The following is a 115,343-nucleotide window of genomic DNA, read 5'->3' on the forward strand; positions in this document are numbered from 1 at the left end:
AACGCTCCACACGTCGGCACCGACGTTGTACTCCTCGCGCAGAATCTTCGCCGCTTCACGCACTTCACGCAGGATGGTGCCCGAGCCCATCAGCTGAACGTGGTGCGCTGCATCGCGGGTGTCTTCTTCGAGCAGGTACATGCCCTTGACGATGCCTTCCTCGGCACCGGCCGGCATGGCTGGCTGCTGGTACGACTCGTTCATCACGGTGATGTAGTAGAAGATGTCCTGTTGCTCTTCGGTCATCTTCTTCATGCCGTCCTGAATGATCACCGCCAGCTCGTAGCCGTAGGTCGGATCGTAGGTGCGGCAGTTCGGAATGGTCCCAGCCAGCAGGTGGCTATGACCGTCTTCGTGCTGCAGGCCTTCACCGTTGAGGGTGGTGCGGCCAGCGGTACCGCCGATCAGGAAGCCACGGGTGCGGCTGTCGCCAGCGGCCCAGGCCAGGTCACCGATACGCTGGAAGCCGAACATCGAGTAGAAGATGTAGAACGGCAGCATCGGCTGGTTGTGGTTCGAGTACGAGGTGCCGGCGGCGATGAACGACGACATGGCGCCGGCTTCGTTGATGCCTTCCTCGAGGATCTGACCTTTCTTGTCTTCGCGGTAGAACATCACCTGGTCTTTGTCGACAGGCTCGTAGAGCTGGCCGACCGACGAGTAGATGCCCAGCTGGCGGAACATGCCTTCCATACCGAAGGTACGGGCTTCGTCCGGGATGATCGGCACGATGCGCGGGCCGATTTCCTTGTCCTTGACCAGCTGCGCGAGGATGCGCACGAAGGCCATGGTGGTGGAGATTTCACGGTCGCCCGAACCGTCCAGGATCGCCTTGAGGGTGTCCAGGGAAGGGGTCGGGATGCTGAAGCTCTTGGCGCGGCGCTGTGGCACGCTGCCGCCCAAGGCTTCGCGACGCTTGGCCAGGTACTTGGCTTCGGCGCTGTCTGGCTCTGGCTTGAAGAACGGCAGGTTCTCCAGCTCGTCGTCCTTGACCGGAATGTCGAAGCGGTCACGGAAGTGACGCAGGCTGTCGACGTCGACCTTCTTGGTGTTGTGCGCGGTGTTTTTCGCTTCGCCCGCACCGGTGCCATAACCCTTGATGGTCTTGGCCAGGATGACGGTCGGCTGTTCCTTGTGGTTCACAGCCTGGTGGTAAGCGGCATAGACCTTGTACGGGTCGTGGCCACCGCGATTGAGCTTCCAGATCTCGTCGTCGGACAGGTGCTCGACCATGGCCTTGAGTTCTGGCGAATTGAAGAAGTGCTCACGGACGAACGCGCCGTCCTTGGCCTTGTAGTTCTGGTACTCGCCGTCGATGACTTCGTCCATGCGGCGCTGCAGGATACCGTCGGTGTCCTTGGCCAGCAGTGGGTCCCAGAAACGGCCCCAGACGACCTTGTTGACGTTCCAGCCACCGCCACGGAACACGCCTTCGAGTTCCTGGATGATCTTGCCATTGCCGCGAACCGGGCCGTCGAGGCGCTGCAGGTTGCAGTTGATGACGAAGATCAGGTTGTCCAGCTTCTCGCGGCCGGCCAGGGAGATCGCGCCCAGGGATTCCGGCTCGTCGCACTCGCCGTCGCCCATGAAGCACCAGACTTTCTGCTTACCGGCCGGGATGTAGCCGCGCGCTTCCAGGTACTTCATGAAGCGTGCCTGGTAAATGGCCTGGATCGGGCCCAGACCCATGGACACGGTCGGGAACTGCCAGAAGTCGGGCATCAGCCACGGGTGCGGGTACGAGGACAGACCATTGCCGTCGACTTCCTGACGGAAGTTGTTCATCTGGTCTTCGCTGATGCGGCCTTCCATGAAGGCGCGGGCGTAGATGCCAGGGGAGGCGTGGCCTTGATAGAAGATCAGGTCGCCGCCGTGTTCGTCGGTCGGGGCCTGGAAGAAGTAGTTGAAGCCGATGTCGTACAGGGTGGCGCTGGAGGCGAAGCTCGAGATGTGTCCGCCCAGGTCCGAGTCTTTCAGGTTGGTGCGCACTACCATGGCCAGCGCGTTCCAGCGAACCAGCGAGCGAATGCGGCGTTCCATGAACAGGTCGCCAGGCATGCGTGCTTCGTGGGTCACGGGAATGGTGTTGCGGTACGGCGTGGTGATGGCATACGGCAGCTGCGAGCCACTGCGGGTGGCCAGCTCGCCCATACGGGTCATCAGGTAATGAGCGCGGTCTTCGCCTTCTTTGTCGAGGACCGACTCCAGGGCATCCAGCCATTCCTGGGTTTCGATTGGATCGAGGTCTTGCATGGCTTGCTCCAGGGCGGAAAGGCAACCAGAATCGGGAGCCTGAGTTTGCGACTGGCCTTATGGGCAGACGTCGTGAATTCTTGGATTGCCGGCGTGATATCCGGCGGCGTGTAGTTTTACTACAAATGCTTTCGGATTTCATGCTTTTGCAGAGAGGGGGTAGTAGTAAAACTACAGAAAGACGACGTCAGATCGCCCTTCAGCTTGTGGGAAAAATCGTTCCCGTAACTTAAAAATGCGTGGTGATTCGCACTTTATTGAGGTTTTCTGCTGCGTAAATTCATTACGGAGCTATTTATAACTTTTTGTATACACTTCTCAAAGGTCAGACTTCCTTATGGACGCTGCCTTCCCCGTCTCAAATGCCGATCAAGGATAGCCCATGCGCCAGCCTTTGCCGCCCTCTCTGCCCGCCGCACTGCAACCGATCGTCGCCCGAAACCAGCAATGGCTGGCAGAGGCCGTGGCCGTTCATGCCGCGCTCGATCCCGCGCAGTGGCCTACCGGGCAGCGTGAGCAGTTCGAGCAGGTGGTGGCGGCCAGTGACTTCGTCATGCAGCAGGTGGTGCGCGAGCCCGTGGTGTTCTGCGAGCTGATCGGCAGCGGTGAGCTGCAGCGGGCCCTGGCCCCGGGTGAGCTGTGCGCACGCATTGCCACAGCGGTGCAGGCGGCGCAGAGCGAGGATGAACTGGGCCGCGTACTGCGCCATGAGCGCAACCGGCAACAGGTGCGCATCATCTGGCGCGACCTGACCCGCCAGGCCGAACTCAAGGAAACCTGCCGCGACCTGTCGGACCTTGCCGACGCCTGCATCGACCAGGCCTACCAATGGCTCTACCCACGCCACTGCCAGCAGTTCGGCACGCCGATTGGCGCGCGCAGTGGCGAAGCGCAGCACATGGTGGTGCTGGGCATGGGCAAGCTGGGTGCGGTGGAGCTGAACCTGTCGTCGGACATCGACCTGATCTTCGCCTTCCCCGAAGGCGGTGAAACCCAGGGCGTGAAGCGACCGCTGGACAATCAAGAATTCTTCACCCGCCTGGGCCAGCGGCTGATCAAGGCGCTGGACCCGGTCACCGTCGACGGCTTCGTGTTCCGCGTCGACATGCGCCTGCGCCCTTATGGCTCGTCCGGCGCGCTGGTGCTGAGCTTCAACGCGCTGGAGCAGTATTACCAGGACCAGGGCCGCGACTGGGAGCGCTACGCCATGATCAAGGCCCGCGTGGTGGCCGGCGATCAGGCAGCCGGTGCGCAGTTGCAGGCCATGCTGCGCCCGTTCGTGTACCGCCGTTACCTGGATTTTTCCGCGATCGAAGCGCTGCGCACCATGAAGCAGCTGATCCAGCAGGAGGTGCGGCGCAAGGGCATGGTCGACAACATCAAGCTCGGTGCCGGCGGCATCCGCGAGGTGGAGTTCATCGCCCAGGCGTTCCAGCTGATCCATGGCGGGCGTGACCTGAGCTTGCAGCAGCGGCCCTTGCTCAAGGTGCTGGCGACCCTCGAAGGGCAGGGCTATCTGCCGCCTGCAGTGGTGGCCGAGCTGCGTGATGGCTATGCCTTTCTGCGCTACACCGAGCACGCCATCCAGGCGATTGCCGATCGGCAGACGCAGATGCTGCCGGAAGATCCCGTGGACCGCGAACGCGTGGCGTACATGCTGGGTTTCGCCGACTGGGCGCAGTTCCATGAGCGTCTGATGCAGTGGCGCGCGCGCATCGACTGGCATTTCCGCCAGGTGATCGCCGACCCCGATGAAGACGAAACCGAAGGCGAACTGGTGGTGGGTGGTGAGTGGTCGCCGCTGTGGGAGCAGGCCCAGGATGAAGAAGCGGCCTGCCGACAGTTGCAGGAAGCCGGCCTGCAGCAACCGGCCGAGGCCTTGCGACGCCTGACAGCGCTGCGTTCCAGCCCGTCGTTGCGTTCGATGCAGCGCATTGGCCGCGAGCGGCTGGATGCGTTCATTCCGCGCCTGCTGGCCCAGGCCGTCGAACACGCGGACCCCGACCTGGTGCTGGAGCGGGTGCTGCCGTTGGTCGAAGCGGTGGCGCGGCGTTCGGCGTATCTGGTGCTGCTCACGGAAAATCCCGGCGCCCTGCGGCGCTTGCTGACCCTGTGTGCGGCCAGCCCATGGATCGCCGAGCAGATCACCCGTTTCCCGTTGCTGCTCGATGAACTGCTCAATGAAGGCCGGCTGTTCAGCCCGCCACTGGCGCCGGAACTGGCCTCGGAGCTGCGCGAGCGCCTGATGCGCATTCCCGAAGACGACCTTGAGCAGCAAATGGAGGCGCTGCGTCATTTCAAACTGGCCCATAGCCTGCGCGTGGCCGCCTCGGAAATCACCGGCAACCTGCCGCTGATGAAGGTCAGCGACTACCTCACCTGGCTGGCCGAGGCGATTCTGGACCAGGTGCTGTTCCTCGCCTGGCGCCAGACCGTGGCGCGCCATGGTCAGCCGCAGCGCAGCGATGGCAGCCTGTGCGAGCCGGGCTTCATCATCGTCGGTTACGGCAAGGTGGGTGGTATCGAGCTGGGACACGGCTCTGACCTCGACCTGGTGTTCATCCACGACGGTGACCCGAATGCCGACACCGATGGCGCCAAGCCCATCGACAGCGCGCAGTTCTTCACCCGCCTGGGCCAGCGCATCATTCACTTGCTGACCACGCAGACCAACTCCGGGCAGCTGTATGACGTGGACATGCGCTTGCGCCCGTCCGGGGCCTCGGGCCTGCTGGTGAGTTCGCTGGGCGCCTTCGAGCGTTATCAGCAGAACGAAGCCTGGACCTGGGAGCACCAGGCGTTGGTCCGGGCGCGGGTGCTGGTGGGCTGCAAGGAGGTGGGCGCTGCCTTCGAGGGCGTGCGCGCGCGGGTGCTGGGCAAGGCGCGTGAAGTGAAGGCGCTGCGTACCGAGGTCAGCGATATGCGGGCCAAGATGCGCGCCAGCCTGGGCACCAGAAGTACCGCGGCGGGGACGGCGGCGAACGCCTTTGACGCCGGCGTGCCGTTCGATCTGAAGCAGGACGCCGGCGGCATCGTCGACATCGAGTTCATGGTGCAGTACGCCGCCCTGGCGTGGTCCCATGATCATCCGGCCTTGCTGCGCTGGACCGACAATATTCGTCTGCTCGAAGAGCTCGAACAGGCCGGCCTGATGCCCGCTGCCGATGCTGCGCTGCTGCGCGAAGTGTACAAGGCCTTCCGCTCGGCCTCGCACCGCCAGGCGCTGCAGAAGCAGGCTGGGGTGGTCGATGCCAGCCAGTTCGCTGACGAGCGCCGCGAGGTGCGGCGGATCTGGGGTGAGTTGGGTCTGGGCTGACGGTTGTTGCGGCGTGGTGGCGGTTATTGAGCGCCACTGGGGCCATGCGGTGCTTGGGTTGGGCTGCTGTGCAGCCCATCGCGGCTGACCGGCCGCTCGTACACCGACCGCGGTGGGCAGGGGCATTGCGCCCTATCTTGGCAAAACGCGCGGTCCCTATTGGCGCGGCTTTAGCGGCGATGGGCCGCGCGGCGGTCCCAACGGCGGCAAACGCGTCACTCAGGCGTTATGCGCCACGTGGGTGGTACACTGTGCACCACATAGCCTGACTATAAAGAAAGAAGACCGGCCCTCCCGTATCGCGCCATTGCCTGGCGCGGTCGCCCTGCCGACTTCTTCAAGGGCCGGTCCCCGGGGGTGCCGGCCTTTTCGAGCGTTCTGGACTAAGCATGAGAATACTGATCATTGGACCCAGCTGGGTCGGCGACATGGTGATGGCCCAGACCCTGTTCCAATGCCTGAAGCAGCGCCACCCCGACTGCGTCATCGACGTGCTGGCCCCTGAGTGGAGCCGGCCGATCCTCGAGCGCATGCCCGAAGTGCGCCAGGCCTTGAGCTTCCCGCTCGGCCATGGCGCGCTGGAACTGGGCACCCGGCGGCGCATCGGCACGTCGCTCAAAGGGCAGTACGACCAGGCGATTCTGTTGCCCAATTCGATGAAGTCGGCACTGGTGCCGTTCTTTGCCGGCATTGCCTTGCGCACCGGCTGGCGCGGCGAGATGCGCTGGGGCCTGCTCAACGATGTGCGCAAGCTCGACAAAGCGCGTTACCCACTGATGATCGAGCGCTTCATGGCCCTGGCCTACGCCCCCGATGCCGAACTGCCAAAGCCTTACCCACGTCCCTCCCTGCAGATCGAAGCCGGCAGCCGCGACGCCGCCCTGGCCAAGTTCGGCCTGGCGCTGGATCGCCCGGTGCTGGCGCTGTGCCCAGGCGCGGAGTTCGGTGAGGCCAAGCGCTGGCCTGCCGAGCACTACGCCGAAGTCGCCGAGGCCCTGGTGCGCCAGGGTTGGCAGGTCTGGTTGTTCGGCTCGAAGAAAGACCATGCGGTGGGTGAGGCGATCCGCGAGCGGCTGATTCCGGGCCTGCGCGAAGAGTCGGTGAACCTGGCTGGCGAAACCTCGATGGCCGAGGCCATCGATCTGATGTCGTGCGCTGACGCCGTGGTGTCCAACGATTCGGGCCTGATGCACGTTGCCGCCGCGCTCAATCGCCCACTGGTGGCGGTGTACGGTTCGACCTCGCCAGGCTTCACCCCGCCGCTGGCCGAGCAGGTGGAAGTGGTGCGCCTGGGCCTCGATTGCAGCCCTTGCTTCGACCGCACCTGCCGCTTCGGCCACTACAACTGCCTGCGCCTGCTCGAACCGCAGGCGGTGATCGCCGCGCTGCAACGTCTGGGCGGCAGCCAACGGATCGACGTCATGGCCGAGGTCGACTAAGTGCGGGTACTGATCATAAAAACCTCGTCCCTGGGCGATGTGATCCACACCCTGCCGGCGCTCACCGATGCCGCCAAGGCCATTCCAGGGATCCGTTTCGACTGGGTCGTGGAGGAGGGTTTCGCCGAGATTCCAGCCTGGCACCCGGCTGTGGATCAGGTGATCCCGGTGGCCATCCGGCGCTGGCGCAAGCACCTCTGGCAGACCCTGCAGAGCGGTGAGTGGAAGGCCTTCAAGCAACGCCTGCGCGAACGCCGCTATGACCTGGTGATCGACGCTCAGGGGCTGGTCAAGTCGGCCTGGCTGACGCGGCTGGTCAAGGCGCCGGTGGCGGGGCTGGACCGTTATTCGGCGCGCGAAGGGCTGGCGAGCCGCTTCTATGACCGGCGCCTGTCGGTCGCGGTCGGCCAGCACGCCGTGGAGCGGGTGCGCCAGCTGTTCGCCATGGCCCTGGCCTACGACCTGCCCGAGGGGCTGGGCGACTACGGCCTGGATCTGGCCCGCCTGCAACTGCCGCCGGCGGCGCCCTATGTGGTGTTCCTGCACGGCACCACCTGGGCTACCAAACACTGGCCCGAGGCCTACTGGCGCGAGCTGGCCGAACGCATGGGCCAGCGCAAGCTGCAGGTCTGCCTGCCGTGGGGCAACGAGGCGGAAAAGGCGCGGGCCGAGCGCATTGCCCAAGGCCTGAGCAACTGCCAGGTACTGCCGCGCCTGAACCTGGTCGGCGTGGCCCGCGTGCTGGCGGCGGCCAAGGCCTGTGTGGCGGTGGACACCGGCCTGGGGCACCTGGCCGCCGCCCTGGATGTGCCGACCATCTCCCTGTTCGGCCCGACCAACCCCGGCCTCACCGGCGCCTACGGCCGTTCACAGGTTCACCAGGCCAGCGATTTTCCCTGTGCACCCTGCCTGCAGAAAAAATGCACCTACAAGCCGAGCGCCGAGGACCTGCGCCGGTTCGATCTCAAACGCGAGTGGCCGCTGTGCTTCACTCGCCTGAATCCCGAGCATGTAGCGAGCCGGTTGAGCGCGCTGCTGCTGACTGAGGATGTCCGTTGATGCAACTGGCTTTCGTGCTTTACAAGTATTTCCCCTTTGGTGGGCTGCAACGCGACTTCATGCGCATTGCCCTGGAGTGCCAGCAACGCGGCCATCAGATTCGCGTCTACACGCTGATCTGGGAGGGCGACATTCCGCCCGGTTTCGAGGTGCTGGTGGCGCCGATCAAGGCTGTGTTCAACCACCGGCGCAACGAGAAGCTCAGCGCGTGGATGGCGGCCGACCTGGAAAAGCGTCCGGTCGATCGCCTCATCGGTTTCAACAAGATGCCGGGCCTGGACGTGTACTACGCCGCCGACGGCTGCTTCGAAGACAAGGCGCAGAATCTGCGCGGCAATCTGTACCGCCGCTGGGGGCGCTATCGACACTTCGCCGACTACGAGCGCGCCGTGTTCGCCCCCGAGTCCGGCACCCAGGTGCTGATGATCTCCGAGGTGCAGCAGCCGCTGTTCGTCAAGCATTACGCCACCCCGGCAGAGCGCTTCCACCTGTTGCCTCCGGGCATCTCCCATGACCGCCGGGCGCCCGACAACGCCGCAGAAATCCGCGCCGCCTTTCGCAAGGAATTCGACCTGGGCGATGACCAGTTGCTGGTGGTGCAGATCGGCTCCGGCTTCAAGACCAAAGGGGTGGACCGCAGCCTCAAGGCGCTGGCCGCCTTGCCCGCAGAATTGCGCAAGCGCACCCGGCTGATGGTCATCGGCCAGGACGACCCGAAAGTGTTTCAGCTGCAGAGCGCGACGTTGGGTCTGGGCGATCAGGTGCAATTTCTCAAGGGCCGCAGCGACATTCCGCGTTTCCTGCTCGGCGCCGACCTGCTGATCCACCCGGCCTACAACGAAAACACCGGCACGGTGCTGCTCGAAGCCTTGGTGGCCGGGCTGCCGGTACTGGTGTCGCGAGTCTGCGGCTACGCCCATTACATCGAAGAGGCCGACAGCGGCCTGGTGCTCGACGAGCCGTTCGAGCAGGCGCAGCTCGACGCCTACCTGGCGCGCATGCTTGAACACCCGTCGGCGCGCGTTGACTGGTCGCGCAACGGCCTGGCCTTCGCCGCCACCGCCGACCTGTACAGCATGCCGCAGCACGCTGCCGACGTGATCCTCGCTCAGGAGGCCGTATGACGCTGATTCTGGCCGAACCCTTCAAGCAGCTGTGGGCCGGGCGCGACCCCTTCGAGGCCGTTGAGGCGCTGGAAGGCGAGGTGTACCGCGAGCTGGAAGGGCGCCGCACCCTGCGCACCGAGGTGGCGGGGGCAGGCTATTTCGTCAAGATTCACCGCGGTATCGGCTGGGGTGAAATCTTCAAGAACCTGTTCAGCGCCAAGCTGCCGGTGCTCGGCGCCGGCCAGGAATGGCGGGCCATCGGGCGCTTGCACGAGGCCGGTGTGCCGACCATGACCGCGGTGGCCTACGGCGAGCGGGGCAGCAACCCGGCGACCCAGCATTCGTTCATCGTCACCGAAGAACTGGCGCCCACCATCAGCCTGGAAGACTTCAGCCTCGACTGGCGCCAGCAGCCGCCGGCACCTGCGCTCAAGCACGCCCTGATCGCCGAAGTGGCGCGCATGACCGGCACCATGCACCGCGCCGGTGTCAACCACCGCGACTGCTACATCTGCCACTTCCTGCTGCACACCGACCGGCCGATCACGCCAGGCACGCTGAAGCTGTCGCTGATCGACCTGCACCGCGCGCAGACGCGTGCGCGCATCAGCCGCCGCTGGCGCGACAAGGACCTGGCCGCGCTGTACTTCTCGGCCCTGGACATCGGCCTGACCCCACGCGACAAGCTGCGCTTCCTGCGGGCCTACTTCCAGCGCCCACTGCGCCAGGTACTGCGCGACGAAGCGGCGCTGCTGAGCGGTCTCGAACACAAGGCGCAGAAGCTCTACGCGCGCAAGCAGCGCTACGGGGACGCACTCTGATGGCTGGCTGGAACCTGGAGCCCGGTTATCGACACCTGGCTACGGACTTCGGCAGCCTGGACGCGGTGTTCGCCATCGAGGGCGAACGCCTGACCCGCGACCCGCTCAGTGAAGTGGTGCGTATCGAGCGTGACGGCGTGAACTACTACGTCAAGCGCTACACCGGTGCCGGCAAGGGCTTGCGCCGCTACCTGGGGCGCCCGCGCATCAAGGCCGAGTGGCAGAACCTCAAGCAGTTCGCCAAGTGGAACATCCCCACCGCTGAAGTGGTGGCCTGGGGGCTGGAGCGCAAGGGCCTGGCCTTCGGCCGTGGTGCGATGATCACTCGCGAGCTGCCGCGCACCGAAGACCTGTCGGTCCTGGCCGAGCGCAACGACCCGCGCCTGGCCGACCGCGGCTGGGTCGCGCACATCAGCCAGCAATTGGCCCGGCACACCCGGGTGATGCACGATCACCACTTCACGCACAACGACCTGAAGTGGCGCAACTTGCTGGTGGACGACCAAGCCACGGTGTTCTTCATCGATTGCCCCACGGGTGATTTCTGGCGCGGCTTCATGCTGCGCCACCGCGTCATCAAGGATCTGGCCTGCCTGGACAAGGTGGCCAAGTACCACGTGTCAGCGACCCAGCGTCTGCGCTTCTACCTGCAGTACCGCGGCCGCCAGCGGCTCAATGCCGCTGACAAACAGCGCATTCGCCAGGTGCTGAGTTTTTTCGAGGGAAGGGAATGACCGATTACCTGGCCAGCAGTGACCTTGCCTTGTTGCAGCGTCATGGCCTGAACGATTTCGAAGCGCTGTGGGCGCTGCAGCTCGATGCTGTCGATGAGCCCAACACCGCACGCGGCGGCTGGAGCAGCGTCTATCGCCTCGAACTGGAGGGCAAAGGCTACTACCTCAAACGCCAGTGCGACTACCTCACGCGGACCTTGCACGCGCCCTTGGGCGAGCCGACCTTCGCCCGTGAGTTTCGCAACATCAGCCGCTACGAAAAGCTGCACATTCCGGCCTTGCAGGCAGTGTTCTACGGCGAGCGCAAGGGCAAGGACGAGCACCGGGCGGTGCTGATGACCCGCGCCCTCGACGACTGGAGCGACCTCGACAGCCTGCTGGGGCAATGGCAGCAACTGCCGGTCGAGCAGCGCGAGGGCATTCTGCGTGCCTGCGGGCAACTGGCGCGCACGCTCCATGCCGCGCGACAGGTGCACGGCTGCTTCTACCCCAAGCACATTTTCCTGCGCGAGCGCCGTGATGGCTGGCAGGCGCAGCTGATCGACCTGGAAAAAACCCGGCCACTGTTGTTTGGCCAGCGGGATCGGCTCAAAGACCTCGAACCCTTGCTGCGCCGCGCCGGCGCCTGGAACGAAGCCGACGTGCGCAGCTTGCTTGCGGCCTATCTGGCCCAACCCGCCGACAGCGCGCTGGTCAGCGACTGGCAACAGCGCCTGGCCGGCCGACGTCGTAGCAAAGAGGCGCGCTGATGCAGCTGTCTGAACTCAAGCAGGCAGGTCGCCAGCCGACCCTGCCGATGTCCATTCCCCTGGCCGATGCTGCCGGGCCTTCTGATCTGCAGGTGCTCAGCCTGCTGCGCGTGCTGCCGGGCCAGCGTTATGTCGGCGCCGCGGTATGGCGCGGCACTCCGGTGCTGGCCAAGCTGCTGGTGGGTAGCAGCGCCGCACGGCATTTCCAGCGCGAGCTCGATGGCGTGCGCCTGCTGGCCGCACAAGGCCTGACCACGCCTACCCTGCTGGCCGATGGCCTGGTCGACGATCAGGGCGGCTGGCTGTTGTTCGAGTACCTCGACCATTCGCAGAGCCTGGGCGACGCCTGGCAGCAGGTCGAGCAAGCGCCTGCGCTGAGCGACGGCCAGCAGACGGTCATTGCGCAAGCCCTGGGCGCCGTGGCGCAGATGCACGCCGTGGGCCTGTGGCAGGACGATCTGCACCTGGACAACCTGCTGCGCCAGGACGACCGCCTTTACCTGATCGACGGCGCCGGCATCAAGGCCGAAACCCCGGGCAAGCCGCTGTCACGTCAGCGTGTGCTGGAGAACCTTGGCGTGTTCTTCGCTCAACTGCCCAAACGCCTGGAGCCGTTTCTCGAAGAACTGCTGGTGCATTACCTGTTGAGCAACGCCGAGCACGCGCTGCCGCTCGAAGCGTTGCAGAAGCAGATCGACAAGGTGCGTACCTGGCGGCAGAAGGACTACCTGGAAAAGGCCGGGCGTGAGTGCAGCCTGTTCAGCGTCGAGCGCACGCTATCGGGTGTGCAGGCGATCCGCCGCAGCGAGGTGCAGGCGCTGCAGCCGGTCTTGCAGCAGGCCGACGCGCTGATCGACCAGGGCCACCTGTACAAGACCGGCGGCGCTGCCAGCGTGGCGCGTATCGAAGTGGCCGGGCGCCCATTGGTGCTCAAGCGCTACAACATCAAGAGCGCCGCGCATTGGCTCAAGCGCTTCTGGCGCCCGAGCCGAGCCTGGCATTCGTGGATCGAAGGCAATCGGCTGCTGTTTCTCGAGATCGCCACGCCACGTCCACTCGCGGTGCGCGAGCAGCGTGTGCTGGGCCTGCGCAGCCGGGCGTACTTGATCACCGAGTACATCGAGGGCCCTGACCTGAGCGAATCCTTCGCGCCCCATGTGCACAGTGGCGAGGCGCCGCAGCAGCAGGTCGATGCGCTGGTGCAGGTGATGCAGCAGCTGATCGGTGCGCGCATCAGCCATGGCGATTTCAAGGGCCACAACCTCTTCTGGGTGAACGACCACTGGTCGCTGATCGACCTCGACGCCATGCGCCAGCACGCCACCCAGCTCAGTTTCGCCAAGGCCTACGCCCGTGATCGGGCGCGGCTACTGCGCAACTGGCCGAGCGACAGTGCCTTGTATCAGCGGCTCGACGCGCTGTTGCCGCGGCTCACGGCGTAGGCGGCCGGCAGCGCCAGCCAGTCGCTGCTGCGCCCGGCCTGGCGCACACGGATGCGCCAGGCTGCGTCCTGCCAGCGCAGGATGGCCCAAGCGGTCAGCCCATTGTCGGGCTGCCCCGGAATCAGCAGGTGGTAATGGTCATCCAGCAGGTGCGGGCGCAGTGGCAGAGCATGCTGGCCGGCCAGCAGGTACCACTGCTGGTCGAGCCGATACAGGCCGTCTGCAGGCTGTGGCTGGCCCTCGGCGGGGCCTTCTGCCAGGCGGCAGTTGTCCAGAAGCGTGTTCAGGTCCGGCAGGCCGTCGAACCATAGCACCGGCGAATCCACCACCCATTCACCCGTTTCGCGGCGTTTGACCGGCACTTTGACGTAGGCGTCGGGCATGCGCGGATCCACCACGCGCCAGCGGTAGCCGTCAAAGGCCACCTGATAGGTGGTGCCCGAGGCATCCTTGATGAAATAGAGGCTCAGACCGGGGTAGGGTGAGGCTTGTTCATAGATGCCTTCCTTGTGAATGCCGTCGACCCGGTAGTGCAGCCGTTCCACGTTGATCGGGACCGCCGCAGACGGCGGTAACCTCAGCGGAGGGGTGGGCGGTATGGCGCGGATGGCACGGCGCACCACCGTGGTGCCGCCGATGCTGTTGACCGCGTCACTGGCATGGGTAAAGGCCTCGACCAGATGCTTGAGCACGCCGACCCGGTCACCGGCCTTGAACGCTGTGGCGGAATCGATCACCGACAGGAGGGCGCGCGCCACCGCCACTGCGATCAACGCGCGGGTCGGCAGCACCAGACTGATCACATCCAGCAACATCGAGAGCGCGTGCAACGTCAGTTCGCCGACCAGTTCCAGCTTGGTGTTGGTCCCGGCGTCCACGGCAGCGAGAACCGCGTTCACTTCCGCCTGATAGCGCGCCTGCTGAAAGTCGCCGGTGATCTCAGGACGCTGCACCTGCGCGCCCAGCCCCCCTTTGGTCAGCCAGCGCTCGACCTGCTCGCGCTCGGCAAACGGCAGGCGGTCTTTCACATACTCGCGCAGGTGCGGGTTCTGGCGCAGCGTACGCAACAGGTGGCGGGCGCTGCGAAACTCGCGCCAGGCACGTCGATCAGGCGCGTCCGGTGTGTAGACGATCACACGGGGCAGGTCTGGCCGGTCGGGGGTGACCAGCATGACGTTCTGAAGGGTGTGCCCGCTGACGAGCAGTTGCCGCACGCTGACCCGCGGCATGGCCAGTTGCCTGCGCGCCTGGCCGTCGGGGTGGTCGAGCACGAGCGACACCCAGTGGTAGCCGCGCTCGAACGGGTCTTCGAGAAAGTGACCTGCGTAACGCGCCTTGGCCGCCTCGGCGCGCATGCGCGCACGGCTGATGGCGACATAGCAGTCGCGGCGCCACTGCGCCTCGGGCGAGCTCAACAGGTGCACGCGCAGGTACTGGCTGTAGCTTTCGCCGACGTTCAGCGCACGCACGATCGTCTTGATCTGGGCAGGGGTGATGCCCGGTACCGTGTGCTCGTTCTGGTCGTGCACCCTGGCGGTCAACCAATAGTCGACGTCGAGCAGGCCGACGTTGAGCAGCGCCAGCTCATCGAGGCGATAGGTCTGACGCACCAGCTCGATCGTCGCGCCTGCCTGCGGCCGGCTGGCGGCTGGAATCCACCCTGAGCTGACGCCTGGGTGCGCGACAGGGCCGATCTGGCGGGCCAGGGTGACGCTGACGTATATCCTGAGCGGATCGATGTCGAGCTGATGGTGGTGGCGCAAGGCGGCCTGCAGGCGCTCGCGGGTCCAGGCCAGCAGGCTCGTGCGGTCGACGAACTGCGCGTGGCTCAGGATGCCTGGCGCTGCAGCACGGTCGATGGCGATCACCAGTTCCTGCATGGTCTGCATGATGTGGGTGAGGCCTTGGGCAGAGGCATTTTTCAGCCACGCCGGCGAGTTGCGCTCCAATAGCAGGCCATAGCGGGTCTGTAGCGCACAGCGGCTGTCGAGCCACGGCAGCACGTCGGCGGCGCTTTCCAGCCGACGCTGCAGTGCAGGCCAATCCACAGGCATCTGCTGCGTGGCATCGTGCCAGGTGCGTGTCAGCGCGATGTGCTGAGCATCGATGGCCGCTTGGCCGAGCGCTTGCACCATGTCGTCGTTGAACCAGTCGTAGCGCAGGCGTTGTGCGTTGTGCGCGCGCGCGCGCGCGCTGTCGCTGTCCATCAGTTGCAGCAGTGCCTGGCTTTGCTGTGGGTCGTCGAGCCGCTCGCACAGTTCCACATGCAGCTCGGTCAGGCTGTCGAAGGCTTCGATGCCATGGGCCAGGCTGCACAGCAGCGCGTACTCGCCGGGTTGTCCGGGGTCGGGCATGCCGCCCTCCGGTCCGCCTTCGACGATCACGAACGCACCGCGCAACGCGCTGCGCCAGTTAGGCGTGGTGATGTCGAGAAGCGGTCGATAGACCTGTGGCCGCTGGGCGCTGGGCAGGTGCTGGCGCTGCGAAGGCAGAGGCAAAGTGATGCACGCGCGGAGCAGATCGGCATGCCCCTCGCCAAGGGTGTGGTCACCGATACGCAAGGCGATCTGCGCCAGCAGTTGCTGGCGCATGAGTTCGGTGAGGCGAGCCCGGCGGCTTTGCTCCGGGGCCGGGCTGTGGAGCCAGTAGAGGGCAAGTTCGGCGAAGTAGTGCTGGCGCGCGTTGAGCAACGGCCGCGTGCTGTCAGGCAGGGGGGTGTCGGCGAGCAGTTCGCTCAGTTGTGCGTCGAAGGATATGAAGTGTTGCAGGCTCATAGCGATGGCTCCGCAGTGAAGGGAGCCGTGCACGCTGAGGCTTGCGCAGGGGGCAGAGGGGGTAGCGGATGACTGCCACGCGCGTGCCGCCGCCGCCCTCAGTCGTCCACGTCGCCCGCCGCAAAGCGCCGCGCTGACGCTTGGAAAGCGGATCGATCTGGGAATCGACCGCCCCGGCGCTGCTGGGAGCAGCAACGGCTGCAGGTGCGCGTTATCGGGCGGTAGGCGGCGCTGGAGTCAGGACGGCTACCCGGCCCATCGCGACTGACGTCCTACAGATGCGTGTGCTGCCTGTCATTCATACGCCCTTCTAGGCTTGGCTTCGGCCACCTCAATCCGGACGCCGCAGTTCGACCTGCCATCGGACGCCGCGCCCGCTTGGCAGCCATGCCGGCCTGACCTGTCGCCCGCCTACCCACGCGTGACTACAACCCATGATTGTTCGCTGTACGGCGACGCCAGGTGCTCAGTTGCTGCTCAAGCTTCAATGGGCTGTCGAGCTGCTGGCGGCGGGCCTGGCTGAGCAGGATCAGCATCAGCTCAGCGGTCACCTGGGCGTCGGCGCTGGCGTGATGGCGTTCCTGCACGTGCAGACCGAAGCGGGCGACCCAGTCATCCAGCCCCGCTTCGCGCAGCACCGTGTCGGGGTTGAGCATCGGCGCCAGGTGCGCGACGTCCATGAACAGGTGCTGCAGGCGGTGGCCGAGGCTGTCTTTCAACGCGCGGGTCAGCATGTGCTGGTCGAACGCCGCGTGGAACGCCAGCACCGGGCTGTCGCCGACGAATTCGAGCAAATCCAGCAGCGCATCGGCCGGGTCACAACCTGCGGCCAGGGCGCTGGGGCCCAGGCCGTGGAGGAGCACGCTGGAGGTGGTTTTCTGCGCGGGGCGGTGCAGGGTGCGTTCAAACTGTTGGGCAAAATCGATAGCGCCGTCCTCGATGGCCACGGCGCCGATCGACAGCACCTGATCACGGTTCAGGTTCAGCCCGCTGGTTTCCAGGTCGAGCACCACCCAGCGCTGCTCGCGCAAGGTGCAGGTTTGCCAGGGCAAGGGGGGTGGCAGTTGCGCCAGCCGCGTCTTGAGTGAATCGCGCAACGCCGGCACGCAGGGTTTCCACCACGTGAACAGGCTCATGCGTGGCACCGCCGTGTCAGCGGCGGCGACGCACACCGCTGTGTCGCGGATGCCTTGAGCCGGCCGACGCGGTTCATAGCTGATACCGCAGCGCCAGGCTGCTCTGCAGGCGCTGAGCCTGGCGCAGGGATTCGCGCAGGATGCGTCGGTCGAGGTGGTTGAGGCTGTCGGGGTCGAGGCGGTTGCTGTAGGGCTGGTGATCGCGGCTCTGGCGCTGGTGCTGCTGCATGCGCGTCTGTTGAATGAAATGGTAGGCCTCCTCGAAGGCCGCCGCGTCGAGTGGCTCGATGACGCCGCGCCGCGCCAGTTGGCGCAAGCGTTCCAGGGTGTTGTTGGCGCTGATGCCGTGGGCCAGGGCGAGCAGCCGCGCGCCGTCGACGAAGGGCGTCAAGCCCTGCACCTTGAGGTCCAGGGTGGCGGCTTTGTCGTTGCCTTGGCGAGTCAGTACGAAGTCGCGCAGCCGGCCCACGGGCGGGCGCTGGCGCAGGGCGTTTTCCGCCAGCATGCGCTGGAACAGGCGGTTGTCGGCCACCTGAGCCAGGATGCCCTGGCGCAACTGCTCGCAGCCTTGTTCGTCGCCCCAGACCGCGCGCAGGTCGAAATAGATGGTCGAGCCCAGCAGGTTTTCCGGGCTGGCCTCGCGAATGAACCCGGCAAAGCGCCGCGCCCACTCCTTGCGCGACAGGCACAGCTCGGGGTTGCCAGCCATCACGTTGCCTGTGCACAGGGTGAAGCCGCAGCGGGCTAGGCTCTGGTTGATCTGTCGAGCCAGCGGCAGCAGTTGGCCGCGAATGCGTTGCGCCTCGTCCGCCTCGCCCGCCTCGAACAGAATGCCGTTGTCCTGATCGGTGTACAGCGTCTGCTCGCGGCGCCCCTCGCTGCCAAAGCACAGCCAGGTGAAGGGCACGCCCGGGTCGCCATGCTCGGCCAGGGTCAGTTCGATGACCCGGCACACGGTATGGTCGTTGAGCAGGGTGACGATCTGGGTGATCTGCGTCGAGGACGCACCGTGGGCCAGCATGCGCTCGACCAATTGGCCAATTTCGCCACGCAGGGCCACCAGCGTGTCCAGTCGCCCCGCCTGGCGGATGGTGCGCGCCAGGTGCACCAGGTCGACCCGCTGCAGGGAAAACAGATCGCGCTCCGATACCACACCGCACAGGCGCTGCTCATCGACCAGGCACACGTGGGCGATGTGCCGCTCGGTCATGGCCAGCGCAGCATCGAAGGCGGTGGCCTGGGCGCTCAGGCAGAACGGCGTGGCGGTCATGTAACGGGCGATGGGGGCGTCCAGTTCGGCGGCGGGGTCGGCGACCACCTGACGCAGGTCGCGCAGGGTGAAGATGCCGCTGGGGGTACGCTGCGCGTCAATGATCACGATGCTGCCAACCTGCTGCTCGTGCATCTGCCGCACCGCTTCACGCACGGGCAGTTCGGCAGCGCAGACCACGGGGTGGCGCATGGCCAGCTCGCCCAGCGGGGTGTTCAGTGAGTACTGGGTCCCGAGGGTCTCGACCGCGCGTTGGCGCACCTGCTGGTTGACCTGGTCAAGCAGGCTGCTCACGCCGCGCAGGGCAAAGTCGCGGAACACCTCCGACAGCGAGAACACACGGATGAACGCAGCCTTGTTCAGTTGCAGGCAGAAGGTGTCTTCACCGGCCAGGTGCTCGGTGCGTGTGGCGCGCTCACCCAGCAGCGCCGCCAGCGGAAAGCACTCGCCGGTGGTGATCTCGAAGGTGGTCTCAGTGTCAGGCCCGACCGCCTGCTGGCGCTCGCCTACCACACGGCCCTGCTTGACGATAAAGAAATGTGTCACAGGGCCATCGCTCGGCTTTACGATGCTTTCGCCGCTGGCGTAGAAGCGCAACTGGCACTGTTCCACCAGATACGCCAGGTGACCGTGCTCCATCTGATTGAAGGGTGGAAAGCGTTGCAGGAACTGCAACATGCCCTGGATGTTTTGCAGCACCGCTGTTTTGCCTGCCTGTTCATAGGCGTCCTGTTTGCTCATGGCACTGACCGCTCGCTGGGGCCGTGCAGGTTACCGAGCGGCGCGCTCTGCAGGCGCGGGTGTGCTCGCGTGCACTCTTCAGGCGAGTCATCGGGCCTAAGCGCGCGCGATGGCGCTGAGTGGTGAGCGAGCAGGCTCGCGTCTACAGGGGCGTGTATCGGCGCACTTGGCACAGTCTTTGTTAATACTTGTTATTAGTTGTAGGCAACATGGTCGGACGATGTGGGCAAAGCGCCCATTGGACGTAAGTCTATACCCTGACCAGCGCCGGACCCAAGGCCTTGATCTGGCGGCGGAAACGCCCGAATCGACGGGGTCAATGGAGCGACTGAGGGCTGGCGCAAGGATCGCACCCTGCTTGGCGCGAACCGGTATGCGCTACCCTCAGAAAGCGATAATTCATGCGTTAAGTGTCAAATTGCCGACGAAAGGTTATAGGCAATGCCACCCTTTGCGGTCTGAACTGTTTTAACGAGGTTTTTTTGACAAGATGAGCATGGATGAGCAAGCCGACATCCTCAGCGATGCCGAGCGCCAGGCCCTGGCGGCTGTCAGTGCGCCGGCCGTGCCTGCCTCTTCGGTACTGGTGGTGGACGACAACACCGGCAACCGCGAAGCGTTGTGCATTTACCTGCGCAGTCGCGGCTGGGACTGTACTGAGGCCGGCAGCGTCAAGCAGGCACTTGCAGCACTGACCATGCGCCCGTCGATCGGTCTGATCATCACTGACCTGCGCATGCAGCCTGAAGATGGACTGTCGCTGATCCGGCAAGTGCGCACCTCGGAGCGGGCGGAACTGCCGATCATCGTGGTGTCGGGCGACACGGATGTGCAGGAGGCGGTCAAGGCCATGCACCTGGGCGTACTCGACGTACTGCTCAAGCCCGTCGACCTTGACCGCTTGCTGGAACTGGTGCGCAAGGAGCTGAACCCGTAGACCTGGCCACGGGTTCCTCGCAACGGCTTACTGCCCGTTGCGCGCCTTGAACTCGCGACGCCTGCGGTGCAACACCGGCTCGGTATAGCCATTGGGCTGCCTGGCCCCTTCAATGACCAACTCCACCGCAGCCTGGAACGCGATGTTGCTGTCGAAGTCGCCCGCCAGTGGGCGGTACTGCGCGTCTCCCTCATTCTGCCGGTCGACCACCGCGGCCATGCGCTTGAGGCTTTCCATCACCTGCGCCTGGCTGACCACTCCGTGGCGCAGCCAGTTGGCCAGCAGCTGGCTGGAAATACGCAAGGTGGCGCGGTCTTCCATCAGGCCTACGTCATTGATGTCCGGCACCTTCGAGCAACCCACGCCCTGGTCGATCCAGCGCACCACGTAGCCGAGGATGCCCTGTGCGTTGTTGTCCAGCTCGTTGCGGATTTCTTCGGCGGACCATTTCGTGTCGCCGGCCAGCGGGATGCGCAGGATGTCATCCACCGAGGCCGGGGCACGCTTGGCCAGTTCGGCCTGGCGGGCCTGGACGTCGACCTTGTGGTAGTGCAGCGCGTGCAGCGTTGCGGCCGTCGGCGAGGGCACCCAGGCGGTGTTGGCGCCCGCCAGCGGATGAGCGATCTTCTGCTCCAGCATGGCGGCCATCAGGTCAGGCATGGCCCACATACCTTTGCCGATCTGCGCGCGGCCTTGCAGGCCGGTGGCCAGGCCCACGTCGACGTTGTTGTCTTCGTAGGCGCCGATCCAGGCCTGATTCTTCATCACGCCTTTGCGCACTACGGCGCCGGCTTCCATCGAGGTGTGGATTTCATCGCCCGTGCGGTCGAGGAAACCGGTGTTGATGAACACCACGCGCTCGGCAGCGGCCTTGATGCAGGCCTTGAGGTTGACCGTGGTACGGCGCTCCTCGTCCATGATGCCGACCTTGAGGGTATTGGCCGGAAGATTCAGCAGTTGCTCTACGCGGGCAAAGATTTCCGCTGTAAAGGCGACTTCTTCCGGACCGTGCATCTTCGGTTTGACGATGTACACGCTGCCGGTGCGGGTGTTCTTGCGTGGGGTATTGCCGTTCAGGTTATGCACCGCCGCCAGTACGGTGAACAGTGCATCCTGAATGCCCTCAGGCACTTCATTGCCCTGGGCATCGAGGATGGCCGGGTTGGTCATCAGGTGGCCGACGTTACGCACGAACAGCAGGGAACGGCCGTGCAGCGTGAGGCTGCCGCCGTTGGGCGTGGCGTATTCGCGGTCCGGGTTCAGGGTGCGGGTGAAGGTCTTGCCGCCCTTGCTGACGTTTTCAGCGAGGTCGCCCTTCATCAGGCCCAGCCAGTTGCGATAGACCAGCACTTTGTCGTCGGCATCGACGGCGGCGACCGAGTCTTCGCAGTCCATGATGGTGGTCAGCGCCGACTCCATGAGGATGTCATTCACGCCGGCGGCGTCGGTGCTGCCGACCGGGGTGCTGGCGTCGACCTGGATCTCGAAGTGCAGGCCGTTGTGCTTGAGCAGGATGGCCGTGGGCGCCGCAGCGTCGCCTTGCAGGCCGAGCAGTTGCGCGTCATCGCGCAGACCCGTGGTGCTGCCGCCCTTGAGCGCGACCAGCAGTTTGCCGGCCTCGATGCGGTAGGCCGTGGCGTCTTTGTGCGAGCCTGCGGCCAGCGGCGCCGCCTGGTCGAGGAAGGCGCGGCCGAAGGCGATCACCTTGTCGCCACGGGCCTTGTTGTAGCCCTGGCCTTTCTCGGCGCCGCCTTCGTCGCTGATGGCATCGGTGCCATAGAGCGCGTCGTACAGCGAGCCCCAGCGGGCGTTGGCGGCGTTGAGGGCAAAGCGCGCGTTCATCACCGGCACCACCAGCTGCGGGCCGGCCATGTGGGCGATCTCTTCGTCGACGTTCTGCGTGGTGGCTTGGAAATCGTCTGCTTGTGGCAGGAGGTAACCGATGTCTTGCAGGAAGCGCTTGTAGGCCGCGGCGTCGTGGGCCTGGCCTTGGCGTTCCTGGTGCCAGGCGTCGATACGGGCTTGCAGCTCGTCGCGCTTGGCCAGCAGGGCTTTGTTCTTTGGAGCGAGGTCGTTGATGATCTTTTGCGCACCGTCCCAGAACTGCTCGGCGACGATGCCGGTCCCAGGAATGGCCTCATTGTTGACGAAGTCATACAGGACCTTGGCGACCTGAAGGCCACCGACTCGAACGTGTTCAGTCATTGCTTGCCTCACTCTGCTCAGCGATTTCGCTCATCAAAAAAAGCCTGTAGCGCTGGCTTCAGTGCGCCCCCGTACATGCCCAGTGGGCGGCGGGGTGGCGGCTGAAGGGTGTGTACAGGCGCCTCGGCAGACAACCGGACGGCTTCTTGTAGTCCAGTTCAACGAATACTACATGAAGCAGTATGCGGGTGAACATGAGACTAAAAGCGCCGCGCTCACGACCATTGGGCTGTACCAAGCCGCGCCAGGAAGTCGCATGTTCGCAAAAAATATAGGAATTGTTCCAGATAAATCTCGAAACGGTACACGATTATCGGTGCGCCGTTCCCTGCGGCAGGTTGCCACGGTTTACCTATAATCAGAAGTCGCCTGCGCTGCTGGGCGAATATTCGTCGCACAGCTGCGGCTGCCACCCCTTGCGAGGATTGAGCCTTGGACCACCTTGTACTCACTGTGATTGCCCCGGACCAGGCGGGGCAGGTCGAACGTATCGCCCAGTGCATCACCGCCCATCAGGGCAATTGGCTGGAAAGCCGAATGTCACGCATGGCCGGTCAGTTCGCCGGCATCTTGCGCGTGGCGGTCCCAAGCGAGCAGTACGATGCCCTGGTCAACGCCTTGCAGGCGCTGGAAAGCCACGGCATCCGCGTGCTGGTCGCGCAGAGCGGCACTGAGCCGGTGGCGGCGAGCAAGCCGATCACCATGGAACTGGTGGGTAACGATCGCCCGGGCATCGTGCGGGATATCACCCGACTGCTGGCTGAACTCGGCGTCAACGTCGAGCGCTTGAGCACCCAGGTGCAGCCGGCGCCGATGAGCAATGAGCCGTTGTTCCAGGCCGAAGCCATGCTGGCGCTGCCGCCAGCGCTGACCCTGGATGCGCTGCAGGAGCGCCTGGAAAGCCTGGCCGATGACTTGATGGTGGAATTGCATTTGCGCACGCAGGCCTGATGGCAGCTTCGCAGCAGGCTGTCTGGTCGGTGTCAGGGATCGAGGCCTGTGGTGGCAAAGCCGCTTCAGGGGTGCGACCTTTATTTACCCGTCATCACAGGCGCCTGGATGAGGCCGGCTGCGCCGGCCATCGCGGCAGTAGCCGCTCGTACTCTGACAGCGTTTCCTTCCAAGATGTGGCACAGGTAAGAGACCGATAGAACCTGCACACCACAACCCCTCTAGGAGCGAGCTTGCTCGCGATGGCCGGCAAAGCCGCCCCAAAGCCGCGCCCCGTGTGTACCCGTCAAGGTAATCGCCTGGATAAGGCCGCAAAGCCGCCCCAAGACGGCAACCTGTATTTCCCCGTCATTATCGGCGCCTCAACAAGGCGGCCAACTTATACACAGACGCAGTTATGCAGGATTTGCGGGGATTGCCCTGTGGATAAACTGGGGGTTTAGTGCGCAAGGCCTGGAGCGACGGGGCGTGTACGGTTTTGATCAATATATGTACAGCAGCACGGTGCTTGTGCACAAAGCATGGGGACGACCCTGTGGATAACCTTGGGAGAGGCCGGTGCAGGCCATGATCCACCTGGCCTGCGCAGTGTTGATTATTTATTGATCAGCGTTTTCGCAAGCTCAGCCAGATATCGACGCTGTACACCGCCAGGCCCGCCCAGATGAACATGAACGCCACCAGGGTGCTGGGCGCCAGGTGTTCGTCGAACAGCCACACGGCCTGCAGCAGCACCAGGGTCGGCGCAAGGTACTGCAGAAAGCCCAACGTGGTGTAGGGCAGATGCCGCGCTGCAGCGTTGAAACACACCAGCGGCACCAGCGTCACCGGCCCGGCGGCCATCAGCCAGAGCGCTTCGCTCGTGCCGTAGAAGGCTGGCTGGGCGCTGATCGCCGCCGGGTGCAGCAGCAGCCAGCCGAGCGCCACCGGCACCAGCATCCAGGTCTCTACCACCAATCCCGGCAGCGCGGCGACCGGCGCCTTCTTGCGGATCAGCCCATAAAAAGCGAAGGTCAGGGCCAGCACCAGCGACACCCACGGCAGGCTGCCAACCTGCCAGACCTGCTGGGCCACACCGGCCAGTGCCAAGCCCACGGCCAGCCATTGCAGGCGGCGCAGCCGCTCGCCCAGCAACAGCATGCCCAGCAGCACGTTCACCAGTGGGTTGATGTAGTAACCCAGGCTGGCTTCAAGCATGCGCCCCGTGTTCACCGCCCACACGTAGGTGAGCCAGTTGAGCGCGATCAGGCTGCCGCTCAAGGCGAGAATCGCCAGCCGCTGCGGGTTCTGGCGCAGCTCGCGCCACCAGCCGGGGTGTTTCCACAGCATCAGCACGATGCCACCGAACAGCGCCGACCAGAGCACGCGATGGACGATGATTTCCATCGCCGGCACGCTCTGGATCGCCTTGAAGTAGAGCGGGAACAGGCCCCAGATGATGTAGGCCGACAGGCCGAGGAAATACCCGCGACGCGGGTTGGCAGCTTGCATGGGGGGTCCTTGCGGGTGGATCGGTTTGAGGATCGGGCTGTAAGGCAAGCGCCCGGCAGATGAGGGCGGGGCGGGTTGCGCACGCTACCCGAGCAGACGAGTTGAGCCAAGCCCACCGCCTGGCGAGCGGTGGTCCCGCTTCACATTGCCTGGCTCTGTATGAAAAGCCTTGATACTTGGTCATGCTGCGTTGAAAAAAAGCCTGGAACCCAGCCCGGACTAGGCGTCCCCGTCGAAATGCTCACGTACGCCAGTACGGTCGAGCGCGACCCCGGCCGTTTCTCACCTGTTTTTTGCGGGGCCGCCATCGACCTTGCCTGACTGGCGTCTCAAGACGTTCAGACAGACGCTAGACGCCATCGCCAACGCCTTGCCGATCGCTGAAGCGGCCTTGGAAAGCGTTTTTCCTTCATCCAGAGACGTTCTCGCAAAGCCCGACTGCGGACACACTTCAGGCAAACCGGAGGCAGGCCCATTGTAGACAGTCCCGCGCTGGATTCAGAACAATTTCAACGGCGCTTCGTCCAGCGCGGCACATTGTTCGCGCAAGGCCAGAATCTGATCGCCCCAATAGCGCGGCTGGCCAAACCACGGGAAGCTGCGCGGAAACGCCGGGTCATCCCAACGCCGCGCCAGCCAGGCGCTGTAGTGCAATTGGCGCAAAGCGCGCAGCGGCTCGATCAGGGCCAGTTGGCGCGGGTCGAAGTCATGGAATTCGTTGTAGCCGTCGATCAGCTCAGCCAGTTGCCCCAGACGCTCTTCGCGGTCGCCGGCGAGCATCATCCACAAATCCTGCACCGCCGGGCCCATGCGGCAGTCATCCAGGTCGACGACATGGTAGGCCTCGTCGCGGTGCATCAGATTGCCGGGGTGGCAGTCGCCGTGCAGGCGGATCACCTGGTGGGGCGTACGCGCATAAATGGTTTCGACCCGTTTCAGCAGGTCACGGGCTACCGACTCGAAGGCGGGCAGCAGTTCCTTGGGCACGTGGTTGCCATCGAGCAGGGTGTTCAGCGAGGCGTGGCCGAAGTTAGCCACCGTCAGCGCTTCCCGGTGTTCGAACGGACGCACAGCGCCGACCGCATGCAGGCGCCCCAGCAATTGCCCGAGCCGATAGAGCTGGTCGAGGTTGCCCGGTTCCGGCGCGTGGCCGCCGCGACGCGGAAACAGGCTGAAGCGAAAGCCCTGGTGCTCGAACAGTGTGCGGCCCTGGCGCAGCATCGGCGCCACCACCGGCACGTCGCAGCCCGCGAGCTCGGCAGTGAAGGCGTGCTCTTCAAGGATGGCGGCGTCGGTCCAGCGATCCGGGCGGTAGAACTTGGCGATCAGCGGCTGGGCTTCGTCGATGCCCACCTGATACACGCGGTTTTCATAGCTGTTCAGGGCCAGCACCCGGGCATCGCTGAGAAACCCCAGGCTTTCCACCGCGTCCAGGACCAGGTCGGGGGTGAGGGTGTCGAAGGGGTGGGACATGACGGGCTCCTGGGGTGAACAGCGGGGCGCCATGGTAGCGCATCGAAGTGATGGCACTGCCTTTAGGTTAGAGGAGGCCACGCAGCCCGACCCTGTCGATGGCAAGCTCAGGCAGGAACGCCGAGCAACACATAAGAGGGATGAAACTGCGCGCGCAGCGTTTGGCCCGTCTCGATCTGCTGCGCCGCCAACCAATCGGCTTCAGCCAGCGCACACAGCGTCTGGCCATTGCCCAAGGCCAGGCGCACCTCACCTGGCCCGTCGGCTTCGGTCAGAACGTCTTCCACCGTGGCGTGCAGGCAGTTGCTACCCGCCTGCGCGACCTCGTCGATGGCCAGCAAACGCACCCAACCGGCCTTGAGCAGGGCCACGGTCATGGTGCCCAGGGTCAGTTCCAGCCGCTCGGTGCTGTCGTGGGTAATCAGTGCGTCGATCTCGAGGCCGCCGCCCAGCGCCAGGGTGACGCGATCGTGACGGCCCTCGCGCCGCAGCCCGCTGACCTGGCCCTGCAACTGATTGCGCGCACTGGTGCGCAACATCAGCCGACCGAGCAGGTCGAGGTCGCTGGAGGCGTCAGCCGCTTCGAGAAACTGCGCTTGCAGCGCCTGCAGCCGCTGATACATCCGCAACACCCGCTCGCCTTCCTGAGACAACCGCGCACCGCCCCCGCCACGGCCGCCGGTGCTGCGCTCCACCAGAGGCCGGCTGGCCAGGTTATTGAGCTCATCGATGGCGTCCCATGCCGCCTTGTAGCTGATGCCCGCCGCCTTGGCGGCGCGGGTGATCGAGCCTTGCTCGGCGACGTGCTGGAGCAGGGCGATGCGCTGTGGGCGGCGCGCGATGTGTTGGGTCAGGGGCGTCGGCAAAGACATGGCGGGCCTGTGGTGGTGCAGGGCTGGAGCGGCGACGGTGCCTTTGCCGTGTGGGCAAGTCAAGCCGGGGCCGGGCGGGGCGTGCGTGCCAGGCAGTAGACGTCGACCCGCACCGCACCCGCCGCACGCAGCAACGCGGCCAGCGCCTGCGCGGTGGCACCGGTGGTGAACACATCGTCGATCAGCGCCAGGTGCCTGCCGGCAGGCGCTGCGCACGGTGCCAGGGTGAAGGCGTTGCGCAGGTTGCGCTGCCGGGCGCGGGCATCGAGGGTCTGTTGCGCGGCGGTGTCGCGTGAGCGCAGCAACCAGCGCTCGCTGTAGGGCACCTGCAGCTGCTGCGACAGCCAGCGGCCGAGCAGGCCGGCCTGGTTGAAGCCGCGTTGGCGCAGACGGCGCCTGGCCATCGGCACGGGCAGCAGCAGGTCCGGACGTGGCAGCCCGTCGCCATAGCGGTGGGTGAGCGCCTGGGCGAGTGCGTCGACCATCAACCGGCCCAGCGGCCACTGGCGCCGGTGCTTGAAGCGGCTGACCAGCGTGTCGATGGGGAAGCGGTATTGCCAGGGCGCGATCACCGCATCGAACGGGGCTGGCGCGTAGGTGCAGCGGGTGCAGGTCAGGCCCGGGCCAGGCAATGGCAACGCGCAATGGCTGCAGGCATTGATCAACCAGGGCAGCTCGGTTTCGCAGCCATGGCACAACGGGTAGTGCTGCAGGGCGGGATTCAGGCACAACTGGCAGATGTGGTTACTATTTAACCACTTGTCGACCAGTATCTTGAGCGTGAGTTGACAGTTCATAGGTCATCCATGAGTATGCGGGCTATCCGTGAGGCGCCGCAGGGCGAACCTGTCCCGGCGCCAGCAACACCCTAGACAAGGAAACGCCGATGAGCGCGAGCACAACTGCAACAACCCGTCACGACTGGTCCCTGGCTGAGGTCAAGGCGCTGTTCCAGCAACCGTTCAATGACCTGTTGTTCCAGGCGCAGACCGTGCACCGCGCGCATTTCGACCCTAACCAGGTGCAGGTCTCCACGCTGCTGTCGATCAAGACCGGCGCCTGCCCGGAAGACTGCAAGTACTGCCCGCAGTCCGGCCACTACAACACCGGCCTGGAAAAACAGAAGTTGATGGAAGTGCAAAAGGTGCTTGAAGAAGCCGCCCGCGCCAAAGCCATCGGCTCGACGCGGTTCTGCATGGGCGCGGCGTGGAAGCACCCGTCGGCCAAGGACATGCCCTACGTGCTGGAGATGGTCAAAGGGGTCAAGGCCATGGGCCTGGAAACCTGCATGACCCTCGGCAAACTCGACCAGGACCAGACCGCTGCGCTGGCCCAGGCCGGGCTGGACTACTACAACCACAACCTCGACACCTCGCCTGAGTTCTACGCCAGCATCATCACCACGCGCACCTACGGCGAGCGTCTGGAGACCCTGGCCTACGTGCGCGATGCCGGCATGAAGATCTGCTCCGGCGGCATCCTGGGCATGGGTGAGTCGCTCGACGACCGTGCGAACCTGCTGATCCAGTTGGCCAACCTGCCCGAGCACCCCGAATCGGTGCCGATCAACATGCTGGTGAAAGTCGCGGGTACGCCCCTGGCGGAAGAAGAAGACGTCGACCCGTTCGACTTCATCCGCATGCTTGCCGTGGCCCGCTTGCTGATGCCCCAGTCGCACGTGCGGCTGTCGGCTGGCCGTGAGCAGATGAACGAGCAGATGCAGGCGCTGGCCTTCATGGCCGGTGCCAACTCGATCTTCTACGGCGAAAAGCTGCTGACCACCGCCAACCCGCAGGCCGACAAGGACATGCAGCTGTTCGCCCGCCTCGGCATCAAGCCCGAAGCCCGCCAAGAGCATGCCGATGAAGTGCATCAGGCCGCCATCGAACAGGCCCTGGTCGAGCAGCGCAGCAGCGACCTGTTCTACGACGCAGCGTCGGCCTGAGCATGGCGTTCGACCTCACGGCGCGCCTGGCCGAACGGCGCGCCGCGGACCTCTATCGTCAGCGCCCCCTGCTTGAGAGTCCGCAAGGCCCGCACGTGGTGGTCGATGGCCAACCGCTGCTGGCCTTCTGCAACAACGACTACCTGGGCCTGGCCAATCACCCTGAGGTGATTGCCGCCTGGTGCGCAGGTGCCGAGCAATGGGGCGTGGGCGGCGGAGCCTCGCATCTGGTGATCGGCCACAGCACCCCGCACCACGCGCTGGAACAAGCCCTGGCCGAGCTTACCGGCCGGCCACGGGCGCTGCTGTTTTCCACTGGCTACATGGCCAACCTGGCCGCCATCACGGCGCTGGTCGGGCAGGGCGACAGCGTGCTTGAGGACCGCCTCAACCATGCCTCCTTGCTCGATGGCGGCCGGCTCAGCGGCGCGCGCTTCAGCCGTTATCGGCACAACGACCCGGCGAGCCTGGCCAGCCGGCTGGACAAGGCCGTGGGTGATGCCCTGGTGGTCACCGACGGCGTGTTCAGCATGGATGGCGACATTGCCGATTTGCCGGCCCTGGCCGCGGTGGCCAAGGCCCGTGGCGCCTGGCTGATGGTCGACGATGCGCATGGCCTGGGCACCCTCGGCGCGCAGGGCGGGGGAGTGGTGGAGCAGTTCGGGCTGGGCGTTGATCAGGTGCCGGTATTGATCGGCACCCTGGGCAAAGCCTGCGGCACGGCCGGGGCGTTCGTCGCCGGCAGTGAGGAGCTGATCGAAACGCTGGTGCAGTTCGCCCGGCCCTATATTTATACGACCAGCCAGCCGCCGGCGCTGGCCTGCGCCACGCTCAAGAGCCTGGAGCTGCTGCGCCGCGACACTTGGCGCCGCGAGCACCTGGCCGCGTTGATCGCGCAGTTCCGCGCGGGCGCCCAGGCCATCGGCCTGGCGCTGATGGACAGCCAGACACCGATCCAGCCCATCCTCATCGGCGACAGCGCGCGAGCGCTCGAGCTGTCGCGGCGTTTGCGCGAGCGCGGCGTGCTGGTGACGGCCATCCGCCCGCCTACGGTGCCGGCAGGCAGTGCCCGCTTGCGCGTCACCCTCAGCGCGGCGCACAGCCAGGCGCAGGTGCAGCTATTGTTGAACGTGTTGGCCGAGTGCTATCCCACGTTGGAGACTGCCGATGCGTAACCGACTGATACTGCTGCCGGGCTGGGGGCTGGGTACCGCCGCTCTGGAGCCGCTTGCGGCGAGCTTGCGTGGGCAGGACCCACGCTTGCAGGTCGAGCTGATGCCTTTGCCGGAGTTGGCCGAGCGCGAGCCCGACGCCTGGATCGACCACCTCGACAAACGCCTGCCCAAGGACGTATGGCTCGGCGGTTGGTCGCTGGGGGGCATGCTCGCCAGCGTGCTGGCGGCGCGGCGCGGCGACCACTGCTGCGGACTGCTGACCCTGGCCAGCAATCCCAGTTTCGTCGCCCGCGGCGACTGGCGCCATGGCATGGCGCCCGACACCTTCGGCACTTTTCTCGACGGCTGCGAGCACCACCATCACGTGACCCTCAAGCGTTTTCGCTCGTTGTGCAGCGAAGGCGCCCTGCAGCCGCGCACCTTGTTGCGGCAACTGGGCATTGGGGTGCCTGACACCGACCCGCTGTACCTGGCCAATGGCTTGCACGTGCTGGGCCAGCTCGACACGCGACTGGCGTTGCAGGCCTACAGCGGGCCGCAACTGCACCTGTTCGCCGCCAGTGATGTGCTGGTTCCGGGCGAGGCGGCCAAGGCGCTCAGCGAGCTGCTGCCGGATGTCGAAGTGGGCCTGGTGGAAGAGAGTTCCCATGCCTTCCTGCTGGAGTATCCAGAGGCACTGGCCGAGGGCATCAAGCGTTTTCTGCATGAGAGTGGTGATGACTGATCTATCCCAGCCGGGCCTGCCCGGCGCGTTGCCAGACAAGCGCCAGGTGGCGGCCTCGTTTTCCCGCGCGGCGGCTAGCTATGACAGCGTCGCGGCCCTGCAGCGGGCGGTGGGGCTGAACCTGCTCGAGCGCTTGCCCGGCGGCATGACGGCGTCCAGCTGGCTCGACCTTGGCAGCGGTACAGGCTATTTCAGCCGGGCATTGGCCGAGCGTTATCCGCTCAGCAGCGGCATCGCGCTGGACCTGGCCGAGGGCATGCTGCAGCACGCCCGGGCGCTGGGCGGCGCGCGCCAGCATGTTGCCGGTGACGCCGAGCGTCTGCCGCTGCGCGATGGCTGCGTGGACCTGGTGTTCAGCAGCCTTGCAGTGCAGTGGTGCAGCCAGTTTTCCAGCGTGCTGAGCGAAGCCGCGCGGGTACTGCGCCCGGGCGGTGTGCTGGCATTCAGCAGCCTGTGCGTCGGCACCCTGGAAGAGCTGCGCGCCAGTTGGCAAGCGGTCGATGGGGGCGTGCACGTCAACCGCTTTCGGTTGTTCGAGGACTATCAGCGGCTGACCGCTGCCAGCGACCTGGAGGTGCTTGCCCTGCAACGCCAGGCTCACGTTTTGCACTATGCCCAGGTGCGTGACCTGACCCATGAACTCAAAGCCTTGGGCGCCCACAACCTCAACCCTGGCCGGCCCACGGGCCTGACCGGGCGGGCCAGGATGCACGGCCTGTTGCAGGCCTACGAACACTATCGCGAGCCACAGGGCCTGCCGGCGACCTACCAGGTGGTCTATGGCGTGCTGCGCAAGCCCGACCCCAGCGGACACTGACATGAACCACGCGTATTTCATCGCCGGCACCGATACCGATGTCGGTAAAACCACCGTGGCGGCGGGCTTGCTGCACGCCGCTGCCGGCCGTGGCCTGAGCACCCTGGGGGCCAAGCCGGTGGCCTCCGGTTGCGTGCTCACGGCGGCAGGGCTGCGTAATTCCGATGCCATGGCGCTGATCGAACACAGCACGCTGAAACTGCCTTACGAACAGGTCAATCCGTTTGCCTTCGAGCCGGCCATTGCGCCGCACCTGGCCGCGCGTGAAGCGGGGGTCGCGTTGCAAGTCGGTACCCTGGCTGCAGCCATGGCTGAGGTGCTCGCGCAGGGCGCAGACTTCACCTTGGTCGAGGGCGCAGGTGGCTGGCGCGTGCCGTTGTCGGGGCAGGCCAGCCTGTCTGATCTGGCGCTGGCCCTGCAACTGCCGGTGATCCTGGTGGTGGGCGTGCGCCTGGGCTGTATCAACCATGCGCTGTTGAGCGCTGAAGCGATTGCCCGGGACGGTTTGCAGTTGGCGGGGTGGGTGGCCAATGTGATCGACCCGCAGACATCGCGTCTGCAGGAAAACCTGGCGAGCCTTGCCGAGCGCCTGAGCGCGCCGTGCCTGGGGCAGGTGCCCACGCTTGAGCAGGCTAGCGCAGCGGCCGTGGCCCGCTACCTTCATCTGGACAGGTTGCTGCAGGGCTGAACGAGAGACGGCCCGGCCCAGGATGTGGCACTGAGCCATTAGTCGCTTGGACGGGCATTTTTTCCGGTGCGCTGCTTTAATGGCTGCTATCCATCCCGCCCGTGTCGTGGAGTCCCGACATGCAAATCACCGGCAATTCCGCATTCTATGCAGGTCTGGGCGCTATTCAGGCAGGCCAGAATCGCTTCGACCAGGCTGCCAGCCAGGTCGCCAACCTCAGCGCCGAACGCTCGGCCACCAGCCAGTCCAGCGACTATCAGGCCGAGCGCCTGCGCAGCGTTGACCGCAGCCAGCAGATGGACCTCGCCACCGCGTCGGTCGAGCAGGCACTGGCCGCCCATCAGGTCGAACTCGGTGCCAAAGTGGCCAAGGCATCCGACGAAATGCTCGGTCGCATCATCGATACCTGGGCGTAAGCCTCGCCCCACTGCGCACGCACCCAGCCGATACCCCAGCCCACCCGATGAGCCGGACTGTGCCGGCGATCGGCTTGTGCCCGGTACTGGCCAAAATGCCCTCGTTCGCGGCATAAATGGCACCATCGTGCCACCTTGACAACGTTTCCCTCTAAACGTAAGTTTCAAACACTTGTTTGACCGAAGGCCATCCGGCGTTCTTCGGTGCCGAACGCATAACTAGAGGTTGATCGCCATGCCTGAGTACAAAGCCCCCTTGCGTGATATCCGCTTCGTCCGCGACGAACTGCTGGGTTACGAGGCGCACTACCAAAGCCTGCCCGGCTGCCAGGACGCCACGCCGGACATGGTCGACGCGATCCTCGAAGAGGGCGCCAAGTTCTGCGAGCAGGTACTGGCACCGTTGAACCGGGTGGGCGATCAGGAAGGCTGCACCTGGAGCGAGTCGGGTGTGAAAACCCCGACCGGTTTCAAACAGGCTTATCAGCAGTTCGTCGAAGGCGGCTGGCCGAGCCTGGCCCATGATGTGCAACACGGTGGCCAAGGCCTGCCGGAGTCGTTGGGCCTGGCGGTCAGCGAAATGGTCGGTGAGGCCAACTGGTCCTGGGGCATGTACCCCGGCCTGTCCCACGGCGCCATGAACACCCTTTCGGCGCACGGCACCGAAGCGCAGCAGCACACCTACCTGAGCAAGCTGGTGACCGGCGAATGGACCGGCACCATGTGCCTGACCGAAGCCCACTGCGGCACTGACTTAGGCATGCTGCGCACCAAGGCCGAACCGCAGGCCGATGGCAGCTACAAGATTTCCGGCACCAAGATCTTCATCTCTGCCGGTGAGCACGACATGGCCGAGAACATCGTGCACATCGTGCTCGCGCGCCTGCCCGATGCACCGGCCGGCACCAAAGGCATTTCGCTGTTCATCGTGCCCAAGTACCTGCCCAACGCCGAAGGCGGCGTGGGTGAGCGCAACGCGGTGCAGTGCGGCTCGCTCGAGCACAAGATGGGCATCCACGGCAACGCCACCTGCGTGATGAACTTCGACGGCGCTACCGGCTTCCTGATCGGCCCCGCCAACAAAGGCCTGAACTGCATGTTCACCTTCATGAACACCGCTCGCCTGGGCACGGCGCTGCAAGGCCTGGCGCATGCCGAAGTGGCGTTCCAGGGTGGCCTGAAATATGCCCGTGATCGCTTGCAGATGCGCGCCCTGACCGGCCCGAAAGCGCCTGAGAAAGCCGCTGACCCGATCATCGTCCACCCGGACGTGCGGCGCATGCTGCTGACCATGAAAGCCTTCTCCGAAGGCACCCGCGCGATGGTCTACTTCACCGCCAAGCAGGTCGACATCCTCAAGTACAGCGAAGACGAAGACGCCCGTAAAAAGGCCGACGCCCTGCTGGCCTTCATGACGCCGATCGCCAAGGCCTTCATGACCGAAGTCGGCTTCGAGGCTGCCAACCACGGCGTGCAGATCTACGGCGGCCACGGCTTCATCGCCGAATGGGGCATGGAGCAGAACGTGCGCGACAGCCGCATCTCGATGCTCTACGAGGGCACCACCGGCATCCAGGCACTCGACCTGCTCGGGCGCAAGGTACTGATGACCCAGGGCGAGGCGCTCAAAGGCTTCACCCGCATCGTGCACAAGTTCTGCCAAGCCCAGGAAGGTAACGAAGCCATCAAGGAGTTCGTCGAACCGCTGGCCGCGCTGAACAAGGAGTGGGGTGAAGTGACGATGAAGATCGGCATGGCCGCCATGAAGGACCGCGAGGAAGTCGGCGCTGCATCGGTCGACTACGTGATGTACTCCGGCTACGCGTGCCTGGCCTACTTCTGGGCCGACATCGCCCGCCTGGCCGCCGAGAAACTGGCTGCCGGCACCAGCGAAGAAGCCTTCTACACCGCCAAGCTGCAGACCGCGCGCTTCTACTTCCAGCGCATCCTGCCGCGCACCCGTACCCATGTCGCCACCATGCTGTCGGGCGCTGGCAACCTGATGGCGATGGACGAAGAGGCCTTCGGCCTGTCGATCTAAGCGACCGTTGCGCTGCCTGAAGACGCCTGCCTCCGTGGCAGGCGTTTTTTTGGCCGTACGGCAAGCATGACTCGATATGCCTATGCAGTCTGTTTTAGTCCTGAACGGTCGAATTTTTCTTGAGTTAGACTGAAATCCATTCCCCCGCAACGGCCCGCGCGCCGCTGCGTTCTCTACTGCGAGAGGTTGTCATGGCTGACTACAAAGCGCCCCTGCGAGACATGCAGTTCGTCCTCAACGACGTGTTCCGCGTCGCTGAGCAATGGGCCGAATTGCCGGCGCTGGCCGAGCTGGTCGATGCCCAGACCGCGCTGGCCGTGCTGGAAGAAGCCGGCAAGGTGGCAGGGCGCAGCATCGCCCCGCTGAGCCGCGCGGCCGATGAAGAAGGCTGCCACTGGAGCGACGGCGCCGTGCGCACCCCGGCCGGTTTCATCGAGGCCTACAGCACCTACGCCGAAGGCGGTTGGGTGGGGGTCGGCGGCGATCCTGCTTACGGCGGCATGGGCATGCCCAAGGCGATCTCGGCGCAGGTCGAGGAAATGGTCAACGCTGCCAGCTTGTCGTTCGGGCTGTACCCGATGCTGACCGCCGGCGCCTGCCTGTCGATCAATGCTCACGCCAGCGAAGCGCTGAAACAGGCCTACCTGCCTAATATGTATGCGGGCGTGTGGTCCGGTTCGATGTGCCTGACCGAAGCCCACGCCGGCACCGATCTGGGCCTGATCCGCACCCGTGCCGAGCCCCAGGCCGATGGCAGCTACAAGGTCAGCGGCACGAAGATCTTCATCACCGGCGGCGAGCATGACCTCACCGAAAACATCATCCACCTGGTGCTGGCCAAGCTCCCCGACGCGCCCGCCGGGCCCAAAGGCATCTCGCTGCTGCTGGTGCCCAAGATCATGGTCAACGCCGACGGCAGCCTGGGCGAACGCAATGCGGTGAGCTGCGGCTCGATCGAACACAAGATGGGCATCCAGGCCTCGGCCACGTGCGTGATGAACTTCGACGGCGCGGTCGGTTACCTGGTGGGCGAGGCCAACAAGGGCCTGGCTGCCATGTTCACCATGATGAACTACGAACGCTTGGGCGTCGGTATCCAGGGCCTGGCCTCGGCCGAGCGCTCTTATCAGAACGCCGTGGACTACGCCCGCGATCGTCTGCAAAGCCGCTCGCCAACCGGCGCCAAGGCCAAGGACTCGCTGGCCGACCCGATCATCGTGCACCCCGACGTGCGGCGCATGCTGCTGACCATGAAAGCCACGATCGAAGGTGGCCGCGCGTTCTCCACCTATGTGGCCATGCAGCTCGACAGCGCCAAATACAGCCAGGATGCCGATACGGTCAAACGCAGCGAAGCGCTGGTGGCACTGCTCACCCCCGTGGCCAAGGCGTTTCTCACCGACCTGGGCCTGGAGTGCACGGTGCATGGCCAGCAGGTGTTCGGCGGCCATGGCTACATTCGTGAGTGGGGCCAGGAGCAACTGGTGCGCGATGTGCGCATCACGCAGATCTACGAAGGCACCAACGGCATCCAGGCGTTGGACCTGATGGGCCGCAAGGTGGTCGGTAGCGGCGGTGCGTTCTATCGCGTGTTCTCGGATGAAGTCCATGCGTTCATCGACCAGAACAGTGCCGAGCTGAGCGAGTTCACCCAGCCGCTGAGCGATGCGCTGCACCGGCTCGATGCATTGACCGCTTGGGTACTGGAGCAGGCCAAGCACGACCCCAACGAGATCGGCGCGGCGTCGGTGGAATACCTGCATGCCTTCGGCTACGTGGCGTACGCCTACATGTGGGCGCGCATGGCAGGTGCGGCGCAGCAGGCGAGCGGCGATGAGGCGTTCTACACGGCCAAGTTGGGCACCGCGCGCTTCTACTTCGCCCGCCTGCTCCCGCGGCTGGATTCGCTGATCGCCTCGGTGAAAGCGGGCAGTGAGTCGCTTTTTCTGCTCGATGCCGAGCAGTTCTGAGCGCGGCGCAAGCCTGTACATGAATAGGAATGGCTGATGCTTGTAAGTCTTTTCCTACAGAGCGTGGTGACTATTCGCCACTTCTCTCAGAAAGGTTCCGCGAGTAATCTTTAACCCATGGACGTAGCGCAGGAAGCGCAAAGGACAGAACAGGGACTACGCAGGATTTTCCACCAGGATGGTGGAACGATATGGATGTCAGGGAAACAGTCTGAAAGCCCCGCCTAGTGCGGGGTTTTCTCTGTGCGCGGGATTTGGCTCCTCGCCTCGGTGGTTACTGCGGGGCGTTATCTGCGGCGCCTCGTTGAACCTCTGCGCCAGCGCGCCAGTCTGTGTTGAACCCCCCAACGGAGCGCTTCTCATGGACTTTATCCGCATCATCATCGCCATCCTCCTGCCGCCACTGGGCGTGTTCCTGCAAGTCGGCTTCGCCGGCGCGTTCTGGCTGAACATCCTGCTGACCCTGCTGGGCTATATCCCAGGCATCATCCACGCCGTGTACATCATCGCCAAGCGTTGAGCAGGGGGCGCCGCGCGCCCCTGACATACCCCGCCAGTGGCTACCCCGCCAGCACCCGGCAATAGAACTTCCATTCCTCTTCCAGCGCATGGGCGAGGTGCCGGGCCTGTCGGAATCCGTGTCGCTCGCCGGCGTAGAAATGCCCCTCGGCCGCGATGCCGTTGGCTTGCAGCGCCGTCAGCATGCTGCGGGTCTGCTCTGGCACCACCACCGCGTCCAGTTCACCCTGGAAGAAGATCACCGGCACCTTGATGTTGGCCGCGTGCAACAGCGGTGTGCGCTGGCGGTAGCGTTCGGCATCGCGCTCGGGATGGCCGATCAGCCAGTCCAGGTAATCCCCTTCGAACTTGTGTGTCGCGCGGGCCAGGGCAATGGGATCGCTGACGCCGTACAGGCTGGCACCGGCGCGGAAAACCGCCTGGAAGGCCAAGGCGCACAAGGTGGTGTAACCGCCTGCGCTGCCGCCACGGATGAAAGCCTGTTGCGGGTCGATGAGCCCCCGCCCGGCCAGGTGTGCCACCGCAGCGCAGGCATCCTCGACATCACTGACGCCCCATTGCAGGTGCAGCGCCTGACGATAGGCGCGCCCATAGCCGGTGCTGCCGCGATAGTTCAGGTCCGCCACGGCAAAGCCGCGCTGGGTCCAGTACTGGATGCGCGGGTCGAGCACCGGGTGGCACGCTGAGGTCGGGCCACCGTGGATGAACACCACCAGCGGCGAGGCGCCCTGGACGTTGCGGGCGCCATAGAAAAAGCCGTGGGCCGTGGCGCCGCCGCTGGGATAGCTGATCGCCTGCGGTTGGCTGACCTGCTCGGCTGCCAACAGGCTGGCGCCACCGGCCAGCACGCGGACTGCTCCGTCCTCACGATCGATGCTGAGCACTGCCGGCAGTTGCGTCGGCGAAGCGGCGACCGCGTAGAAGCACTGCTCGTCAGCCGCCAGGCAGCGCAAGCGGCTGTAGCCAGGGGCGAGTTGCCTGAGCGGTCGTTCAGGGTGCTGGACACCGAGGCGTCCGAAGCCTGCATCGAACCAGGTGGCGACGAAGCCGCCATCGGACAGCGGCAACCAGGTGCAGGCGCCCAACTGCCAAGGTGCACCGGCATGGTCGGCGGCCAGCGCTGGCATCGGCTGCCACTGGCCGTCGATCTCTGCCCAGGGTTGCCAGAAACCATTGGCATCACTCAATGCATGCAGCCGACCCGCCGCATCGAAACGCGGCTGCTGCAGCGACTGCGCCGTGTGCTCACGCTGCGCGGCGGCGCCAGCCACGCAGGTAGCAGGCTGCCAGGTGCCATCGGCGTTGCGTTCTCGGCTCATCAGCCGCGTACGGGTCCAGGGTTGTTCGGGACGATCCCACTCGATCCAGGCCAGGCGCTGGCCATCGGCGCGCAACGTGGGCGCCGCGTAGAAGTCGGCGCCCTCGACCAGTACCTGGCGCTGCCCCTCTGCCCAGCTCACCAGGCGATGCACCACGGGCTCGCCTGCGGTTTCCTCGACCGCCAGCAACACGCCGTGCTGCCAGTGCAGGTCGCCATAGCGGCGGCCTGGCTCATGGCTCAGTGGCTGCGGCGTGGTGCCGTCCAGCGGCTGTCGATACACCTGCTGGTCGGCTTCATTGACGAACAGCACGCCGTCATCGCTCAGGCAGAAGCTGCCGCCGCCGTATTCGTAGACGCGGCTGCGCACGCTGAAACCGTCGGGGGTCAGGCAGTACGCCTGCTGCTCGCGCCAATGCCACAGCCGGCAGGCGCCATCGGCCGGGCGGAACTCGTTCCACACCAGCCCCACCGGCCCGCATTTCAGGTCGGCGAAGTCGGTCCCGGCAGCCACCGCATCGGCGGCGCTCAATTCGAGGGTCAGCTCAGCCACGGGCGATCACCCGCGAGTTGCGCTCGTTACGGAAGGTCAGTTGCTCGATGCTCACGTCGCTGTACTCCGATTCTTCGCGGGCCTTGAGAATGATGCCGTGGTCTGGTGACTTGCCACACACCGGGTCTGCCTTGCTGGCGTCACCGGTGAGCATGAAGGCCTGGCAGCGGCAGCCGCCGAAGTCCTTCTCCTTTTCGTCGCAGCTGCGGCACGGTTCGGGCATCCAGTCGAAGCCGCGGTAGCGGTTGAAACCGAACGAGTCATACCAGATGTGCTGCAGGTCATGCTCGCGCACGTTGGGGAACTGCACCGGCAACTGCCGCGCGCCATGGCAGGGCAGCGCCGTGCCGTCGGGGGTGACGGTGAGGAACAGGCTGCCCCAGCCGTTCATGCACGGCTTGGGGCGTTCCTCGTAGTAATCCGGGGTAACGAAGATCAGCTTGCACGGATGGTCTTGGGCTTTGAGTCGCTCGCGGTATTGGTTGGTGATGCGCTCGGCACGCTCCAGTTGCGCACGGGTCGGCAGCAGGCCAAGGCGATTGAGTTCGGCCCAGCCATAGAACTGGCAGGTGGCGAGCTCGACGAAATCGGCTTCCAGGGCCAGGCACAGCTCGATGATGCGGTCGATGCGATCGATGTTGTGCTTGTGGGTGACGAAGTTGAGCACCATCGGGTAGCCATGGGCCTTGACCGCACGGGCCATCTCCAGCTTCTGTGCGAAGGCCTTGCGTGAACCGGCCAGGAGGTTGTTCACCTGCTCGTCGCTGGCCTGGAAGCTGATCTGGATATGGTCCAGGCCGGCGTCCTTGAAGGCGGCGATCTTGCTTTCGGTCAGCCCGATGCCAGAGGTGATCAGGTTGGTGTAGAACCCCAACCGCCGGGCCTCGCGGATCAGCTCGGCGAGGTCTTGGCGCACCAGCGGCTCGCCGCCGGAAAAACCGATCTGCGCCGCGCCCATCTCCCGCGCCTGGGCCATGACCTTGAACCACTGCGCCGTGCTCAGCTCTTCGCCCTGGCGGGCGAAATCCAGTGGGTTGGAGCAGTACGGACATTGCAGCGGGCAGCGGTAGGTCAGCTCGGCGAGCAGCCATAAAGGCAGGCCGATCTCAGCCTTGCCGGCCCCTTCAGGCAAGCACGATCCAGTGTTCGGCACGGGCCACCTCCATGAATTGTTCGATGTCCTCGGCCACTTGCGGGACATCGGCGAACTGTTGCTGCAACTGGGTGATGATCGCGCCGACATCGCGCTGGCCATCGATCAGCCCGCCGATCAGCGCGGCACTCTCGTTGAGCTTGATCATGCCCTCGGGGTACAGCAGCACATGACCCTTCTGGGCGGGTTCATACTGGAAACGATAGCCCGGGCGCCAGCGCGGGATCAGCTGATGGTCCAGGCTCATGACGTGATTCCTCTGTGCCAGACCCGGTCCTGGGTCACGCAGTGATAGGGCGGGCGGTTCAGCGTGTAGGCCATGCTCATGGCATCGAGCATGCTCCAGAGGATGTCCAGCTTGAACTGCAGGATGTCCAGCATGCGTTGCTGGCCTTCCCAGGTGGTGTAGTGCTGCAAGGTGATCGCCAGGCCATGCTCCACATCGCGCCGGGCCTGGCCCAGACGGGTGCGGAAGTAGGCGTAGCCGGCCGGATCGATCCAGGGGTAGTGCTGCGGCCAGCTGTCCAGGCGCGACTGGTGGATCTGCGGCGCAAACAGCTCGGTCAGCGAGCTGCTGGCCGCTTCCTGCCAACTGGCGCGGCGGGCGAAGTTGACGTAGGCATCCACGGCGAAGCGCACGCCGGGCAGTACCAGTTCCTGCGAGCGCAGCTGGTCGGGGTCGAGCCCGACGGCCTCGCCCAAGCGCAGCCAGGCTTCGATGCCGCCGTCTTCACCGGGCGCGCCGTCGTGGTCGAGCAAACGCTGAATCCACTCGCGGCGCACCTCGCGGTCCGGGCAGTTGGCCAGGATCGCGGCATCCTTCAGGGGGATGTTGACTTGGTAGTAGAAGCGATTGGCGACCCAGCCCTGAATCTGCTCGCGGGTGGCGCTGCCGTCATACATCGCCACGTGGTACGGGTGATGGATGTGGTAGTAGGCGCCCTTGGCGCGCAGGGCCTGCTCGAATTCGGCAGGCGACATCGGCGTACGTTGGTTCACGGAATCTCCGGCTGCGCCGTTCACAGTTCGATGCTCATGCCGTCGAAGGCCACTTCGACGCCGCGGCGCAGCACTTCAGCGCGCTCGGGCGAGTCTTCGTCGAGGATCGGGTTGGTGTTGTTGATGTGGATGAGCACCTTGCGCTGGCGTTCAAAACCCTCGAGCACTTCGAGCATGCCGCCAGGGCCGTTCTGCGCCAGGTGGCCCATTTCGCGGCCGGTGCGGGTGCCGACGCCGCGGCGCTGCATCTCGTCGTCTTGCCACAGCGTGCCGTCGACCAGCAGGCAGTCGGCACCGTGCATCATCTCCAGCAGCGCGTCGTCCACCTGGCCCAGGCCTGGGGCGTAGAACAGTTTGCCGCCGGTACGCAGGTCTTCGACCAGCAGGCCGAGGTTGTCACCCGGGTGCGGGTCGAAGCGGTGCGGCGAGTAGGGCGGCGCGGCGCTGCGTAGGGGGAACGGGGTAAAACGCAGGTTCGGGCAGGCGGGGATGACGAAATGCTGGTCCAGATCGATGCAGTGCCAGTCCAGGCCACCGTTCCAGTGGCTGAGCATGGTGAACAGCGGGAAGCCGGTGGAGAGGTCCTGATGGACCATTTCAGTGCACCACACCGCATGCGGGCAGCCTTCGCGTAGGCTAAGCAGGCCGGTGGTGTGGTCGATCTGGCTGTCGAGCAGGACGACGGCGTCTATCCCGGTGTCGCGCAGTGCGCGGGCCGGCTGCATGGGCGCGAAGGCCTGCAATTGGGCGCGGATATCGGGGGAGGCGTTGCACAGCACCCAGTGCTCGCCGTCATCGGAAAGGGCGATGGACGACTGGGTGCGCGCCTGGGCATTGAGCGTGCCGTCGCGGTAACCCTTGCAGTTGACGCAGTTGCAGTTCCACTGTGGGAACCCACCGCCGGCGGCGGAGCCGAGGATCTGGATATACATGGCAACTCTCTAGGCAAAGAAGCTAGGCAATGAAGCTAGACAAAGAGGCTAGGCAACGACACTAGGCAAAAAACGAAAACGCCCCGGCAGGCCGAGGCGTCGAACCGCACAGCGGATCAGCGGTTGGCGAAGTACATGGTGACTTCGAAGCCGATGCGCAGGTCAGTGTAAGCAGGTTTGGTCCACATGGGCGTACTCCTTGCGAAGGGGGTTGAGGGGATGCTGCTAGTCATTTGGTGGCTGGCGGAACTCAAGGTTCCTACGGGCCAAGGAGAAATATCCTACAAGAAATGTATGTTCCAAATGGTTAATTCTTCGAGAAGGGCTGTTGCAGGCAGCGTAACAATGCGTGTGATCACGGCCACGCCGTACCTGCAACCGAACCGTTCGCCAGGCACAGCCACGCTGCGTCCGGTGCCAGCAAGTCGCTGACCAAGGCGTCGATGTCGGCCTGCTTCGACTGCCTGATGCCTGCGCGCAGAGCCTGCAGGTCGGCCTGTTCGCCCGCCAGATGGCACTGCCAGGCGTAGTGGGCGAGGTCGTCGTTGGTCATGTTGGCTTCGTCGAACTGCTCGGCCAACGCGTGTTGCGCTGCAGCGCTGAGCGTTGCCCCGTGGGCCAGCACGGCGCGCAGATGCCTGAGGATCTGCAGCGGCTCGGCATGCGGTGACTGCACGCCGAACAGCAGCCCGGCAATGCCCTCGACCTGCCGGAAGGCGCTGAACACCGCATAGCCCAGTTGCAACTCGACCCGCAGGCGTTGGTAGACCGAGCCTTGCAGCAGATGGCCGAGCAGGCGTGCGCCTGCCTGCCGATCGAGGCGGACCGGGCAGAACAGCAGCACGGCGTGTTCGCCGCTGAGGCGTAGCTGCGGGCACCAGCGTCGGGCTTGCATGGGCAAGGCCGCCATGTTGGTTGCGGGCTGGCCCGGTACGGCGTGCATGGCTTCGGCCAGGGCCGCCAGGGCGTCAGGGTCGAAGCCGGTGGCGTGGCCGTGCCAGTGGCTTGCGGCCCAGAGTGTGGCGAGCGCTGCCTGGCTGGCGGGCGCAGCATCGCCTGGGGCAGGTGGGTCGAGGGCGGCCGCTGTGCGGCCGGGCCCGACGTTGTCACCCTGCACGGCACGTGGCAGCTGCTCGAGCAGGGCGCGGATCGGCATGAGCGCCGGCCTGTCTTGAGGTGGCGATTGCCAGGCGCTGTTCGGCGGCTGGCGCAGCCGTGACAGGGCGAGCTGGCTGGCGCGTATCACGGCGGCCGGTGGGCCGCTGCACAGCAGGGTCCACAGGGTGCCGATGCTGTCGAAACGCAGCGTTACGCCCGCTTGCTCCGCGCGGGCCTGCAAGGCCGCCAGTGCCTCCCCGAGAGCCCATTCCAGCGCCGGCTGAGGGCAGGGCAGCCGCCAGCGCAGCCGCACGTAGGCGAACTGACGATGGCTGGGCAGGGTGGGGTCGACGTGCAGCGCATCGTTCAGTGCCAGCCCGGTCGATTCCGGCAAGCTGTCGAGCAGCAGGGGTTCTGGCTCGGGCAGCTGCCAAGGGGCGGTGGGGGCGCCGAATGCTGGGTGCTCGTGATGCGGCAGCTTGAGCCCCGGCAACGGTGCTTCGGGTCGCCGCGCGGGGTGCGCTGAATGGCTGGGCGTGCCGGCGGCTCCGAGCGAGGGCGCGAGCCTGCGGGGTGAGGGCTTTGAAAGGCGTGAAGGGTCGGCTGAACCACCCGGTGTACGGACCCTCGTGAGTAGACGGCCGCGCAGTTGCGGTGCCGGCTCTGACCCATGCCAGTGCTCAGCAGGGCCATCGGTCATGGCAGGGCGTGCGGCCTGCGCCTCCAGCAGCGCTGGCGCGGGGGGGAGGGCGCGTCTGGCGCCCGACAGCTCGGCGAGGACCTGGTCGAGCACCGCTAAGCCCTGCTCATCCAGCCCCTGGAAAGATTGACCGCTGCTGTCGCTACGCGCCCATTGCAGCGCGCCGGCGCTCAAGCCTTTGCGCCGCTGCACGGCGCTGAACCGGGCGGTGAGTTCAGTCACTTGTACCTGCCGCAACCAGGCGAACCAACCGAGCAACGCGGCTTGCAGGGGCTCTGGCGTGGTGGAATCGGCGGCCTCGAACTCCAGGTGCCACAGCGCCTGCCCGGCGAACGCGTACAGGCTGTGTGCTTTGGCGCCCTGCAGCCACTGGCGGCGCTGCATCTCGGCCAGCCAGCCACCGGGGCCTGGATCGGTCAGGTAATGGAACAGCAGGGCCAGTGCCGGTTCGGCCCCTGGGGGCAACCCTTCGTGGGCGAACAGCAGGCCGCTTTCCAGGCGTGTGGGGACGCGCTGCGATGGAGCAAACAGCGGGGGCGCAGGCGTTTGGGCGATCACCGCGCCAGCCGCTAGCAGGCTGCCACATCGTTCAGCGAGCGCTTGAAGCGCTTCCAGCGACTGCGGCCCGCACAGGCTCAAGGTCATCTGCGCGCCGCGATAGAACTGCTGATGAAAGTGCTGCAAGGCCTGCTGGAAAGCTGGCGATGGCACATTCAGCGTGTACCGGTTGCCGGCATGAAAACCGCGCAGCGGATGGCTTGGCGAGACACTCTGCAACACCGCCAACTGCCGCTGCACCTGTGCATCGCGTGACCAGGCGATGAACTCGGCATGAATCACCTCGCGCTCGGCCAACTGCCGCGCCGCGCCCAGCTCAGGTTCGGCCAACATCTGGCACAGACGTTCCAGCGCTCCAGCGAAGGCCGGGCATGGCACTTCAAAAAAGAAGTCGGTGGTGCGCTCGCGGGTACTGGCATTGACCTGCCCACCCACGCCTTGCACGAAACGCATCAAACCGTCGTCGAGCGGGAAACGCGCAGTGCCGAGGAACAGCAGATGCTCGAGAAAGTGCGCGAGTCCCGGCCAGCGCTGCGGTGCGTCGTGGCTGCCGGCGCGCACCCTTACCGCTGCGGCGGCGCGGGTCAGGTGTGGGGCGTGGCGCAGGGTAACGTGCAGGCCGTTGGGCAGGTGCAGGTGGCGGGTGGTGTCGGGCATGCAGCCTCCTCGGCAGGAGGCCCTAGGCTAGCGCATCTGTGGTCATGATCCGGCATGAATGACGAACGTCGGCGCAGACGCGGTCTGAAATGTGTTTGCCTACAGTCATTTCGCGCCACACGACCCAGTGAGAGCCTGAGTCCCCATAGGAGCGACTATTGCCGCGATGGCCGGCAAGCCAGCCCGATTCAGGCATCTAAGATGCCGGGTAAATAGGGGGCGCGGCCCGAGGGCGGCTGCGCCGCCCATCGCGGCCATCCGGAGCGCCGGACCGGCCGCTCCTGCACCGGTCGCGGTGGGCGGGTTATTGCGGTTTGTTGCAGGGCTATTGCCGCGATGCGCGGCATCGCCGCAGCCAATGGCGGCTGTGGGTATGGGCAGGACTTACCTTGCGCAGCTAGTGTTGTTCCTCGCCGTCATCCTCGTCACCTCCGGCAACGTTCATCCCCAGTTCCTTGATCTTGCGGGTCAGCGTATTGCGGCCCCAGCCCAGCAGCAGCGCGGCATCACGGCGGCGGCCGGCGGTGTGCTTGAGGGCGGTCTCGATCATGATCCGCTCGAAGCTCGGCACCGCGCTGTCCAGCAGGTTGGTCTGGCCACGGCTCAAGGCCTGGTCCGCCCACTGGCGCAAGGCCTGCTCCCAGTTGGTGACCGGGGTGGCGTCTTGCGTCAGGTTGAGCAGCTCGGGTGGCAAGTCGCCGATCAGCACTTCGCGGCTTGAGGCCATCACGGTGATCCAGCGGCAGGTGTTTTCCATCTGCCGCACGTTGCCCGGCCACGGCAGGTTGCGCATGAACGCTTCGGTCTCGGGCTTGAGCAGCTTGGGCTCCACCGACAGCTCCTGGGCGGCGCGGGCGAGGAAGTGCCGGGCCAGGGCCGGAATGTCTTCGCGGCGATCGGACAGGCGCGGGATATGGATGCGGATCACGTTGAGGCGGTGGAACAGGTCTTCACGGAACTTGCCGGCCTGGACCAGCGATTCGAGGTTCTGGTGAGTGGCGGCGATGATGCGCACATCGACCTTGACCGGCACATGGCCGCCCACGCGGTAGAACTCGCCATCGGCCAGTACGCGCAGCAGTCGAGTCTGGGTATCGGCGGGCATGTCGCCGATTTCATCGAGGAACAAGGTGCCGCCGTCGGCCTGCTCGAAGCGCCCGCGACGCAGGTTGGCCGCGCCGGTGAACGCGCCTTTCTCGTGGCCGAACAGCTCGGATTCCATCAGATCCTTGGGAATCGCCGCCATGTTCAGAGCGATGAACGGTGAGGCAGCGCGCGGGCTGTGGCGGTGCAGGGCATGCGCCACCAGCTCCTTGCCGGTGCCCGACTCACCGTTGATCAGCACGGTGATGTTGGAGTGGCTGAGGCGGCCGATGGCGCGAAACACCTCTTGCATGGCCGGCGCTTCGCCAATGATCTCGGGCGTGCGGGTCATGGGCTGCGCGGCCGCCAGGCCTTGCTGTTCCTGGGCATGCTGGTACGCCCGCTTGACCAGTGCGACCGCTTCGTCGACGTCGAACGGTTTGGGCAGATACTCGAAAGCCCCGCCCTGGTACGACGCCACGGCGCTGTCCAGGTCGGAATGGGCGGTCATGATGATCACCGGCAGGCGCGGGTGCGCCTCGCGGATCTGCGCCAGCAGGTCAAGGCCACTGGTGCCCGGCATGCGGATGTCGGAAATGATCACATCCGGTTGTTGACGGGCCAGCCGGCCCATCACGCCCTCGGCGCTGTCGAAGCTCTGGGTAGCCATGCCTTCCTGTTGCAGGGCTTTTTCCAGGACCCAACGGATGGAGCGATCATCGTCGACGATCCAGACGGTTTCACTTCGGCTCATGAGGCGGTGGCTCCTTGTTCCAGCGGCAGGAAAATCGAAAAGGTGGTGTGGCCTGGATGGCTCTCGCACTCGATCAGCCCCTGGTGCTGGCTGATGATGTTCTGCGTGATGGCCAGGCCCAGCCCGGTGCCGTCCGGGCGCCCGCTGACCATGGGATAGAACAGCGTGTCTTGCAGTTCAGCGGGGATGCCCGGGCCGTTGTCGGTGATCTCGACCCGTGCCACCAGGCGGTGGCGCACATGACCGATGGTGAACTGGCGTACCGCGCGGCTGCGCAGGCTGATACGGCCCAGGCGCAGTTCGTTCTTGTGGGCGATGGCTTGCATGGCGTTGCGCATGATGTTGAGCACCGCCTGGATCATCTGCTCACGGTCGATCAGCAGGTCCGGCAAGCTGGGGTCGTAGTCGCGGACCAAGGTGATGCCGCCTTGGCTTTCGGCCTCGATCAGGCTGCAGACCCGTTCCAGCACTTCGTGAATGTTGGTCATCGACAGCGACGGCAGCTTGTTCGAACCGAGCATGCGGTCGACCAGATTACGCAGGCGGTCAGCTTCTTCGATGATCACGTTGGTGTAGTCGCGCAGGCCGTCTTCGGGCAGCTCGCGGGCCAGCAACTGCGCCGCGCCGCGGATGCCACCCAAGGGGTTCTTGATCTCATGAGCCAGGCCACGCACCAGCATCTTGGTGGTTTCCTGCTTGCTCAGTTGCGCTTCCTCTTTGGTGATGCGCAGCAGGCGGTCGCGCGGGTGGACTTCGAGCAGCAGCAGGGTGGTGCCCTGGTGCAGGATCGGCGTCACGGCATAGTCGACCGTGATGCTCTGGCCGTTGGGCGAGGTCAGCAGGGCTTCGCGCTTGGTGAACGGGTGAGCCTGCTCCACGGCCTGGCGCAACGCGCTCAGGGCCTCGGCAGACTCGGTGAACAACTCGCTGATGAACTGCCCGTGGCTGCGCTGGCCGCTGACCGCCAGGAGCATTTCTGCCGCCGGGTTCATGTATTCCAGGCGCAGGTCGGCATTGAGCAGCAGCGTGGCGGTGGTCAGGTTGTCCAGCAGCAGTCGATGCTGCGCGTCGCTGATGGTCATGGTGGGGGTGACCTCTATTGCCGCGGTGCAGGCGCGCGTGGCGCGGGATGTCCCGGTCAGGGCCAGGGTCGAAGAGCGGTGCGCTCGGCGTGCGGCAAGAAAATGCAAGAAACAAACCAAGGCTCCGAAAAGAAGCGGTTTTTTCGGAAGATGGCCTGAAATCGGGCGATTAATGCTTGGGTCGAATCAGGCCATGCTGGAAAGGGGGCACGGTGCACAGGCCCAAGCGCCTTCAGTGCACCAATATAGAGCAAATATTTCAGGACAAGTCGCAGAGCCGTCCAGCGGCGCGTTGCAGGGCCAGTTCATGCAGGGCATCGCGTGAGCGCTCGGCCACGGCGGTGGCTACCGCCAGGGCGCAGTCCACCGGGCGATGCCGGTCGAAATGCTGCAAGCCGTCGAGCAATTGATGCTGCAAGGCGTCGAGCTGCGGACGCAGGGCTGTCTTGAGGTCCAGGCGCGGGGTGTCGGGTGCTTGGCTCTGGCGTTCCCAGCGGTTGAGCAAGGCGAACTGCACCAGCTTGCCGGCCTCCATCTGGTCGGAGAAGAAGCCGGCCGCACGCAGCGGGTCAAGGGCGTAGTCCGTCGCCGCCTCGCGTACTCTGAGCAGAATCTGCTGTTCGCGGGGGGCATCCTGCACGGGCAGGTTCTGGTCCCATTTGAGCAGGGCAACGCCATCGGCCAGGGCCAGCCGCCGTTCAATGGTGTCGAGCAAGGTATCGAGTGGCGTGGCAACGCTGGTGGGCGAGGCGCAGCCGGACAGGCCGAGGGACAACAGCAGGGTAAGCGATGCAAGGCGCATGGAAGAATTCCTCAGGGAATGGGCGTTTGAGTGTGCCCTGTACCGGTGGCGCGCCTTTGTAGGACCCTTCCGATAACCCTGACAGCTGAAACAACAACGGCCTTCCGAAGAAGGCCGTTGTCGATGACGCGTCTACACAATCAAACGCTGTAGTAGAGGTCGTATTCCAGCGGGTGAACGAAGGTGCGGACTTTGATTTCTTCTTCAGACTTCAGCTCGATGTAGGCATCGATGAAGTCATCGGAGAACACGCCGCCCTTGGTCAGGAACGCACGGCCCTTGTCCAGCTCTTCCAGGGCTTCTTTCAAGCTGCCGCAGACCTGCGGGATTTCCTTGGCCTCTTCAGGCGGCAGGTCGTACAGGTTCTTGTCGGCAGCATCGCCTGGGTGGATCTTGTTCTGGATGCCGTCCAGGCCCGCCATCAGCAGTGCGGCGAAGCACAGGTACGGGTTGGCTGCCGGGTCCGGGAAGCGCGCCTCGATGCGGCGGGCTTTCGGGCTCGACACGTAGGGGATACGGATCGAAGCGGAGCGGTTGCGCGCCGAGTAGGCCAGCATGACCGGAGCTTCGAAGCCAGGTACCAGACGCTTGTACGAGTTGGTGGCCGGGTTGGTGAAGCCGTTCAGGGCCTTGCCGTGCTTGATGATGCCGCCGATGAAGTACAGGGCGGTGTCGGACAGGCCGGCATAGCCTTCACCCGCGAAGGTGTTCTTGCCGTCTTTGGAGATCGACAGGTGCACGTGCATGCCCGAGCCGTTGTCGCCGTACAGCGGTTTTGGCATGAAGGTCGCGGTGCGGCCGTAGGCGTCGGCAACGTTGTGCACGCAGTACTTCAGGGTCTGAACTTCGTCAGCCTTGATCACCAGGGTGTTGAACTTCACACCGATTTCGTTCTGGCCAGCGGTGGCCACTTCGTGGTGGTGCACTTCGATGACCAGGCCCATTTCTTCCATGGCGTTGCACATGGAGGTACGGATTTCGTGGTCGTGGTCGCACGGCGGAACCGGGAAGTAGCCACCCTTGACGGCTGGGCGATGGCCCTTGTTGCCGCCTTCGACGTCCTGATCGGTCATCCACGAGCCTTGCTCGGAGTAGATCTTGAACATCGAGCCGGAGATGTCCGACTTGAACTTGACCTGGTCGAAGATGAAGAACTCAGGCTCTGGGCCGACGAAGACGGTGTCGCCGATGCCGGTGGTCTTGAGGTATTCCTCGGCGCGCTTGGCGATGGCGCGTGGGTCGCGGTCGTAGCCCTGCATGGTGGACGGCTCGATCACGTCGCAGACCAGGATCAGGGTCGGCTCTTCGGTGAACGGGTCCAGTACGGCGGAGGCGTCGTCTGGCAGCAGGATCATGTCGGAGGCTTCAATGCCTTTCCAGCCTTCGATGGACGAGCCGTCGAACATCTTGCCGGCTTCGAAGAAGTCGTCTTCCAGCGCATCGCGAGCCGGCATGGTGACGTGGTGCTGTTTGCCTTTGGTGTCCGTGAAACGCAGATCAATCCACTTGACGTCATGATCTTTGATGAGTTGAACCGACTTCGACATGGTGTCCTCCGGAGGGTCTGGAACGCGGTTGGCCGCGGCCTGGAAAAGGGTGTTGCCGGGCGCGGATAGTCGGCCAAGCGTACCTGCCTCACAAGGGAGCAATTTGCATGCCAGTGCCCGAAAATGGCGAAGCGGGGATAAAAGGCGGCGGTTTGGGGCACATGCCAGTACTGCACGGTGCGGGTGCGCACCTATAAAGCGCACATTGCTGGGGTTTCGCACTGTTTTGGTGCGACCTTGAGCGAAGATCGCCCGATGCCCGCTCCTGCACGGTGCGCGACCCCTCAAAAACCTTTTTGTGCAAAAAATGCTCAAACTCCCGAGCATTTCCGATATAATCCGCGCCCCTCATTTTTCGGTGAGCCCATCGCGCGCTGTGACCATGAAACTGATCGTCAAAGTCTTCCCAGAAATCACCATCAAGAGCCGGCCGGTGCGCAAGCGCTTCATCCGTCAGCTCTGCAAGAACATCCGCGCCGTGCTCAAGGATCTCGATCCTGAGCTCGCGGTTGAGGGTGTCTGGGACAATCTCGAAGTGGTTACCCGCATCGAGGACGAGAAGGTCCAGCGTGAAATGATCGAGCGCCTGAGCTGCACGCCAGGCATCGCGCATTTCCTGCGCATCGAGGAATATCCGCTGGGCGACTTCGACGACATCGTCGCCAAGTGCCGCGAGCATTTCGGCCATCTGTTGCCCGGCAAGCGCTTCTCGGTGCGTTGCAAGCGCGGTGGGCACCACGATTTCAGTTCGATGGACGTCGACCGCTACGTCGGCAGCCAGCTGCGCCAGCAGTGCGGCGCCGCCGGCATCGACTTGAAGAACCCTGAAGTGCGGGTGCGCATCGAAATTCGCAACCAGCGCTTGTACGTCATCTACGACCAGCACCCTGGCATCGGCGGGTACCCGCTGGGCGCCCTGGAGCAGACGCTGGTGCTGATGTCCGGTGGTTTCGACTCCACCGTGGCGGCGTACCAGATGATGCGTCGCGGTTTGGTCACGCATTTCTGCTTCTTCAACCTGGGCGGGCGCGCCCACGAGTTGGGCGTGATGGAAGTCGCGCATTTCCTCTGGAAGAAATACGGCAGCAGCCAGCGCGTGCTGTTCATCAGCGTGCCGTTCGAGGAAGTGGTGGGCGAGATTCTCGGCAAGGTCGACGACCGCTACATGGGCGTGACCTTGAAGCGCATGATGCTGCGTGCCGCCACCCAGGTTGCTGACCGCCTCGAGATCGACGCGCTGGTCACCGGTGAAGCGATTTCCCAGGTGTCCAGCCAGACGCTGCCGAACCTGTCAGTGATCGACCAGGCCACGAGCAAGCTGGTGTTGCGCCCGCTGCTGGCCAGCCACAAGCAAGACATCATCGACACCGCCTACCAGATCGGCACCGCTGAGTTCGCTCGGCACATGCCTGAATACTGCGGCGTGATTTCGGTCAACCCGACCACCTGCGCCAAGCCGGATCGGGTCATTTATGAAGAACAGCAGTTCGACTCGGCCGTGTTGGACCGTGCTCTGGAGCGTGCGCGCTTCATCACGATCGACACTGTGATCGACGAGCTGGGCAAGGATATCGAGATCGAAGAGGTGGCCCAGGTGCTGCCCGGTCAGATTGTCATCGACATCCGCCATCCTGATGCCCAGGAAGACCAGCCGTTGCAGATCGACGGCATCGACGTCCAGGCCCTGCCGTTCTATGCCATCAACAGTCGCTTCAAGCAGCTCGATGACTCGCGTCAGTACCTGCTTTATTGCGACAAGGGTGTGATGAGCCGTTTGCACGCACACCACCTGCTCAGTGAGGGACATGCCAATGTGCGTGTTTATCGTCCGGCATAAGACCCCAGGGCTGTATGGCGGCAGCATCCGCCATCGCCCTCCCGACCATCGGGTCCACTGAGCCTCATCGCTTCCTATTTGGCCGCTCTGAAAGGCGGCAACCGAATCCTCTGCTCGAGATGCACTTGTGATCGAAAATCTGCGTAACATCGCCATCATTGCCCACGTCGACCATGGTAAGACCACCCTGGTAGACAAACTCCTGCGTCAGTCCGGCACCCTTGAGCGCGGCGAGCTCAACGATGAGCGCGTCATGGACTCCAACGACCAGGAAAAAGAGCGCGGCATCACCATCCTGGCGAAAAACACCGCCATCAACTGGAATGGCTACCACATCAACATCGTCGACACCCCCGGCCACGCCGACTTCGGTGGCGAGGTTGAGCGTGTGATGTCGATGGTCGACTCCGTGCTGCTGCTGGTCGATGCCCAAGACGGCCCTATGCCGCAAACCCGCTTCGTGACCAAAAAGGCCTTCGAAGCCGGTCTGAAGCCGATCGTCGTGATCAACAAGGTCGACCGTCCGGGCGCGCGGCCTGACTGGGTTCTGGACCAGATCTTCGACCTGTTCGACAACCTCGGTGCCACCGACGAACAGCTGGACTTCCAAGTCGTCTACGCCTCGGCCCTGAACGGTATTGCCGGTCTGGACCACACCGACATGGCTGAAGACATGACCCCGCTGTACCAAGCGGTCGTCGATCACGTGCCTGCGCCAGCGGTCGACCGTGACGGTGCGTTCCAGATGCAAATCTCCGCACTGGACTACAACAGCTTCCTCGGCGTCATCGGCGTCGGCCGTATCGCCCGTGGTCGCATCAAGCCGAACACCCCGGTAGTCGCCATCGATGCCGCCGGCAAGCGTCGCAACGGCCGTATCCTCAAGCTGATGGGTCACCACGGTCTGCACCGTGTGGACGTCGAAGAAGCCCAGGCCGGCGACATCGTCTGCATCAGCGGTTTCGACGAGCTGTTCATCTCCGACACTCTGTGCGATCCGACCGCTGTCGAAGCGATGAAGCCGCTGACCGTCGACGAGCCGACCGTTTCCATGACCTTCCAGGTCAACGATTCGCCGTTCTGCGGTAAAGAAGGCAAGTTCGTCACCAGCCGTAACATCAAGGATCGTCTGGACAAGGAACTGCTCTACAACGTTGCCCTGCGCGTTGAAGAAACCGACTCCCCAGACAAGTTCAAGGTCTCGGGCCGTGGCGAGCTGCACCTCTCGGTACTGATCGAAACCATGCGTCGCGAAGGCTTCGAGCTGGCCCTGGGCCGTCCTGAAGTGATCATCCGTGAAGTGGATGGCGTGAAGCAGGAACCGTTCGAAAACGTCACCATCGACATCCCTGAAGAGTCTCAGGGCAAGGTCATGGAAGAGATGGGTCTGCGTAAAGGCGACCTGACCAACATGGTTCCGGATGGCAAGGGCCGTGTGCGCCTGGAGTACAACATTCCGGCACGTGGTCTGATCGGTTTCCGTAACCAGTTCCTGACCCTGACCAACGGTGCGGGCATCCTGACCTCGATCTTCGATCGCTACGACACCGTGAAGTCCGGCCACATGTCCGGCCGTCAGAACGGCGTACTGGTTTCGGTCGAAACCGGCAAGGCGCTGACCTACTCGCTGGAAACCCTGCAAGCGCGCGGCAAGCTGTTCGTCGAGCACGGCCAGGAAATCTACGGCGGCCAGATCATCGGTCAGAACAGCCGCGACAACGACCTGGGTGTCAACCCTACCAAGGGCAAGAAACTCGACAACATGCGTGCTTCGGGTAAAGACGAAGTCATCGCCCTGGTTCCGCCGGTTCGCTTCACGCTGGAGCAGGCGCTGGAGTACATCCAGGAAGACGAGCTGTGCGAAGTCACGCCAAAGTCGATCCGTCTTCGCAAGAAGATCCTCGACGAAAGCGAGCGTACCCGCGCTGCCAAGAAAGCCAAGAACTGAGTTAGCTCAGGCTGAATGAAAACGCCCCCGGTCGAAAGGCCGGGGGCGTTTTTGTTTGTTGGATGTACAGCTTTATAGGTTTTTTCCTAAATGGCTGTAAGGTTTCGCTTTGCTAGCCGGCTACTAGCTTGTGGGCAGGTGCCGAACGCTCCAGGTTGAGGGCTTCACTAAAAGGAAGCCCGCTCATGAATTACCGTTTTGTACTGGCCATGCCCTGCCTGGTGGCCTGTTTCCAAGCCACTGCTGCCCAAGATTGCAGCAGCGTGCGCCCGCAGCAAGTCGTGCAGTGCCACATCGCCAATGTCCGTCAGGCGCCACTGCAATCGGAGTTGCTCGAGCAGAGCGCCGAACCTGGCTACGCGTTCCGTCGTTTCGAGATGACGTCCCAGACCTGGGATCCGCAGCCGGTTGTCGAGCCTCGGCGCTGGGGGCATGGGGTCGAGCTGCATGTGCCCAGTAACGCCGTGCCTGGCAAGGCGCTGCTGGTGGTGAACAACGGCGTACGGTTCGGCGACCCGCAGAGCCCGGACTATTCGCGCGAAGCCTTGCGCGAGGTGGCGCTCAAGGCCCAGATGGCTGTGGTCATGATCAGCGATGTGCCTAATCAGTACGTGACCTTCAGCGATGGCCAAGCACCGATGCGCGAGGATGATGCGGTGGCCCATACCTGGGCCCACTGGATGCGCAACCCCGAGGCAGCTGCCGAGCTGCCTCTGCACGTGCCCATGGCTGCGGCAGCCAGCCGGGCCATGGACCTGGCCGAGGTGGAGTTGAAGAACGCTGGGGTCGCGGTGGACAGCTTCATCATCGCCGGCGCCTCCAAGCGCGGCTGGAGCGCCTGGCTGACCGCCATGGCGGACCCCCGCGTCAGCGCTATCGTGCCCAGCGTGATCGAAGTGGCTGACAGCTCGGCCATGCTCCAGGGCTTGCGCCAGCGCTACGGCGGCCATTGGCCCATTGCCCTGTGGCCTTATCAGAAGGCCGAGGCGCTGCAGCAATTGGGCACTCCGCGCTTTGAGCAACTGATGACCATGATGGACCCGATGCAGTACCTCGACGAGCCCGGGCAGCGCCTGGCCATCCCCAAATACCTGGTGTCAGCCAGTGGCGACGATTTCTTCGCCCCCGACCAGGTGACCGATTTCCAGCAGCGCCTGCCTGGGCAGACCAGTCTGCGCGTGCTGCCGAACTCGGATCACGGCGGGGTTCGCGGCGCGCTGGTGAGCACGCTGGTGCCGGTCCTTCGGCGTCTGCGCGATGGCGCCGCGCTGCCGAGCGTGCAACGGTCGGTCGATCAGCAGGGCGGGCTGAGCACCGTCGAATTCTCTGAGCTGCCAGTGGCGGTCAAGGTGTGGACGGCGAGCAACAGCCGGGACCGCGACTTCCGCTATGCCTGTGGAGTCCGTTACGCGTCCGTGACCCTCACCCCCCAGCAGCGCTTCTCGCTGCCGCATACCGCGCCTGCGAGCGGTTGGCAGGCGCAGTTCATCGAGGCGCGCTTTGCAGATGGGTTCATTGCGACCAGCTCGGTCAGCGTCTTGCCGAACATCTATCCCAGCCATCCGCCTGCGCAGCAGGACGGCGCCTGCAAAAGCTTTCCGTCTGACGCACGCTGAGCCCTGCATCGGCCCCATGCGTCACTGCAGGGGCTTGTCCGTTTGACGGCGGCGCGCTGAGCGCCGCCTGTGCTCTGCCAGGGCGTTTGCCAGCGCAGGCTCAGCGGCCGGTCTGTTTCGGCTTGTACGCGCAATAGCCCGGCCGCGGCCCGATGCGTGGGTGATTGCGGCAGGTATCGGGACGCTTGTCGTAGATGGTGCACAGGCGGCTCTTGCGGTCCAGGTACAGGCAGTCGTCGTTGCTCATGCGCGTCAGGGTGAAGATGCCCGACTTCTGATTGAAGCGCTCGACGATGCCATCTTTCTGCAAGCGTTTGGCGATAGCCTTGGGCGGCTCGCTCTTCTCGAATTCGTCGACCACGCCGATGCGGATCAGGTCGTTGATCTTGACTTCCACCGGCAGCGTGCAGCAGGTGGAGTGGCAGCCGCCGCACATATGGCTGGCGTAGCGTTGCCAGGTTTCCAGGCGGTCGACTTCGGCCGCGGCAATCAGGGTGGTTTTCATCGTAGGGGAGGGTACAGGTAGGCGGATCACGGTCCAGGGCGCGCGATCATACCGGAGTTGCTCAAAATGTGAACAATCTTTTGCTGGAATGGCCGTTGGCCATTTAATCGCGAACCGTAGCCTGCACTTCCGGTCGAAGCGTCTAGTCTCAACCCTCTTCCTCCGCCTCCGTCAATCTTTCCGAGGACGCCGCATGCCCCAGGACACCCACGTACGTGAAGCAGAGGTGGCCGATTTTCGTGCCGCCGTACTGGCCAAGTTGACCTACTCGGTCGGCAAGGATCCCGAACACGCAGGCGAGCACGACTGGTTTGAAGCCGTTGCCCTGGCAGCCCGCGACCACATGGTCGAGCACTGGATGGACCACACCCGGCGTGCCTACCGGCGCAATCAGAAGCGGGTCTATTACCTATCGCTGGAATTTCTCATCGGCCGGCTGTTGTACGACAGCCTGAGCAACCTGGGCCTGCTCGATATCGCCCGCGAGGCCATGGCCGGGCTGGACGTCGACCTGGAGCGCATCCGTCTGCTCGAGCCCGATGCGGCGCTGGGCAACGGCGGCTTGGGCCGTCTGGCCGCCTGCTTCATGGAAAGCATGTCTACCCTCGGCATTGCCGCCCACGGCTACGGCATTCGTTACGAACACGGCCTGTTCCGGCAGGCGTTGGTCGATGGCTGGCAACAGGAGCAGACCGAAAACTGGCTGGATTTCGGCAACCCTTGGGAGTTCGAGCGCCCAGAGGTGATCTACCCGATCAGCTTTGGCGGTGGTGTGGAAACCTTTACCGACAGCAGCGGCGTTCAACGCCAGGTCTGGACGCCCGGCGAAACCGTGCGTGCGGTGGCCTATGACACCCCGGTGGTCGGCTGGCGGGGCTCCAGCGTCAATACCCTGCGCCTGTGGCGTGCCCGTGCGCTGGAAGAGCTGCACCTGGAGCGCTTCAACGCCGGTGACCATCTGGGCGCCGTGGCCGAAGTGGCGCGCGCCGAAAGCATCTCGCGCGTGCTGTACCCGGCCGACAGCACCGAGGCCGGCCAGGAACTGCGTCTGCGCCAGGAGTACTTCTTCGTCTGCGCCTCCTTGCAGGACCTGATGCGCCGCCACCTGAACATGCACGACAGCCTGCTCAACCTGCCGGACTCGGCAGCCATTCAGCTCAACGACACGCACCCATCCATCGCCGTGGCCGAGCTGATGCGCTTGCTGGTCGATCAGCATGAAATCCCCTGGGACAAAGCCTGGGAAATCACCGTGGGCACCTTGGCCTACACCAACCACACGCTGCTGCCCGAGGCGCTGGAAACCTGGCCGGTGGCCCTGATGGAGCGCATGCTGCCGCGGCACATGCAGATCATCTACCTGATCAACGCCCACCACATCGATTCGCTGCGCGCCAAGGGCCAGCACGATTTCGACATGCTGCGCGCCGTGTCGCTGATCGAAGAAGACAACGGCCGCCGTGTGCGCATGGGCAACCTGGCGTTCCTGGGCTCGCACAGCGTCAACGGCGTCTCGGCGCTGCACAGCCAGCTGATGAAGAGCACCGTGTTCGCCGAGCTGCACAAGCTCTACCCAGAGCGGATCAACAACAAGACCAACGGCATCACCTTCCGCCGCTGGCTGTACCAGGCCAACCCCCAGCTCACCGAGATGCTGGTGGACACCCTCGGCCCTGAGCTGCTCGACGACCCGCAAGGGCAACTGCCGCGCCTGGCGCCGTTTGCCGAGCAGGCCGACTTCCGCGAACGCTTCGCCGCCCAGCGCCTGCACAGCAAGAAGGCCCTGGCCAGCATCATTCAAGAGCGTACCGGCGTCACCGTCAGCCCGGACGCGTTGTTCGATGTGCAGGTCAAGCGCATCCATGAGTACAAGCGCCAGTTGCTCAACCTGCTGCACACCGTGGCGCTGTACCAGGCCATTCGCGCCGAGCCGAGCGGCGACTGGGCGCCGCGGGTGAAGATCTTCGCCGGCAAGGCCGCAGCCAGTTATCACCAGGCCAAGCTGATCATCAAGCTGACCAACGACATCGCCCGGGTGGTCAACAACGACCCGACCGTGCGCGGCCTGCTGAAGGTGGTGTTCCTGCCCAACTACAACGTCAGCCTGGCCGAAAGCATCATTCCGGCGGCCGACTTGTCCGAGCAGATTTCCACCGCCGGCTACGAGGCGTCGGGCACCAGCAACATGAAGTTCGGCCTCAACGGCGCGTTGACCATCGGCACGCTCGATGGCGCCAATGTCGAGATGTGCGAGCACGTGGGTGCCGAGAACATGTTCATCTTCGGCCTCACCGCGCAGCAGGTGCAGGCGCGCAAGCGTGACGACGACTACGGCGCCAGCGCCGCGCTGAGTGCCTCGCACCGGCTCAATGACGTATTCCAGGCCATTCGCGGCGGGGTCTTCTCGCCCGATGATCCGTCGCGCTACGCCGGCTTCATGGACGCGCTGGTCAGCTATGACCGCTTCTTGGTCTGCGCCGACTTCGACGCCTACTGGGACGCCCAGCGCCGCGTCGATGCGCTGTGGAACGCCCCGCAGGACTGGTGGCGCATGGCGGTGCACAACACCGCCCACATGGGTTGGTTCTCGTCCGATCGGACCATCGGCGAATACGCCACTGAAATCTGGAATGCCCTGGACTGAGCCAATCCCCTCGCGGCCCCGCGCCGCGAGGGGGGCTGAATTCATTGGGCGAAGTGTCGTCTGATCGACCCGTCAAGTCGCATTGCTCGCTAGCGTGCGTCTCTCCCTGTAAACTGCGGGGGTTTTTCCTCCCCCATCCTGTCGGAGCCATACATGTCTCGCGTTACCCTGAGTCGCTATCTGATTGAGCAGACCCGTAGCAACAACACCCCTGCCGATCTGCGTTTCCTGATCGAAGTGGTGGCGCGTGCGTGCAAGGAAATCAGCCACCATGTGTCCAAGGGCGCCTTGGGCGGTGTGCTGGGCAGCATGGGCACCGAAAACGTGCAGGGCGAAGTGCAGAAGAAGCTGGATGTGATTTCCAACGACATCCTGCTCGAAGCCAACGAGTGGGGCGGCCACCTGGCTGGCATGGCCTCCGAAGAGATGGACAACGCCTACCAGATTCCGGGTCGCTACCCCAAAGGTGCCTACCTGCTGGTCTTCGACCCGCTCGATGGCTCGTCGAACATCGACGTCAACGTGTCGGTCGGCACCATTTTCTCGGTGCTGCGCTGCCCGAACGAATACCTCAGCCAGAACGAAACCCTCAACGAAAACGCCTTCCTCCAGCCGGGCACCGAGCAGGTCGCCGCCGGCTATGCCATCTACGGCCCGCAGACCATGCTGGTGCTGACCCTGGGCAACGGCGTCAAGGGCTTCACCCTGGACCGCGAACTGGGCAGCTTCGTGCTCACCCACGAAGACATCACGGTTCCGGAAAGCACCGCAGAGTTCGCCATCAACATGTCCAACCAGCGTCACTGGGAAGCCCCGGTGCAGCGCTACGTCAGCGAACTGCTCGACGGTGAAACCGGCCCGCTGAAGAAAAACTACAACATGCGCTGGATCGCCTCGATGGTGGCCGACGTGCACCGCATCCTGACCCGTGGCGGCATGTTCATGTACCCGCGCGATTGCCGCGAGCCAGGCAAGGCGGGCAAGCTGCGCCTGATGTACGAAGCCAACCCGATGTCGTTCATCATCGAGCAGGCGGGCGGTGCGGCCACCAACGGCCGTGATCGTATTCTCGACATCAAGCCCGAAAGCCTGCACCAGCGTGTGCCCGTATTCCTCGGCTCGAAGCAAGAGGTCGAGCGCGCTACTGCTTATCACAAGGAGTAAGTCATGCTCGCACCGTGGCAGCCGTTGCTGGAGTGGTGGTTCGGTTGGGGTGTCAACGCCCAGGCTGTGGCCGATGAGAAGAGCACGCTGTGGTTCGGCAAGCACCACGACGAAGAGGCCCGCGCCTTGTTCGGGGCGCTGGTCGAGCAGGCGCTCGAGGGTGGTCTGGATGAGTGGCAGCAGAGCCCGCAGGGCTGGCTTGGCCTGATTCTGTTGCTCGACCAGTTGCCGCGCATGCTCTACCGCGACACCGCCCGCGCCTTCGACGGCGACCGGCGTGCCCAGGTGGTGGCCATGCAGGGCCTGCAGAAGCAGCTGGATTACCAGCTGCTGCCGATCCAGCGCGTGTTCGTGCTGCTGGTGCTGGAACACGCCGAGGTGCTCGACTGGCAGAACCTCAGCGTGGAGCGCTACCAGGCCCTGCTCGACGAGCAGCCTGAGTCGAGCCGGCGTCTGTTCGAGGGTTTCCTCGACTACGCCGAGCAGCATCAGCGGATCATCGAGCGGTTCGGCCGCTTCCCGCACCGCAACCTGCTGCTGGAGCGCCCCAGCACCGACGAGGAAATGGACTTCCTGTTGGAGCCGGGTTCGCGCTTCTAGGCGGTTTACCCGAAAGCCCGGCAGTGTCCGATGACGCTGCCGGGCTTTTGCGCGTCTGGCCCTGGCACTGCGATCAGTGGCACCGCCCGATAGCTCGGTGAATGGGGAACCGGATCGACTTTTTGCCCTCCAAGGACGCTGCAGGTTTCCGTGCCTGTGCCCCATGTCCAGGAGTTTGCCCATGTCGTTTCGTGTTTTCGCCTTGCTGAGCCTCTGCGTCGTCTTGACCGCCTGCAGCAAGATCAACCAGGAAAACTATGCCCGGCTCAAGGCTGGCATGAGCAAGGCCGAAGTGGAGCAGTTGCTGGGCACGCCCACCGAGTGCTCGGGCGCATTGGGCATGACCAGCTGCACCTGGGGCGACGAGAAGAGCTTTATCAGCGTGCAGTACGCCACCGACAAGGTGCTGATGTACTCGGGGCAGGGCCTGAAGTGAGTACGCCTCGCCTGTTGGCGGCCGCCTGCTGCCTGGCCTTGCTCGCCGGTTGCGCCAGCCCGGCCAGCGATCCACTGGCGCCCAAGACCGCTGGCAACGTCAGCCTCAAGCGCTACCAGGGCACCTGGTACGAGCTGGCCCGCCTGCCGCTGGCGCACCAGGACGCCTGCGCGCAGTCCGAAGCCCATTACAACCTCAAGCCCGACGGCAGCTTCGATGTGCTCAACCGCTGCCGCACACTGGGCGATGAGTGGTTGCGCGCCCAAGGGCACGCCAATGTGCAGACGGTCGGCCACACCGACAAGTTGTGGGTGGAGTTCGACAGCGGCCTGACCCGCCTGCTGCCCGGGGTGACCCGCGCCGAGTACTGGATTCTCTACGTGGACCCACGCTACCGCACGGCGATTGTCGGCAGCCCGGACCGCAAGTACCTGTGGATTCTGTCTCGCACGCAGGGCTTGTCGGCCTGGGAGCGTGAAAGCCTGCTGGCCAAGGCGCGCCAGCAGGGCTATGACACCACCCGTCTGATCTGGCGCATGCCGGACCGCGACATCGCCCGGATGCACTGAGCGGCGCAGTCAACGAGACCGCGGGCAGTCGGCGGCAGGCCGAGCGTCTGTGGCGCTGCGTGCAGACACTGCTGATCGCGGGTGCCACGCTTCGAGCCCAGGGGTGGACCCTAGCCCAGCAACTGGCGCAACACGCGGGTGAAGGCCTGCGCGCTCTGGGCCTGGAGCGCATGGTGGCCCTGGCGCACCACCCAGCGGCCGTTGACCATGACGTCGCGCACCTGACGGTCACTGCCGGCGAACAGCCAGCGGTTGAGGATCGCATCGCCCTCGCTGCTGGCGAGGTACGGGTCTTGGCCGTCGAGCACTACCCAGTCGGCCCGTTGGCCGACGGCCAATGCCCCGACCGGTTGGCCAACTGCCTGCGCGCCGCCCTGTAGGGCGTTGTCATACAGATGGCGCCCGATCATCGGCTGATCGACAGCGTGCAGGCGATTGCGCCGCTGGTCACGCAGGCGCTGGCCGTACTCCAGCCAGCGCAGCTCCTCGACCACGCTCAACGATACGTGGCTGTCCGAGCCAATGCCGATGCGCCCGCCCTGGGCCAGGTAGTCCACCGCCGGGAACAGGCCATCGCCCAGATTGGCTTCGGTGCTCAGGCACAGGCCTGCAACCGCCTGGCTGGCGGCCATGGCGCTCACTTCGTGCGCATCGGCGTGGGTGGCATGCACCAGGCACCAGCGTGCGTCGACCTCGACGTGTTCATAGAGCCATCGCAACGGTCGGCGCCCACTCCAGGCCAGACAGTCCTCGACTTCCTTCTGCTGTTCGGCAATGTGGATATGCACCGGGCAGGTGCGATCGGAGGCCGCCAGTACCTCAGTGATTTGCGCAGGTGTCACTGCCCGCAGCGAGTGGAAGCACAGGCCAAGCGTCTGCGCAGGTTGCGCGGCCAGCAGCGGGGCCAGTTGCTGGTGCAGACGCAGGTACTGCTCGGTGCTCTGGATGAAGCGTTTCTGCCCGTCTCCCGGCGGCTGGCCGCCGAAGCCGGAATGGCTGTAGAGCACCGGCAGTAGGGTCAGGCCGATGCCGCTGGCGCTGGCGGCGGCACTGATGCAGCGCGACAGCTCGGCCGGGTCGGCGTATGCGGCGCCGTCGAGGTCATGGTGGACGTAGTGAAACTCGGCCACCGAGGTATAGCCGGCCTTGAGCATCTCGATATACAGCTGTTGGGCGATCACCTGCAGGTGCTCGGGGTGAATGCGCCCGACCATCCGGTACATCAGCTCGCGCCAGGTCCAGAAACTGTCGTTGGGGTTGCCGGCCACCTCGGCCAGCCCGGCCATGGCGCGCTGAAAGGCGTGGGAATGCACATTGGGCATGCCAGGCAGCAACGGCCCGGCGAGCCGCTCGGCAGCCTCGGCCGAGGCATTGGCTTCGATGCGGGTCAGCACACCGTCAGTGTTGACCTCAAGGCGCACATCGCGCGCCCAGCCCTCGGGCAGCAGCGCGCGTTCGGCGAAGTAGGCAGGCATCGGTACAAACCCCTGTCGTGGTTATTTGTATAGACATATACAGACGTTTGATGGCTCGGTAAACTCCGGCAAGCTGTCGTCATTCCCCCCGCACAAGGATGCCCACCGTGGCCACACCCCCTGTTTCCACGCTGGCTGCCCACTTGGGCGATGGGCCAGCGCCGCTGTATGCCCGGGTCAAGCAGATGATCGTCCAGCACATCGACAACGGCAGTTGGCCAGCCCACCACCGCGTGCCGTCCGAGGCCGAGCTGGTCAACCAACTGGGCTTCAGCCGCATGACCATCAACCGCGCCCTGCGCGAACTCACCGCCGATGGCCTGCTGGTGCGCATGCAAGGGGTGGGTACTTTCGTCGCCGAGCCCAAGGGCCGCTCGGCGCTGTTCGAGGTCAACAACATCGCCGACGAAATCGCCGCCCGTGGCCATCAGCACAGCTGCCAGGTGGTGGTGCTGGCCGAAGAGGCCGCAGGCTCCGAGCGCGCCCTGGCCCTGGACATGCGCGAAGGGCAACGGGTGTTTCATTCACTGATCGTGCACTTCGAGAACGGCGTGCCGGTGCAGATCGAAGACCGCTATGTCAACGCGCAAGTCGCCCCGGATTACCTCAAGCAGGATTTCACCCTGCGCACGCCCTATGCGTACCTGTCCCAGGTGGCGCCGCTGACCGAAGGCGAACACGTGGTCGAGGCCATCCTCGCCGAGCCACACGAGTGCGAGCTGTTGAACATCGAGCGCGGCGAGCCATGCCTGTTGATTCGCCGCCGCACCTGGTCGGGTCGCCAGCCGGTCACCGCTGCGCGGCTGATTCATCCAGGCTCCCGGCATCGCCTCGAAGGACGCTTCGGCAAATGAGCCAGGTGCGCTGGCTGCGCGCCCAGGATTACCCGCGTATGCCTTGGAAGAACGGCGGCGGCTTCACCGCAGAGATCGCCCGCGATTGCGAAGGTGGTTTCGAGGGCTTCGGCTGGCGCTTGTCGATTGCCGATATCGAGGCCTCGGGTGGCTTCTCACGCTTTGTCGGGTGCCAGCGGATCATCACCGTGCTTGAAGGCGATGGCATGCAGTTAAAGGTCGATAACCAGGCCAGCAGGCCGTTGCTGGCCCTGGACGCCTTTGCCTTCAGCGGTCAGAGCGAGGTCAGTTGCCAACTGCTGGGTGGGCCGATCCGCGACTTCAACCTGATCTACCAGCCCGACCGGTTCGCTGCACGCCTGCAGTGGTTCGAGGGGCGTACGCACTTGTTCAGCTCGGCCGCCACGGTGCTGGTGTTCGCGGCCGACGAGCAGGTCGAGGTGCAGTGCGAAGGGGCTCACGCGCACGCACTGCAGCGCTATGACTGCCTGCACATCACACCGATCCCGGCGCTTGTACAATTGCAGGTGCAGGGCCGCTGCTGCGTGATCGAGCTGACGCCGAGGCGCTAGGTTCTGTACGAAAAGCCTTGAGACGAAGGCCAGGCAAGGCGAAAACGGCCGAGGAAGCGGAGTGTACTGGAGTACATGAGCATTCCGAGGGCGTTTTCAACGCAGCATGGGCGAGTATCGAGGTTTTTCGTACAGAACCTAGGCACTGCAGGAAAAGCCTGGCGTTCGCCTGCCGCCACGCCGTGCCCGGTGCGTGCGCGCGGCATGCCCCAAGACGGTCGTGCGCCGATGGCGAGCAAAGCAGGCGCACGGTTTATTCGCTTGTCCATGCTTGTACATACAAGTAAGGCTGTGTTTGTATAGCCGTCATCGCCACCCTGCCGCGGACGACCGCAAAGGACCTCTCCCGTGACTGACAACAACAAATACCGTGACGTCGACATCCGTGCCCCGCGTGGCACCACGCTCACTGCCAAGAGCTGGCTGACCGAAGCGCCCCTGCGCATGCTGATGAACAACCTCGACCCGCAGGTCGCCGAGAATCCCAAGGAACTGGTGGTCTACGGCGGCATTGGTCGGGCTGCGCGCAACTGGGCCTGCTACGACAAGATCGTGCAAACCCTGACCCGCCTGGAAGACGACGAAACCTTGCTGGTGCAGTCGGGCAAGCCGGTCGGCGTGTTCAAGACTCACAGCAACGCACCTCGGGTGCTGATCGCCAACTCCAATCTGGTGCCGCACTGGGCCAGCTGGGAGCACTTCAACGAGCTCGACGCCAAGGGCTTGGCCATGTACGGCCAGATGACCGCCGGCAGCTGGATCTACATCGGCAGCCAGGGCATCGTCCAGGGCACCTATGAAACCTTTGTCGAAGCCGGTCGCCAGCACTACGCTGGCAACCTCACGGGCAAGTGGGTGCTTACCGCTGGCCTGGGCGGCATGGGTGGCGCACAGCCGCTGGCCGCTACCCTCGCTGGCGCGTGTTCACTGAACATCGAGTGCCAGCAGAGCCGCATCGATTTCCGCCTGAGCAGCCGCTATGTCGACGAGCAGGCCACGGACCTCGACGACGCGCTGGCCCGCATTGCCCGCTACACCGCCGAAGGCAAGGCCATCTCCATTGCGCTGCTGGGCAACGCCGCTGAAATCCTGCCCGAACTGGTCCAGCGCGGCGTACGCCCGGACATGGTCACCGACCAGACCAGCGCCCATGATCCGCTCAACGGTTACCTGCCCGCCGGTTGGACCTGGGCGCAGTACCGTGACCGCGCGCACACCGACCCGCAGGCGGTGGTCAAGGCCGCCAAGCAGTCCATGGCCGTGCACGTGCAAGCCATGCTCGACTTCCAGCGGCAGGGCATCCCGACCTTCGACTACGGCAACAACATCCGCCAGATGGCCAAGGACGAAGGCATCGCCAATGCCTTCGATTTCCCAGGCTTCGTGCCGGCCTACATTCGCCCGCTGTTCTGCCGCGGCGTCGGCCCGTTCCGTTGGGCGGCGCTGTCAGGGGAGGCTGAGGACATCTACAAGACCGACGCCAAGGTCAAGGAACTGATCGCCGATGACGCCCACCTGCACCATTGGCTCGACATGGCCCGCGAGCGCATCGCCTTCCAGGGCCTGCCGGCGCGCATTTGCTGGGTCGGCCTGGGCCAGCGCGCCAAACTCGGCCTGGCGTTCAACGAGATGGTGCGCAGCGGCGAGCTGTCGGCGCCGATCGTGATAGGTCGCGACCACCTTGACTCAGGCTCGGTGGCCAGCCCCAACCGTGAGACTGAAGCCATGCAGGACGGCTCCGATGCGGTGTCCGACTGGCCCTTGCTCAACGCCTTGCTCAACACCGCCAGCGGCGCCACCTGGGTGTCGCTGCACCATGGCGGTGGCGTCGGCATGGGCTTCTCGCAGCATTCGGGCATGGTCATCGTCTGCGACGGCAGCGACGAAGCGGCTGCACGTATCGCCCGCGTGCTGAGCAACGATCCTGGCACCGGCGTCATGCGCCATGCCGATGCGGGCTACGACATCGCCATCGACTGCGCCCGCGAGCAGGGCCTCGATCTGCCGATGATCACGGGCTGAACCAGCGCGTCTCAGCCCCTGCAGCAAGACCGACTTCAACAACAATAAGAGGGGCCTGCCTCGCCGGTGCCGAACAGCCAAGCGATGCGCACGAGCGGCCAATCCGACGCTTGTGCAGGTCGATCAACCTGGCTGATCTGCCTGGCCTGGCAGCCCCATGCCAATGGAGTAGCGAAGTGACCGAACTAACCCTCACCCCAGGCACCCTGACCCTGGCTCAACTGCGCGCCATCCATGCCGCCCCCGTTCGTGTGCAGCTCGATGCCAGCGCCGAGCAGCCGATCAACGCCAGCGTCGCCTGCGTCGAGCAGATCCTGGCCGAAGACCGCACCGCCTACGGCATCAATACCGGTTTCGGCCTGTTGGCCTCGACGCGCATCGCCCACCACGATCTGGAAAACCTGCAGCGCTCGCTGGTGCTGTCGCATGCTGCTGGCATCGGTGCGCCGTTGGACGACGCCCTGGTACGGCTGATCATGGTGCTCAAGATCAACAGCCTCAGCCGCGGCTTCTCGGGCATCCGCCGCGAGGTGATCGATGCGCTGATCGCGCTGGTCAATGCCCAGGTCTATCCGCACATTCCACTCAAGGGTTCGGTCGGCGCCTCGGGTGACCTGGCGCCGCTGGCACACATGTCGCTGGTGCTGCTCGGTGAAGGCAAGGCGCGCTATCAAGGCCAGTGGCTGCAAGCCCGCGAAGCCTTGGCGGTGGCCGGGCTCGAACCGCTGACCCTCGCCGCCAAGGAAGGCCTGGCGCTGCTCAACGGCACCCAGGCGTCCACCGCCTACGCCCTGCGCGGGCTGTTCCAGGCTGAAGACGTGTTCGCGGCGGCGATCATCTGCGGCGGGCTCACGGTAGAGGCCGTACTGGGTTCGCGTTCGCCGTTCGACGCGCGGGTGCATGCCGTACGCGGCCAGCGCGGGCAGATCGATGCCGCGGCGTGCCTGCGCGATGTGCTGGGCGAGAGCAGCGAGGTATCGCAGTCGCACAAGCACTGCGGCAAGGTCCAGGACCCGTATTCGCTGCGCTGCCAGCCGCAGGTCATGGGCGCCTGCCTGACCCAGTTGCGCCAGGCCGCCGAGGTGCTGGGTATCGAGGCCAACGCCGTTTCGGACAACCCGCTGGTGTTCGCGGCTGAGGGCGATGTGATCTCCGGGGGCAACTTCCACGCCGAGCCCGTGGCCATGGCCGCCGACAACCTCGCCCTGGCGATTGCCGAGATCGGCGCGCTCAGCGAGCGGCGCATCTCGCTGATGATGGACAAGCACATGTCGCAACTGCCGCCGTTCCTGGTGGAAAACGGCGGAGTCAATTCAGGTTTCATGATCGCCCAGGTCACTGCGGCGGCCCTGGCCAGTGAGAACAAGGCGCTGTCGCACCCGCACAGCGTCGACAGCCTGCCCACCTCGGCCAACCAGGAAGACCACGTGTCGATGGCCCCGGCCGCCGGCAAGCGGCTGTGGGAAATGGCCGAGAACACCCGGGGTGTGGTTGCCATCGAGTGGCTCGGCGCCTGCCAGGGCCTGGACCTGCGCGAAGGCCTGAAAACGTCGGCCAAACTTGAACAGGCCCGGCAGATGCTGCGCCGCGAAGTGCCGCACTATGACCGCGACCGATTCTTCGCCCCCGACATCGAAGCGGCCGTCGAACTGCTCGCCGGCGGCGCCCTGACCGGCCTGCTGCCACGTGGCGTGCTGCCCAGCCTTTAACCCCGCCGGGGCTGCACGCCAGCCCCGTTTCGCTTCACGACCAAAAAAACAATAAGGACGTGACATGCAACACGCTAAGGGTCTCACTCGCGGTCTGTCTTCGCGCCACATCCGTTTCATGGCACTGGGCTCGGCCATCGGCACCGGGCTGTTCTACGGCTCGGCCTCGGCCATCCAGATGGCTGGCCCCGCCGTGCTGCTGGCCTACCTGATCGGCGGTGCGGCAGTTTTCATGGTGATGCGGGCGCTGGGCGAGATGGCCGTGCGCAATCCGGTCGCCGGCTCCTTCGGGCAGTACGCCAGCACCTACCTCGGCCCGCTGGCCGGCTTCGTGCTCGGCTGGACCTACGCCTTCGAGATGATCATCGTCTGCATCGCCGACGTAACCGCCTTCGGGATCTACATGGGCTTCTGGTTCCCCGAGGTGCCGCGCTGGATCTGGGTGCTGGGCATCGTGTTCCTGATCGGCGGTCTGAACCTGTGCAACGTCAAGGTCTTCGGCGAGATGGAGTTCTGGCTGTCACTGCTCAAGGTCGGCGCCATCGTGGCGATGATCATCGCCGGGCTGAGCATCATGGCCTTCGGCTTCGGCCAGGTCGGCGCAGGCGGCGTAGGCGTGGACAACCTGTTCGCTCACGGCGGCTTCATGCCCAACGGCGTCAGTGGCCTGATCGCCTCGTTCGCGGTGGTGATGTTCGCGTTCGGCGGCATCGAGATCATCGGCATCACCGCCGGCGAGGCGAAAGACCCGCACCGGGTCATCCCCAAAGCCATCAACGCAGTGCCGCTGCGCATCCTGCTGTTCTACATCCTGACCCTGTTCGTGCTGATGTGCCTGTACCCGTGGCCGCAGATCGGCAGCCAGGGCAGCCCGTTCGTGCAGATCTTCAGCAACCTGGGCATTGGCTCGGCCGCAGCGGTGCTCAACATCGTGGTGATCTCGGCCGCGATTTCGGCGATCAACAGCGACATCTTCGGTGCCGGCCGCATGATGTTCGGCCTGGCCCAGCAAGGCCAGGCGCCACGTGGCTTTGCCAAGTTGTCGCAGCAGGGCGTGCCGTGGCTGACGGTGGTGGTGATGGGTGTGGCGTTGCTGCTGGGTGTGCTGCTCAACTACCTGATTCCGGAAAACGTGTTCTTGCTGATCGCCTCCATTGCCACCTTCGCCACGGTCTGGGTGTGGTTGATGATCCTGATAACCCAGGTCGCGATGCGCCGGCAGATGAGCCGTGAGGAAGTCGCCGAACTGAAATTCCCGGTGCCGTTCTGGCCTTATGGCCCGGCGCTGGCAATTGCCTTCATGGTGTTCGTCTTCGTCGTGCTCGGCTACTTCCCTGATACGCGCACGGCGCTGTGGGTCGGGGTGGTCTGGGTGGCGTTCCTGTTGGCCTCGTACCTGCTCTGGTGCAGGCCGCGGGGCGGCGGCGGCGAGCCGCTGCGCGATCCTTTGGAGCTGCACCGTTGAATGAGGAGCACCCGATGAAAACCCTCTGGCACCACTGCCATGCCGCGACCCTGGTCGATGGTCGCTACGCGATCATCGAAGACGCGGCGATCATCACCCACGCCGGCCTGATCGAATGGATCGGCCCGCGCGCGCAACTGCCCGTTGGGCCCTGTGAACGTCAGGTTGATCTGCAAGGCGCCTGGGTCACCCCCGGGCTGATCGACTGCCACACCCATGCCGTGTTCGGCGGCACCCGCAGCGGCGAGTTCGAGCAGCGCCTGCAAGGGGTCGGCTACGCCGAGATCGCCGCCCAGGGTGGCGGCATCGCCAGCACCGTGCGTGCCACCCGCGCGGCCAGCGAAGAGGCCTTGTACGCCAGTGCGCTGCCCAGGGTGCAAGCGTTGCTGCGCGACGGCGTCACCACGCTGGAGATCAAGTCCGGCTACGGCCTGGACCTTGCCAGCGAACGCAAGATGCTGCGCGTGGCCCGGCGCCTGGGCGAGCAGTTGCCGGTCACGGTGCGCACCACCTGCCTTGCCGCCCACGCCGTGCCGCCGGAATTTGCCGGGCGGTCGGATGACTACATCACCCATGTGTGCGAGGTCATGCTCGCGCCGCTGGTCGAAGAAGGGCTGGTGGATGCGGTCGATGCCTTCTGCGAGCACCTGGCGTTTTCCCCGGCGCAGGTCGAGCGGGTATTGATCAAGGCGCGAGCGCTGGGTGTGCCGGTCAAGCTGCACGCCGAGCAGTTGTCGTCGCTGCACGGTTCGAGCCTGGCCGCGCGCTATCAGGCGCTGTCGGCCGATCACCTGGAGTTCATGACCGAGCAGGACGCCATCGCCATGGCCGCCGCCGGCACGGTCGCGGTGCTGCTGCCGGGGGCTTTCTATTTTTTGCGCGAAACCCAGCGGCCGCCGGTCGATGCCTTGCGCCGGCATGGGGTGAGGATCGCCCTGGCCAGCGACCTCAACCCCGGCACCTCACCGGGGTTGTCGCTGCGCCTGATGATGAACATGGGCTGCACCTTGTTCCGCCTGACCCCGGAAGAAGCGCTGGCCGGGGTCACCTTGAATGCTGCCAAGGCGCTGGGCATGGGCGATAGCCATGGCTCGTTGCAAGCCGGCAAGGTCGCCGATTTCATCGCCTGGCAGATCGAGCGCCCCGCCGATCTGGCTTACTGGCTAGGCGGCGACCTGCCCAAACGCGTGGTGCGCCACGGTCTTGAGACTGCGATCTGAGCGAGATGACATGGACAACGTATTGAGCTTTCATCCAGGCAGCGTGCCGCTGCTGATCAGCATGCCCCACGCTGGCCTGAAGTTGACGCCGGCCGTGCGTGACGGCCTGGTCGAACCCGCGCTGGGCCTGCCGGACACCGACTGGCACATGCCGCAGCTCTATGACTTCGTCCGTGGGCTGGGCGCCAGCGTGCTGGCAGGGCAGTACTCGCGCTTCGTCATCGACCTGAACCGGCCCGAAGACGATGCGCCGTTGTACGCAGGCGCCACCACGGGGCTGTACCCGGCCACGCTGTTCACAGGCGAGCCGCTGTTCAAAGCCGGTCAGGAGCCGTCGGCCGAGGCGCGTAGCACCTACCTGGCGCACATCTGGCGGCCCTATCATCAGGCCCTGCAAGGCGAGCTGGCACGGCTGCGCGCCGAGTTCGGCTATGCGCTGCTGTGGGATGCGCACTCCATCCGCTCGGTCATTCCCCACTTGTTCGACGGCCAGTTACCGGACTTCAACCTCGGCACCTTCAACGGCGCCAGTTGTGACGCCGAACTGGCCGAGCAGCTGCGTAGCCTCTGCGCCGATGCACAGGGTTGTACCCATGCGTTGAACGGGCGCTTCAAGGGCGGGCACATCACCCGTCATTACGGTGATCCGGCCCAGCACATTCATGCGGTGCAACTGGAGCTGTCGCAGCGCACTTACATGGAGGAGGTGGCGCCGTTCACCTACCGTGAGGCGTTGGCGCAGCCGACGCAGGTGGTACTGCGCACGCTGCTGGAAGCCCTGTTGGCGTGGGGCCGGACGCGTTATCCGCGTTGAGCGCTCGGCCCATGGGCGCCAGCGCCGCGCTGTCGAGCCCAGGCAGCCGCAGGGTGTGCGTGCTGCGTGCGCAAACCAGGGGGTAGGGCAATGTTCAGCGCAGCGCTCGATTCGCTCGCGCCTATCATCATCTCGCGGGTTGCCGCTGGGCGAGAGGCATGTGCTTTCTCGGTCGACCACGGCGGCGTCAGCAAGGGTGGCCGGCAGCCTGCCGAGCGGGTTGCGGCCCAGGTCCCGCGTTTGCACCGGGATCACATCGACCGTCGACGCGGGCCCTGCCTTCGAGCCGATGCGGTCGAGCCTGTTTCCGACTCGCCACATAACATGATCCCTACAGAGACATGCTCAAAGTGCAATTCGGGTTTATGATGGCCAACGGTCGAATAATCCCCACACGGAGTGCGCAATGCAGACCCTGTACCCGCAGATCAAACCCTACGCCCGGCACGATCTGGCCGTGGATGCGCCACATGTGCTGTACGTCGATGAAAGCGGCTCGCCCGAAGGCCTGCCGGTGCTGTTCATCCACGGTGGCCCGGGCGCGGGATGCGATGCCCAGAGCCGTTGCTATTTCGACCCCAACCTGTACCGCATCGTCACCTTCGACCAGCGCGGTTGCGGCCGCTCCACGCCGCACGCCAGCCTGGAGAACAACACTACCTGGGACCTGGTGGCCGACATGGAGCGCATCCGTGAGCACCTGGGCATCGACAAGTGGGTGCTGTTCGGCGGCTCGTGGGGCTCGACCCTGGCCCTGGCCTACGCCCAGACCCACCCCGAGCGGGTGCATGGGCTGATCCTGCGCGGCATCTTCCTGTGCCGCCCGCAGGAAATTCAGTGGTTCTACCAGGAAGGCGCCAGCCGCCTGTTCCCCGATTACTGGCAAGACTACGTGGCGCCGATCCCGGCTGAAGAGCGTGGCGACCTGGTCAAGGCCTTCCACAAGCGCCTGACCGGCAACGACCAGATTGCCCAGATGCATGCCGCTAAAGCCTGGTCCACCTGGGAAGGGCGCACCGCCACGCTGCGGCCCAATCCGCTGGTGGTGGACCGCTTCTCCGAGCCGCAGCGGGCACTGTCGATCGCTCGCATCGAATGCCACTACTTCATGAACAATGCCTTCTTGGAAGCCGACCAACTGATCCGTGACGTACCGAAGATCGCCCACCTGCCGGCGGTCATCGTGCATGGCCGCTATGACGTGATCTGCCCGCTGGACAACGCCTGGGCCTTGCACCAGGCCTGGCCGAACAGCGAACTGAAAGTGATCCGTGACGCCGGCCATGCCGCGTCGGAGCCAGGCATCACCGATGCCCTGGTGCGCGCGGCCGAACAAATGGCCCGCCGCCTGCTCGATCTGCCCTTGGAAGAAGCGTGAAAGGCCTGCTGCAGCGGGTACGCGAGGCTCGCGTCGAGGTCGACGGCGAGGTCGTCGGTGCCGTCGGACAAGGGCTGCTGGTGCTGGTCGCGGTCGAGCCGGACGATACCCGCGAGCACGCTGACAAGTTGCTGCACAAGCTGCTCAACTACCGGGTGTTCAGCGACCCGCAAGGCAAGATGAACCTGTCCCTCAGGGACATCGCCGGCGGCCTGCTGCTGGTCTCGCAATTCACCCTGGCCGCCGACACCCGCAGTGGCCTGCGCCCAGGCTTCTCCACCGCCGCGCCACCGGCGCTGGCCGCCGAGCTGTTCGACTATCTGGTGCAGCAGGCGCACGGTCAACACGAGGGCGTGGCGACCGGGCAGTTTGGTGCCGACATGCAGGTTCACCTGGTCAATGATGGCCCTGTGACATTCATGTTACAAATCTGATGGCCAAAACCCCTCGTTTATAGGCTGGCGGGGGGTATTTGCGCATAAATAGTTCAGTCGCCCTGATGCGTTGTAACGCAGGCTGCTAGATAATCGCGCGCTATGTGAGCCTGCATTCGCAGGCTGGTTTGACTTTCACTCGAGTACTGTCTGGCGCCGTTTGGGGAATCATTGAGCCCTTACGGGGTCCGAACAGTGCTCGCCAACCCGGCAATTGTCGCTGGCCGTTGGTTTCATGATCTGTTTTCGGCGAGGGTTGCTCGTGATCGTAAGTCCCTGTAGTTCACCAAGAAGTTCCAGCAAACGGTTGCGCCAGGTTGTCATGGCGGGTGCAGCGTTGGTCGGCCTCATGAGCGCTGGTCAGCTGTGGGCATTCAACCTTGATGATGTTGCGACCAAGGCGAAGGATCTGGCCGGTCAGAAGTTCGAAGCACCGAAGAGCAATCTGCCGGCGGTGTTCCGTGACATGAAGTTCGCTGACTACCAGAAGATCCGCTTCCTCCAGGAAAAAGCCGAGTGGAGCGCCGACAAGACCCCGTTCAAACTGTCGTTCTATCACCAGGGCATGCACTTCGACACGCCGGTGAAGATCAACGAAGTCACAGCCAGCAAGGTCGAGGAAATCAAGTACGACCCGAGCCGTTTCGACTTCGGTGACTTACCGCACGATGCCAAGTCCACGGAAAACCTGGGCTACGCCGGCTTCCGCGTGCTCTACCCGATCAACAAGGCCGACAAGCAAGACGAAATCATGACCTTGCTGGGCGCCAGCTACTTCCGCGTGGTCGGCAAGGGCCAAGCGTATGGCTTGTCTGCCCGTGGCCTGGCACTGGATACCGCATTGCCATCGGGCGAAGAATTCCCGCGCTTCACCGAGTTCTGGGTCGAGAAGCCCAAGGCCACCGACAAACACCTGGTGATCTACGCGCTGCTTGATTCGCCACGCTCCACCGGTGCCTACAAGCTGACCCTGCGCCCGGGCACCGACACGGTCGTTGACGTCAAGTCGCGCGTATTCCTGCGTGATCAGGTCACCCGCCTGGGCATCGCACCGCTGACCAGCATGTACCTGTTCGGCCCGAACCAGCCGTCCAAGGCCCTGAACTACCGCCCGGCGCTGCACGACTCCGAAGGCCTGTCGATCCATGGCGCCAATGGCGAATGGCTGTGGCGCCCGTTGAACAATCCCAAGCACCTGGCCGTCAGCAACTTCAGCGTGGAAAACCCGCGCGGCTTTGGCCTGATGCAGCGTCATCGTGACTTCAAGGATTACGAAGACCTCGATGACAATTACCAAAAACGCCCAAGCGCCTGGATCGAGCCCAAAGGTGATTGGGGCAAAGGCACGGTCGATCTGATCGAAATCCCCACCGCCGATGAAACCAACGACAACATCGTTGCGTTCTGGAGCCCGGAACAGCGTCCGGAGCCGGGCAAGTCGGTGGATTACGACTACCGCCTGCACTTCACCATGGACGAGCCGAAGTTCCAGCCGCAGGACCTGGGCTGGGTCAACCAGACCATGCGCTCGACCGGTGACGTCAAGCAGTCCAACCTGATCCGCCAGCCCGATGGCAGCGTCGCCTTCCTGGTCGATTTCACCGGCCCGGCCCTGGCGGCCTTGCCCGAAGACAGCGCTGTGCGCAGCCAGGTCAGCGTTGGGGACAACGCCGAGGTGGTCGAGAACAACCTGCGCTACAACCCGGAAACCAAGGGCTGGCGTCTGACCCTGCGGTTGAAGGTCAAGGATGCCGGCAAGTCCACCGAGATGCGTGCTGCGCTGCTGCGTGACGTACCGGTCGAGGCGCCCAAGCCTGCCAAGGACGCCAAGCCTGCCAAGGCTGCTGGCAAACAGGCCAAGGCTGCCGAGCAACCTGCTGCCGAAACAGCAGCCACCCCCGAGGCGCCGGCCACCACTGAAAAAGTGCTGACCGAGACCTGGACCTATCAGTTGCCTGCCGATGAGTAATCCGAACGCGACACCGGTACCGCTGGGCGAATACCTGGCGCACCTGCCACTGAGTGACGCGCAGCGGGCGGAACTGGCCAGCTGCACCTCGTTCAGTGAGCTGCACCAACGCCTGGCCGCACAACCTGCCGGCGCACCTGGCGAGGCCGTGCAGGCCTCGGTGGGCGCGCGCCTGCCGGTGAGCAACGCCGCCGAGCTGGAAGACGCCGAGATGCTCGGCGTCGATGGCAACGGTCGGCTGAGCCTGAAGATCGCGCCGCCGATCAAGCGTACCCGGGTCCTGCCCGAGCCTTGGCGCACCAATATCCTGGTGCGTATCTGGCGGCGCCTGACCGGTCGTACCAACGCGCCGCAGCCGCCCAAGCGCGAGCTGCCGGTGGCGCGCTGGCGCACCGTGGGTTCGATCCGTCGCTACATTCTGCTGACCCTGATGATTGGCCAGACCCTTGTGGCGGGTTGGTACATGAAGGGCATCCTGCCGTACCAGGGCTGGTCGTTCGTCGATCTTGACGAGGTCACCTCGCAGCCGGTCTGGGACACGGTCGTGCAGGTGTGGCCGTATGCCCTGCAGACCTCGATCCTGATCCTCTTCGGCATCCTCTTCTGCTGGGTGTCGGCGGGCTTCTGGACCGCGCTGATGGGCTTTCTCGAGCTGCTCACCGGGCGCGACAAGTACAAGATTTCCGGCAGCAGTGCCGGCAATGAGCCGATTGCCAGCGATGCGCGTACGGCCATCGTCATGCCGATCTGCAACGAAGACGTGCCGCGGGTGTTCGCCGGTTTGCGCGCCACCTTCGAGTCAGTGGCGGCCACGGGCAACCTCGATCGCTTCGACTTCTTCGTGCTCAGCGACACCAACGACACCGACATCGCCGTGGCCGAGCAACAGGCGTGGCTGGAAGTCTGCCGCGAGGCCAAGGGCTTCGGGCACATCTTCTACCGCCGCCGCCGTCGCCGGGTGAAGCGCAAGAGCGGCAACCTCGACGACTTCTGCCGTCGCTGGGGCGGTGAGTACAAGTACATGGTGGTGCTCGACGCCGACAGCGTGATGAGCGGCGAATGCCTGACGAGCCTGGTGCGCCTGATGGAGGCCAACCCGGATGCCGGCATTATCCAGTCGGCGCCACGGGCTTCTGGCATGGACACGCTGTATGCGCGCATGCAGCAGTTCGCCACCCGCGTGTACGGGCCGTTGTTCACCGCTGGCCTGCACTTCTGGCAGTTGGGCGAATCGCACTACTGGGGGCACAACGCGATCATTCGCATGAAGCCCTTCATCGAGCATTGCGCCCTGGCGCCGTTGCCGGGTAAAGGTGCGTTTGCCGGTGCGATTCTGTCTCATGACTTCGTTGAAGCGGCACTGATGCGCCGTGCTGGCTGGGGTGTGTGGATTGCCTACGACCTGCCGGGCAGCTATGAAGAACTGCCGCCCAACCTGCTCGATGAGCTCAAGCGCGACCGGCGCTGGTGCCACGGCAACCTGATGAACTTCCGCCTGTTCCTGGTCAAGGGCATGCACCCGGTGCACCGGGCGGTATTCCTGACCGGTGTGATGTCGTACCTGTCGGCACCGCTCTGGTTCTTCTTCCTGGTGTTGTCTACCGCCTTGCTGGCGACCAACACGCTGATGGAGCCGCAGTACTTCCTCGAGCCGTTCCAGCTCTACCCGTTGTGGCCGCAATGGCACCCGGAGAAGGCCATTGCGCTGTTCTCCACCACCGTGGTGCTGCTGTTCCTGCCCAAGCTGCTGAGCGTCATTCTGATCTGGGCCAAGGGCGCTGTCGGTTTTGGCGGGCGTATCAAGGTCACCCTCTCGATGCTGATGGAGATGCTGTTCTCCATGCTGTTGGCACCGGTCAGGATGATCTTCCACACCCGCTTCGTGCTGGCCGCATTCCTGGGTTGGGCTGCGACCTGGAACTCGCCACAGCGTGACGATGACTCCACGCCCTGGAGCGAAGCGGTTCGCCGGCATGGCCCGCAAACCCTGCTCGGCTTTGCCTGGGCCGGGCTGGTGGCCTGGCTCAACCCAAGCTTCCTGTGGTGGCTGGCGCCGATCGTGGGTTCGCTGGTGCTGTCGATTCCGGTGTCGGTGATCTCCAGCCGCGTGCATTTGGGTCTGCGTGCCAAGGACGAAAAGCTGTTCCTTATTCCTGAGGAATACGCCACGCCACAGGAATTGCTCGCCACTGACCAATACGCCCATGAAAACCGCTGGCACGCCCTGCGCGACGGCTTCGTCCGCGCGGTGGTCGACCCCCGCCAGAACGCCCTGGCTTGCGCCATGGGCACGGCGCGTCATGGTCAGGCTGCGGCGATCGAGCAACTGCGCGGTGAGCGCATCGCCAAGGCGCTGGACGCCGGCCCGGACGGCATTGACCTGGCCACACGCCTGGCGTTGCTGAGCGATCCGGTGGCCTTGAGCCGTCTGCACGAACAGGTCTGGGCCGGGCAACACAGCGGCTGGATCGAGGCATGGCGTGCATCTGTGGGCAACGACCCGCACGCGCCGCTGCTGCCGCTGCAGCCCGAACACCCCGAGCAGCCAAGCCTGGTAGGTGCCTGATCGGCCGGCGAGGGCAGCCGTGCGGTTGTCTCAGCCGCGCAGCCTTGCCCTCGCCGCCGCACCGATAACGCCCGAGCCCTGCACTGCGCAGCGCTCGGGCGTTTTCACCTCTGCCTGGCGGCGCACTGCACCGCGATGGAGCAGGCGGCACGCCCGGCGCACTCGGATCAAACACCGCATCTGCGCTGCCAGCACCCGCGCTGGCTGGCGGTCGTAGGCCAACACAACAAACTCCCCCTCAGTGCTATGTCCTCGGGCCGCCATGCGTTAGCATCCCCTCCTTCAACCCGCGCCGGCCGCCCGGCCGCGCCAACAATAAGATTCGCTCTTTTCTTGCTAGGGGACCTGGTGATGATCAAGAAATACCTTTCGCGCCTGCTGGTGGGCGTTACCGCGCTGGCGGCCGTAACCTGCGCACAGGCCGGCGCCATTGATGATGCGGTCAAGCGCGGCACCCTGCGCGTTGGCATGGACCCGACCTACATGCCCTTTGAGATGACCAACAAGCGCGGTGAAATCATCGGCTTCGAGGTGGACATCCTCAAGGCCATGGCCAAGTCCATGGGGGTCAAGCTGGAAACCGTCTCGACCGCTTATGACGGCATCATCCCGGCGTTGATCACCGGCAAGTTCGACATGATCGGCAGCGGCATGACCCTGACCCAGGAACGCAACCTGCGCCTGAACTTCAGCGAACCCTTCATCGTGGTCGGCCAGACCCTGCTGATCCGCAAGGAACTGCAAGGCGAGATCAAGTCCTACAAAGACCTCAACAGCGACAAGTACCGCCTCACCTCCAAGCTCGGCACCACCGGCGAGATGATCGCCAAGAAGTTGATCGGCAAGGCCCAGTACCACGGCTACGACAACGAGCAGGAAGCGGTGATGGACGTGGTCAATGGCAAGGCCGATGCCTTCGTCTACGACGCGCCGTACAACGTTGTGGCAGTAGAAAAGGCCGGCGCTAGCAAGCTGCTGTTCCTCGACGAGCCGTTCACCTTCGAGCCGCTGTCTTTCGGCCTGAAGAAGGGCGACTACGACAGCATCAACTTCATCAACAACTTCCTTCACCAGATCAAGCATGACGGGACCTACGATCGTATCCACGACAAGTGGTTCAAGAACAAGGATTGGCTGAAGGAAATGGAATAAGGCGCCGCACGCCAGTCTGCGGATAGTTTGAACGCTTGCGCGTGTGGTCAATGCCGACCACTCAGGCTATCCGACGCCGCTCTCGCAAGGTGAATGCCTGCCGTGTGCGAGCGGCTTGCGCCGCGAAGGCCGTCCAGCGGCCCGGCGCACTTGGACTGGCAGGGTCTGCGTGTTGCAGGTGCTATTGGCAGGTTGCAATCCGCCGCTGGCACTCCCGCTTTTTGGAGCATCCCCCCCTGTGATCAAACACAACAAAGCCCAATGGCCCTGGCACGGTCTGACCGCGCTGGTGTTGCTTGGCCTGGCGATCAGCCTGTACCTGGCAACCTCGATGATGGCGTACGAATGGCGCTGGAACCGGGTGCCGCAGTACTTCGCCTATCAGGCCGAAGACACCCAGCGCGCGAGCGCTTTCGGTACCGTGCAGGAGATCGCCGTTTCCGGCAGCAACGCCACCATCACGATCAAGACTGAAGACGGCGACCAGCAACAGGTCGAGGTGCAGGCCGACAGCGTACTGCTCAGCCGCGGCGACGACGTGGCCGAAGGCGATGCCCTGGGCGTCACCCGCCACTGGGCAGCCGGGCCACTGGCCTGGGGTCTGTGGACCACGCTGTGGCTATCGGTGGTGTCCGGTGCCTTCGGCCTGGTCATCGGTCTGTTTGCCGGGCTGTGCAGGCTGTCGAACAACCCGACCCTGCGCGACCTCTCAACGGTGTATGTCGAGCTGGTGCGCGGCACGCCCCTGCTGGTACAGATCTTCATCTTCTACTTCTTCATCGGTACCGTGCTGAACCTGTCCCGCGAGTTTGCCGGGGTGGCGGCACTGGCGCTGTTCACCGGCGCGTATGTGGCCGAGATCGTGCGCGCCGGCGTGCAGTCGATCGCCCGTGGCCAGAACGAAGCGGCGCGCTCGCTGGGCCTCAATGCCAGCCAGTCGATGCGCCATGTTATTCTGCCCCAGGCCTTCAAGCGGGTGCTGCCGCCGTTGGCAGGGCAGTTCATCAGCCTGGTCAAGGACACCTCCCTGGTCTCGGTGATTGCCATCACCGAGCTGACCAAAAGCGGTCGTGAGGCCATCACCACCTCGTTCTCGACCTTCGAGATCTGGTTCTGCGTGGCAGGCCTGTACCTGCTGATCAACCTGCCGCTGTCGCACCTGGCCAGCCGGCTTGAGCGGAGGCTTGCGCAAAGTGATTGAAGTCCGAGACCTGCTGAAAGTGTTCGATACCCGTGGCCAGGTGGTGCGCGCGGTCGACAACGTCACCACCCGGGTGAGCAAGGGCGAGGTGGTCGTGGTACTGGGCCCCTCGGGCTCGGGCAAATCCACCTTCCTGCGCTGCTTGAACGGCCTGGAAAGCTTCGACGCCGGGCATGTGTCGATCAACGGCCTGCCGCTCGATGACCCGAAGACCGACATCAACGCCTACCGCCGCGAAGTCGGCATGGTGTTCCAGCATTTCAACCTGTTCCCGCACATGACCGTGCTGGAAAACCTCTGCCTGGCGCAGAAGGTGGTGCGCAAGCGCAACAAGGCCGAGCGCGAGCAACGTGCCCGCGCCCTGTTGCTCAAGGTGGGTATCAGCGAGAAAGCCAACGAGTACCCTTCGCGCCTCTCTGGCGGCCAGCAGCAGCGCGTGGCGATTGCCCGCGCGCTGGCGATGGACCCCAAGGTGATGCTGTTCGACGAGCCCACCTCCGCGCTCGACCCGGAAATGGTCGGCGAAGTGCTCGACGTGATGAAGACCCTGGCCCTGGAAGGCATGACCATGGTGTGCGTCACCCACGAAATGGGCTTTGCCCGTGAAGTGGCCGACCGGGTGTTGTTCTTCGATCACGGCAAGCTTCTCGAGGACGCTGCCCCCGACGCCTTCTTCGACGCCCCGCAAGATCCCCGCGCCCAGACCTTCCTGCGCCAGGTGTTGTAACCCTGCGTGAACGCCGGTCGCGCCGGCCTGACACACGCGACCGGTTCGGTGCTCCGGTCGGTCGCGATGGTAGGGGCAGTGGGGCTGATTCGGGGTCGGGGTAATAGCCGGTGAATCGACGGTGCAGCGCTGGGTCGGCTTGGCCGGCCATCGCGAGCAAGCTCGCCCCAGGGCGGGTGTACTGGGTGGGGTTCGCACAGTCCTGGGGGCGCGGTTGGTCCAACAGCAATCACCTGCTCGGCCCGATAGCGAGGCGTCTTGCAGCGGGCAGCCGTTCATGGGCTTGCTCGCAGCCCCTCGCCACCTTGTTCACAAACTGAACTTGCCCACCATCGCCCGCAGTTGCTGCCCCAGTGCCTCCAGCGCACCACTGGCTGCAGCGGTCTGTTCGCTGGTCGCACTGGTGCGGTCGGCGCCTTCGCGCACGCCCATCACGCTGCGGTTGATCTGCTCGGCGACCACACTCTGCTCCTCGCTGGCGGTCGCGATCTGCTGGTTCATGCCCTGAATGCTCGACACCGTTTCGGTGATCTGCCCCAGCGCCTCACCGGTCTGGCGGCTGAGCGCAACGCTCCGTTCGGTCAGGCGTTTGCTGTGGTCGAGCAGGTGGGTGACGTTCTCCGTGCCGCTGTGCAGGCTGGTGATGAGCTGGCCGATCTCCTCGGTAGACTGCTGGGTACGCTGGGCCAGGCCGCGCACTTCATCGGCCACCACGGCGAAGCCGCGGCCGGCTTCACCGGCGCGCGCTGCCTCGATGGCAGCATTGAGGGCCAGCAGATTGGTCTGCTGCGACACCGCCGTGATGACTTCCAGAATGCTGCCAATGCGTTGACCCTCTTCTGACAGATGACGCATGGCCGCCAGGCAGGTGTCCATGTGTCCGGCCAACTGTTCGATCTGCTCGATCGACTGCGCCACCACCTCATCACCCACCTGAGCCTGCTGGTCTGCACGGCGGGCAGCCTGCGCGGCCTGCTCGGCGTTCTGCGCCACCTCGTGCACGGTGGCGCTCATCTGGTTCATCGCCGTGGCCACCTGTTCGGTTTCCTCGCGCTGCTGATTGGCTTGTAGCTGGGTCGCTTCGCTCACGGTGGCCAGTTCGTGTACGGCCAGTGACAACTGCTCGACACCGCCTTCCAACCCGCCAATCAGCTCGCGCAAGCCCACCGTCATGTCACCCATGCTGTGCTGAAGCTGGCCCAGTTCATCCTTGCGCTGGCTGCTGTCCAGCGGCGCCAGGTCGCCTTGGGCGATACGCCCAGCCTGGGTCAGCGCCAGGTCCAGCGGGCGGGTGATCTGCAGGCTGATCGCCCAAGCGGCGAGCAAGCCGATGACCAGCGCCAGCAGGGCGATCACCATCATCAGGCTACGCGCGGCCACTGCCTCTTGATCGCGTAGCTGCGCTTGCAACTCGCCCATGGCCTGGTTGAGGTCCATCAACCGATTACCCAAGGTTTCCAGGTGGTTGTGGATGCGCTCCACGCTGATCGCCTGGCGCGCATAGTGCAGCAGGGTTTCGCGGTACTGGCTGATCAGCCCGAGCAACGGCGCGGCACCTGGCACATCGAGCCGGGCGTTGGCCAGGGCGGTGTTGACCTGCTTGATCAAGGCCTCGGCGCTGACCAGCGAGGCCTGGCCAATCTGCTCGAAGGATTCCAGTGGGTCGGTGAGGTAGGCGGCGTTCTGGCTCTGCTCGTTGGCGACTTCCAGGTGCCTGCTGAGGGTTTCGACCTGGTTGATGATCTGCTCCACGCTGCGTGGGGTGTCCACCTCGCCCATGCGCGTGATCAACTGCTCTTGCAGGGCATCGACCCGTTGGGCCAGTTGCTCGACCTGCTGTATCTGGGTCTGGTGTAATTGCTGACGTTGCTTGACCTGTTGCTGCAGGTCGACGAACGCCTGGCGATAGGCCTGCAAGTCGCGCTGTTTGTCAGTGATCAGGCGCTGGGCCTCGGGCTCGTGGTACTGCTGCTGCATCGTGGCGGCCAGTGCGTCGAGACCCTCGAGTTTCTTGCCCATGGCAATGCGGCTCACGTCGTCAGACAGCACCCGATAGGTGATGCGTTCGCTGCGCAGATCCTTGCTGTAGTCGCTGAAGTGGCCGATCTGTATGAGCTTTTCCGAACTCACGATGGCATCGCCCAAGGCCAGCCAGCCGCTGAGGGTGGTGATCAGGGTGAGCAACAGCACGATGGCAAAGCCCAGGGCGAGTTTGACGCGCACGCTGAGGTTGCTGAGGAATCTGTCTAGTCGTCCTAGCATGGGTGCTTCTCCGTAGAGGGGGCCAGAGACGCCAGCGATCAGGCTTGGCGTCGATGTCAGCTCATCGGCGGGAGAGGGGTCAGACTGGACCTGCAAATGTTGTAGGAAACTTCCACGCAGCTTGTAGGAGGCGAGGCTGTTGTGCGTAGCCTCGCGCGACACCGCCGCTTACAGCCGGAAGCGCGCCACCAGCCCCTGCAGATGGCTGCCCAGCCGCGCCAGCTCGACGCTGGAACTGGCGGTCTGTTCACTGGCCGCTGCCGTCTGGTCAGAGATGTCACGCACGTTCATCACGCTGCGGTTGATCTCTTCGGCCACCGCGCTCTGCTGCTCGGCGGCCGTGGCGATCTGCTGGTTCATTGCCTGGATCGACGACACCGTCCGGGTGATGGTCGACAGCGAACCCCCGGCGCGGCGGGTCAGCTCGACGCTGCTGTCGGTAAGGCCACGGCTGGCGTCCATCACCCCGGCTACACGCTGGGTGCCCAGCTGCAGGTTGGCGATCAGCTCTTCGATTTCCTCAGTGGACTGCTGGGTGCGCTGCGCCAGGCTGCGCACCTCGTCGGCCACCACGGCGAAGCCGCGCCCGGCTTCACCGGCACGTGCCGCTTCGATGGCCGCGTTGAGGGCCAGCAGGTTGGTTTGCTGCGCCACCGACTTGATCACGTCGAGCACGGTGCCGATCTTGTCGCTGTCCTGCTTGAGTTCGCTCATGGCGTCGCTGGAGTTGTTCACTTCACTGGCCAGGCGCTCGATCTGGGCGATGGCCTCGGCCACCACATGGTCACCTTCGCGGGCCTGCTGGTCGGCCATGACCGCCGCTTCCGAGGCTTGCTCGGCATTGCGCGCGACCTCTTGCACCGTGGCGGCCATTTCGTTCATGGCGGTGGCGACCTGGTCGGTCTCGACCTTTTGACTGTTGACCCCGGCGCTGGTCTGGCCGGTGACCGCCGACAGTTCTTCAGCGGCGCTGGCAATCTGCGTGACACCGTCACCAATGCCGCCGATCAGTTGGCGCAGGCCTTGGGTCATGTGCTGCATGCTCGCTTGCAACTGGCCCAGCTCGTCGCGCCGATCCACCTGCAACTGCTGGCTGAGATCGCCGGCAGCCACGCGCTCGGCGGCGCTCAGGGTCTGCTGCAGCGGCACGGTGATCTGCCGGGTAATGACCCACGCCGCCAGGATGCCGAGCAGAATGGCCACCGCCGTGCTGATCGCCAGCAGCCAGCGCGCCTGTTGCGCGTCGTGATCGCGGACCAGGGTCTGGGTTTCGGTGAGCGCCTTGCTGTTGTCGAACATGACCTGGCCTTGGATGGCCATGTGCTGCAGGGCTTCTTCGCTGGCGCTCTGGGCACTGGCCACCTGAGTGACGGCCTCGCGATACGCCGCCAATGCCTGGCCGGCCTGTTGCAGCGTGGTGGCGTAGCCAGCGGGCAGTTTCGTGGTGACCTCGGCCAGCACGGCCACGGCCTTGTCGATGGCAACCAGGGCTGTTTGCTGGCGCTCGGCCTCGCCGCTGTAGGTGTAGCCACGCACTTCAAAGCGTGCGCGTTGCAGCTCCTGCCCGGCCAGCACGGCACTGGCGTACTGGCCGATGTCGCCGGCCTGCAGCAGGCGTTGCTCGAAGGCGCTGAGGAGGTCTGCGGCCTGGTCGGCGCTGTCGCCCAGTACCTTGCGGCTGGCCTCGCGGCGCTGCGCGGCCTGCTTGAGCTGATCGAAGGCCAGACGGTATTGGCCAATGGCGTCGCGCTGCTGTTCGACGCGTTGCAGGTCGCTGGGTTGGGCCAGACGTTCGGAGACCGATTGCAGCTGGCGCTGCAACTGGTCGAGGGTGGCGTCCATCTGGGTGATGGCGTCTTCGTTGCCTGTGCGCTGGTACTGCTGGCGGGCGATGCGCAGGTCCTGGGTCAGTTGCAGGACCTGCGACAGGTTGCCCAGTTTGTCGCCGCGCTCGATGACACTGCTCAGGCCTGTCCATCCGGTGAAGGCGGCGGCGAGGGTCAGCAGCAGGACCAGGCCGAAGCCCATGCCCAGCTTGCGGTTGACGCTGATATTGCCCAGCAGTTGGCTGATACGTTGACTCATGGCCGGTTACCCCCTTGGTATTGGCTGACTGCGTCCTTGCGTTGCTGTCAGGGTCATCGGCCCAACGGGGGTAAACTTTATGACTGAATGCTGATTGGTCGTTCAGAACAGGCGCGAAAGCAGCGCCGTCACTGCCGTTTCGACCCGCAGGATACGCTCGCCCAGCTGGACCGGCTGCAGCCCGGCCTGGCCCAGAAGATCGACCTCATAGGGAATCCAGCCGCCCTCCGGGCCGATCGCCAGGGTCACCGGTTGTTCGACGCCGCGAGGGCACATCGGGTAGGCACCCGGATGGCCCACCAGGCCCAGCGTGCCCTCGACAATGGCCGGCAGGCGGTCTTCGACGAAGGGCTTGAAGCGTTTTTCCACGATCACTTCGGGCAGCACGGTGTCACGCGCCTGTTCCAGGCCAAGAACAAGGTTCTCGCGAATGCTCGCCGGTTGCAGGAACGGCGTTTGCCAGAAGCTCTTCTCGACCTTGTAGCTGTTGAGCAGGATCAGCCGCGGCACGCCGAGCGTGGCCACGGTCTGGAACAGACGGCGGAGCATTTTCGGCCGGGGTACGGCCAACACCAGGGTCAATGGCAGCTTGGCCGGGGGTGCCTGGTCCAAGCGCACCTGCAGCTCGGCCTCACGGCTTTCCAGACGCAGCAAGGTGGCGCTGCCCATCAGGCCACCGATGCGCCCGACCCGTAGCGTGTCGCCCACGCGAGCTCGGTGGATGTCCTGCAGATGGGTCAGGCGCCGGTCGCTGAGCACGACGCGCTCTGGCGCGACGAAGTCGGCCTCTTCGAGGAGCAGCAGGTTCATGGCTGCTGCGCTGGCGGCGGATGGTCTGCGTCGGGCTCGGCTTTGTCGTTCTGGCGACGCTTGCGCACCAGGCTGCCGAACAGCACGCCCACCTCGAACAGCAGCCACATCGGCACGGCCAGCAAGGTCTGCGAGAAGATGTCCGGCGGGGTCAGGACCATGCCCACCACGAAGCAGCCGATGATCACGTATGGGCGGATCTTCTTCAGGTACTTCACATCGACCACGCCAATCCACACCAGCAGCACCACGGCGACCGGAATCTCGAACGCCACGCCGAAGGCGAAGAACAGGGTCATGACGAAATCGAGGTAGTTGGCGATGTCGGTCATCATCGACACGCCTTCGGGGGTGGCAGCGGCGAAGAAGCTGAAAATCAGCGGGAAGACCAGGAAGTAGGCGAAGGCCATGCCGGCATAGAACAGCACGATGCTGGAGACCAGCAATGGAATGGCGATACGTTTTTCATGGCGGTACAGCCCCGGAGCGATGAAACCCCAGACCTGCTGGAGAATGAACGGCATCGCCAGGAACAGCGAGACGATCATGGTCAGCTTGAAAGGCGTCAGGAACGGCGAGGCCACATCGGTGGCGATCATCGTGGCGTTGGCCGGCAGGTGGTCGCGCAGCGGCGCCGAGACCAGGGTGTAGATCTGCTGGGCGAAGGAGAACAGGCCGATGAAGATCACGAAGATCACCGCGACGCAGCGCAGCAGGCGGGTTCGCAGTTCGGTCAGGTGCGATACCAGCGGCATGGGCTGGTCGTGGTCGGGAAGTTCGCTCATGGGGCTCGTGGCGGCTGTGGCGGTTCGGGAAGGGCAGGCGCGGTCGCTGCGGGCTTGTCGAGCGAGAGCGAAGGTGTGGACGCTGCCTGGTCAGGCCGGGCCGGCGCTCCGGTTGGCGCGGAATGCAGGGGTGGCTCGGTCACAGGGGCTGCGGGCGGTGTCGCATCTGCTGGCGCGGCAGGCGGTGCATCGGCAGGCTCGGCAGGCGCCGATGCCTTCGGATCGAGAATGCGCCGGGCCTCCTGCTCCATCGCCAGGATGTGTTCGTTGTGCAGCTGGCGACGGATGTCATCGGCGCCGATCTCGCGCTCCACTTCCATCTTGATGCTGTTGAAGCTGCGTTTGAGGCGGCCGATCCACAACCCTGCCGTGCGCGCCGCGCCGGGCAGGCGGTCAGGGCCCAGGACCAGCAGCGCCACCAGGCCTACCAACAAGAGTTCACCGAAGCTGATACCGAACATGGGTCAGTCTTTCCGCTGCGGCTCTTGGACCGGCGTGGCCTGGCCCTCGAGGGTCTGGCCCGGATTGACCGGCGCATAAGGCTGCGCAGGGGCAGGCGCGGCCTCGACAGGCGGCAAGGGTGGTTGAACGACGGTCGGCTGGGCAGGGGCTGGTTGCACGGGGGGTACCGGCTGGGCGTTCTGCACGGGCTGTGGCGTGTGTACCGGTGGTACGGACTGGGCGTTCTGCACAGGCTGTGGCGTGTGTGCCGGCGGTACGGGCTGGGCGTTCTGCACAGGCTGTGGCGTGTGTACCGGCGGTACGGGCTGGGCGTTCTGCACGGGCTGGGCCGTGTGTACCGAAGGCACGGGCTGGACGGTCTGCACCGGTGGCGCAGGTGGCGGCGTGTACTCGGCGGGCTTGTGCTCCTCGTCGCTCATGGCCTTGCGAAAGCCCTTGATCGACTCACCCAGGTCACCACCCAGGTTCTTGAGTTTCTTGGTGCCGAACACCAGCACGACCACGATCAGCAGGACGATCCAATGTTTCCAGTCGAAAATACCCATTACGTACTCCAGTGACAGGCGTATCGGTTGTGCCACACAGGTGCGGGTGAAGGCCCCTGTCTATCGGTTTGCGGCCAGGCCAGACCGAGGCCATGGCAGGCAGGCGTCAGGCAGACGGCGCGCGCGCCGCTTTCTCGTCATGCCCGGACAGGCCGAAGCGGCGCTCCAGCTCGTCCAGGACGGCCTGCGGGTGCTGGCCCAGCGCGCTGAGCATCACCAGGCTGTGGAACCACAGATCGGCGGTTTCATAGATGACGTCGCTGCAGTCATGGCTGAGGGCGGCATCCTTGGCGGCAATGATGGTTTCCACCGATTCTTCGCCCAGCTTTTCCAGAATCTTGTTCAAGCCCTTGTGGTGCAGGCTGGCCACGTAGGAGCTGTCGGGCGCGGCGTGTTTGCGGGCCTCGAGCACTTCAGCGAGACGGGTGAGGGTGTCGCTCATGTCAGTGTCCTGCCTGGTAGATGGCGTGCGGGTCTTTGAGTACCGGATCGACAGTGGTCCATTGACCGTTCCCGTAGACGCGGTAGAAACAGCTTTCCCGACCGGTATGACAGGCGATCTGGCCCAGTTGCTCGACCCTCAGGATGATCACGTCGGCGTCGCAGTCCAGGCGCATTTCATGCAGCTTCTGCACATGCCCGGATTCTTCGCCCTTGCGCCACAGCTTGCCACGCGAGCGTGACCAGTAGATGGCGCGCTGTTCGGTGGCGGTCAGGGCCAGGGCTTCGCGGTTCATCCAGGCCATCATCAGCACCCGACCGCTCTTGTGGTCCTGGGCGATGGCCGGTACCAGCCCGTCGCTGTTCCAGTTGATCTCGTCCAACCAGTCTTTCATCTCTCACTCCAAAACAGGCCCGCGAAAGTGCGCGGGCCTTGTACATCGGTCGCGGCCAGAGCACGCCTGGTGCCTTGGGAACGAGGCGCGCCAGCGGCGCTTTACCCGGCAGGGCTGCCTACGCGGCTCAGGCGTTGTCTGAATCTAGTGTGCCAGCCGTCGCCACCGCTGGCTATCGACGCACGATCAGGTACAACCCGGCAGCCAGCATCAGATACGCAGGCCACACCGCCGGTGCCGTGAGGCTGGCGGCGCCGGCCGCCAGGGTTGCACCGCCGCCCAGCAGGCCGGCGCCGAGCAGGCGCAGGGCCCAGTGGTCGCCCTGGTGGCGTTGTCGGGGCAACTGCGGGTCTTTGAGGTGCGGTTGCGACAGGCGTTCGAGCAGGTCGCGGGTCATGTTGGCCAGGTGCGGCAACTGCTCGACCTGGCTGTAGACGTTGCTCAGCACCGCTTTTGGGCTCATGCGCTGGCGCATCCAACGTTCCAGGTAGGGCTTGGCCGTGCTCCACAGGTCGAGCTCCGGGTACAACTGACGGCCCAGGCCCTCGACGTTGAGCAGCGTCTTCTGCAACAGCACCAGTTGCGGCTGGACTTCCATATTGAAGCGCCGCGCGGTCTGGAACAGGCGCATCAGCACATGGCCGAAGGAAATATCCTTTAACGGCTTTTCGAAGATCGGCTCGCACACGGTGCGAATGGCCGCCTCGAATTCGTTGACCTTGGTGTGCGCCGGGACCCAGCCCGAATCGATGTGCAGCTGCGCGACGCGGCGGTAGTCACGCTTGAAGAAGGCGATGAGGTTGCGCGCCAGGTAGTCCTGGTCTTCATCGGTCAGGCTGCCGACGATGCCGCAGTCGATGGCGATGTACTGCGGGCTCCACGGGTGCACAGTGCTGACGAAAATGTTGCCCGGGTGCATGTCGGCATGGAAGAAGCTGTCGCGAAAGACCTGGGTGAAGAACACTTCCACGCCGCGCTCGGCCAACAGTTTCATGTCCGTGCGCTGGTCAGCGAGCGTGGCCATGTCGGTGATCGGAATGCCGTAGATGCGTTCCATGACCAGCACTTTGGGCCGGCAGTAGTCCCAGTACACCTGCGGCACGTACATCAGTTCGGAACCCTCGAAGTTGCGCCGCAGCTGGCTGGAGTTGGCCGCTTCGCGGAGCAGGTCGAGCTCGTCGTAGATGGTCTTTTCATAGTCGCCGACCACTTCGACCGGGTGCAGGCGGCGGGCGTCGGCCGACAGCCGTTCAGCCGCCTTGGCGATCAGGAACAGCCAGGCCAGATCCTGGGCGATGACCTGCTTCAAGCCTGGGCGCACCACCTTGACCACCACCTGCTCACCGGTTTTGAGCTGAGCGGCGTGCACCTGGGCCACGGAGGCCGAGGCCAGCGGCTCGACGTCGAAACGCTTGAACACCTCGCCGATGCGCCCGCCCAGCTGCGATTCGATCAGCTCCACGGCCTGTTTGGGGTCGAACGGTGGCACGCGGTCCTGCAGCAGCATCAACTCGTCGGCCACATCGGTGGGAAGCAGGTCGCGCCGGGTCGAGAGCAACTGGCCGAACTTGATGAAGATCGGCCCGAGGTCTTGCAGGGCCATGCGCAGGCGCGCACCGCGCGAGGCTTCGGCCGGCTTGCGTGGCAGCCAGCGCCACGGCATCAGCAGGCGCAGGCTCATCAGCCACCAGGGCAGAGGCATCGAGAACAGCAGGTCATCGAGGCGGTAGCGGATCACCACGCGCTGGATGCGAAACAGACGGCGGACGGCGAGCAGCTTCATGCGTTATCGCTGATATCAGAGGGTCGGGAAAGGCGGCGGATGCGCGCCTCGAGTCGGTCGAGGTCGACCTTCAGCGCGTCGAGCTCGCTGAACGCCGCCTCGGCTTCGCGCTTGCCCACCAGGGTGCGCGATTCTTCGGCCAAATAATCGGACAGGTTCTGGCTGAAACGCGCCAGGCCCTGGCGGGTCCAGCGCGTGCGGGTGCGCACGTGACCGGCCAGCAACGAGGTGGCGACCGGGCCAAGCCAGCGGGACACTTCGTATTGCCAGTCCAACTCCAGGTCCTGCAGCACGCCGAAGAGGTCGAGCAGCGCGGCGCTGTCGCCATGCAACTCGACCTCAGGGCTGTGCAGCACGGCGGTCTTGTTGGCGCTCAAGGCCAGGCGTACCAGACTGCTGGCCGGTGCACGCAGCGTGCAGTGCACGTCACCTTCCCAATGGCCGGCCAGCATCAGGCCGTCTTCATCGGGCAAGATGAACACCTTCAGCGATGGCTGCTGGCAGTCGATGGCGATGACCTTGCCTTCCAACCCCGCCAGACGCGGCAACGCCGTGCTGTCCATGCGCAGGACACGGTTCAGGCCATGCTCGACGCTGGCGAGCACCCCGGCCAGCAGCATCAGGGCTTGATTCCCCGGTGCACCGCCACGATGCCGCTGGTCATGTTGTGGTAGGTGACGCGGTCGAAGCCGGCCTCGACCATCATGCTTTTCAGGGTTTCCTGATCCGGGTGCATGCGGATCGATTCGGCCAGGTAGCGATAGCTTTGCGAGTCATTGCTGATCAGCTTGCCGGCCAGCGGCATGAAGGCGAACGAGTAGGCGTCGTAGGCTTTGGACATCAGCTTGTTGGTCGGCTTGGAAAACTCCAGCACCAGCAGGCGGCCACCGGGCTTGAGCACGCGCAGCATCGAGCGAATGGCATCGTCTTTATGGGTGACGTTGCGCAGGCCGAAGGCGATGGTCACGCAATCGAAGTGGTTGTCCGGGAACGGCAGCTTCTCGGCGTCGGCCTGGACGAACTCGATATTGCCGGCCACACCGCGGTCGAGCAGGCGATCACGGCCGACCTTGAGCATGGATTCGTTGATGTCGGCGAGTACCACCTGGCCAGTGGGGCCGACCAGGCGCGAAAACTTGGCGGCCAGGTCACCGGTGCCGCCAGCGATGTCGAGCACACGGTTGCCGGTGCGCACGCCCGACAGCTCGATGGTGAAGCGTTTCCACAAGCGGTGCATGCCGCCGGACAACACGTCGTTCATCAAGTCGTACTTGGCGGCGACGGAGTGGAACACCTCGGCGACTTTCTTCGCTTTCTGGCTCTCTGGTACGTCGCTGTAGCCGAAATGCGTGGTGGGTTCGGCGGCTTCGCCTTTGCGCTGATCGTTCATATCGCTTCACCGGGGAAAAATTACCGCCATTCTAGGGTGAACGGGCGGATTTGTCTTGGCAGGGTGTGCCATGGGGCAGGGGCGGGCATAATGCCCAGCATGTCTCACCGTCAGGACCGTCTGCATGACCCAGATCAGCGTTGAACGCAAACACAGCCTCGGCCGCGAAGCCGCGCGTGCCAAGGCGCAAGCCCTGGTGGAAAAGCTCTCCAGCAAGTACGACCTCGAGGCCAACTGGCAGGGTGATCGCGTCGACATCGCCCGCAGCGGCGCCAAGGGCAGCGTGCACATCGGTGACGAGTCGATCCGCGTGGACCTCAAGCTGGGCATGATGCTGTCGATGATGAGCGGCACCATCGAAGGTGAGATCGAGCGGGCGCTGGACAAGGCCCTGGTCTGATCGGCGCGCACGCAACGGCCTGGCGTACGCAATGGCCTCAGGCGCTCGTGCCCTGAGCGTTGCGTACAGCGCCTGCCACGTCTTCTGAAACTACCCGGCTGCATCCCTGATGCCAGTCAGTTGAGCCGCTTTGTAATCAGTCGGGCTGCCTTGCAGCCGCAGTGGGACGCAAAGCAGCCCCGATCACTTGACTCACCGGCCTTGGCGAGCTTCTGCCTTGCCCCGATATGCCCGTCAGCCCCCGGTAAACACAGACCGGCCCCGTTACCCGTTCGGCGCACGGTGTTGCAGGCACCTGCGCGGCACAGGCTGACCTGTCGCACCCCTGAATCGGCAGGGGCCGGCCCTCAAGGGAAACGACGCCAGCGCTCTGCCAACAACTGCGTCCAGACCGCGTGCACAAGGCTTACCCAGCAGGCGGGCAACCCACCGCGGCTGAACTACAGCATCAGCTTGACCACCGACTGCGCAGGATCGCGGGTCTTGCCCGCCAGCCGCAGGGTTTCCAGATAGTCCTCCCACAACGCCTCCTGACGCAGACACAACTGCTCCAGGTACTCCCAGGTGAACAGGCCGCTGTCGTGGCCATCATCGAAGATCAGCTTCAACGCGTACTGGCCTGCTGGCTCCAGGCCCACCAGGCCCACGCCGAGCTTGCCGAACTGCAGGATCGGCTTGCCATGGCCCTGCACCTCGGCCGACGGCGAGTGCACCCGCAAAAACTCGGCCGGCAGGTGATACACCTCGCCTGGTGCATAGGTCAGCGACAGGGTCTTGGAGGCTTTGTGCAGGTTGATGGCGGTGGGCATGCGCGGCATGGCAGCGGTCTCTGGAGAAGCGGATGGCCAAGCTTCGGGGTTTGGCTGGGCAGATTCAAGCGCTCCAGCGGTGCAGGCCACGCGGTGGCAGCGGTGAGAATGTACCGGGTCTTGGCCACGAACGGCCTTGATGTGCAGGCGCGGGCAGCGCCAAGGCAGGCTTTACGAACGCCTCTGCGAAAACGCCAAGGGCCGCAGCAGCGGCCCTTGGCATTATCGACACGCTTACAGCAACACGCTTACAGAATGTAGCGCGACAGATCTTCGTTCTGCGCCAGATCACCCAGGTGGCTGTTCACGTACGCCGCATCGATACGAATCGGCGCGTCGGTGTGGCTGCTGGCCAGGTCACCGGCACTGAACGACACCTCCTCGAGCAGACGCTCCAGCAACGTGTGCAGGCGGCGAGCACCGATGTTCTCGGTTTTCTCGTTGACCTGATAAGCGATCTCGGCCAGACGCTTGATACCTTCGTCGACGAACTCGATGTTCAGGCCTTCGGTCTTGAGCAGCTCGCGGTACTGTTCGGTCAACGACGCGTGCGGCTCTTGCAGGATGCGCTCGAAATCTTCGGGGGTCAGGGCCTTGAGTTCCACGCGGATCGGCAGGCGGCCTTGCAGCTCGGGCACCAGATCGCTCGGTTTGCTCAAGTGGAACGCGCCGGAGGCGATGAACAGGATGTGGTCGGTCTTGACCATGCCCAGCTTGGTGTTGACGGTGCAGCCCTCGATCAGCGGCAGCAGGTCGCGCTGTACACCTTCACGCGACACGTCGGCGCCGCCGACATTGCCGCGCTTGGCCACTTTGTCGATCTCGTCGATGAACACGATGCCGTGCTGCTCGACCGACTCGAGGGCCTTGGCCTTGAGTTCTTCTTCGTTGACCAGGCGGCTGGCTTCTTCATCGCGGACCAGCTTGAGCGCTTCCTTGACCTTGAGCTTGCGCGACTTGCGTTTGCCCTTGCCCATGTTGGCGAACAGGCTCTGCAACTGGTTGGTCATCTCTTCCATGCCTGGCGGGGCAGCGATTTCGACACCGGCCGACTCGGCCACCTCGATCTCGATTTCCTTGTCGTCCAGCTCGCCCTGGCGCAGGCGCTTGCGGAACAGCTGGCGGGTGTTGGAATCGGTGCTGGTCTGCGCCGCTTCCTCGCTGAAACTGGTGACCCGCGCCTGGGGCAGCAGGGCGTCGAGGATGCGGTCTTCGGCGGCGTCCTCGGCACGATGGCGCACGCGAACGATTTCCTGCTCGCGCAGCAGTTTCAGCGCGGCGTCGGCCAGGTCACGGATGATCGATTCGACGTCACGGCCGACATAGCCGACCTCGGTGAACTTGGTGGCCTCGACCTTGATGAACGGCGCATGGGCCAACTTGGCCAGGCGGCGGGCGATCTCGGTCTTGCCGACGCCGGTCGGGCCGATCATGAGAATGTTCTTGGGCGTGACTTCCGCGCGCAGTTCTTCGGGCAGTTGCATGCGCCGCCAGCGGTTGCGCAGGGCGATGGCGACGGCGCGCTTGGCGTCATCCTGGCCAATGATGTGGCGGTTGAGTTCGTGGACGATTTCGCGGGGGGTCATGGACATAAGAATGATGGTCCTTGTGCACGGTGTTTCAGCGTGGAAAAACCCAGCCACCGGGGCTGGGCGCCAGAACAGCTGATCACTCGGCCAGGTCCTGCTCCTCGATGGTCAGGTTGTGGTTGGTGAATACGCAGATGTCGCCGGCGATGTGCAGTGCGGTTTCGGCGATCTCGCGAGCGCCCAGGTCGGTTTTGTTCAACAAGGCGCGCGCAGCGGCCTGGGCGAAGGCACCACCGGAACCCATGGCGATCAGACCGTCTTCGGGTTCGACCACGTCACCGTTGCCGGTGATGATCAGCGAAGCGTCCTTGTTGGCCACGGCGAGCATGGCTTCCAGGCGGCTGAGGGTACGGTCGGTACGCCACTCCTTGGCCAGCTCTACGGCGGCGCGGATCAGGTGGCCCTGGTGCTTCTCCAGCTGACCTTCAAAACGCTCGAACAGGGTGAAGGCATCGGCAGTGGCACCCGCGAAGCCCGCAATCACCTGGCCGTGGTACAGGCGACGGACCTTCTTGGCGTTGCCTTTCATCACGGTATTGCCGAGGGACACCTGGCCGTCGCCAGCCATGACGACTTTGCCGTGGCGGCGAACTGAAACGATGGTAGTCAAGGGGGACGTCTCCATGCAGCGGGGGCGAAAATGCCTGATGGGAACTGATATGGGGGTGGGGGGGAGGATTTCAACCCGATCCGACAGGGTGATCGGGTCTGGGCAGCGAAGGCTGTTCTCAGTGAGCCGGAAAGCCAGGGGCCTCTCTCAGGAGGCTAGCCAGCTCTTCAATATATTGATGACAACAGGCATGAACGGCGCGAGCCTGCCTTCGACAGGTTCATCAAGGTCCTCGATGAGCGCCTGCAAGAGCTCGTCGTCCTCAAGCGGGGCATTGGGATCAAGGCCGTTGGTGAACATCAAGGCATGGGAAAGCTGTTTGCGTTTTTCGACCAATGATCTGTTGTTGCGCTCGTGATCGCCCAGGTTCAGGACGCGAATCGTTTCCCTCGCTCGCTCCGTAGTGCCTTCGAGGCATCCGCTGATCCGAAACTTCAGCTCTGATTCGCATTCATCCATGAGCGGTGTCAGAGAGAACGTCTGGTGGGCGTGCGCAGCGTCGCATTGTCCTTGGGTCGTGCAGCTTGCCACGATATTGGAGTAGTCCAGACTCAGGTGATGATGAGTGTGGCGTGGCAGCAAATGTTCGTTAACCGTGTCGCACGCTTGGCCGCTAATGGACTGGCAGCAATAGGCGCATAGGTAGAATTGCTCGACTGCGCAGGACGCCCTGATCGCTGAGCGCTCGAGGGGGCCAAGCGCTTCGTAGCGTTTGCCTGGATGGTGGGCGCGCCACGCTACAAGGGCGTCGGGCTCATCGGATTTAGTGATTTTTTTCAAGGCGCAGCTCCTGCTTCCTCAGCATCAGCTTCGCTTTGGTGAGCTCCATATTGGTCGCCGGAATCAACGCTTCAAGGCCCGCGATCATTTCCCGGGCTTGATCCAGTTGCCCGTCCTGAATGGCGTCGAAAAGATCGTTGAGGTCATTTTCGATTTCAGCGTTGCGGATGGGTGTATCCATGACATCCAGCAGCACCGAGTTGGCATCCTGACCGTACTGCGGCGTTACCGCGCTTACCACGCCATGGTCTAGCGAAAACACCAGCATGTTGGGGCTGTCGCTGATGACCAGCGGGGAATGAGTGGTCAGTACAAACTGGCAGTTGGGGAAGGTTCTGGTGAGTTGCTCAACCACACCCCGCTGCCATTTTGGATGCAGGTGCATGTCGATTTCGTCAACCAGAACCACCCCGTGTCCTTGCAGCGGGTTGTTCAGTCCGGGGTTGAGGATGGACAATCTGCGAGCGATATCGCCAACCAATGCCATCAACGACTTTTCGCCCTGCGACAGTTGAAGGATGTCGAGGGTTTGTTCGCCTTTATCCACCAGCATCTGCAACGTCGGACGCCGTTTGACCCTGATGTAAAAGCCCGGCATGAACTGCTCAATGGCAGAACGTACGGCATTGAGCTGGTTGTCTTCGAGTTTGCTGTGCTGTGTGTTTTTTGCCTCGGAATCTTTTTTAATAAGATCGCTAACGTTTTCAATCAGACTCTTAAAGTTCTCGATGGCTTGATCATAATCTTCATTGGAAGATCTTTGACTATTGAGCAGGGCTGCTTGGGCTGTCGATAGGGATTCAGCCAGTGCGCGATGATCGACACGGGTCGCACTGATCTCATTCTCTTGATCCTCCCGATCCCTGAACCACTCAAAAAACTTGCTGAAATCAACCGAGTCCTCAGAGAAACCTTCATAACCCGAAAGTTGTGGATACTGAAGCTTCTGACGCGGCTTCAAGGGTGCATCGATCACCGAGCGTTCCACAGGATAGAACGCAACCAAGGGAAGGCTGCTCGAGATGGCTAGATTAATTTTGTCGCGATAGCGTTTTGCTAAATGGGTGGCGCCGGAAAGATTGCTACTTTCGCCGCCAACACTGCCTGGCCGGGCGCGACTAAGTTTCCAGCGCAGTGTCGACCCTTGGCTTTTTGGGGGGTATTCACCCTGAACTTCGATTTCAACGGATGATACGTTTTCCAGGTTATTGATGCTTTCAACTTTGAGACTGCTGCCAGAGCCTCTCTCCGACCGCAATCTTGCCACAAACCACCCAAGCGATGTCGCCAAGGATTTCAGAATGGATGTCTTGCCAGCGCCGTTATTGCCTACCAACACCACAACTTTGGCAGGCTCGCCAGTGGGCTGATCAAAAGACAATTCCAGCGATTTGAAACGACCGATATTTTGAAGTCGCAATGATTTGATGTGCATAGCCTACATCCCTGTAGGCACAGGCCTCGGTGGGAGCGAAAGAGTCGCTGAGCATAGCATGCGCGTCGCGTTGTTCTGAGCGGCTCAATGTCACCAAAAACGCGTGAAGGATGACGCTTTCGGCCAGGCCGACGTTGCGACCTGCCCTGGAAAAAAGGGCTGCCGAGCAGCCCTTGGATGTTCCTTACCCCTCGTGACACACCCGCCCATCCACCACCGTGTACCGCACCGCTCCTGGCAGGCAGTGCCCGACGAACGGGCAGTTCTGCCCACGGGAATACCACTGCTCACCGGCCACCGTCGAGGCCTGCGCATCGAACAGCACCACGTCCCCTGCAGCACCGACTTTCAGCTCGCCAGCGGGCAGACGCAGGGCCTGTGCCGGGCCGCTGGTGAGGCGCGCGAGCAGGGTGGGCAGGTCAAGCAGGCCGTCTGCCACCAGGGTCATGGCCAGCGGCAGCAGCAGCTCGACGCTGCTGATGCCAGGCTCGGTGGCGCCGAACGGCGCCAGCTTGGCGTCGCGTTCGTGTGGCTGGTGATGGCTGGAAATCGCCTTGATCACGCCGGCCTTGACCGCCGCGCGCAGCCCATCACGATCAGCCGCGGTGCGTAGCGGCGGCTGTACGTGGTAAAGGCTGGAGAAATCGCGCAACGCCTGGTCGGTGAGGATCAACTGGTACAGGGCAACGTCTGCCGTGACCGGCAGCCCGCGGGCCTGGGCCTGGGCGATCAGCTCGGCGCCGCGGGCGCTGGTGATCTGGCTGAAGTGCGCACGCACGCCGGTTTGTTCCACCAGCAGCAGGTTGCGCGCAAGCGCCACGGTTTCTGCCGTTTCCGGAATGCCTGCCAGGCCCAGGAAGCTGGCCATCGGACCTTCGTGGGCCAGGCCGCCCTGGGCCAGGTCACGGTCCTGGGAATGGATCACCACGCTCAGGTCGAAGGTGGCGGCGTAGTCGAGCGCACGCGCCAGCGTGCGGTTGCTGGCCAGCTCGTTCAAGCCGTTGCCGAACGCCACACAACCGGTGTCGCGCAGGGCGACCAGCTCGGCCAGTTGTTCGCCTTCCAGGCCGCGGGTCAGCGCGCCGATGGGGTAGACCTTGGCGTTGCCAGCATCGCGGGCGCGGTCCAGCACCAGTTCGGCAACAGCCGAGGTATCCAGTACCGGACGCGTCTGTGGCGGGCAGCACAGGCTGGTCACGCCACCGGCGACCGCGGCACGGGTTTCGCTGGCGATGGTGCCTTTGCGGCTGTAGCCGGGTTCGCGCAGCGCCACGGACAGGTCTACCAGACCCGGCGCGGCCACCAGGCCGTCCGCTTGAACGGTGCGACTGGCGGTGAAGCCGGCCGGTGCAGCGCCGATGGCAACGATGCGCCCGGCGTCGATGTGCAGATCGGTGACCTGATCCAGACCGCTGCTTGGGTCGATCAGGCGGGCGCCAAGAATGCTGAGGCTCACAGAGCGTTCTCCTGGTCGAGTTGACGTGGGGTGTTGTGCGCGCTGATGGCCGTCGGTGGCGCGGTGATGCGGCCGATGAACTGGCTGAGGCTCACTGCGCAGGCTCCTGGTCGAGTTGACGTTGCGTGTTCTGTCCGCTCATGGCCATGGACAGCACGGCCATGCGCACGGCGATGCCGTAGGTGACCTGGTTGAGAATCACCGAGTGGCTGCCATCGGCCACGGCCGATTCGATCTCCACGCCGCGGTTGATCGGCCCGGGGTGCATGACGATAGCGTCGGGCTTGGCGCCTGCCAGGCGTGCGGTGGTCAGGCCGAACAGGCGGTAGAACTCGCCCTCGCTCGGCAGCAGGCCGCCGGTCATGCGCTCACGTTGCAGGCGTAGCATGATCACGACGTCGACGTCTTTCAGGCCTTCGCTGAGGTCGGTATAGACCTTCACACCGTACTGCTCGATACCGATCGGGATCAGAGTTTTCGGGCCGATCACGCGGATGTCCGGGCAGCCCAGCGCCTTGAGCGCGAGCATGTCCGAACGCGCCACGCGCGAATGCAGGATGTCGCCGACGATGGCCACCGAGAGATTCTCGAAGCTGCCCTTGTGACGGCGGATGGTGAGCATGTCGAGCATGCCCTGGGTCGGGTGCGCGTGGCGGCCGTCGCCGCCGTTGATCACCGCCACCTCAGGGCAGACGTGCTCGGCGATGAAGTGCGCAGCGCCCGAGTCGGAGTGGCGCACCACGAACATGTCCGCCGCCATGGCCTCCAGGTTGCGCAGGGTGTCGAACAGCGTCTCGCCCTTGCTGGTGGAGGAGGTGGAGACGTTCAGGCTGATCACGTCGGCCGACAGCCGCTGGGCGGCCAGCTCGAAAGTGGTGCGCGTGCGCGTGGAGTTCTCGAAGAACACATTGCACACGGTCTTGCCGCGCAGCAGCGGCACCTTCTTCACGGCACGCGCACCGACTTCGAGAAACGAGTCGGCGGTGTCGAGGATTTCAGTCAGCAGGTCGCGCGGCAGGCCATCCAGGGACAGAAAATGGCGCAGCTGGCCCTGGTCGTTGAGCTGCAGCGGGCGCTTGGCGTCGAGTGGCGTCATCGGGGGGCTCTTAAAGGGCGGAAACGGTGGCGAGGTCCTGGCGCTCGAGGGCGAGCGGGGCGGGGCCGGTCAGTTTGATGCGTTGGTCTGCAGCCAGGGACAGCGTGGCGCCGAGCACGTTAGGGCGGATCGGCAGTTCGCCGGCGTCCAGGTCCAGCAGGCAGACCAAGGTCACGCTGGCTGGGCGACCGTAGTCGAACAGCTCGTTGAGTGCGGCGCGGATGGTCCGCCCGCTCATCAACACGTCATCGATCAGCACCAGGTGCTGGCCTTCGATCTCGAACGGCAGCTCCGAGGGGCGCACCTGTGGGTGCAGGCCGTTCTGGCTGAAGTCATCGCGGTAGAACGACACGTCCAGGGTGCCCAGGGGGCTGGCATCGCCCAGTGCCTGTTGCAGCGCCTGGGCCACCCACACACCACCGGTACGGATGCCGATGAAACGCGGCTCGCTGATGTGACGACGGGTGAGGTGGGCGCGTAGGTCGGTGGCCATCTGCCGGATCAGCGCGGCAGGATCGGGAAGGCTCATTGCGGACTCCTTGGCGGATGCCGGCCATGGCCGGCGGCAAAGCGGTTAGGTATTGGCCTCCAGCCAGCCCTGCAGCAGCAGGGCTGCGGCAATGGCATCGACCGGGTTGTCGCGGTAACTGCCGCGCTGACCGCCGCGGGCCAGGCGTTCGCCTTTGGCCTCGAAGGTGGTCAGGCGCTCGTCATGGGTGTGCACGGGCAGGTTGAATCGGCCGTTCAGGCGCCGGGCGAATTTCTCTGCGCGGGCGCTCATCTCGCTGGGCGTGCCATCCATGTTCAGCGGCAGGCCGACGACGATGGCGTCGGGTTTCCATTCAGCGACCAGCTTTTCGACCTGGGCCCAGTCGGGCACGCCGTTCTGCGCCTTGAGCGTGCACAGCTCGCGGGCCTGACCGGTGATGACCTGGCCAACCGCAACGCCGATCTGCTTGGTGCCGTAGTCGAAGCCGAGCAACAGACGCAACTCGGCCATCAGGCGTGGCCTGCCTGGCTGGTGAGCAGGCTGAGGGTGACACCCAGGCTGCTCGCCGCTGCCTGCAGACGCAGTTCGCTGGGCGTGGCAAAGAGGATGTCGGCATTGAACGGGCAGTTGAGCCAGGCGTTGTCAGCCAGCTCCTCTTCCAGCTGGCCGGCTTCCCAGCCCGCGTAGCCGAGGGTGATCAGGCTCTGCTGCGGGCCGGTGCCGGCGGCGATGGCGAACAGCACGTCCTGGGAGGTGCTCAGCGACAGACCGGGCAGCTCGACGGTGGCCTGATAGCTGCATTCCGAGCTGTGCAGCACGAAGCCTCGGTCGGTTTGCACCGGGCCGCCCAGGTAGATGGGCATGTGCAGGGTCCCGAGCGGCGCCTCTTCATCCGGACGCAGTTGCTCGAGGATGTCCGCCAGGTTGAGGTCCTGCGGGCGATTCACCACCAGGCCCATCGCGCCGTTGGCGTTGTGCTCGACGATGTAGGTCAGGGTCTGGGCAAAGTTCGGGTCGGCCATGTGCGGCATGGCGATCAGGAACTGATGCTTGAGGTAAGTCGGTGTGTGCTTTTTCATGGTCGGTAGTGTGGCGTCAGGCAGGGGTGCTGACAAGCGAATCGCCAGTCGCACGCCCTGGTTAATTACTTGAAAGTCGATCCCCACGGGCAAAGCGCCAGGTCCGCACGATTTCCAGGCGGTCGAATTCAGCCAGGTCACCGGTGAAGGGTGCGAACGGCGCTGACATGCGCACGATGCGCTGGGCGGCCTGGTCGAGCAGCGGCTGCCCCGATGACTCGAGCACCAGCACCTCGTGCAGCGAGCCGTCGCGGTTGATCGACACCATCAGCCGCAGGCTGCCGTAGAGCTTCTGGCTGCGAGCTTCTTCGGGGTAGTTGAGGTTGCCGATGCGCTCGATCTTCTTGCGCCAGTCTTCCTTGTACCAGGCGCCTTTGTCGCGGGCTGTGGAGGCGGCATTGAGGCGATGAATACGCGGGCGCTTGGCGTACAGCTGCTGCTCCTGGGACAGCTCGGCTTCCAGGCTGGCGATCTGGCTGGAGAGCTGCGAGCTGTCGAACGCAGGGGTGGGCGCCACGGGCTTGGGCTGCGGTTTGCTCGGCGTAGGCTTGGACTCGACTTTCTGCGCCTTCGGGGCCTTGGTGCTGACCACTGCCTTGGCGGGCTGCGGCTCGACATGAGGGCGCGCGGCCGGTGGCGGGGTGATCTTGTTGACCTTGCTGTCCTGGAACGGCGCCACTTCGGTGGTGGTGGGCACCGCTTTCTTTTCCAGGGTGCCGCTGCCTTGCTGGTCGTCCTGGGCCAGGAAGTCTGCCTTTTCCGGCGCCTTCTCGCTCTTGAAGGTCGAGAGGGTGAAGTCCATGGTGTGACGGATTTCAGTGGGCGTGCTGACGCTGAAGCCCACCCCGAGGATCAGCGCGATGTGCAGCAGGGCGGCCAGGAACAGGGTAAAACCCAGCCGGTCCGCCGGGCGAACGCGCGGCGGCAGCAGGTCGGTGGGAATGTCGGCAGACAGCGTCATCAAATATCCGGCAAGTGCGCAACGCGCCAGTGGGGCGATGAAAAAGGACCGGCATCATACCCCACTGCGCGTCATCGCCGCGTGCAGGTGCTCAACGGGCGTCGAGCTGGCGGGCGATGGCGTCCATCAACTGGCCACCGATATCGGTGTTGAACGCTGCGTCGATTTCACGGATGCAGGTCGGGCTGGTGACGTTGATTTCGGTCAGGCTGTCGCCGATCACGTCCAGACCGACGAACAACAGGCCTTTTTCGCGCAGGGTCGGGCCGATCTGGGCGGCGATCCAGCGGTCGCGCTCGGTCAGCGGGCGCGCTTCGCCACGGCCACCGGCGGCCAGATTGCCGCGGGTTTCGCCGCTGGCCGGAATGCGTGCCAGGCAGTAGGGCACCGGCTCGCCGTCGATCATCAGGATGCGTTTGTCGCCGTCGACGATGGCCGGCAGGTAGGCCTGCGCCATGATCTGCTGCTTGCCATGCTGGGTCAGGGTTTCGAGGATCACCGAGAGGTTCGGGTCGCCCTGGCGATGACGGAACACCGAGGCGCCGCCCATGCCGTCGAGCGGCTTGAGGATGACGTCGCCATGGGTGGCGGCGAACTGGCGAATGATGTCGGCGCGGCGGCTCACCAGGGTGGGTGCGGTGCACTGCGGGAACAGCGTGGCGAACAGTTTCTCGTTGCAGTCGCGCAGGCTCTGCGGGCGGTTGACCACCAGCACACCCTCACGCTCGGCCTGCTCCAGCAGGTAAGTGCTGTAGACGAACTCCATGTCGAAAGGCGGGTCCTTGCGCATCAGCAGCACGTCGAGCTCGGCCAGCGCGCTGTCCTGTTCGTCGCCCAGCTCGAACCAGCGCGCCGGGTCGGCGAACACCTTCAGTGGGCGCATGCGGGCGCGGGCCTGGCCTTCACCCTGGTACAGGTCGGCCTGCTCCATGTAGAACAGGCTCCAGCCGCGGGCCTGGGCGGCGAGCAGCATGGCCAGCGAACTGTCCTTCTTGTAGGAGATGGACACGATGGGGTCCATGACAATCCCGAGACGAACGCTCATGGGGTAGTTCCTCTTGGCGGCACACGGGCCGTGGTGATTCGTGAAAAGTGGCTCAGGGTGGCGCTGCACGCGCGCTCGGTCAAGGGGTGGGCAGATGGAACGGGCTCCCGGAGTATGCTAAAAATGCCGCACAGCATCCTGCCGCCAGCGCTGCGCTGCGAGCGAGCCCGCCAACGGCTCGCTCGCGTGGCCTGCCGGCCTCTCAGGCGCTGTCTGAAACGCCTTGAGACTCAGTGATGCTGCGTTGAAAACAGCCCGGAAGGCCGGCCCCGTCGGAATGCTCATTTACGCCAGTAAACTGCGCTTGCTGGGCTGCTTTTGCGGGGCCGCCATCGGCCTTGCCTAACCTTCGCTCGAGACTGTTTCGAACAGAGCCTAGCGAGCCGCCACGGTAGTACGACTTATGGAACAACCCCTGAAGGTGATGGTGATCGACGATTCACGCACGATCCGCCGCACTGCCCAGTTGTTGCTCGGCGAGGCAGGCTGCGAGGTGATCACTGCCAGCGACGGCTTCGATGCCCTGGCCAAGATTGTCGACCACAGGCCGCAGATCATCTTCGTCGACGTGCTGATGCCGCGCCTGGATGGCTATCAGACGTGCGCGGTGATCAAGCAGAACAGCGCCTTCAAGGACATTCCGGTGATCCTGCTGTCATCACGCGACGGCGTTTTCGACAAGGCGCGCGGCCGCGTGGTGGGCTCTGATCAGTTCCTCACCAAGCCTTTCAGCAAGCAAGCGCTGCTCGACGCCATCCGCGCCCATGTGCCGGCGTTCGTCGAACAGCCACAACACGCCTCCTGAGGCCGCCGAACATGGCGGCCTCGCACGTTCCACATGGGGAAACAGCATGGCCCGAGTTCTGATTGTCGACGATTCGCCCACCGAGATGTACAAACTCACCGACTGGCTGGAGCAACACGGCCATCAGGTGATCAAGGCCAACAACGGTGCCGATGGCGTCGCTCTGGCCCGCCAGGAAAAGCCCGACGTGGTCCTGATGGACATCGTCATGCCGGGCATGAATGGCTTCCAGGCCACCCGCCAGCTGAGCAAGGACCCGGAAACCTGCAACATTCCGGTGGTCGTGGTGACCACCAAGGACCAGGAAACCGACCGCATCTGGGCCACACGCCAAGGCGCGAAGGCCTTCCTCACCAAGCCGGTGGACGAAGCGGCGCTGCTCAGCATCGTCGACCACGTGCTGCAGGTTTGACCACCCGGCCCCAGGGCGCGTCGCTGACGGCCTTCGAGCTGCTGCTGGACATCGACCGGCGTTGCCGGCTGCTGGTGGCCGACCAGCCCTTCGATGACAGCCCCCTGCAAGACTGGAGCGGCATCGGCTTTCGCATCGGCGGGCAGTGGTTCGTCGCGCCCATGGGCGAGGTGGCCGAGGTGCTGCGCGAGCCCCGCAGCAGCCGCGTACCGGGTGTGCGGCCGTGGGTGGTGGGCGTGGCCAACCTGCGTGGGCGCCTGCTGCCGGTGATGGACCTGTCGACGTTTCTCGACCTTGGGCCGGTGGCTGCCGGCAAGCAGCGGCGGGTGATGGTGCTCGACCATGATGACCTGTTCGTCGGCCTGCTGGTCGACGAGGTCCTGGGCTTGCAGCACTTTCCCCTCGCCAGCCTGCAACTGGCGCCGCCGCAGCCGCTGCTGCGCAGTGCCGCGCGCTTCGTGCAGGGGCATTTTCCCGGCGAGCCTGGCGTGCCTGGCGAGCGCACCTGGGCGATTTTCAGCCCATTCACCCTGGCCCAGGCGCCAGGTTTCATTGACGTGGCGCTGTAGAGGATGCCTTCGTGAGCAAGTCCACCCCAGGCGTCAGCCCACCGCCGATGACCCAGCGCACCCGCAGCAGTGCGCAGATCACCGTCATGTTCGTGGTGCTGATCCTGTCGATCATTCTGCTGTTCGCCAACTTCGCCTACCTCAACACGCAGTCGACCTACGACAAACAGTACATCGGCCATGCCGGCGAGCTGCGCGTGTTGTCCCAGCGCATTGCCAAGAACGCCACGGAAGCGGCGTCGGGCAAGGCAATGGCGTTCAAGCTGCTGTCCGATGCGCGCAACGATTTCGAGCGCCGCTGGGGGTATTTGCGCCATGGCGACCACGCCACCGGCTTGCCGGCAGCGCCCGCAGCGGTGCGCGAGGAAATGGCCGCCGTGCATCAGGACTGGGAGAGCCTGCGGCGCAACACCGACGCGATCGTGTCCAGTGAGCAGACGGTGCTGTCGCTGCACCAAGTGGCCGCGACCCTGGCCGAGACCGTGCCGCAGTTGCAGGTCGAGTACGAAAAGGTCGTGGAAATCCTTCTCAAGCGCGGCGCGCCGGCCAGCCAGGTGGCGGTCGCCCAGCGCCAGTTGCTGTTGGCCGAGCGCATTCTCGGGTCGGTGAACACGGTGCTGGCCGGCGATGCCACCACGGCGCAGGCCGCCGCCACCTTTGGCCGCGACGCCAACCGCTTCGGCCAGGTGCTGCAGGGCATGCTCGATGGCAATGCCGATCTGCAGATCAGCCGCGTCGAAGACGCCGATGCGCGAATGCGCTTGGCGGAAATCGCCGAGCTGTTCCAGTTCGTCGCAGGCTCGGTGGACGAAATCATCGAAACCTCACCCGAACTGTTGCGCGTGCGCGAGGCTGCCGGGAACATTTTCAGCGGCTCGCAGACCCTGCTCGATGAAGCCTCGCACCTGGCCAACAGCTTCGAGAACCTCGCCACAGGACGCACCGCCTACACGCTCGGCGGCTACGCCCTGGGCCTGCTGGCGCTGGCCTCGATCATCCTCATCGGTTCGATCATGGTGCGTGCCACGCGCCGCCAGTTGCGCGACACCGCGCAAAAAAACGAGCGCAATCAGCAGGCCATCATGCGCCTGCTCGATGAAATCGAAGAACTGGCCGACGGTGACCTGACGGTGACCGTGTCGGTCACCGAAGATTTCACCGGGGCCATCGCCGATTCGATCAACTACTCGGTCGACCAGCTGCGTGACCTGGTGACCACCATCAACCACAGCGCCGAGCAGGTCGCGGCGGCCGTGCAGGACACACAGAACACTGCCCGCCAGTTGGCCAAGGCCTCCGAGCATCAGGCCGAGCAGATCAGCGAGGCGTCGGTGGCGGTCGGCGACATGGTCGAGTCGATCGACCGCGTGTCGAGCCACGCCTATGAATCGGCCAAGGTCGCCGAGCGTTCGGTGGCCATCGCCAACAAGGGCAACGAGGTGGTGCACAACACCATCCAGGGCATGGACAACATCCGCGAGCAGATTCAGGACACCGCCAAGCGCATCAAACGCTTGGGTGAGTCGTCCCAGGAGATCGGCGACATCGTCAGCCTGATCGACGACATCGCCGAGCAGACCAACATTCTGGCCCTCAACGCCGCCATTCAGGCCTCACTGGCCGGCGAGGCCGGGCGCGGCTTTGCCGTGGTCGCCGACGAGGTACAGCGCCTGGCCGAGCGTTCATCTTCGGCCACGCGGCAGATCGAGGCGCTGGTGCGCACCATCCAGACCGACACCAACGAAGCGGTGATCTCGATGGAACAGACCACTGCCGAAGTGGTGCGCGGCGCGCGCCTGGCGCAGGACGCCGGGGTGTCGCTGGCGGAAATCGAGGGGGTGTCGCAAACCCTGGCCGAGCTGATTCTGAGCATCTCCGACGCCGCCCAACTGCAAACGTCCTCGGCGGGGCAGATTTCCCACACCATGTCGGTCATCCAGCAGATCACCGCGCAGACCTCGGCCGGCTCCGGGGCCACCGCTGACAGCATTCGCCACCTGGCACGCATGGCCAGCGAGATGCGCCGCTCGGTCTCCGGTTTCACCTTGCCCGAAAACGCGGCGCAGCCATGAGGAGGCCGGCATGGCAGCGGCCACGATAGCCCTGGAACGCCACGACACCGTCGCCCTGGCCTGGACCAAGACGGCCCTTCTGGAGTGCCTGGGCAACGCGCGCCAGGCGCTGGAAACCTTCGCCCGTGAGCCTGGTGAGGCGGCGGCGATGCATGTGTTCAACGACAGCCTGCATCAGGTCCATGGCTGCCTGAGCATGCTTGAGCTGCGCGGCGCAGCGCATCTGGCTGAGGAAATGCAATGGCTCGGCGCGGCACTGGCCGCCAGCGCCGAGCCGCCCAAGGGCGAGTGCCTGGGCGCACTGTTTCGCGGTCTGGAGCAACTACCAGCCTACCTCGATCGGCTGCGTGGGGCGCGCCACGACCTGCCACTGGTGATGCTGCCGCTGCTCAACCAGTTGCGTCACTGCCGCGGCCTGGAGCCGCTGGCCCAGGAAAGCCTGTTGACCGGCGCCGGCGAGCGCCCGAGCGCGGCGGCCGACCTGGCCGACCTCGACCTGTCACTGGGCACCTGGCGCGAGCACCTGCAGGCCGGTCACGGCCATGACGCGCTGCGCTCGGTGGTGATCGCGCTGTGCGATGACCTGATGCGCATCAAGGAGCGGCTCGATCACTTCGTGCGCAGCGACCGGCATGACCGCGAGCAGCTCGATGCGGTACTCACACCCTTGCGACAGATCGCCAACACCCTGGCCGTGCTGGGTTTCCAGCAGCCGCGCCGGGTGATCATCGATCAGGTGCTGGCCTTGCAGGGCGTCAGCGAGAACGTGCGCGTGGTCGACGATGCGCTGCTGATGGATGTGGCCGGTGCGCTGCTGTACGTCGAGGCCACGCTCAATGGCATGGTCGGCCCGCTGGAAGACAACGACCCCGCCAGCCTGCCGGGCTCCGATGTGCTGGAGATCCGCCAGCAGGTGCTGAACGAATCGCTGTCGGTGGTGCAGCAGGTCAAGGAGCTGATCGAGGATTGTCTGGTCAGCGACTGGTCCTGGCAGCGTCTGCAAGGCTTGCCCGGCTTGCTGCAGCAGGTCCGTGGGGCGCTGAGCATGCTCATGCTGCCGGCCGCGGCCGAGGTGTTTGCCGGCTGCGCGGCGTACGTGCAAGGTTGGCTCGGGCAGTTGCCGCAGCCGCCTGAACGGCAGGCGCTGGCGCAGTTTGCCGACGCCTTGTGCGCAGCAGAATGCTACCTGCAATGGCGCGTGGCCGACCCCTTGGCCGACGCTGCGCCCTGGCTCGATCAGGCCTGTACGCACTTGGCGCAGTTGGGCGTGCAGTGCCAGCGTGAGCCGGCCCAGGCCGAGCACCTACCGCCTGCCGATGGCATCGACGCTGAGCTGCGCGAGGTCTTTCTCGAAGAGGCCGCGCAGTTGCTGCAGGCCGTCGAGCGCGAATGGCGGCGCTGGTGCGCCGATCACACCGCGCGCGAGGCGCTGATCGACCTGCGCCGCGCATTGCACACGCTCAAGGGCAGCGGGCGGATGGTTCAGGCTGAGGCCCTGGCGGCACTGGCCTGGGGGGCCGAGCACCTGCTCAACCGTGCGCTGGAAGGACGCATCGAACTGGGCCATGCGTGTCAGGTGGCATTGCAGCAGGTGTTCGTGCGCCTGCCTGACCTGCTGGCTGACGTGGCGGCGGGCCATGCGCCGGTCTCGCCTGACAACCAAGTGCTGGCAGACCACCTGCATGCCCTGGCCAGCGCCCGCGTGGCGGCGGGTGAGCCCGACGGCCTCGATCCGCGCCTGCTGAGCATTTTCGCCAGCGAAGCTGCGGGGCATGTGAAAGCGGTCGAAGATTTCCTGCACGGCGCTGCCGGTGCCCCCACCCAGGTCAGCGATGGCCTGCAGCGCGCGTTGCACACCTTGAAAGGCAGCGCGGCCATGGCTGGCGTGCTGCCGGTAGCCGAACTGGCCACCGCGCTGGACCGGCTGGCACGCGAATACCAGGCCCACGACCTGCCGTTGCAGGCGGCAGACCTGGAGCAACTGCACGCCGCCTGCGCGTTGTTGCAGGCGGCGCTGGCACACGTCGAGCAGGCGCCGTTGCAGCCCATGCGCGGTGCTGGCGAACTCATCGAACAGTTGCGACAACGCGTCGATGCGCGCCTGGCGAGCCTGCAGGTTGATGCGCAGACGCCGCAGCGGGGCGTGCGTGATCCCGAGGCCACCGGACGCTTCCTGGGCGAGGCCATGGACCACCTGCAGGACGCTGAAACATTGCTGGCCCGTTGGCAGGCGCACCCGGCGCAGCGCGATGTACTCGACGCACTGCTCGGTGAGCTGACCGCGCTGGGCCATGTGGCGCACTTGGCAGACCTGTGGGTGCTGGACGAGGTGTGCGAGGCCCTGCTGGACCTGCTCGGCGCGGTGGAGGAGGGCAGTCTGGCGCCCACTGCGCGCGTGTTCGCCCTGGCCGAAGAAGCCCATGCTGCGCTGCTGGACATGCTTGACGAACTGGCCGCAGGGCAGGCCGTGACCGGCCGCAGCGCGTTGCTAGCGGATTTGCACGGCGCCCTGCAAGACGCGCTGGACCCGGCCAGCCTGGGTGTGGTGAGTGCGCAAGGCGTGCGGACGTTGACCCAGGAGCAAGCACTGGCACTGACCCGCGAACCTGCGCCCGACCTGCCTGCGCCAGAACGTCCAGACGTGCCGCACGTTCCCGACCTTCCCGAGCCGCCAGACCTTCCAGACCCGCCCGCGCTGGATGACACGCCCGATGACACCGCGCTGCTGGATGTTTTCCTCGAAGAAAGCTCGGACATCGTCGAAAGCGCCGCCACGGCCCTGGCACGCTGGCAGGCCGAGCCGCGCAACACCGCCGAAGCGGAAACCCTGCTGCGCGACCTGCACACCCTCAAGGGCGGTGCGCGCATGGTGCAGATCAGCGCCATCGGCGACCTCGCCCACGAGCTGGAATTTCTCTACGAACTGCTCGCCGCCGGTCGCCTACCGCCCAGCGCGGCGCTGTTCAGCCTGCTGCAGAACTGCCACGACCGCCTGGCACAGATGCTCGACGCCGTGCGCCTGGGCCAGCCGCTGCACGCCGCCACGGCGTTGATCGACTACATTCGCAACTTCTCCAGCGCCGCGCTCACCGACAGCGCTGCCGGCACCCCAGCCAGCGAAACACCCCCCCTCGACGCCCCTGCAGCGCCCCACGAGCGGCCCACCGGCGACATGGTCAAGGTCGATGCCGAGCTGCTCGACGAACTGGGCAACCTGGCCAGCGAACACTCGATCATCCGCGGGCGCATCGAGCAGCAGGTCAACGACGGGCAGTTCGCCCTGGTGGAAATGGAGACCACCCTGGAGCGCATGCGCGATCAGTTGCTGCGCCTGGACAACGAAACCCAGAGCGGCATCCTCAGCCGGCACCCCGCCGAGGGCGACGCCTACGAAGATTTCGACCCGCTGGAAATGGATCGCCACTCGCAGCTGCAACAGCTGTCGCGGGCGCTGTTCGAGTCGGCCTCGGACTTGCTCGACCTCAAGGAAACCCTCGGCCAGCGCGCCCAGCTCACCCATGGCCTGTTGCAGCAGCAGGCGCGGATCAACAGCCAGTTGCAGGAGGGCCTGACCGCTACCCTGATGGTGCCCTTCGAGCGCCTGGTGCCGCGCCTGCAGCGGGTGGTGCGCCAAGTGGCGAGCGAGCTGGGCAAGCAGGTGGAACTGGTGGTGGGCAATGCCGAGGGCGAGTTGGACCGCAGTGTGCTCGAACGCATGGTCGCGCCGCTGGAACACATGCTGCGCAACGCCGTCGACCACGGGCTGGAAACCGGCGCCGCGCGACGCGCAGCGGGCAAGCCCGAGCAGGGCACGATTCACCTCAACCTGCTGCACGAAGGTGCCGATATCGTCATCGAGATGAGCGACGACGGCGACGGCGTGCCGCTCGACGCGGTGCGCAAGAAAGCCATCAAGCGCGGCCTGCTCGATCCGCAGGCCACCCTCAGCGACCACGAAGTGCTGCAGTTCATTCTGCGGCCGGGCTTTTCCACTGCCGAGAAGATCACCCAGATCTCCGGGCGCGGGCTGGGCATGGACGTGGTGCACGAAGAGGTCAAGCAACTCGGAGGCTCGATGAGCATCGAGTCCAGCCCGGGCAAGGGCGCGCGTTTTCTGATTCGGCTGCCGTTCACCGTGTCGGTGAACCGGGCGCTGATGGTGCACCTGGGCGATGAGCAGTACGCCATCGGCCTGAACACCATCGAGGGCGTGGTGCGCGTGCCACCGGCGGAGCTGGACGCCTGCTACCAGCTCGATCCGCCGCGCTACACCTATGCCGGGTTCACCTACGACCTGCGCTACCTCGGCGAGCTGCTGCAAGGCGCAGCACGGCCTGGCTTGCTGGGCCTGAGCGTGCCGCTGCCGGTGCTGCTGGTGCATTCGCAGGAGCAGTCGTTCGCCATTCAGGTCGACGGTTTGTCGGCCAGCCGCGAGATCGTGGTCAAGAGCCTCGGCCCGCAGTTTGCCGCAGTGCCAGGCCTGGCCGGAGCGACCTTGCTGGGTGATGGCCGGGTGGTGCTGATCCTCGACCTGCTCGGCCAGTTGCGCGGTCAGCAGCGGCGCATGGCGCGTTTGCCCTCAGCGGCGCGCAGCACGGCGCAACTGCCTGGCCCGGCGCCCAAGCACGCGCGGTTGGTGATGGTGGTGGACGACTCGGTCACGGTACGCAAGGTCACCAGCCGCCTGCTGGAACGCCATGGCATGAGCGTGCTGACGGCCAAGGATGGCGTCGACGCCATGACCCTGCTGCACGAGCACCGGCCCGATGTGCTGCTGCTGGACATCGAGATGCCGCGCATGGATGGCTTCGAGGTGGCGACCCGGATTCGTGCCGATGAACGTCTTCAGGACCTGCCCATCATCATGATCACCTCGCGCAGCGGGCAGAAGCACCGCGACCGGGCCATGGCCATTGGTGTCAACGAGTACCTGGGCAAGCCGTATCAGGAGTCGGTGCTGTTGCAGAGCATCGCCTATTGGAGTCCGCGTCATGCGTGAACTCACCCGTGTCCACTGGAGCCACCCGCATGCTTGAACACATCGTCGGTCAGCGCAGCAGCCTGACCGGGCTGTTGCTGCCTCTGGGCGACCGCACGCTGGTGCTGCCCAACGTGGCGGTGGCCGAGTTGGTGGGCCAGCGTCAGTTGAGGTGTGAGCGAGGCTCGCTGGACTGGCACATGGGCTGGCTCGACTGGCGCCAGCACCGTCTGCCCCTGATCGGCTTCGAAGCCGCGTGTGGCGGGCACACGCCGTGCGGCGAGCGTGCGCGGATCGTGGTGCTCAACGCGCTGGGCGACACCGGCCTGCGTTATCTGGCGCTGCTGCTGCAGGGCATTCCGCGTTCGTGCAAGCTCGACAGCCAGCTCAATTATGTCGACGTGGCGTTGGCCTCGCTGGAACTGGCCGCCGTTCAAGTGGCCGAACAGGTGGTACGCGTGCCGGACCTGATCGGGCTTGAGCGGTTGGTGCGCGACGCGCAACTGTAGAGGTCACAACCTAGGTTCTGTACGAAAAGCCTTGAGACGAAGGCCAGGCAAGGCGAAAACGGCCGAGGAAGCGGAGTGTACTGGAGTACATGAGCATTCCGAGGGCGTTTTCAACGCAGCATGGGCGAGTATCGAGGTTTTTCGTACAGAACCTAGTCAGCTTCGGGAGGATAATCGTTGCATGTATTACGGTGAACGTTTCAACGCCTGGACCCACCTGGTCGGTGCTCTGCTGGCCGCACTGGGCGCGATCTGGCTGATCATCGCCGCAGGCTTTCAGGGCGACCCGTGGAAGATCGTCAGTTTCTCCATCTACGGCTTCACGCTGATCCTGCTCTACAGCATTTCGACCCTGTACCACAGCACCCGCGGGCGGGCGAAGGTGATCATGCGCAAGCTCGATCACCTCTCCATCTACTTGCTGATCGCCGGGAGCTATACGCCGTTCTGCCTGGTCAGCCTGCGCGGGCCGTGGGGCTGGAGCCTGTTCGGTGTGGTCTGGGGGCTGGCATTGATCGGCATGCTGCAGGAAATCAAGCCGCGTTCCGAAGCGCGGGTGATGTCGATCGTGATCTATGCGCTGATGGGCTGGATCGTGCTGGTGGCCGTCAAGCCGCTGCTCGCGACCCTCGGTACGGCGGGCTTTGCCTGGCTGGCGACCGGTGGCGTGTTCTACACGGTGGGGATCATCTTCTTCGCCCTGGACCGGCGTCTGCGCCACGGACATGGTATCTGGCACCTGTTCGTGATCGCCGGGAGCCTGCTGCACTTCATTGCGATATTTTTCTACGTGCGCTGAGCGGCACCGGCTAACAGCCTGGCCAGGTTGGCGTTCAGATGAAGCGCGAGGGCTACCCGGCTAATGCCGGCCAGTCACGCCAATTGGGGCTGCACAGCAGCCCCTGAATCAGCAACCAAACCTCAACCGACCGGCATCAGGGGCTACCCGGCCCTCGTTCGTTCTACGCGTGCGCGGCGCATGATCAACCTTGGTCGGCGAGGATCAGAAATCCCCCCACAACTGCTGCGCCACCGCCAGTGCCACCACTGGCGCGGTCTCGGTGCGCAGCACCCGTGGGCCGAGGCGGGCGGCGTGGAAGCCGACGCGGCTGGCCTGCTCGACCTCGCTGGCGTTCAAGCCGCCCTCCGGTCCGATCAGGAAGGCCAGGCGGGCCGGTTTGGCGTGGTTGGTCAACGGTTCTGCCACCGGATGCAGCACCAGCTTGAGGTCGGCGTCGGTGCTGGCGAGCCAGTCGCCCAGCGTTTGCGGCGGATGGATCAACGGCAGGGTAGAGCGCCCGCATTGCTCGCAGGCACTGATCGCCACCTGACGCCAGTGCGCCAGGCGCTTGTCGGCGCGCTCGTCCTTGAGGCGCACTTCGCAGCGCTCGCTGACGATCGGGGTGATTTCGCTCACGCCCAGCTCGGTGGCCTTCTGGATCGCCCAGTCCATCCGTTCGCCTCGGGACAAGCCTTGGCCCAGATGCACCTGCAGCGCTGAATCCGGCTGGCCGGGCAGTGCCTGATCAAGGCTGACCCGCACGGTCTTCTTGCCCACTTCGAGCAGTTGGCCGAGAAATTCCTGGCCACTGCCATCGAACAGCTGCACGGCGTCGCCCACCGCCATGCGCAGCACGCGGCCGATGTAGTGGGCCTGCGCTTCGGGCAAGGCGTGCTCGCCGAGGGAAAGGGGGGCATCGATGAAAAAACGGGACAGTCGCATGTCAGGGCTCGAGTGGAGGATGTGTAGACGGGGTTGAGCGTGGCCTGGGCTGCTGAACGTGGTGTCCGCCAGGTAGGCCCTTTCGCCTCGCAAGCGCACACAGGGTGGCGCGAACGTTGGATGCGAGGCAACCCTGAGGGATCGAACCGGCAACTCCAGTCCAAGCCTGCGTGCACGCGCTAGCGCGGTGCACCGCGTTAAGACGATTCACCGCTCGCGGGCAGGCCTGCAGCCGTGGGCGGTGCCTGGCGTAGCGCTCAACCCGGATCACGAAAATCAGGATGGAAATCCGCCGGCACGGCCACGCTGACGCTGTCGCGCGTGGCGATGTCGATGCCTTCGCTGGCCACCTCGGCGAGGAAGTCGATCTGCTCAGGGGTGATCACATAG

General features: G+C 64.7%; 95 protein-coding genes and 2 pseudogenes (2 of these 97 cut by a window edge). 49 read left to right on the forward strand and 48 right to left on the reverse strand.

Going from position 1 to position 115,343, the window contains the following annotated elements; genetic code table 11:
* On the reverse strand, positions 1–2,253 hold the 5' portion of the coding sequence (gene aceE / locus SJI00_RS15065; RefSeq protein WP_322462505.1) for a pyruvate dehydrogenase (acetyl-transferring), homodimeric type. 393 nt of this gene lie to the left of the window's left edge; 2,253 of the gene's 2,646 nt are visible here — the first part of the coding sequence; its start codon is at positions 2,251–2,253; its stop codon lies off the left edge, out of view.
* Positions 2,254–2,635: 382 nt separating this feature from the next.
* On the opposite strand from aceE, the gene glnE reads away from it, so the two are divergent.
* The 8 genes from glnE to SJI00_RS15105 all read left to right on the forward strand — a co-directional run bounded on the left by glnE (position 2,636) and on the right by SJI00_RS15105 (position 12,919).
* Positions 2,636–5,569 (forward strand): bifunctional [glutamate--ammonia ligase]-adenylyl-L-tyrosine phosphorylase/[glutamate--ammonia-ligase] adenylyltransferase, encoded by a 2,934-nt coding sequence (gene glnE / locus SJI00_RS15070; protein WP_322462506.1) that lies wholly within the window; start codon positions 2,636–2,638, stop codon positions 5,567–5,569.
* Between the two features lie 389 nt (positions 5,570–5,958).
* The gene (waaF, locus tag SJI00_RS15075; protein WP_322462507.1) at positions 5,959–7,008 is read left to right on the forward strand and encodes a lipopolysaccharide heptosyltransferase II; all 1,050 of its coding nucleotides are present in this window, start codon (positions 5,959–5,961) and stop codon (positions 7,006–7,008) included.
* Positions 7,009–8,067, forward strand: coding sequence for a lipopolysaccharide heptosyltransferase I (gene waaC, locus SJI00_RS15080; RefSeq protein WP_322462508.1), 1,059 nt, complete (start codon positions 7,009–7,011; stop codon positions 8,065–8,067).
* The gene (locus SJI00_RS15085; RefSeq protein WP_322462509.1) at positions 8,067–9,191 is read left to right on the forward strand and encodes a glycosyltransferase family 4 protein; all 1,125 of its coding nucleotides are present in this window, start codon (positions 8,067–8,069) and stop codon (positions 9,189–9,191) included. Before waaC ends, SJI00_RS15085 begins: the two co-directional genes overlap by 1 nt.
* Positions 9,188–9,994, forward strand: coding sequence for a lipopolysaccharide core heptose(I) kinase RfaP (gene rfaP / locus SJI00_RS15090; RefSeq protein ID WP_322462510.1), 807 nt, complete (start codon positions 9,188–9,190; stop codon positions 9,992–9,994). The genes SJI00_RS15085 and rfaP overlap by 4 nt, the downstream gene beginning before the upstream one ends.
* Positions 9,994–10,728, forward strand: a complete 735-nt coding sequence (locus SJI00_RS15095; protein WP_322462511.1) for a lipopolysaccharide kinase InaA family protein — start codon at positions 9,994–9,996, stop codon at positions 10,726–10,728. The genes rfaP and SJI00_RS15095 overlap by 1 nt, the downstream gene beginning before the upstream one ends.
* On the forward strand, positions 10,725–11,477 hold the full coding sequence (locus tag SJI00_RS15100; RefSeq protein ID WP_322462512.1) for a lipopolysaccharide kinase InaA family protein: 753 nt from the start codon (positions 10,725–10,727) through the stop codon (positions 11,475–11,477). Before SJI00_RS15095 ends, SJI00_RS15100 begins: the two co-directional genes overlap by 4 nt.
* Positions 11,477–12,919, forward strand: a complete 1,443-nt coding sequence (locus tag SJI00_RS15105; RefSeq protein WP_322462513.1) for a lipopolysaccharide kinase InaA family protein — start codon at positions 11,477–11,479, stop codon at positions 12,917–12,919. Before SJI00_RS15100 ends, SJI00_RS15105 begins: the two co-directional genes overlap by 1 nt.
* On the opposite strand, the gene SJI00_RS15110 is transcribed toward SJI00_RS15105, so the two are convergent.
* The 3 genes from SJI00_RS15110 to SJI00_RS15120 all read right to left on the reverse strand — a co-directional run bounded on the left by SJI00_RS15110 (position 12,880) and on the right by SJI00_RS15120 (position 18,840).
* Positions 12,880–15,693 (reverse strand): dermonecrotic toxin domain-containing protein, encoded by a 2,814-nt coding sequence (locus tag SJI00_RS15110; RefSeq protein WP_322462514.1) that lies wholly within the window; start codon positions 15,691–15,693, stop codon positions 12,880–12,882. The genes SJI00_RS15105 and SJI00_RS15110 overlap by 40 nt on opposite strands.
* Before the next feature lie 425 nt (positions 15,694–16,118).
* A complete protein-coding gene (locus SJI00_RS15115) occupies positions 16,119–16,829 on the reverse strand; it encodes a 3'-5' exonuclease (RefSeq protein WP_322462515.1) in 711 nt (236 codons plus the stop codon).
* A 73-nt stretch (positions 16,830–16,902) separates the two neighbouring features.
* Complete coding sequence (locus SJI00_RS15120) at positions 16,903–18,840, reverse strand: putative nucleotidyltransferase substrate binding domain-containing protein (RefSeq protein ID WP_322462516.1); 1,938 nt, start codon at positions 18,838–18,840, stop codon at positions 16,903–16,905.
* A gap of 490 nt (positions 18,841–19,330) precedes the next feature.
* Here SJI00_RS15120 and SJI00_RS15125 point away from each other — a divergent pair, with 490 nt between their 5' ends.
* The gene (locus tag SJI00_RS15125) at positions 19,331–19,777 is read left to right on the forward strand and encodes a response regulator (protein WP_322462517.1); all 447 of its coding nucleotides are present in this window, start codon (positions 19,331–19,333) and stop codon (positions 19,775–19,777) included.
* Between the two features lie 27 nt (positions 19,778–19,804).
* Here the strand turns inward: SJI00_RS15125 and SJI00_RS15130 are convergent, their stop codons facing one another.
* Positions 19,805–21,982: a malate synthase G gene (locus SJI00_RS15130; protein ID WP_322462518.1), complete on the reverse strand. Its 2,178-nt coding sequence runs from the start codon at positions 21,980–21,982 to the stop codon at positions 19,805–19,807.
* 432 nt (positions 21,983–22,414) lie between these two features.
* Here SJI00_RS15130 and SJI00_RS15135 point away from each other — a divergent pair, with 432 nt between their 5' ends.
* Entirely contained in the window at positions 22,415–22,933 is a 519-nt protein-coding gene (locus tag SJI00_RS15135) for a glycine cleavage system transcriptional repressor (protein WP_322462519.1), read from the forward strand.
* A 606-nt stretch (positions 22,934–23,539) separates the two neighbouring features.
* Here SJI00_RS15135 and rarD read toward each other — a convergent pair.
* The 4 genes from rarD to SJI00_RS15155 all read right to left on the reverse strand — a co-directional run bounded on the left by rarD (position 23,540) and on the right by SJI00_RS15155 (position 27,566).
* The gene (gene rarD, locus SJI00_RS15140) at positions 23,540–24,424 is read right to left on the reverse strand and encodes an EamA family transporter RarD (protein ID WP_322462520.1); all 885 of its coding nucleotides are present in this window, start codon (positions 24,422–24,424) and stop codon (positions 23,540–23,542) included.
* Positions 24,425–24,922: 498 nt separating this feature from the next.
* Positions 24,923–25,897 carry a serine/threonine protein kinase gene (locus SJI00_RS15145; protein WP_322462521.1) on the reverse strand — a complete coding sequence of 325 codons (975 nt, stop codon included), beginning with the start codon at positions 25,895–25,897 and terminating at the stop codon, positions 24,923–24,925.
* Positions 25,898–26,004: 107 nt separating this feature from the next.
* Positions 26,005–26,769 carry a TOBE domain-containing protein gene (locus SJI00_RS15150; protein ID WP_322462522.1) on the reverse strand — a complete coding sequence of 255 codons (765 nt, stop codon included), beginning with the start codon at positions 26,767–26,769 and terminating at the stop codon, positions 26,005–26,007.
* Positions 26,770–26,828: 59 nt separating this feature from the next.
* Positions 26,829–27,566 (reverse strand): ComF family protein, encoded by a 738-nt coding sequence (locus SJI00_RS15155; protein ID WP_322462523.1) that lies wholly within the window; start codon positions 27,564–27,566, stop codon positions 26,829–26,831.
* An 89-nt stretch (positions 27,567–27,655) separates the two neighbouring features.
* Between SJI00_RS15155 and bioB the strand changes: the two genes are divergently transcribed.
* The 9 genes from bioB to SJI00_RS15200 all read left to right on the forward strand — a co-directional run bounded on the left by bioB (position 27,656) and on the right by SJI00_RS15200 (position 37,065).
* Positions 27,656–28,714: a biotin synthase BioB gene (gene bioB / locus SJI00_RS15160; RefSeq protein WP_322462524.1), complete on the forward strand. Its 1,059-nt coding sequence runs from the start codon at positions 27,656–27,658 to the stop codon at positions 28,712–28,714.
* A gap of 2 nt (positions 28,715–28,716) precedes the next feature.
* Entirely contained in the window at positions 28,717–29,889 is a 1,173-nt protein-coding gene (gene bioF / locus SJI00_RS15165) for an 8-amino-7-oxononanoate synthase (protein WP_322462525.1), read from the forward strand.
* Positions 29,882–30,613 carry an alpha/beta fold hydrolase gene (locus SJI00_RS15170; RefSeq protein ID WP_322462526.1) on the forward strand — a complete coding sequence of 244 codons (732 nt, stop codon included), beginning with the start codon at positions 29,882–29,884 and terminating at the stop codon, positions 30,611–30,613. Before bioF ends, SJI00_RS15170 begins: the two co-directional genes overlap by 8 nt.
* Positions 30,606–31,430, forward strand: coding sequence for a malonyl-ACP O-methyltransferase BioC (bioC, locus tag SJI00_RS15175; RefSeq protein WP_322462527.1), 825 nt, complete (start codon positions 30,606–30,608; stop codon positions 31,428–31,430). The genes SJI00_RS15170 and bioC overlap by 8 nt, the downstream gene beginning before the upstream one ends.
* Before the next feature lies 1 nt (position 31,431).
* On the forward strand, positions 31,432–32,118 hold the full coding sequence (bioD, locus tag SJI00_RS15180; RefSeq protein ID WP_322462528.1) for a dethiobiotin synthase: 687 nt from the start codon (positions 31,432–31,434) through the stop codon (positions 32,116–32,118).
* Positions 32,119–32,237: 119 nt separating this feature from the next.
* A complete protein-coding gene (locus SJI00_RS15185) occupies positions 32,238–32,534 on the forward strand; it encodes a pyrroloquinoline quinone biosynthesis protein PqqE (RefSeq protein WP_322462529.1) in 297 nt (98 codons plus the stop codon).
* A gap of 235 nt (positions 32,535–32,769) precedes the next feature.
* Entirely contained in the window at positions 32,770–34,575 is a 1,806-nt protein-coding gene (locus SJI00_RS15190; protein WP_322462530.1) for a phenylacyl-CoA dehydrogenase, read from the forward strand.
* Positions 34,576–34,766: 191 nt separating this feature from the next.
* Positions 34,767–36,545, forward strand: coding sequence for an acyl-CoA dehydrogenase C-terminal domain-containing protein (locus SJI00_RS15195; RefSeq protein ID WP_322462531.1), 1,779 nt, complete (start codon positions 34,767–34,769; stop codon positions 36,543–36,545).
* 361 nt (positions 36,546–36,906) lie between these two features.
* Positions 36,907–37,065 (forward strand): YqaE/Pmp3 family membrane protein, encoded by a 159-nt coding sequence (locus SJI00_RS15200; protein ID WP_101322414.1) that lies wholly within the window; start codon positions 36,907–36,909, stop codon positions 37,063–37,065.
* Between the two features lie 40 nt (positions 37,066–37,105).
* Here SJI00_RS15200 and SJI00_RS15205 read toward each other — a convergent pair whose 3' ends face one another.
* The 11 genes from SJI00_RS15205 to glnA all read right to left on the reverse strand — a co-directional run bounded on the left by SJI00_RS15205 (position 37,106) and on the right by glnA (position 50,300).
* On the reverse strand, positions 37,106–38,935 hold the full coding sequence (locus tag SJI00_RS15205) for a S9 family peptidase (protein ID WP_322462532.1): 1,830 nt from the start codon (positions 38,933–38,935) through the stop codon (positions 37,106–37,108).
* On the reverse strand, positions 38,928–40,088 hold the full coding sequence (gene pqqE / locus SJI00_RS15210; protein WP_416221049.1) for a pyrroloquinoline quinone biosynthesis protein PqqE: 1,161 nt from the start codon (positions 40,086–40,088) through the stop codon (positions 38,928–38,930). The genes SJI00_RS15205 and pqqE overlap by 8 nt, the downstream gene beginning before the upstream one ends.
* Positions 40,060–40,335 (reverse strand): pyrroloquinoline quinone biosynthesis peptide chaperone PqqD, encoded by a 276-nt coding sequence (gene pqqD / locus SJI00_RS15215; protein WP_322462533.1) that lies wholly within the window; start codon positions 40,333–40,335, stop codon positions 40,060–40,062. The genes pqqE and pqqD overlap by 29 nt, the downstream gene beginning before the upstream one ends.
* Entirely contained in the window at positions 40,332–41,069 is a 738-nt protein-coding gene (pqqC, locus tag SJI00_RS15220; protein ID WP_322462640.1) for a pyrroloquinoline-quinone synthase PqqC, read from the reverse strand. Before pqqC ends, pqqD begins: the two co-directional genes overlap by 4 nt.
* A 38-nt stretch (positions 41,070–41,107) precedes the next feature.
* Positions 41,108–42,019: a pyrroloquinoline quinone biosynthesis protein PqqB gene (gene pqqB, locus SJI00_RS15225; RefSeq protein WP_322462534.1), complete on the reverse strand. Its 912-nt coding sequence runs from the start codon at positions 42,017–42,019 to the stop codon at positions 41,108–41,110.
* A gap of 116 nt (positions 42,020–42,135) precedes the next feature.
* The gene (gene pqqA / locus SJI00_RS15230) at positions 42,136–42,207 is read right to left on the reverse strand and encodes a pyrroloquinoline quinone precursor peptide PqqA (RefSeq protein ID WP_003243383.1); all 72 of its coding nucleotides are present in this window, start codon (positions 42,205–42,207) and stop codon (positions 42,136–42,138) included.
* A 167-nt stretch (positions 42,208–42,374) separates the two neighbouring features.
* Complete coding sequence (gene pqqF, locus SJI00_RS15235; RefSeq protein ID WP_322462535.1) at positions 42,375–45,032, reverse strand: pyrroloquinoline quinone biosynthesis protein PqqF; 2,658 nt, start codon at positions 45,030–45,032, stop codon at positions 42,375–42,377.
* Positions 45,033–45,429: 397 nt separating this feature from the next.
* The gene (ntrC, locus tag SJI00_RS15240; protein ID WP_322462536.1) at positions 45,430–46,869 is read right to left on the reverse strand and encodes a nitrogen regulation protein NR(I); all 1,440 of its coding nucleotides are present in this window, start codon (positions 46,867–46,869) and stop codon (positions 45,430–45,432) included.
* Positions 46,866–47,951 carry a nitrogen regulation protein NR(II) gene (glnL, locus tag SJI00_RS15245; RefSeq protein WP_322462537.1) on the reverse strand — a complete coding sequence of 362 codons (1,086 nt, stop codon included), beginning with the start codon at positions 47,949–47,951 and terminating at the stop codon, positions 46,866–46,868. The genes ntrC and glnL overlap by 4 nt, the downstream gene beginning before the upstream one ends.
* A 259-nt stretch (positions 47,952–48,210) precedes the next feature.
* A complete protein-coding gene (locus SJI00_RS15250; protein ID WP_322462538.1) occupies positions 48,211–48,753 on the reverse strand; it encodes a chorismate mutase in 543 nt (180 codons plus the stop codon).
* A gap of 140 nt (positions 48,754–48,893) precedes the next feature.
* Positions 48,894–50,300 carry a glutamate--ammonia ligase gene (gene glnA / locus SJI00_RS15255; RefSeq protein ID WP_322462539.1) on the reverse strand — a complete coding sequence of 469 codons (1,407 nt, stop codon included), beginning with the start codon at positions 50,298–50,300 and terminating at the stop codon, positions 48,894–48,896.
* Positions 50,301–50,682: 382 nt separating this feature from the next.
* Between glnA and thiI the strand changes: the two genes are divergently transcribed.
* The 3 genes from thiI (at position 50,683) to SJI00_RS15270 (ending at position 55,701) form a co-directional block, all read left to right on the forward strand.
* Entirely contained in the window at positions 50,683–52,137 is a 1,455-nt protein-coding gene (gene thiI / locus SJI00_RS15260; RefSeq protein WP_322462540.1) for a tRNA uracil 4-sulfurtransferase ThiI, read from the forward strand.
* Between the two features lie 127 nt (positions 52,138–52,264).
* A complete protein-coding gene (gene typA, locus SJI00_RS15265) occupies positions 52,265–54,085 on the forward strand; it encodes a translational GTPase TypA (protein WP_322462541.1) in 1,821 nt (606 codons plus the stop codon).
* 185 nt (positions 54,086–54,270) lie between these two features.
* The gene (locus SJI00_RS15270) at positions 54,271–55,701 is read left to right on the forward strand and encodes a PhoPQ-activated protein PqaA family protein (RefSeq protein WP_322462542.1); all 1,431 of its coding nucleotides are present in this window, start codon (positions 54,271–54,273) and stop codon (positions 55,699–55,701) included.
* A 100-nt stretch (positions 55,702–55,801) separates the two neighbouring features.
* On the opposite strand, the gene SJI00_RS15275 is transcribed toward SJI00_RS15270, so the two are convergent.
* A complete protein-coding gene (locus tag SJI00_RS15275) occupies positions 55,802–56,206 on the reverse strand; it encodes a YkgJ family cysteine cluster protein (RefSeq protein WP_322462543.1) in 405 nt (134 codons plus the stop codon).
* Positions 56,207–56,399: 193 nt separating this feature from the next.
* Here SJI00_RS15275 and SJI00_RS15280 point away from each other — a divergent pair, with 193 nt between their 5' ends.
* From SJI00_RS15280 to SJI00_RS15300, 5 genes are all read left to right on the forward strand, one after another.
* On the forward strand, positions 56,400–58,850 hold the full coding sequence (locus SJI00_RS15280) for a glycogen/starch/alpha-glucan phosphorylase (protein WP_322462544.1): 2,451 nt from the start codon (positions 56,400–56,402) through the stop codon (positions 58,848–58,850).
* A 153-nt stretch (positions 58,851–59,003) separates the two neighbouring features.
* Entirely contained in the window at positions 59,004–60,014 is a 1,011-nt protein-coding gene (locus SJI00_RS15285) for a class 1 fructose-bisphosphatase (protein ID WP_322462545.1), read from the forward strand.
* 3 nt (positions 60,015–60,017) lie between these two features.
* A complete protein-coding gene (locus SJI00_RS15290) occupies positions 60,018–60,614 on the forward strand; it encodes a DUF924 family protein (protein WP_322462546.1) in 597 nt (198 codons plus the stop codon).
* 181 nt (positions 60,615–60,795) lie between these two features.
* Positions 60,796–61,050, forward strand: coding sequence for an outer membrane protein assembly factor BamE domain-containing protein (gene bamE / locus SJI00_RS15295; RefSeq protein ID WP_322462547.1), 255 nt, complete (start codon positions 60,796–60,798; stop codon positions 61,048–61,050).
* On the forward strand, positions 61,047–61,619 hold the full coding sequence (locus SJI00_RS15300) for a lipocalin family protein (RefSeq protein WP_322462548.1): 573 nt from the start codon (positions 61,047–61,049) through the stop codon (positions 61,617–61,619). Before bamE ends, SJI00_RS15300 begins: the two co-directional genes overlap by 4 nt.
* A gap of 110 nt (positions 61,620–61,729) precedes the next feature.
* Here the strand turns inward: SJI00_RS15300 and SJI00_RS15305 are convergent, their stop codons facing one another.
* Positions 61,730–63,094: a formimidoylglutamate deiminase gene (locus SJI00_RS15305; RefSeq protein WP_322462549.1), complete on the reverse strand. Its 1,365-nt coding sequence runs from the start codon at positions 63,092–63,094 to the stop codon at positions 61,730–61,732.
* 98 nt (positions 63,095–63,192) lie between these two features.
* On the opposite strand from SJI00_RS15305, the gene hutC reads away from it, so the two are divergent.
* From hutC to SJI00_RS15375, 14 genes are all read left to right on the forward strand, one after another.
* On the forward strand, positions 63,193–63,948 hold the full coding sequence (hutC, locus tag SJI00_RS15310) for a histidine utilization transcriptional repressor HutC (RefSeq protein WP_322462550.1): 756 nt from the start codon (positions 63,193–63,195) through the stop codon (positions 63,946–63,948).
* The gene (locus SJI00_RS15315) at positions 63,945–64,520 is read left to right on the forward strand and encodes a HutD/Ves family protein (RefSeq protein ID WP_322462551.1); all 576 of its coding nucleotides are present in this window, start codon (positions 63,945–63,947) and stop codon (positions 64,518–64,520) included. The genes hutC and SJI00_RS15315 overlap by 4 nt, the downstream gene beginning before the upstream one ends.
* Before the next feature lie 348 nt (positions 64,521–64,868).
* A complete protein-coding gene (gene hutU, locus SJI00_RS15320; RefSeq protein WP_322462552.1) occupies positions 64,869–66,542 on the forward strand; it encodes a urocanate hydratase in 1,674 nt (557 codons plus the stop codon).
* A 176-nt stretch (positions 66,543–66,718) separates the two neighbouring features.
* Positions 66,719–68,251, forward strand: coding sequence for a histidine ammonia-lyase (hutH, locus tag SJI00_RS15325; protein ID WP_322462553.1), 1,533 nt, complete (start codon positions 66,719–66,721; stop codon positions 68,249–68,251).
* A 64-nt stretch (positions 68,252–68,315) separates the two neighbouring features.
* Positions 68,316–69,716 (forward strand): amino acid permease, encoded by a 1,401-nt coding sequence (locus tag SJI00_RS15330; RefSeq protein WP_322462554.1) that lies wholly within the window; start codon positions 68,316–68,318, stop codon positions 69,714–69,716.
* A 14-nt stretch (positions 69,717–69,730) separates the two neighbouring features.
* Positions 69,731–70,936 carry an imidazolonepropionase gene (gene hutI, locus SJI00_RS15335; RefSeq protein WP_322462555.1) on the forward strand — a complete coding sequence of 402 codons (1,206 nt, stop codon included), beginning with the start codon at positions 69,731–69,733 and terminating at the stop codon, positions 70,934–70,936.
* Between the two features lie 10 nt (positions 70,937–70,946).
* Positions 70,947–71,750 (forward strand): N-formylglutamate deformylase, encoded by an 804-nt coding sequence (gene hutG / locus SJI00_RS15340; RefSeq protein WP_322462556.1) that lies wholly within the window; start codon positions 70,947–70,949, stop codon positions 71,748–71,750.
* Between the two features lie 406 nt (positions 71,751–72,156).
* A complete protein-coding gene (gene pip, locus SJI00_RS15345; protein ID WP_322462557.1) occupies positions 72,157–73,128 on the forward strand; it encodes a prolyl aminopeptidase in 972 nt (323 codons plus the stop codon).
* Positions 73,125–73,562: a D-aminoacyl-tRNA deacylase gene (gene dtd / locus SJI00_RS15350; RefSeq protein ID WP_322462558.1), complete on the forward strand. Its 438-nt coding sequence runs from the start codon at positions 73,125–73,127 to the stop codon at positions 73,560–73,562. Before pip ends, dtd begins: the two co-directional genes overlap by 4 nt.
* Positions 73,563–73,824: 262 nt before the next feature.
* Positions 73,825–75,531 (forward strand): glucan biosynthesis protein G, encoded by a 1,707-nt coding sequence (locus SJI00_RS15355; protein ID WP_416221050.1) that lies wholly within the window; start codon positions 73,825–73,827, stop codon positions 75,529–75,531.
* Entirely contained in the window at positions 75,524–78,097 is a 2,574-nt protein-coding gene (mdoH, locus tag SJI00_RS15360) for a glucans biosynthesis glucosyltransferase MdoH (protein ID WP_322462559.1), read from the forward strand. The genes SJI00_RS15355 and mdoH overlap by 8 nt, the downstream gene beginning before the upstream one ends.
* Before the next feature lie 354 nt (positions 78,098–78,451).
* Positions 78,452–79,249 (forward strand): transporter substrate-binding domain-containing protein, encoded by a 798-nt coding sequence (locus SJI00_RS15365; RefSeq protein WP_322462642.1) that lies wholly within the window; start codon positions 78,452–78,454, stop codon positions 79,247–79,249.
* 238 nt (positions 79,250–79,487) lie between these two features.
* The gene (locus tag SJI00_RS15370) at positions 79,488–80,450 is read left to right on the forward strand and encodes an amino acid ABC transporter permease (RefSeq protein WP_322462560.1); all 963 of its coding nucleotides are present in this window, start codon (positions 79,488–79,490) and stop codon (positions 80,448–80,450) included.
* On the forward strand, positions 80,443–81,177 hold the full coding sequence (locus tag SJI00_RS15375) for an amino acid ABC transporter ATP-binding protein (protein WP_322462643.1): 735 nt from the start codon (positions 80,443–80,445) through the stop codon (positions 81,175–81,177). Before SJI00_RS15370 ends, SJI00_RS15375 begins: the two co-directional genes overlap by 8 nt.
* A gap of 309 nt (positions 81,178–81,486) precedes the next feature.
* Here the strand turns inward: SJI00_RS15375 and SJI00_RS15380 are convergent, their stop codons facing one another.
* From SJI00_RS15380 to ubiE, 12 genes and pseudogenes are all read right to left on the reverse strand, one after another.
* A complete protein-coding gene (locus tag SJI00_RS15380; RefSeq protein WP_322462561.1) occupies positions 81,487–83,439 on the reverse strand; it encodes a methyl-accepting chemotaxis protein in 1,953 nt (650 codons plus the stop codon).
* Positions 83,440–83,607: 168 nt separating this feature from the next.
* The gene (locus SJI00_RS22625) at positions 83,608–84,480 is read right to left on the reverse strand and encodes a methyl-accepting chemotaxis protein (protein ID WP_416221054.1); all 873 of its coding nucleotides are present in this window, start codon (positions 84,478–84,480) and stop codon (positions 83,608–83,610) included.
* Positions 84,463–85,524: pseudogene (locus tag SJI00_RS22630) on the reverse strand (methyl-accepting chemotaxis protein); the annotation flags it as partial. The pseudogene SJI00_RS22630 and the gene SJI00_RS22625, both read right to left, overlap by 18 nt.
* 102 nt (positions 85,525–85,626) lie before the next feature.
* Positions 85,627–86,334, reverse strand: a complete 708-nt coding sequence (locus tag SJI00_RS15390; RefSeq protein ID WP_322462563.1) for a 16S rRNA (uracil(1498)-N(3))-methyltransferase — start codon at positions 86,332–86,334, stop codon at positions 85,627–85,629.
* The gene (gene tatC / locus SJI00_RS15395; RefSeq protein ID WP_322462564.1) at positions 86,331–87,119 is read right to left on the reverse strand and encodes a twin-arginine translocase subunit TatC; all 789 of its coding nucleotides are present in this window, start codon (positions 87,117–87,119) and stop codon (positions 86,331–86,333) included. The genes SJI00_RS15390 and tatC overlap by 4 nt, the downstream gene beginning before the upstream one ends.
* Positions 87,116–87,580: a Sec-independent protein translocase protein TatB gene (tatB, locus tag SJI00_RS15400; RefSeq protein WP_322462565.1), complete on the reverse strand. Its 465-nt coding sequence runs from the start codon at positions 87,578–87,580 to the stop codon at positions 87,116–87,118. Before tatB ends, tatC begins: the two co-directional genes overlap by 4 nt.
* Before the next feature lie 321 nt (positions 87,581–87,901).
* Positions 87,902–88,126, reverse strand: a pseudogene (locus tag SJI00_RS15405) (twin-arginine translocase TatA/TatE family subunit); the annotation flags it as partial.
* Between the two features lie 106 nt (positions 88,127–88,232).
* The gene (locus tag SJI00_RS15410) at positions 88,233–88,568 is read right to left on the reverse strand and encodes a phosphoribosyl-ATP diphosphatase (protein ID WP_322462566.1); all 336 of its coding nucleotides are present in this window, start codon (positions 88,566–88,568) and stop codon (positions 88,233–88,235) included.
* A 1-nt stretch (position 88,569) separates the two neighbouring features.
* A complete protein-coding gene (gene hisI, locus SJI00_RS15415; protein ID WP_322462567.1) occupies positions 88,570–88,962 on the reverse strand; it encodes a phosphoribosyl-AMP cyclohydrolase in 393 nt (130 codons plus the stop codon).
* A gap of 172 nt (positions 88,963–89,134) precedes the next feature.
* Complete coding sequence (gene ubiB / locus SJI00_RS15420) at positions 89,135–90,745, reverse strand: ubiquinone biosynthesis regulatory protein kinase UbiB (protein ID WP_322462568.1); 1,611 nt, start codon at positions 90,743–90,745, stop codon at positions 89,135–89,137.
* Positions 90,742–91,365, reverse strand: a complete 624-nt coding sequence (locus SJI00_RS15425) for a ubiquinone biosynthesis accessory factor UbiJ (RefSeq protein ID WP_322462569.1) — start codon at positions 91,363–91,365, stop codon at positions 90,742–90,744. The genes ubiB and SJI00_RS15425 overlap by 4 nt, the downstream gene beginning before the upstream one ends.
* Entirely contained in the window at positions 91,365–92,135 is a 771-nt protein-coding gene (gene ubiE / locus SJI00_RS15430) for a bifunctional demethylmenaquinone methyltransferase/2-methoxy-6-polyprenyl-1,4-benzoquinol methylase UbiE (RefSeq protein WP_312936942.1), read from the reverse strand. The genes SJI00_RS15425 and ubiE overlap by 1 nt, the downstream gene beginning before the upstream one ends.
* Before the next feature lie 124 nt (positions 92,136–92,259).
* On the opposite strand from ubiE, the gene SJI00_RS15435 reads away from it, so the two are divergent.
* The gene (locus SJI00_RS15435; protein ID WP_312936941.1) at positions 92,260–92,535 is read left to right on the forward strand and encodes a polyhydroxyalkanoic acid system family protein; all 276 of its coding nucleotides are present in this window, start codon (positions 92,260–92,262) and stop codon (positions 92,533–92,535) included.
* A gap of 440 nt (positions 92,536–92,975) precedes the next feature.
* Here SJI00_RS15435 and SJI00_RS15440 read toward each other — a convergent pair whose 3' ends face one another.
* From SJI00_RS15440 to gshB, 12 genes are all read right to left on the reverse strand, one after another.
* On the reverse strand, positions 92,976–93,353 hold the full coding sequence (locus SJI00_RS15440) for a gamma-butyrobetaine hydroxylase family protein (RefSeq protein ID WP_322462570.1): 378 nt from the start codon (positions 93,351–93,353) through the stop codon (positions 92,976–92,978).
* A gap of 239 nt (positions 93,354–93,592) precedes the next feature.
* A complete protein-coding gene (gene hslU, locus SJI00_RS15445) occupies positions 93,593–94,936 on the reverse strand; it encodes an ATP-dependent protease ATPase subunit HslU (RefSeq protein ID WP_322462571.1) in 1,344 nt (447 codons plus the stop codon).
* Between the two features lie 76 nt (positions 94,937–95,012).
* Positions 95,013–95,543, reverse strand: a complete 531-nt coding sequence (gene hslV / locus SJI00_RS15450) for an ATP-dependent protease subunit HslV (protein WP_322462572.1) — start codon at positions 95,541–95,543, stop codon at positions 95,013–95,015.
* A 147-nt stretch (positions 95,544–95,690) separates the two neighbouring features.
* Positions 95,691–96,323 carry an HNH endonuclease family protein gene (locus SJI00_RS15455; RefSeq protein WP_322462573.1) on the reverse strand — a complete coding sequence of 211 codons (633 nt, stop codon included), beginning with the start codon at positions 96,321–96,323 and terminating at the stop codon, positions 95,691–95,693.
* On the reverse strand, positions 96,307–97,758 hold the full coding sequence (locus tag SJI00_RS15460) for an AAA family ATPase (protein WP_322462574.1): 1,452 nt from the start codon (positions 97,756–97,758) through the stop codon (positions 96,307–96,309). Before SJI00_RS15460 ends, SJI00_RS15455 begins: the two co-directional genes overlap by 17 nt.
* Before the next feature lie 184 nt (positions 97,759–97,942).
* Positions 97,943–99,214 carry a dihydroorotase gene (locus tag SJI00_RS15465; RefSeq protein ID WP_322462575.1) on the reverse strand — a complete coding sequence of 424 codons (1,272 nt, stop codon included), beginning with the start codon at positions 99,212–99,214 and terminating at the stop codon, positions 97,943–97,945.
* Positions 99,215–99,305: 91 nt separating this feature from the next.
* Positions 99,306–100,310 carry an aspartate carbamoyltransferase catalytic subunit gene (locus SJI00_RS15470; RefSeq protein WP_312935698.1) on the reverse strand — a complete coding sequence of 335 codons (1,005 nt, stop codon included), beginning with the start codon at positions 100,308–100,310 and terminating at the stop codon, positions 99,306–99,308.
* A gap of 10 nt (positions 100,311–100,320) precedes the next feature.
* Positions 100,321–100,839, reverse strand: coding sequence for a bifunctional pyr operon transcriptional regulator/uracil phosphoribosyltransferase PyrR (gene pyrR / locus SJI00_RS15475; protein WP_322462576.1), 519 nt, complete (start codon positions 100,837–100,839; stop codon positions 100,321–100,323).
* Positions 100,840–100,884: 45 nt separating this feature from the next.
* Positions 100,885–101,310, reverse strand: a complete 426-nt coding sequence (gene ruvX, locus SJI00_RS15480; protein WP_322462577.1) for a Holliday junction resolvase RuvX — start codon at positions 101,308–101,310, stop codon at positions 100,885–100,887.
* Positions 101,310–101,879, reverse strand: a complete 570-nt coding sequence (locus SJI00_RS15485) for a YqgE/AlgH family protein (protein WP_322462644.1) — start codon at positions 101,877–101,879, stop codon at positions 101,310–101,312. The genes ruvX and SJI00_RS15485 overlap by 1 nt, the downstream gene beginning before the upstream one ends.
* Before the next feature lie 61 nt (positions 101,880–101,940).
* Positions 101,941–102,840, reverse strand: coding sequence for an energy transducer TonB (locus SJI00_RS15490; protein WP_322462578.1), 900 nt, complete (start codon positions 102,838–102,840; stop codon positions 101,941–101,943).
* Positions 102,841–102,931: 91 nt separating this feature from the next.
* Positions 102,932–103,885, reverse strand: a complete 954-nt coding sequence (gene gshB, locus SJI00_RS15495) for a glutathione synthase (protein ID WP_322462579.1) — start codon at positions 103,883–103,885, stop codon at positions 102,932–102,934.
* 403 nt (positions 103,886–104,288) lie between these two features.
* Between gshB and SJI00_RS15500 the strand changes: the two genes are divergently transcribed.
* The 7 genes from SJI00_RS15500 to trhA all read left to right on the forward strand — a co-directional run bounded on the left by SJI00_RS15500 (position 104,289) and on the right by trhA (position 114,029).
* Positions 104,289–104,690, forward strand: coding sequence for a response regulator (locus SJI00_RS15500; RefSeq protein WP_322462580.1), 402 nt, complete (start codon positions 104,289–104,291; stop codon positions 104,688–104,690).
* Between the two features lie 46 nt (positions 104,691–104,736).
* Complete coding sequence (gene pilH, locus SJI00_RS15505) at positions 104,737–105,102, forward strand: twitching motility response regulator PilH (RefSeq protein WP_322462581.1); 366 nt, start codon at positions 104,737–104,739, stop codon at positions 105,100–105,102.
* Positions 105,099–105,671, forward strand: a complete 573-nt coding sequence (locus SJI00_RS15510; RefSeq protein ID WP_322462582.1) for a chemotaxis protein CheW — start codon at positions 105,099–105,101, stop codon at positions 105,669–105,671. Before pilH ends, SJI00_RS15510 begins: the two co-directional genes overlap by 4 nt.
* A 47-nt stretch (positions 105,672–105,718) precedes the next feature.
* Positions 105,719–107,743 (forward strand): methyl-accepting chemotaxis protein, encoded by a 2,025-nt coding sequence (locus SJI00_RS15515; RefSeq protein ID WP_322462645.1) that lies wholly within the window; start codon positions 105,719–105,721, stop codon positions 107,741–107,743.
* Positions 107,744–107,753: 10 nt separating this feature from the next.
* Positions 107,754–112,742: an Hpt domain-containing protein gene (locus SJI00_RS15520; protein ID WP_322462583.1), complete on the forward strand. Its 4,989-nt coding sequence runs from the start codon at positions 107,754–107,756 to the stop codon at positions 112,740–112,742.
* Between the two features lie 29 nt (positions 112,743–112,771).
* Positions 112,772–113,230: a chemotaxis protein CheW gene (locus tag SJI00_RS15525; RefSeq protein ID WP_322462584.1), complete on the forward strand. Its 459-nt coding sequence runs from the start codon at positions 112,772–112,774 to the stop codon at positions 113,228–113,230.
* Between the two features lie 181 nt (positions 113,231–113,411).
* Complete coding sequence (trhA, locus tag SJI00_RS15530) at positions 113,412–114,029, forward strand: PAQR family membrane homeostasis protein TrhA (protein ID WP_322462585.1); 618 nt, start codon at positions 113,412–113,414, stop codon at positions 114,027–114,029.
* Between the two features lie 204 nt (positions 114,030–114,233).
* On the opposite strand, the gene SJI00_RS15535 is transcribed toward trhA, so the two are convergent.
* Together SJI00_RS15535 and SJI00_RS15540 are read right to left on the reverse strand one after the other, a co-directional pair.
* Entirely contained in the window at positions 114,234–114,953 is a 720-nt protein-coding gene (locus SJI00_RS15535) for a 16S rRNA (uracil(1498)-N(3))-methyltransferase (protein WP_322462586.1), read from the reverse strand.
* Positions 114,954–115,210: 257 nt separating this feature from the next.
* Positions 115,211–115,343 carry the final stretch of an adenosylmethionine--8-amino-7-oxononanoate transaminase gene (locus tag SJI00_RS15540; RefSeq protein WP_322462587.1) on the reverse strand. It continues 1,274 nt past the right edge of the window, so 133 of the gene's 1,407 nt are visible here — the last part of the coding sequence; its start codon lies off the right edge, out of view; it ends in the stop codon at positions 115,211–115,213.

This window comes from Pseudomonas gebzensis (assembly GCF_034427815.1).
In the GTDB taxonomy this organism is placed as follows: domain Bacteria; phylum Pseudomonadota; class Gammaproteobacteria; order Pseudomonadales; family Pseudomonadaceae; genus Aquipseudomonas.

Excerpts from the sequence above, each read along its gene's own strand:
- glnE (WP_322462506.1), top strand. The coding sequence starts at position 2,636 with ATGCGCCAGCCTTTGCCGCCCTCTCTGCCCGCCGCACTGCAACCGATC.
- waaF (WP_322462507.1), top strand. The coding sequence starts at position 5,959 with ATGAGAATACTGATCATTGGACCCAGCTGGGTCGGCGACATGGTGATG.
- SJI00_RS15085 (WP_322462509.1), top strand. The coding sequence starts at position 8,067 with ATGCAACTGGCTTTCGTGCTTTACAAGTATTTCCCCTTTGGTGGGCTG.
- rfaP (WP_322462510.1), top strand. The coding sequence starts at position 9,188 with ATGACGCTGATTCTGGCCGAACCCTTCAAGCAGCTGTGGGCCGGGCGC.
- SJI00_RS15095 (WP_322462511.1), top strand. The coding sequence starts at position 9,994 with ATGGCTGGCTGGAACCTGGAGCCCGGTTATCGACACCTGGCTACGGAC.
- SJI00_RS15100 (WP_322462512.1), top strand. The coding sequence starts at position 10,725 with ATGACCGATTACCTGGCCAGCAGTGACCTTGCCTTGTTGCAGCGTCAT.
- SJI00_RS15105 (WP_322462513.1), top strand. The coding sequence starts at position 11,477 with ATGCAGCTGTCTGAACTCAAGCAGGCAGGTCGCCAGCCGACCCTGCCG.
- SJI00_RS15110 (WP_322462514.1), bottom strand. The coding sequence starts at position 15,693 with ATGAGCCTGCAACACTTCATATCCTTCGACGCACAACTGAGCGAACTG.
- SJI00_RS15115 (WP_322462515.1), bottom strand. The coding sequence starts at position 16,829 with ATGAGCCTGTTCACGTGGTGGAAACCCTGCGTGCCGGCGTTGCGCGAT.
- SJI00_RS15120 (WP_322462516.1), bottom strand. The coding sequence starts at position 18,840 with ATGAGCAAACAGGACGCCTATGAACAGGCAGGCAAAACAGCGGTGCTG.
- SJI00_RS15125 (WP_322462517.1), top strand. The coding sequence starts at position 19,331 with ATGAGCATGGATGAGCAAGCCGACATCCTCAGCGATGCCGAGCGCCAG.
- SJI00_RS15130 (WP_322462518.1), bottom strand. The coding sequence starts at position 21,982 with ATGACTGAACACGTTCGAGTCGGTGGCCTTCAGGTCGCCAAGGTCCTG.
- rarD (WP_322462520.1), bottom strand. The coding sequence starts at position 24,424 with ATGCAAGCTGCCAACCCGCGTCGCGGGTATTTCCTCGGCCTGTCGGCC.
- SJI00_RS15145 (WP_322462521.1), bottom strand. The coding sequence starts at position 25,897 with ATGTCCCACCCCTTCGACACCCTCACCCCCGACCTGGTCCTGGACGCG.
- SJI00_RS15150 (WP_322462522.1), bottom strand. The coding sequence starts at position 26,769 with ATGTCTTTGCCGACGCCCCTGACCCAACACATCGCGCGCCGCCCACAG.
- SJI00_RS15155 (WP_322462523.1), bottom strand. The coding sequence starts at position 27,566 with ATGAACTGTCAACTCACGCTCAAGATACTGGTCGACAAGTGGTTAAAT.
- bioB (WP_322462524.1), top strand. The coding sequence starts at position 27,656 with ATGAGCGCGAGCACAACTGCAACAACCCGTCACGACTGGTCCCTGGCT.
- bioF (WP_322462525.1), top strand. The coding sequence starts at position 28,717 with ATGGCGTTCGACCTCACGGCGCGCCTGGCCGAACGGCGCGCCGCGGAC.
- SJI00_RS15170 (WP_322462526.1), top strand. The coding sequence starts at position 29,882 with ATGCGTAACCGACTGATACTGCTGCCGGGCTGGGGGCTGGGTACCGCC.
- bioC (WP_322462527.1), top strand. The coding sequence starts at position 30,606 with ATGACTGATCTATCCCAGCCGGGCCTGCCCGGCGCGTTGCCAGACAAG.
- bioD (WP_322462528.1), top strand. The coding sequence starts at position 31,432 with ATGAACCACGCGTATTTCATCGCCGGCACCGATACCGATGTCGGTAAA.
- SJI00_RS15185 (WP_322462529.1), top strand. The coding sequence starts at position 32,238 with ATGCAAATCACCGGCAATTCCGCATTCTATGCAGGTCTGGGCGCTATT.
- SJI00_RS15190 (WP_322462530.1), top strand. The coding sequence starts at position 32,770 with ATGCCTGAGTACAAAGCCCCCTTGCGTGATATCCGCTTCGTCCGCGAC.
- SJI00_RS15195 (WP_322462531.1), top strand. The coding sequence starts at position 34,767 with ATGGCTGACTACAAAGCGCCCCTGCGAGACATGCAGTTCGTCCTCAAC.
- SJI00_RS15200 (WP_101322414.1), top strand. The coding sequence starts at position 36,907 with ATGGACTTTATCCGCATCATCATCGCCATCCTCCTGCCGCCACTGGGC.
- pqqD (WP_322462533.1), bottom strand. The coding sequence starts at position 40,335 with ATGAGCCTGGACCATCAGCTGATCCCGCGCTGGCGCCCGGGCTATCGT.
- pqqC (WP_322462640.1), bottom strand. The coding sequence starts at position 41,069 with ATGTCGCCTGCCGAATTCGAGCAGGCCCTGCGCGCCAAGGGCGCCTAC.
- pqqB (WP_322462534.1), bottom strand. The coding sequence starts at position 42,019 with ATGTATATCCAGATCCTCGGCTCCGCCGCCGGCGGTGGGTTCCCACAG.
- pqqF (WP_322462535.1), bottom strand. The coding sequence starts at position 45,032 with ATGCCCGACACCACCCGCCACCTGCACCTGCCCAACGGCCTGCACGTT.
- ntrC (WP_322462536.1), bottom strand. The coding sequence starts at position 46,869 with ATGAGCCGAAGTGAAACCGTCTGGATCGTCGACGATGATCGCTCCATC.
- glnL (WP_322462537.1), bottom strand. The coding sequence starts at position 47,951 with ATGACCATCAGCGACGCGCAGCATCGACTGCTGCTGGACAACCTGACC.
- SJI00_RS15250 (WP_322462538.1), bottom strand. The coding sequence starts at position 48,753 with ATGCGCCTTGCATCGCTTACCCTGCTGTTGTCCCTCGGCCTGTCCGGC.
- glnA (WP_322462539.1), bottom strand. The coding sequence starts at position 50,300 with ATGTCGAAGTCGGTTCAACTCATCAAAGATCATGACGTCAAGTGGATT.
- thiI (WP_322462540.1), top strand. The coding sequence starts at position 50,683 with ATGAAACTGATCGTCAAAGTCTTCCCAGAAATCACCATCAAGAGCCGG.
- SJI00_RS15270 (WP_322462542.1), top strand. The coding sequence starts at position 54,271 with ATGAATTACCGTTTTGTACTGGCCATGCCCTGCCTGGTGGCCTGTTTC.
- SJI00_RS15275 (WP_322462543.1), bottom strand. The coding sequence starts at position 56,206 with ATGAAAACCACCCTGATTGCCGCGGCCGAAGTCGACCGCCTGGAAACC.
- SJI00_RS15280 (WP_322462544.1), top strand. The coding sequence starts at position 56,400 with ATGCCCCAGGACACCCACGTACGTGAAGCAGAGGTGGCCGATTTTCGT.
- SJI00_RS15285 (WP_322462545.1), top strand. The coding sequence starts at position 59,004 with ATGTCTCGCGTTACCCTGAGTCGCTATCTGATTGAGCAGACCCGTAGC.
- SJI00_RS15290 (WP_322462546.1), top strand. The coding sequence starts at position 60,018 with ATGCTCGCACCGTGGCAGCCGTTGCTGGAGTGGTGGTTCGGTTGGGGT.
- bamE (WP_322462547.1), top strand. The coding sequence starts at position 60,796 with ATGTCGTTTCGTGTTTTCGCCTTGCTGAGCCTCTGCGTCGTCTTGACC.
- SJI00_RS15305 (WP_322462549.1), bottom strand. The coding sequence starts at position 63,094 with ATGCCTGCCTACTTCGCCGAACGCGCGCTGCTGCCCGAGGGCTGGGCG.
- hutC (WP_322462550.1), top strand. The coding sequence starts at position 63,193 with ATGCCCACCGTGGCCACACCCCCTGTTTCCACGCTGGCTGCCCACTTG.
- SJI00_RS15315 (WP_322462551.1), top strand. The coding sequence starts at position 63,945 with ATGAGCCAGGTGCGCTGGCTGCGCGCCCAGGATTACCCGCGTATGCCT.
- SJI00_RS15330 (WP_322462554.1), top strand. The coding sequence starts at position 68,316 with ATGCAACACGCTAAGGGTCTCACTCGCGGTCTGTCTTCGCGCCACATC.
- hutI (WP_322462555.1), top strand. The coding sequence starts at position 69,731 with ATGAAAACCCTCTGGCACCACTGCCATGCCGCGACCCTGGTCGATGGT.
- hutG (WP_322462556.1), top strand. The coding sequence starts at position 70,947 with ATGGACAACGTATTGAGCTTTCATCCAGGCAGCGTGCCGCTGCTGATC.
- pip (WP_322462557.1), top strand. The coding sequence starts at position 72,157 with ATGCAGACCCTGTACCCGCAGATCAAACCCTACGCCCGGCACGATCTG.
- mdoH (WP_322462559.1), top strand. The coding sequence starts at position 75,524 with ATGAGTAATCCGAACGCGACACCGGTACCGCTGGGCGAATACCTGGCG.
- SJI00_RS15380 (WP_322462561.1), bottom strand. The coding sequence starts at position 83,439 with ATGCTAGGACGACTAGACAGATTCCTCAGCAACCTCAGCGTGCGCGTC.
- SJI00_RS22625 (WP_416221054.1), bottom strand. The coding sequence starts at position 84,480 with ATGCAGCACATGACCCAAGGCCTGCGCCAACTGATCGGCGGCATTGGT.
- SJI00_RS15390 (WP_322462563.1), bottom strand. The coding sequence starts at position 86,334 with ATGAACCTGCTGCTCCTCGAAGAGGCCGACTTCGTCGCGCCAGAGCGC.
- tatC (WP_322462564.1), bottom strand. The coding sequence starts at position 87,119 with ATGAGCGAACTTCCCGACCACGACCAGCCCATGCCGCTGGTATCGCAC.
- tatB (WP_322462565.1), bottom strand. The coding sequence starts at position 87,580 with ATGTTCGGTATCAGCTTCGGTGAACTCTTGTTGGTAGGCCTGGTGGCG.
- SJI00_RS15410 (WP_322462566.1), bottom strand. The coding sequence starts at position 88,568 with ATGAGCGACACCCTCACCCGTCTCGCTGAAGTGCTCGAGGCCCGCAAA.
- hisI (WP_322462567.1), bottom strand. The coding sequence starts at position 88,962 with ATGAAAGACTGGTTGGACGAGATCAACTGGAACAGCGACGGGCTGGTA.
- ubiB (WP_322462568.1), bottom strand. The coding sequence starts at position 90,745 with ATGAAGCTGCTCGCCGTCCGCCGTCTGTTTCGCATCCAGCGCGTGGTG.
- SJI00_RS15425 (WP_322462569.1), bottom strand. The coding sequence starts at position 91,365 with ATGCTGCTGGCCGGGGTGCTCGCCAGCGTCGAGCATGGCCTGAACCGT.
- ubiE (WP_312936942.1), bottom strand. The coding sequence starts at position 92,135 with ATGAACGATCAGCGCAAAGGCGAAGCCGCCGAACCCACCACGCATTTC.
- SJI00_RS15435 (WP_312936941.1), top strand. The coding sequence starts at position 92,260 with ATGACCCAGATCAGCGTTGAACGCAAACACAGCCTCGGCCGCGAAGCC.
- SJI00_RS15440 (WP_322462570.1), bottom strand. The coding sequence starts at position 93,353 with ATGCCGCGCATGCCCACCGCCATCAACCTGCACAAAGCCTCCAAGACC.
- hslU (WP_322462571.1), bottom strand. The coding sequence starts at position 94,936 with ATGTCCATGACCCCCCGCGAAATCGTCCACGAACTCAACCGCCACATC.
- SJI00_RS15460 (WP_322462574.1), bottom strand. The coding sequence starts at position 97,758 with ATGCACATCAAATCATTGCGACTTCAAAATATCGGTCGTTTCAAATCG.
- SJI00_RS15470 (WP_312935698.1), bottom strand. The coding sequence starts at position 100,310 with ATGACGCCACTCGACGCCAAGCGCCCGCTGCAGCTCAACGACCAGGGC.
- pyrR (WP_322462576.1), bottom strand. The coding sequence starts at position 100,839 with ATGAGCCTTCCCGATCCTGCCGCGCTGATCCGGCAGATGGCCACCGAC.
- ruvX (WP_322462577.1), bottom strand. The coding sequence starts at position 101,310 with ATGGCCGAGTTGCGTCTGTTGCTCGGCTTCGACTACGGCACCAAGCAG.
- SJI00_RS15485 (WP_322462644.1), bottom strand. The coding sequence starts at position 101,879 with ATGAAAAAGCACACACCGACTTACCTCAAGCATCAGTTCCTGATCGCC.
- SJI00_RS15490 (WP_322462578.1), bottom strand. The coding sequence starts at position 102,840 with ATGACGCTGTCTGCCGACATTCCCACCGACCTGCTGCCGCCGCGCGTT.
- gshB (WP_322462579.1), bottom strand. The coding sequence starts at position 103,885 with ATGAGCGTTCGTCTCGGGATTGTCATGGACCCCATCGTGTCCATCTCC.
- SJI00_RS15500 (WP_322462580.1), top strand. The coding sequence starts at position 104,289 with ATGGAACAACCCCTGAAGGTGATGGTGATCGACGATTCACGCACGATC.
- pilH (WP_322462581.1), top strand. The coding sequence starts at position 104,737 with ATGGCCCGAGTTCTGATTGTCGACGATTCGCCCACCGAGATGTACAAA.
- SJI00_RS15515 (WP_322462645.1), top strand. The coding sequence starts at position 105,719 with ATGACCCAGCGCACCCGCAGCAGTGCGCAGATCACCGTCATGTTCGTG.
- SJI00_RS15520 (WP_322462583.1), top strand. The coding sequence starts at position 107,754 with ATGGCAGCGGCCACGATAGCCCTGGAACGCCACGACACCGTCGCCCTG.
- SJI00_RS15525 (WP_322462584.1), top strand. The coding sequence starts at position 112,772 with ATGCTTGAACACATCGTCGGTCAGCGCAGCAGCCTGACCGGGCTGTTG.
- trhA (WP_322462585.1), top strand. The coding sequence starts at position 113,412 with ATGTATTACGGTGAACGTTTCAACGCCTGGACCCACCTGGTCGGTGCT.
- SJI00_RS15535 (WP_322462586.1), bottom strand. The coding sequence starts at position 114,953 with ATGCGACTGTCCCGTTTTTTCATCGATGCCCCCCTTTCCCTCGGCGAG.